At 67.1% G+C, this 115,343-nt stretch carries 92 protein-coding genes, 1 pseudogene and 2 riboswitches; of the genes and pseudogenes, 36 read left to right on the top strand and 57 right to left on the bottom strand.

Going from position 1 to position 115,343, the window contains the following annotated elements:
- Positions 1-63 precede the first annotated feature (63 nt).
- Positions 64-960, bottom strand: a complete 897-nt coding sequence (locus AC5P65_RS05595) for a siderophore-interacting protein (RefSeq protein WP_180832167.1) — start codon at positions 958-960, stop codon at positions 64-66.
- 141 nt (positions 961-1,101) lie between these two features.
- The gene (locus tag AC5P65_RS05590; protein ID WP_134732050.1) at positions 1,102-2,328 is read right to left on the bottom strand and encodes a multidrug effflux MFS transporter; all 1,227 of its coding nucleotides are present in this window, start codon (positions 2,326-2,328) and stop codon (positions 1,102-1,104) included.
- A gap of 299 nt (positions 2,329-2,627) precedes the next feature.
- Positions 2,628-2,730, top strand: a riboswitch (glycine riboswitch).
- Between the two features lie 62 nt (positions 2,731-2,792).
- On the opposite strand from AC5P65_RS05590, the gene gcvP reads away from it, so the two are divergent.
- A complete protein-coding gene (gcvP, locus tag AC5P65_RS05585; protein WP_021204410.1) occupies positions 2,793-5,660 on the top strand; it encodes an aminomethyl-transferring glycine dehydrogenase in 2,868 nt (955 codons plus the stop codon).
- Positions 5,661-5,751: 91 nt separating this feature from the next.
- Here the strand turns inward: gcvP and AC5P65_RS05580 are convergent, their stop codons facing one another.
- From AC5P65_RS05580 to AC5P65_RS05570, 3 genes are all read right to left on the bottom strand, one after another.
- A complete protein-coding gene (locus AC5P65_RS05580; protein ID WP_005410627.1) occupies positions 5,752-6,162 on the bottom strand; it encodes a VOC family protein in 411 nt (136 codons plus the stop codon).
- Positions 6,163-6,304: 142 nt separating this feature from the next.
- On the bottom strand, positions 6,305-7,672 hold the full coding sequence (locus AC5P65_RS05575) for an amino acid permease (RefSeq protein ID WP_021204411.1): 1,368 nt from the start codon (positions 7,670-7,672) through the stop codon (positions 6,305-6,307).
- A gap of 82 nt (positions 7,673-7,754) precedes the next feature.
- Positions 7,755-8,477, bottom strand: a complete 723-nt coding sequence (locus AC5P65_RS05570) for a helix-turn-helix transcriptional regulator (RefSeq protein ID WP_021204412.1) — start codon at positions 8,475-8,477, stop codon at positions 7,755-7,757.
- Between the two features lie 114 nt (positions 8,478-8,591).
- Here AC5P65_RS05570 and AC5P65_RS05565 point away from each other — a divergent pair, with 114 nt between their 5' ends.
- Positions 8,592-10,682: a catalase gene (locus AC5P65_RS05565; protein WP_180832166.1), complete on the top strand. Its 2,091-nt coding sequence runs from the start codon at positions 8,592-8,594 to the stop codon at positions 10,680-10,682.
- A 22-nt stretch (positions 10,683-10,704) separates the two neighbouring features.
- Positions 10,705-11,178 (top strand): hypothetical protein, encoded by a 474-nt coding sequence (locus AC5P65_RS05560; protein WP_180832165.1) that lies wholly within the window; start codon positions 10,705-10,707, stop codon positions 11,176-11,178.
- 8 nt (positions 11,179-11,186) lie between these two features.
- Here AC5P65_RS05560 and AC5P65_RS05555 read toward each other — a convergent pair.
- Positions 11,187-11,279: pseudogene (locus AC5P65_RS05555) on the bottom strand (alpha/beta fold hydrolase); the annotation flags it as partial.
- 48 nt (positions 11,280-11,327) lie between these two features.
- The gene (locus AC5P65_RS05550) at positions 11,328-13,451 is read right to left on the bottom strand and encodes a methyl-accepting chemotaxis protein (protein WP_021204415.1); all 2,124 of its coding nucleotides are present in this window, start codon (positions 13,449-13,451) and stop codon (positions 11,328-11,330) included.
- 234 nt (positions 13,452-13,685) lie between these two features.
- On the opposite strand from AC5P65_RS05550, the gene AC5P65_RS05545 reads away from it, so the two are divergent.
- Together AC5P65_RS05545 and AC5P65_RS05540 are read left to right on the top strand one after the other, a co-directional pair.
- Entirely contained in the window at positions 13,686-14,648 is a 963-nt protein-coding gene (locus AC5P65_RS05545; RefSeq protein WP_180832164.1) for a L,D-transpeptidase family protein, read from the top strand.
- Between the two features lie 4 nt (positions 14,649-14,652).
- Positions 14,653-15,300: a M23 family metallopeptidase gene (locus tag AC5P65_RS05540; RefSeq protein ID WP_155029950.1), complete on the top strand. Its 648-nt coding sequence runs from the start codon at positions 14,653-14,655 to the stop codon at positions 15,298-15,300.
- 4 nt (positions 15,301-15,304) lie between these two features.
- Here the strand turns inward: AC5P65_RS05540 and AC5P65_RS05535 are convergent, their stop codons facing one another.
- From AC5P65_RS05535 to hflK, 6 genes are all read right to left on the bottom strand, one after another.
- Positions 15,305-15,730, bottom strand: a complete 426-nt coding sequence (locus tag AC5P65_RS05535; RefSeq protein ID WP_180832163.1) for a DUF4259 domain-containing protein — start codon at positions 15,728-15,730, stop codon at positions 15,305-15,307.
- A gap of 445 nt (positions 15,731-16,175) precedes the next feature.
- Positions 16,176-16,814 carry a hypothetical protein gene (locus tag AC5P65_RS05530; RefSeq protein ID WP_180832162.1) on the bottom strand — a complete coding sequence of 213 codons (639 nt, stop codon included), beginning with the start codon at positions 16,812-16,814 and terminating at the stop codon, positions 16,176-16,178.
- Between the two features lie 132 nt (positions 16,815-16,946).
- Complete coding sequence (locus AC5P65_RS05525; RefSeq protein ID WP_019660036.1) at positions 16,947-18,239, bottom strand: adenylosuccinate synthase; 1,293 nt, start codon at positions 18,237-18,239, stop codon at positions 16,947-16,949.
- 293 nt (positions 18,240-18,532) lie between these two features.
- Entirely contained in the window at positions 18,533-18,718 is a 186-nt protein-coding gene (locus tag AC5P65_RS05520; RefSeq protein ID WP_005410640.1) for a DUF2065 domain-containing protein, read from the bottom strand.
- Positions 18,719-18,785: 67 nt separating this feature from the next.
- Positions 18,786-19,649 carry a protease modulator HflC gene (gene hflC / locus AC5P65_RS05515; protein WP_019660037.1) on the bottom strand — a complete coding sequence of 288 codons (864 nt, stop codon included), beginning with the start codon at positions 19,647-19,649 and terminating at the stop codon, positions 18,786-18,788.
- Positions 19,646-20,779, bottom strand: a complete 1,134-nt coding sequence (gene hflK, locus AC5P65_RS05510) for an FtsH protease activity modulator HflK (RefSeq protein ID WP_005410642.1) — start codon at positions 20,777-20,779, stop codon at positions 19,646-19,648. The genes hflC and hflK overlap by 4 nt, the downstream gene beginning before the upstream one ends.
- 153 nt (positions 20,780-20,932) lie before the next feature.
- Here hflK and AC5P65_RS05505 point away from each other — a divergent pair, with 153 nt between their 5' ends.
- A complete protein-coding gene (locus AC5P65_RS05505) occupies positions 20,933-21,928 on the top strand; it encodes a YhdH/YhfP family quinone oxidoreductase (protein ID WP_180832161.1) in 996 nt (331 codons plus the stop codon).
- An 88-nt stretch (positions 21,929-22,016) separates the two neighbouring features.
- Positions 22,017-22,388, top strand: coding sequence for a twitching motility response regulator PilH (pilH, locus tag AC5P65_RS05500; RefSeq protein WP_005410644.1), 372 nt, complete (start codon positions 22,017-22,019; stop codon positions 22,386-22,388).
- An 88-nt stretch (positions 22,389-22,476) separates the two neighbouring features.
- Here pilH and AC5P65_RS05495 read toward each other — a convergent pair whose 3' ends face one another.
- Entirely contained in the window at positions 22,477-23,370 is an 894-nt protein-coding gene (locus tag AC5P65_RS05495; protein ID WP_021204418.1) for a DnaJ C-terminal domain-containing protein, read from the bottom strand.
- 260 nt (positions 23,371-23,630) lie between these two features.
- On the opposite strand from AC5P65_RS05495, the gene AC5P65_RS05490 reads away from it, so the two are divergent.
- Together AC5P65_RS05490 and AC5P65_RS05485 are read left to right on the top strand one after the other, a co-directional pair.
- On the top strand, positions 23,631-24,113 hold the full coding sequence (locus tag AC5P65_RS05490; protein ID WP_005410646.1) for a peroxiredoxin: 483 nt from the start codon (positions 23,631-23,633) through the stop codon (positions 24,111-24,113).
- Between the two features lie 29 nt (positions 24,114-24,142).
- Positions 24,143-24,718, top strand: coding sequence for a ferritin-like domain-containing protein (locus AC5P65_RS05485; RefSeq protein WP_019660039.1), 576 nt, complete (start codon positions 24,143-24,145; stop codon positions 24,716-24,718).
- Between the two features lie 153 nt (positions 24,719-24,871).
- On the opposite strand, the gene pbpC is transcribed toward AC5P65_RS05485, so the two are convergent.
- The 7 genes from pbpC to prpB form a co-directional block, all read right to left on the bottom strand.
- A complete protein-coding gene (gene pbpC, locus AC5P65_RS05480) occupies positions 24,872-27,253 on the bottom strand; it encodes a penicillin-binding protein 1C (protein WP_180832160.1) in 2,382 nt (793 codons plus the stop codon).
- 49 nt (positions 27,254-27,302) lie between these two features.
- Positions 27,303-32,210 carry an alpha-2-macroglobulin family protein gene (locus AC5P65_RS05475; RefSeq protein ID WP_180832159.1) on the bottom strand — a complete coding sequence of 1,636 codons (4,908 nt, stop codon included), beginning with the start codon at positions 32,208-32,210 and terminating at the stop codon, positions 27,303-27,305.
- Between the two features lie 163 nt (positions 32,211-32,373).
- Complete coding sequence (locus AC5P65_RS05470) at positions 32,374-33,834, bottom strand: bifunctional 2-methylcitrate dehydratase/aconitate hydratase (protein ID WP_180832158.1); 1,461 nt, start codon at positions 33,832-33,834, stop codon at positions 32,374-32,376.
- 124 nt (positions 33,835-33,958) lie between these two features.
- The gene (prpF, locus tag AC5P65_RS05465; protein ID WP_495215519.1) at positions 33,959-35,137 is read right to left on the bottom strand and encodes a 2-methylaconitate cis-trans isomerase PrpF; all 1,179 of its coding nucleotides are present in this window, start codon (positions 35,135-35,137) and stop codon (positions 33,959-33,961) included.
- A 51-nt stretch (positions 35,138-35,188) separates the two neighbouring features.
- A complete protein-coding gene (gene acnD, locus AC5P65_RS05460; RefSeq protein ID WP_111098801.1) occupies positions 35,189-37,807 on the bottom strand; it encodes a Fe/S-dependent 2-methylisocitrate dehydratase AcnD in 2,619 nt (872 codons plus the stop codon).
- Between the two features lie 96 nt (positions 37,808-37,903).
- Positions 37,904-39,061, bottom strand: a complete 1,158-nt coding sequence (gene prpC, locus AC5P65_RS05455) for a bifunctional 2-methylcitrate synthase/citrate synthase (RefSeq protein WP_005418357.1) — start codon at positions 39,059-39,061, stop codon at positions 37,904-37,906.
- A 35-nt stretch (positions 39,062-39,096) separates the two neighbouring features.
- Positions 39,097-39,990 (bottom strand): methylisocitrate lyase, encoded by an 894-nt coding sequence (gene prpB / locus AC5P65_RS05450; protein ID WP_005418360.1) that lies wholly within the window; start codon positions 39,988-39,990, stop codon positions 39,097-39,099.
- A 154-nt stretch (positions 39,991-40,144) separates the two neighbouring features.
- Here prpB and prpR point away from each other — a divergent pair, with 154 nt between their 5' ends.
- On the top strand, positions 40,145-41,728 hold the full coding sequence (prpR, locus tag AC5P65_RS05445; protein WP_180832157.1) for a propionate catabolism operon regulatory protein PrpR: 1,584 nt from the start codon (positions 40,145-40,147) through the stop codon (positions 41,726-41,728).
- A gap of 74 nt (positions 41,729-41,802) precedes the next feature.
- Here prpR and AC5P65_RS05440 read toward each other — a convergent pair whose 3' ends face one another.
- From AC5P65_RS05440 to pdxH, 3 genes are all read right to left on the bottom strand, one after another.
- Entirely contained in the window at positions 41,803-42,255 is a 453-nt protein-coding gene (locus tag AC5P65_RS05440; RefSeq protein ID WP_180832156.1) for a DoxX family protein, read from the bottom strand.
- Positions 42,256-42,414: 159 nt separating this feature from the next.
- The gene (locus AC5P65_RS05435; RefSeq protein ID WP_111098798.1) at positions 42,415-42,774 is read right to left on the bottom strand and encodes a YqfO family protein; all 360 of its coding nucleotides are present in this window, start codon (positions 42,772-42,774) and stop codon (positions 42,415-42,417) included.
- 9 nt (positions 42,775-42,783) lie between these two features.
- The gene (pdxH, locus tag AC5P65_RS05430) at positions 42,784-43,383 is read right to left on the bottom strand and encodes a pyridoxamine 5'-phosphate oxidase (protein ID WP_019660049.1); all 600 of its coding nucleotides are present in this window, start codon (positions 43,381-43,383) and stop codon (positions 42,784-42,786) included.
- A gap of 40 nt (positions 43,384-43,423) precedes the next feature.
- Between pdxH and AC5P65_RS05425 the strand changes: the two genes are divergently transcribed.
- Positions 43,424-44,251, top strand: coding sequence for a D-glycerate 3-kinase (locus AC5P65_RS05425; protein ID WP_021204427.1), 828 nt, complete (start codon positions 43,424-43,426; stop codon positions 44,249-44,251).
- Between the two features lie 6 nt (positions 44,252-44,257).
- On the opposite strand, the gene AC5P65_RS05420 is transcribed toward AC5P65_RS05425, so the two are convergent.
- Positions 44,258-44,461 carry a dodecin family protein gene (locus tag AC5P65_RS05420; RefSeq protein ID WP_005410663.1) on the bottom strand — a complete coding sequence of 68 codons (204 nt, stop codon included), beginning with the start codon at positions 44,459-44,461 and terminating at the stop codon, positions 44,258-44,260.
- A 98-nt stretch (positions 44,462-44,559) separates the two neighbouring features.
- Between AC5P65_RS05420 and AC5P65_RS05415 the strand changes: the two genes are divergently transcribed.
- The 5 genes from AC5P65_RS05415 to mdtD all read left to right on the top strand — a co-directional run bounded on the left by AC5P65_RS05415 (position 44,560) and on the right by mdtD (position 49,182).
- Entirely contained in the window at positions 44,560-45,102 is a 543-nt protein-coding gene (locus AC5P65_RS05415; protein ID WP_111098796.1) for a shikimate kinase, read from the top strand.
- Positions 45,099-46,211: a 3-dehydroquinate synthase gene (gene aroB / locus AC5P65_RS05410; protein WP_111098795.1), complete on the top strand. Its 1,113-nt coding sequence runs from the start codon at positions 45,099-45,101 to the stop codon at positions 46,209-46,211. Before AC5P65_RS05415 ends, aroB begins: the two co-directional genes overlap by 4 nt.
- A 120-nt stretch (positions 46,212-46,331) precedes the next feature.
- A complete protein-coding gene (locus AC5P65_RS05405) occupies positions 46,332-46,571 on the top strand; it encodes a WGR domain-containing protein (RefSeq protein WP_111098794.1) in 240 nt (79 codons plus the stop codon).
- Between the two features lie 26 nt (positions 46,572-46,597).
- Complete coding sequence (gene hemE / locus AC5P65_RS05400) at positions 46,598-47,680, top strand: uroporphyrinogen decarboxylase (protein ID WP_111098793.1); 1,083 nt, start codon at positions 46,598-46,600, stop codon at positions 47,678-47,680.
- Positions 47,681-47,772: 92 nt separating this feature from the next.
- Positions 47,773-49,182 carry a multidrug transporter subunit MdtD gene (mdtD, locus tag AC5P65_RS05395; protein WP_103282599.1) on the top strand — a complete coding sequence of 470 codons (1,410 nt, stop codon included), beginning with the start codon at positions 47,773-47,775 and terminating at the stop codon, positions 49,180-49,182.
- Between the two features lie 686 nt (positions 49,183-49,868).
- Here the strand turns inward: mdtD and AC5P65_RS05390 are convergent.
- Positions 49,869-53,396, bottom strand: a complete 3,528-nt coding sequence (locus AC5P65_RS05390) for a hybrid sensor histidine kinase/response regulator (RefSeq protein ID WP_019660056.1) — start codon at positions 53,394-53,396, stop codon at positions 49,869-49,871.
- 96 nt (positions 53,397-53,492) lie between these two features.
- Positions 53,493-57,038: a sensor histidine kinase gene (locus tag AC5P65_RS05385; RefSeq protein WP_111098792.1), complete on the bottom strand. Its 3,546-nt coding sequence runs from the start codon at positions 57,036-57,038 to the stop codon at positions 53,493-53,495.
- 164 nt (positions 57,039-57,202) lie between these two features.
- Here AC5P65_RS05385 and AC5P65_RS05380 point away from each other — a divergent pair, with 164 nt between their 5' ends.
- From AC5P65_RS05380 to AC5P65_RS05370, 3 genes are read left to right on the top strand one after another with little or no spacing between them, the layout of a single operon-like run.
- The gene (locus tag AC5P65_RS05380) at positions 57,203-57,835 is read left to right on the top strand and encodes a YceI family protein (protein ID WP_021202033.1); all 633 of its coding nucleotides are present in this window, start codon (positions 57,203-57,205) and stop codon (positions 57,833-57,835) included.
- Between the two features lie 10 nt (positions 57,836-57,845).
- Positions 57,846-58,418 (top strand): cytochrome b, encoded by a 573-nt coding sequence (locus AC5P65_RS05375; RefSeq protein ID WP_019660059.1) that lies wholly within the window; start codon positions 57,846-57,848, stop codon positions 58,416-58,418.
- Positions 58,419-58,421: 3 nt separating this feature from the next.
- Positions 58,422-58,994 (top strand): YceI family protein, encoded by a 573-nt coding sequence (locus tag AC5P65_RS05370; RefSeq protein ID WP_111098791.1) that lies wholly within the window; start codon positions 58,422-58,424, stop codon positions 58,992-58,994.
- Positions 58,995-59,065: 71 nt separating this feature from the next.
- Here the strand turns inward: AC5P65_RS05370 and AC5P65_RS05365 are convergent, their stop codons facing one another.
- Positions 59,066-59,296 (bottom strand): glutaredoxin family protein, encoded by a 231-nt coding sequence (locus tag AC5P65_RS05365; protein ID WP_058981142.1) that lies wholly within the window; start codon positions 59,294-59,296, stop codon positions 59,066-59,068.
- Positions 59,297-59,396: 100 nt separating this feature from the next.
- Between AC5P65_RS05365 and AC5P65_RS05360 the strand changes: the two genes are divergently transcribed.
- Positions 59,397-60,779, top strand: coding sequence for an L-serine ammonia-lyase (locus tag AC5P65_RS05360; protein ID WP_021202030.1), 1,383 nt, complete (start codon positions 59,397-59,399; stop codon positions 60,777-60,779).
- 204 nt (positions 60,780-60,983) lie between these two features.
- Positions 60,984-61,979, top strand: coding sequence for an alpha/beta fold hydrolase (locus AC5P65_RS05355; RefSeq protein WP_164145440.1), 996 nt, complete (start codon positions 60,984-60,986; stop codon positions 61,977-61,979).
- Positions 61,980-62,086: 107 nt separating this feature from the next.
- Here AC5P65_RS05355 and AC5P65_RS05350 read toward each other — a convergent pair whose 3' ends face one another.
- From AC5P65_RS05350 to metX, 3 genes are read right to left on the bottom strand one after another with little or no spacing between them, the layout of a single operon-like run.
- Positions 62,087-63,154: a homoserine dehydrogenase family protein gene (locus AC5P65_RS05350; protein WP_019660063.1), complete on the bottom strand. Its 1,068-nt coding sequence runs from the start codon at positions 63,152-63,154 to the stop codon at positions 62,087-62,089.
- Positions 63,151-64,386: an O-succinylhomoserine (thiol)-lyase gene (locus tag AC5P65_RS05345; protein WP_019660064.1), complete on the bottom strand. Its 1,236-nt coding sequence runs from the start codon at positions 64,384-64,386 to the stop codon at positions 63,151-63,153. The genes AC5P65_RS05350 and AC5P65_RS05345 overlap by 4 nt, the downstream gene beginning before the upstream one ends.
- Positions 64,383-65,414, bottom strand: a complete 1,032-nt coding sequence (gene metX, locus AC5P65_RS05340; protein WP_180832155.1) for a homoserine O-succinyltransferase MetX — start codon at positions 65,412-65,414, stop codon at positions 64,383-64,385. The genes AC5P65_RS05345 and metX overlap by 4 nt, the downstream gene beginning before the upstream one ends.
- A 77-nt stretch (positions 65,415-65,491) precedes the next feature.
- Positions 65,492-65,610: riboswitch (SAM riboswitch) on the bottom strand.
- Positions 65,611-65,757: 147 nt separating this feature from the next.
- Between metX and AC5P65_RS05335 the strand changes: the two genes are divergently transcribed.
- The 4 genes from AC5P65_RS05335 (at position 65,758) to AC5P65_RS05320 (ending at position 71,218) form a co-directional block, all read left to right on the top strand.
- Complete coding sequence (locus AC5P65_RS05335; RefSeq protein WP_180832154.1) at positions 65,758-66,642, top strand: M23 family metallopeptidase; 885 nt, start codon at positions 65,758-65,760, stop codon at positions 66,640-66,642.
- 66 nt (positions 66,643-66,708) lie between these two features.
- Positions 66,709-68,313 carry a peptide chain release factor 3 gene (locus AC5P65_RS05330; RefSeq protein ID WP_019660067.1) on the top strand — a complete coding sequence of 535 codons (1,605 nt, stop codon included), beginning with the start codon at positions 66,709-66,711 and terminating at the stop codon, positions 68,311-68,313.
- A 209-nt stretch (positions 68,314-68,522) separates the two neighbouring features.
- On the top strand, positions 68,523-69,161 hold the full coding sequence (trhA, locus tag AC5P65_RS05325) for a PAQR family membrane homeostasis protein TrhA (RefSeq protein WP_021202025.1): 639 nt from the start codon (positions 68,523-68,525) through the stop codon (positions 69,159-69,161).
- 83 nt (positions 69,162-69,244) lie between these two features.
- Positions 69,245-71,218: an AsmA family protein gene (locus tag AC5P65_RS05320; protein WP_180832152.1), complete on the top strand. Its 1,974-nt coding sequence runs from the start codon at positions 69,245-69,247 to the stop codon at positions 71,216-71,218.
- 487 nt (positions 71,219-71,705) lie between these two features.
- Here AC5P65_RS05320 and AC5P65_RS05315 read toward each other — a convergent pair whose 3' ends face one another.
- The 3 genes from AC5P65_RS05315 to mtgA are packed head-to-tail and all read right to left on the bottom strand — an operon-like array spanning position 71,706 to position 73,912.
- Positions 71,706-72,137: a CBS domain-containing protein gene (locus tag AC5P65_RS05315; RefSeq protein ID WP_019660070.1), complete on the bottom strand. Its 432-nt coding sequence runs from the start codon at positions 72,135-72,137 to the stop codon at positions 71,706-71,708.
- Positions 72,097-73,116 (bottom strand): glycosyltransferase family 2 protein, encoded by a 1,020-nt coding sequence (locus AC5P65_RS05310; protein WP_021204700.1) that lies wholly within the window; start codon positions 73,114-73,116, stop codon positions 72,097-72,099. Before AC5P65_RS05310 ends, AC5P65_RS05315 begins: the two co-directional genes overlap by 41 nt.
- Positions 73,117-73,162: 46 nt before the next feature.
- Positions 73,163-73,912, bottom strand: a complete 750-nt coding sequence (gene mtgA / locus AC5P65_RS05305) for a monofunctional biosynthetic peptidoglycan transglycosylase (protein ID WP_111098786.1) — start codon at positions 73,910-73,912, stop codon at positions 73,163-73,165.
- A gap of 77 nt (positions 73,913-73,989) precedes the next feature.
- Here mtgA and hslO point away from each other — a divergent pair, with 77 nt between their 5' ends.
- The 3 genes from hslO to AC5P65_RS05290 all read left to right on the top strand — a co-directional run bounded on the left by hslO (position 73,990) and on the right by AC5P65_RS05290 (position 78,996).
- Positions 73,990-74,883, top strand: a complete 894-nt coding sequence (gene hslO / locus AC5P65_RS05300; RefSeq protein WP_021204702.1) for an Hsp33 family molecular chaperone HslO — start codon at positions 73,990-73,992, stop codon at positions 74,881-74,883.
- 116 nt (positions 74,884-74,999) lie between these two features.
- The gene (locus tag AC5P65_RS05295; protein WP_180832151.1) at positions 75,000-75,848 is read left to right on the top strand and encodes an XOO1806 family protein; all 849 of its coding nucleotides are present in this window, start codon (positions 75,000-75,002) and stop codon (positions 75,846-75,848) included.
- A 385-nt stretch (positions 75,849-76,233) separates the two neighbouring features.
- Positions 76,234-78,996, top strand: coding sequence for a TonB-dependent receptor plug domain-containing protein (locus AC5P65_RS05290; protein ID WP_058981124.1), 2,763 nt, complete (start codon positions 76,234-76,236; stop codon positions 78,994-78,996).
- Positions 78,997-79,134: 138 nt separating this feature from the next.
- Here AC5P65_RS05290 and AC5P65_RS05285 read toward each other — a convergent pair whose 3' ends face one another.
- A complete protein-coding gene (locus tag AC5P65_RS05285; RefSeq protein ID WP_005418411.1) occupies positions 79,135-79,737 on the bottom strand; it encodes a TetR/AcrR family transcriptional regulator in 603 nt (200 codons plus the stop codon).
- A 140-nt stretch (positions 79,738-79,877) separates the two neighbouring features.
- Between AC5P65_RS05285 and AC5P65_RS05280 the strand changes: the two genes are divergently transcribed.
- The 3 genes from AC5P65_RS05280 (at position 79,878) to AC5P65_RS05270 (ending at position 83,813) form a co-directional block, all read left to right on the top strand.
- Positions 79,878-80,795: an alpha/beta fold hydrolase gene (locus AC5P65_RS05280; RefSeq protein ID WP_019660076.1), complete on the top strand. Its 918-nt coding sequence runs from the start codon at positions 79,878-79,880 to the stop codon at positions 80,793-80,795.
- Positions 80,792-83,269: an acyl-CoA dehydrogenase gene (locus AC5P65_RS05275; protein ID WP_180832150.1), complete on the top strand. Its 2,478-nt coding sequence runs from the start codon at positions 80,792-80,794 to the stop codon at positions 83,267-83,269. The genes AC5P65_RS05280 and AC5P65_RS05275 overlap by 4 nt, the downstream gene beginning before the upstream one ends.
- Before the next feature lie 76 nt (positions 83,270-83,345).
- A complete protein-coding gene (locus AC5P65_RS05270) occupies positions 83,346-83,813 on the top strand; it encodes a hotdog fold domain-containing protein (protein WP_180832149.1) in 468 nt (155 codons plus the stop codon).
- A 497-nt stretch (positions 83,814-84,310) separates the two neighbouring features.
- On the opposite strand, the gene AC5P65_RS05265 is transcribed toward AC5P65_RS05270, so the two are convergent.
- Together AC5P65_RS05265 and AC5P65_RS05260 are read right to left on the bottom strand one after the other, a co-directional pair.
- Positions 84,311-84,661, bottom strand: coding sequence for a DUF1304 domain-containing protein (locus AC5P65_RS05265; RefSeq protein WP_111098948.1), 351 nt, complete (start codon positions 84,659-84,661; stop codon positions 84,311-84,313).
- Positions 84,662-84,691: 30 nt separating this feature from the next.
- Complete coding sequence (locus AC5P65_RS05260; protein WP_111098949.1) at positions 84,692-86,020, bottom strand: NTP/NDP exchange transporter; 1,329 nt, start codon at positions 86,018-86,020, stop codon at positions 84,692-84,694.
- Between the two features lie 284 nt (positions 86,021-86,304).
- On the opposite strand from AC5P65_RS05260, the gene AC5P65_RS05255 reads away from it, so the two are divergent.
- Positions 86,305-87,708, top strand: a complete 1,404-nt coding sequence (locus AC5P65_RS05255) for a serine hydrolase domain-containing protein (protein WP_019660081.1) — start codon at positions 86,305-86,307, stop codon at positions 87,706-87,708.
- Between the two features lie 239 nt (positions 87,709-87,947).
- Here the strand turns inward: AC5P65_RS05255 and AC5P65_RS05250 are convergent, their stop codons facing one another.
- The 10 genes from AC5P65_RS05250 to nudE form a co-directional block, all read right to left on the bottom strand.
- Positions 87,948-88,442: a hypothetical protein gene (locus tag AC5P65_RS05250; protein WP_019660082.1), complete on the bottom strand. Its 495-nt coding sequence runs from the start codon at positions 88,440-88,442 to the stop codon at positions 87,948-87,950.
- Positions 88,443-89,216: 774 nt separating this feature from the next.
- On the bottom strand, positions 89,217-89,612 hold the full coding sequence (gene gcvH / locus AC5P65_RS05245) for a glycine cleavage system protein GcvH (RefSeq protein WP_019660083.1): 396 nt from the start codon (positions 89,610-89,612) through the stop codon (positions 89,217-89,219).
- Between the two features lie 94 nt (positions 89,613-89,706).
- On the bottom strand, positions 89,707-90,819 hold the full coding sequence (gene gcvT / locus AC5P65_RS05240) for a glycine cleavage system aminomethyltransferase GcvT (RefSeq protein WP_227852384.1): 1,113 nt from the start codon (positions 90,817-90,819) through the stop codon (positions 89,707-89,709).
- Between the two features lie 122 nt (positions 90,820-90,941).
- Positions 90,942-91,385: an NfeD family protein gene (locus AC5P65_RS05235; RefSeq protein WP_019660085.1), complete on the bottom strand. Its 444-nt coding sequence runs from the start codon at positions 91,383-91,385 to the stop codon at positions 90,942-90,944.
- A 1-nt stretch (position 91,386) separates the two neighbouring features.
- The gene (locus AC5P65_RS05230) at positions 91,387-92,346 is read right to left on the bottom strand and encodes an SPFH domain-containing protein (RefSeq protein ID WP_019660086.1); all 960 of its coding nucleotides are present in this window, start codon (positions 92,344-92,346) and stop codon (positions 91,387-91,389) included.
- Positions 92,347-92,412: 66 nt separating this feature from the next.
- A complete protein-coding gene (locus AC5P65_RS05225) occupies positions 92,413-92,715 on the bottom strand; it encodes an Mpo1-like protein (protein WP_019660087.1) in 303 nt (100 codons plus the stop codon).
- 125 nt (positions 92,716-92,840) lie between these two features.
- Complete coding sequence (locus AC5P65_RS05220; protein ID WP_010482716.1) at positions 92,841-93,170, bottom strand: YnfA family protein; 330 nt, start codon at positions 93,168-93,170, stop codon at positions 92,841-92,843.
- A complete protein-coding gene (gene mazG, locus AC5P65_RS05215; protein WP_111102081.1) occupies positions 93,167-94,006 on the bottom strand; it encodes a nucleoside triphosphate pyrophosphohydrolase in 840 nt (279 codons plus the stop codon). The genes AC5P65_RS05220 and mazG overlap by 4 nt, the downstream gene beginning before the upstream one ends.
- A 13-nt stretch (positions 94,007-94,019) precedes the next feature.
- Complete coding sequence (gene cysQ, locus AC5P65_RS05210) at positions 94,020-94,823, bottom strand: 3'(2'),5'-bisphosphate nucleotidase CysQ (protein ID WP_021203306.1); 804 nt, start codon at positions 94,821-94,823, stop codon at positions 94,020-94,022.
- Entirely contained in the window at positions 94,820-95,383 is a 564-nt protein-coding gene (gene nudE / locus AC5P65_RS05205; protein ID WP_019660090.1) for an ADP compounds hydrolase NudE, read from the bottom strand. Before nudE ends, cysQ begins: the two co-directional genes overlap by 4 nt.
- Before the next feature lie 77 nt (positions 95,384-95,460).
- Between nudE and bioA the strand changes: the two genes are divergently transcribed.
- Both bioA and AC5P65_RS05195 read left to right on the top strand, forming a co-directional pair.
- Positions 95,461-96,852, top strand: a complete 1,392-nt coding sequence (bioA, locus tag AC5P65_RS05200) for an adenosylmethionine--8-amino-7-oxononanoate transaminase (protein ID WP_220078224.1) — start codon at positions 95,461-95,463, stop codon at positions 96,850-96,852.
- Positions 96,843-97,580, top strand: a complete 738-nt coding sequence (locus tag AC5P65_RS05195; protein ID WP_207049964.1) for a 16S rRNA (uracil(1498)-N(3))-methyltransferase — start codon at positions 96,843-96,845, stop codon at positions 97,578-97,580. The genes bioA and AC5P65_RS05195 overlap by 10 nt, the downstream gene beginning before the upstream one ends.
- Before the next feature lie 153 nt (positions 97,581-97,733).
- Here AC5P65_RS05195 and AC5P65_RS05190 read toward each other — a convergent pair whose 3' ends face one another.
- The 7 genes from AC5P65_RS05190 to pilG all read right to left on the bottom strand — a co-directional run bounded on the left by AC5P65_RS05190 (position 97,734) and on the right by pilG (position 109,657).
- A complete protein-coding gene (locus AC5P65_RS05190; protein WP_227852386.1) occupies positions 97,734-98,198 on the bottom strand; it encodes a chemotaxis protein CheW in 465 nt (154 codons plus the stop codon).
- Complete coding sequence (locus AC5P65_RS05185; protein ID WP_495215812.1) at positions 98,195-99,535, bottom strand: chemotaxis protein CheB; 1,341 nt, start codon at positions 99,533-99,535, stop codon at positions 98,195-98,197. Before AC5P65_RS05185 ends, AC5P65_RS05190 begins: the two co-directional genes overlap by 4 nt.
- Complete coding sequence (locus AC5P65_RS05180; RefSeq protein ID WP_495215811.1) at positions 99,522-106,166, bottom strand: Hpt domain-containing protein; 6,645 nt, start codon at positions 106,164-106,166, stop codon at positions 99,522-99,524. Before AC5P65_RS05180 ends, AC5P65_RS05185 begins: the two co-directional genes overlap by 14 nt.
- A gap of 100 nt (positions 106,167-106,266) precedes the next feature.
- Complete coding sequence (locus AC5P65_RS05175; RefSeq protein ID WP_019660096.1) at positions 106,267-108,303, bottom strand: methyl-accepting chemotaxis protein; 2,037 nt, start codon at positions 108,301-108,303, stop codon at positions 106,267-106,269.
- Between the two features lie 41 nt (positions 108,304-108,344).
- Positions 108,345-108,875, bottom strand: coding sequence for a chemotaxis protein CheW (locus tag AC5P65_RS05170; protein WP_019660097.1), 531 nt, complete (start codon positions 108,873-108,875; stop codon positions 108,345-108,347).
- The gene (locus tag AC5P65_RS05165; RefSeq protein ID WP_005410717.1) at positions 108,875-109,237 is read right to left on the bottom strand and encodes a response regulator; all 363 of its coding nucleotides are present in this window, start codon (positions 109,235-109,237) and stop codon (positions 108,875-108,877) included. The genes AC5P65_RS05170 and AC5P65_RS05165 overlap by 1 nt, the downstream gene beginning before the upstream one ends.
- Before the next feature lie 18 nt (positions 109,238-109,255).
- A complete protein-coding gene (gene pilG / locus AC5P65_RS05160; protein ID WP_005418455.1) occupies positions 109,256-109,657 on the bottom strand; it encodes a twitching motility response regulator PilG in 402 nt (133 codons plus the stop codon).
- Between the two features lie 240 nt (positions 109,658-109,897).
- On the opposite strand from pilG, the gene gshB reads away from it, so the two are divergent.
- Positions 109,898-110,845 carry a glutathione synthase gene (gshB, locus tag AC5P65_RS05155; RefSeq protein WP_019660098.1) on the top strand — a complete coding sequence of 316 codons (948 nt, stop codon included), beginning with the start codon at positions 109,898-109,900 and terminating at the stop codon, positions 110,843-110,845.
- Positions 110,845-111,729, top strand: a complete 885-nt coding sequence (locus AC5P65_RS05150; RefSeq protein ID WP_021203311.1) for an energy transducer TonB family protein — start codon at positions 110,845-110,847, stop codon at positions 111,727-111,729. The genes gshB and AC5P65_RS05150 overlap by 1 nt, the downstream gene beginning before the upstream one ends.
- A gap of 491 nt (positions 111,730-112,220) precedes the next feature.
- On the opposite strand, the gene tsaB is transcribed toward AC5P65_RS05150, so the two are convergent.
- From tsaB to AC5P65_RS05135, 3 genes are all read right to left on the bottom strand, one after another.
- Positions 112,221-112,934 (bottom strand): tRNA (adenosine(37)-N6)-threonylcarbamoyltransferase complex dimerization subunit type 1 TsaB, encoded by a 714-nt coding sequence (tsaB, locus tag AC5P65_RS05145; RefSeq protein ID WP_180832144.1) that lies wholly within the window; start codon positions 112,932-112,934, stop codon positions 112,221-112,223.
- A 9-nt stretch (positions 112,935-112,943) separates the two neighbouring features.
- A complete protein-coding gene (gene yoaA, locus AC5P65_RS05140) occupies positions 112,944-114,992 on the bottom strand; it encodes a DNA repair helicase YoaA (RefSeq protein WP_019660101.1) in 2,049 nt (682 codons plus the stop codon).
- Positions 114,993-115,242: 250 nt separating this feature from the next.
- A partial coding sequence (locus AC5P65_RS05135) for an IS3 family transposase (protein WP_134731750.1) occupies positions 115,243-115,343 on the bottom strand: 101 nt, incomplete at its 5' end.

Here is a 115,343-nt window from a genome sequence, read left to right as displayed (position 1 = left end):
GGGGGCGCAAGGATAACGCACCCCGCCCGCAGCGCTGCTTCACGCGTGCTCGATCCAGCACGGTCAGTCCAGCACCTTGCCGTGCCGCCAGTAGCCCATGAAGGTGATCGCGCGGCGGTCCAGCCCGCAGTCGCGGACCAGGTGGCGACGGATCGCCATTACCGCCGCCGCCTCGCCTGCCACCCAGGCATACAGCGGCCCGGCCACGCGGGTATCGGCCTGCTCCCAGAGGATCTGCGTATCGACGTCGATCTCCTCCAGCGCATCGCCGGCAGCCGCGCCCGGGGCCGCTGCCAGCCGCGCCTGGACCGCCTGCAGCAACGGCTGTCCGTAGGCGGCCCGCCCGCGCGGCAGCCAGACCAGCTCGGCGCTGGAGGGCGCCTTCAGGTGCACGGCATCACCGGCCTGCGCCACCTCCAGCAGCGCCAGCGTGCGCGGCGGATCGACCATGGCCGCCAGTTCCTCGAGGATGCCGGCCACCGCCGGCAGCGCGGTTTCATCCGCCACCAGCAGCACCTGGCCGACTCCCATCGGCGGTTTCCATTCCCGGCCTTCGCTGCTGTCGGCACAGTCGGCATCGGGGGCCAGCAGCACTACGCGGTCGCCCGGGCGAGCGTGGACGGCCCAGCGCGAGGCCGGCCCGGTTTCGCCATGCAGCACGAAATCAACGTCGACCTCGCCCTGCTCGGCACGCAACTGCCGGATCGTGTAGGTGCGCATGGGCGGGCGCTGGTCGTCCGGCAGTGCCCGGTAGCGGGGATACCAGTCCTCGCCGCTGGGCACCGGCGGCACGTCCTGGCCGGGCAAGGGGAAGAACACCTTGATGCGCTGGTCCGGGCCTTCGGTCTTCATCCGCGCCACGTCGGCACCGGTGAATACCATGCGGTCCAGGGAAGGAGAAAGAACGCGGCGCTCCTTCAGCGCCACCTCGAACAGGCGGTAGGTCTGCTGCGCAGCCATGGGGGAACCTCATGCAACGACATCGGATCGGCTGGCTGTCGTGCATCCACGCACCGGCTGGCTGGAGTCCCCAGCCTAGTCCGGTCGTTCCTCGCCGCAAGCGTTACGGGCATCGCGGCGTGCCCTACCCCTGCGCGCTGCTCAATCGCCCGTGCAGGCTGCCTGCGCCGCGCGCTCAAGCCGGTGCTCCCAGTACCAGAACACGAAGCCGGCGCCAAAGAACGCGGCCTGGCCCAGCGCCAGGTGCAGCGGGCTGGCACTGAGCAACGGCGACACCACGCCGGCCACCACGGTGCTGATCATCAGCTGCACGAAGGCCTGCAGCGACGAGGCCAGGCCGCGCTGGTGCGGATACATGTCCAGCACCGCCAGCGCCAGGATCGGGAAGATCAGCGCCATGCCCATGCCGCCCAGGAAGATCGGCAGCACTGCCCACGGCAACACGAACTGCGGCGACAGCGCCACGTAGCCGACATTCAGCAGCGCCGACAGCGCGCACAGGCTGAAACCGATGGCGACCTGGCGGGTGGGCGTGGTGTGCCCGGCCATGCGCCCGGACAGGAACGAGCCGGTGGTCATGCCGCCGATGGTGGGGATGAACAACCAGGCGAAACCGCCCTCGCCCAGGTGCAGGTGCTGCATCACGAACACCGGCGCCGACGAGATGTACAGGAAGATGCCACCGAAGCCGATGCTGCCGGCCAGCGCCAGGCGCAGGAAGCGCGGGTTGAAACCGATGCGCACGTAATCGCGCATCAACGCGTGCGGCGACAACGGCACGCGCGCTTCGACCGGATGGGTCTCCGGCAGGTAGCGTGCAGTGGCTGCCAGCAGGACCAGCGCGAACACCACCAGGAACCAGAAAATCAGCGGCCAGCCGGCGCCACTGAGCAGGATCCAGCCACCGATGATCGGCGCGATGGCCGGGGCGATGCCGAACAGCATCGACACCTGGCTCATCAGGCGCTGCGCGTCGTGGCCATGGTAGAGATCGCGGATCACCGCGCGGCCGACGATCATGCCGACACCCGCCGACAGGCCCTGCAGCGCGCGGAACGCCAGCAGCGTGGCCAGATCGGTGGACAGCGCACAGCCGACCGAGGCGCCGACGAACACCACCAGGCCACCGAGGATCACCCGCTTGCGCCCCCACGCATCGGACAGCGGGCCATGCGCCAGGCTCATCAGGCCATAGAACAGCAGGTACACGCTGATGGTCTGCTGCACCGCCACCTCGTCCACCGACAGGCGCTGCGCCAGCTGCGGGAACGCGGGGAAGATGGTATCGATCGAGAACGGGCCGAACATGGCCAGGCCGGCAAGCAGCAGGGCCATGCGGCGGGTGGAGGGAGCAACGGCGGCGGTCATGAAGGAAGCGTCCGGCAGGGCCATGCGCGGCACGCACGGCGGGCGCCGGTCCCGCTGCAACGGGGACGGCGCCAGATGAATTCGGGTATCCGCCCATCATAGGTGGGGATTGCGCCCGATGCCATGCAGCGGTGCACAAAACGCACGGCCGGGCCATCGGCCATTCAGCCGCGGGCCCGCGCCGGGGCGCGGCCAGCGGGCCCGCAACGGGCTATAATCGGCGGGCAACACGGTGGGAGAAGCGGAACACCGCTGCCGAAGGCGCAACGCCCGTAATCGCTCAGGCCCGATACCACCCGTAACAGAACTCTGGAGAGACCGGTTCGATCCGGCGCCGAAGGGGCACGAAGCCGCGGTTTTCCGCGCTTCCAAACTCTCAGGCAAAAGGACAGAGGGGCGCCCCGCAGACCGCCGACCGGCGGCTTGTGCCCGTGCGTGTGCCCTTTCCTGACGGATCCTTCGCCATGTCCCAGAACACCCCTTCCCTGCGTGAGCTCGAGCACCACAATGCGTTCGTCGAGCGCCACATCGGCCCCAACGATGCCGAGATCGCGCAGATGCTCGACGTCGTCGGCCACGCGTCGCTGGATGCGATGACCGATGCCATCGTGCCGGCCAAGATCAAGTCGCCGGCGCCGCTGGCGCTGCCGGAGTCGATGACCGAAGTGCAGGCACTGGCGAAGATCCGTGCGATCGCCGACAAGAACACCGTGCTGCGCAGCTTCATCGGCCAGGGTTACTACGGTACCCACACGCCGAACGTGATCCTGCGCAACATCCTGGAAAACCCGGCGTGGTACACCGCCTACACCCCGTACCAGGCGGAAATCTCGCAGGGCCGCATGGAAGCGCTGATCAACTTCCAGACCCTGTGCGCCGACCTGACCGGCATGGAGATCGCCAACGCCTCGCTGCTGGACGAAGCCACCGCCGCCGCCGAAGCGATGACCCTGGCCAAGCGTTCGGCCAAGTCGAAGTCGGACACCTTCTTCGTGCACGATGCCGTGCACCCGCAGACCCTGGAACTGCTGCGCACCCGCGCCGAGCCCATGGGCATCGTGCTGCGCGTCGGCACCCCGGCCGAGGCACTGGAAGCAGAAGCCTTCGGCCTGCTGCTGCAGTACCCGGACACCTTCGGCCAGGTCGGCGACTACAAAGCGCTGGTCGATGCCGTGCACGCACGCGGCGGCCTGGTGGCCGTGGCCACCGACCTGCTGGCCCTGACCCTGCTGGCTGCCCCGGGCGAATGGGGCGCGGACATCGTGGTCGGCAACAGCCAGCGTTTCGGCGTGCCGTTCGGCTTCGGTGGCCCGCACGCCGCCTTCATGGCCTGCCGTGACGCCTACAAGCGCTCGATGCCGGGCCGCCTGATCGGCGTTTCGGTCGATGCCCAGGGCAATCCGGCATACCGACTGACCCTGCAGACCCGCGAGCAGCACATCCGCCGCGAGAAGGCCACCTCCAACATCTGTACCGCACAGGTGCTGCTGGCAGTGATGGCCTCGATGTATGCGGTCTACCATGGCCCGGAAGGCCTGACCCGCATCGCCCGCCGCACCCACCGCCTGGCCGCCATCCTGGCAGCGGCACTGCGCAACGCCGGCGTACAGGTCGGTGGCGACTTCTTCGACACCCTGCACGTCACCGGCGTGCACGCCGATGAGATCCACGCCAAGGCACGCGCCGCAGGTTACAACCTGCGCGCGATCGACAGCGACTCGGTCGGCATCAGCCTGGACGAGACCGCCACCCGCGCCGACGTGGTCGCGCTGGCCGCCGTGTTCGGCGCGCAGGCCGACATCGATGCGCTGGACGCAAGCACCGCCGACGCGCTGCCGGCCGGCCTGCTGCGCCAGTCTGCGTTCCTGACCCATCCGGTGTTCAACACCCACCACAGCGAGCACGAACTGCTGCGCTACCTGCGTTCGCTGGCCGACAAGGACCTGGCGATGGACCGCACGATGATCCCGCTGGGTTCGTGCACCATGAAGCTCAACGCCACCGCCGAGATGATCCCGGTGACCTGGCCGGAGTTCTCGCAGATCCATCCGCTGGTGCCGGCCGACCAGGCGCTGGGCTACAAGGAACTGATCGACACGCTGGAAGCGATGCTGGTCGAATGCACCGGCTACGACGCGGTCAGCCTGCAGCCGAACTCCGGCGCGCAGGGTGAGTACGCCGGCCTGCTGGCGATCCGTGCCTACCACCGCTCGCGCGGCGAGGGCCATCGCGACATCTGCCTGATCCCGGATTCGGCGCACGGCACCAACCCGGCCTCGGCGCAGATGTGCGGCATGAAGGTGGTGGTCACCAAGACCGATGCCAACGGCAATGTCGATGTGGAAGACATCCGCCTCAACGCCGAGAAGTACAGCGACCGCCTGGCCGCGATCATGATGACCTACCCGTCCACGCACGGCGTGTTCGAGGAAGAGGTGGTCGAGATCTGCGAGATCATCCACAAGCACGGCGGCCAGGTGTACACCGACGGCGCCAACATGAACGCCCTGGTCGGCGTGGCCAAGCCCGGCAAGTGGGGTTCGGACGTTTCGCACCTGAACCTGCACAAGACCTTCTGCATTCCGCACGGCGGTGGCGGCCCGGGCGTTGGCCCGTGCGCGGTCAAGGAACACCTGGCCCCGTTCCTGCCGGGCAAGCTGGGTGACAACGGCCCGGTCGGCATGGTCAGCGCCGCCAGCTTCGGCAGCGCCTCGATCCTGCCGATCAGCTGGATGTACATCGCGATGATGGGCCGCGAAGGCCTGCGCAAGGCCACCCAGGTCGCGCAGCTCAACGCCAACTACATCGCCAAGCGCCTGGCGCCGCACTTCAAGACGCTGTACACCGGCCGCAACGGCCTGGTGGCGCACGAGTGCATCCTCGACGTGCGCCCGCTGGAGAAGACCAGCGGCATCGGTGCCGAGGATGTGGCCAAGCGCCTGATCGACTTCGGCTTCCACGCCCCGACCCTGAGCTTCCCGGTGGCCGGCACGCTGATGGTCGAGCCGACCGAGAGTGAGTCGCTGCACGAGCTGGACCGCTTCATCAACGCGATGATCCAGATCCGCGAGGAAATCAGCGCGATCGAAGACGGCCGCCTGGACCGCGAGGACAACCCGCTGAAGAACGCGCCGCACACTGCCACCGCAGTGACCGCCAGCGAGTGGACCCACGCCTACCCGCGCGAACTGGCTGCCTTCCCGCTGGCCAGCCTGAAGCAGAGCAAGTACTGGCCGCCGGTGGCACGCGTCGACAACGTGTACGGCGACAAGAACGTGATGTGCGCCTGCATCCCGGTCGACGCCTACAAGGATGATGAAGTCGAGGCTTGATTCCTCGCGGCATCGGTAAGTGAACGGCCCGCGCAAGCGGGCCGTTTTCATGAGGGTGTGTGGACCAGGGCCCACACGCACAAACATCTGATCACGGGTCCGGCATCTGCCCCAGGCTCAACTGCCAGGACACACCGAACCGGTCCTGCACCCAGCCGTAGCGGTTGCTGAAGTCATAGTCGCCCACCGGCATCAGCCAGTGGCCGCCCTCGCCCAGCACGCGCGCGGCGCGCTCGAACTGCTCGGCGCCGGAGCACTCGACGAACAGCGAGATCGACGGGCTGAAGGTGAAATCGTGCACGTCCAGGCTGTCAAAGCACAGGTAGTGGGTGCCACCGAGCAGGAAGATGGCCTGTCGGACCTGCCCGGGCACGCCGGCACCGGCGCCGTCCGGATGGCGCTGCATTGCCAGCAGGCGGAAATCGGCGAAGGCCTCGGCGTACAGGGCCAGGGCGGCCTCGGCCTGGCCGGTGAACATCAGGAAGGGGCGACTGCGCAGCATGCGGTACTCCCGGTCGACGGGCCGCAGGCGGCCCACCTGCGCACAGTGCCACGCGGAGTGTGTGCCTGTTGTAGAGCCGAGCCCATGCTCGGCTGGCGATCGCGCAAACAGCAGCCTCGACCGTAGGGTCGGCTCTACAGAATCACGCCTCGCGCATGCGCCGCGCGATGGCGCTGCCGGCGGCGATCGTGGCGGTCAGCGCCACCATCGACAGGAACTGCAGGCGGGTGTGCGACTCGCTCAGCAGCAGGCCGAAGATCAGCGCCAGGATCGCCAGCGCGCAGCAGGTCAGCCACGGGAAGCCCGCCATGCGGAACGGCAGCCGGGTACCCAGGCGATCCGCGCGGCGGCGCAACACCAGTTGTGAGACCAGCGACAGCGTCCACACCAGCAGGCAGGTCGAACCGACGATGTTCAGCAGCACCGGCAGCACCCGGTCCGGGAACAGCAGTTCCATCACCGTGGCGGCGAAACCGAACAGCACGCTGGCCAGCACGGCAATCACCGGCACCTGGCGCGGATCGGTCCAGCCCAGCACGGCCGGGGCTTCGCGGCGCTGCGCCAGCGAATACATCATGCGCGAGGCGCCGTAGAGGTTGGCATTGAGCGCCGACAGCAGCGCGATCACAGCGATCAGGGTGATGGCGGTGCCTGCACCCGGAATACGGGCAATGTCCAGCACCGCGGCGAAGGGCGACTTCAGCGCCTCGCTGGTCCACGGCACCACGGCGATGATCACGCTCAGCGAGCCGATGTAGAACACCAGGATGCGCCACGCCACGGTGCGGATGGCACGGGCGATGCTGCGCTCCGGGTCTTCGGTCTCCGCCGCCGCAACGGCCACGATCTCGGTGCCACCGAAGGCAAACACCACCACCAGCAACGCCGCGCCGATCCCGGCCAGGCCCTTCGGCGCAAAACCACCATGCTCGGTGAAGTTGCTCAGCCCAGGCGAGGTCACCTGCGGGAGCCAACCCATCAGCAGCGCCACACCGATGGCAATGAACGCCAGGATCGCCGCCACTTTCAGGATGGCGAACCAGAATTCGAACTCGCCGAAGTTCCTCACCCCGAGCAGGTTGATCGCGGTGAAGAACAGCATGAAGGCCAGCGCCGCCATCGGTACAGGTACTGCTGGCCAGACCGTGGCCAGCAGACCGGCCGCTCCCACCGCCTCGGCGGCGATCACGATCACCAGCTGCACCCACCACAACCAGCCGACGGTGGCACCGGCGGTGGCGCCCATGGCATCGGCGGCATAGACCGAGAACGCGCCGCTGGTCGGTTTGGCCGCCGCCATTTCGCCCAGAGCGTTCATCACGATGATCACCAGCGCGCCGGCGACCAGATACGACACCAGGACCGCCGGACCGGCCGCCTGCACACCTACGCCCGAGCCGAGGAACAGGCCGGCGCCGATGGCGCTGCCCAGGCCCATCATGATCAGCTGGCGGGGCTTGAGCGAATGTCCGAGGCGGGACGGCGAAGCGGTCGGAATCGAGTTGGGCATCGGCAGGGCTGGCGGCGGGCTACAGGGGCGACACCTTACCCTGTCCCATGCCTGCGGGGATAGGCACAGCGCAGCAGGCGGCTCAGGCCAGTGCCGGCTCTCCGACACTGCCACCAATACGGGCGCGGTAGGCACGCGGCGAGAAACCGGTTTCAGCCTTGAACTTGCGGGTAAAGGCGCTCTGGTCGCTGAAACCGCAGGCCTGGCCGATGCTGGCGATGCTCTCGTCACCGTGCAGCAGGTGCATGGCCATCTGGATCCGCAGCCGGGTCAGCACCTGCTGCGGGGTCATCTGGAACACCTTGCGGAAGCTGCGCTCCAGCTTGGACAGCGAGAAGCCGGTGATGTCCAGCAGGGTCTGCATGCGCACGTTCTCGGCGTAGTGCGCGTTGAGGTGGGCCAGCGCCAGCCGCAGCTGCTCGTACTGGGTGCCGAGGCTGTCCTTCTGGCCCAGGTCGCGGGAAATGCCGATCAGGCCCTCGATGGCGCCATCGACCAGCAGCGGGCGCTTGCAGGTCAGGCACCAGCCCGGTTCGCGGTTGGCGAACAGGTGCAGCTCCATCAGGTTCTCGATCACCTCGCCGGACAGCACGCGGGCATCCTGGTCGACATAGTCCGCGCTGAGGCCGGTCGGGTAGATCTCGGCCGCGGTCCGCCCGATCACGTCCTTGCGCGCGCGCAGGCCCAGCCGTCGCAGCATGGTCTGGTTGACGTGGGTGTACCGCCCCTGGCGGTCCTTGATGAAGAACAGCACGTCCGGGATGGCGTCGAACAAGGCTTCGATGTCGGCGGGCTCGACTCGCATGCGGCAAGCATACCCGAGCCCGCTTTTGCCCGTACGTTCACCTTTGCCGGACCGGGGTTTAACGGGCTCGGTTCCAGTGTCGTGGTTCCCTTTGACGATCCGGAGCCACCCTCCATGGCCGCCAGCAAGCAGACCGGCAAGCGCGCAACCACCCCGCCCGAAAGCCACCCACGGGGCAATGGCGATGAGCTCCACCAGCAGGCCGGGGGCAGCCATCCGGTGATGACCACCGATCAGGGCATCCCGGTGGCAGACAACCAGAACTCCCTGCGACAGGGGCCTCGGGGGCCCACGCTGCTGGAAGACTTCATCCTCCGCGAGAAGATCACCCACTTCGATCACGAACGCATTCCCGAGCGCATCGTGCATGCACGTGGCAGCGCAGCACATGGCTACTTCGAGTTGACCCGGTCACTGGCCGCCCATACCCGCGCGCGCATCCTGACCGAGGTAGGGGTGAAGACACCCGTATTCACCCGTTTCTCGACCGTGGCCGGTGGCGCAGGCTCGGTGGATACCCCGCGCGACGTGCGCGGCTTCGCGGTCAAGTTCTATACCAGGGAGGGCAACTGGGACCTGGTCGGCAACAACATTCCGGTGTTCTTCATCCAGGACGCCATGAAATTCCCGGACCTGGTGCACGCAGTGAAGATGGAACCGGACCGTGCCTTCCCGCAGGCCGCCTCGGCCCACGACACCTTCTGGGACTTCATTTCGCTGATGCCCGAGTCGATGCACATGATCATGTGGGCAATGAGCGACCGTGCCATTCCGCGCTCGCTGCGCATGATCGAAGGCTTCGGCGTGCACAGTTTCCGCCTGCTGAACGAGGCAGGCGAGTCGACCTTCGTCAAATTCCATTGGCGGCCAAAGCTGGGCATCCAGTCAACGGTCTGGGACGAAGCGCTGAAGCTGCAGTCAGCCGACAATGACTTCCATCGCCGCGACCTGTTCGAGGCCATCCAGCGCGGCGACTTTCCCGAATGGGAGCTGGCGGTGCAGTTGTTCACCGAAGAAGAAGCCGACGCATTCCCGTTCGATCACCTGGACCCGACCAAGATCATTCCCGAATCGCTGGTGCCGTTGCAGGTGATCGGGCGCATGGTGCTGGACCGTTGGCCCGACAACTTCTTCGCCGAGACCGAACAGGTGGCGTTCTGCCCGGCCAACGTGCCGCCGGGCATCGACTTCAGCAACGACCCACTGCTGCAGGGCCGCCTGTTCTCCTACCTGGACACCCAACTGCTGCGCCTTGGCGGCCCGAATTTCCACCAGATCCCGGTGAATGCCCCGAAGTGCCCATTCGCCAATCATCAGCGCGACGGCCACATGCAGATGCAGGTGCCCAAGGGCCGCGTCGCCTATGATCCCAGCTCGCTGCAGGAGGACTCACCGCGTGAGACGCCTGCGGGTTTCCGCAGCCACGCCAGCGCCGACGATGGCCGCAAGGGCCGTACCCGCGCGGAGAGTTTCGCCGACCACTACAGCCAGGCCCGCATGTTCTTCCGCAGCCTTGAAACGCCGGAGCAGGCGCACCTGGCATCGGCGCTGGTGTTCGAGTTGTCCAAGGTGGAAACGCTGAAGGTGCGGGTACGTACCGTCAGCCACCTGCGCAACATCGATGACTCACTGGCGCGGCGCGTGGCCGATGGTCTGGCCTTGCCCGCCCTGCCCGACCCGGCACCCACCGCCACCCCGGCGCGGGACATGCCTCCCGCTCCCGAGGTGCGTGTGATCGGACGCAACAAGCCTACCCTGCAGGGTCGCTGTATCGGCATTCTGTTCGACGAAGGCTCCGACGCCCGCATCATTGCCAGCCTGAGCAAGGCAGCCAGGAAAGCAGGTGCAGACGTGAAGCTGGTCGCGCCCAAAGTCGGTGGCGCCACGCTGAGCGATGGCGCGATGCAGGCGGCGGATGGGCAACTGGCAGGCACGCCATCGGCTGTGTTCGATGCGGTGGCCGTGGTGCTGAGCGTAGAGGCATCAAAGGCGTTGTCGAAAGAGAGCGCCGCGCTGGAGTTCGTCAGCCAGGCGTGGGCACACCTGAAGGCCATCGCCAGCGACGCGGGAGGCCAAGCGCTGCTGAAGGCGGCGCGGGTCGGCAACGATGCCGGCATCGTCGAAGCGGAAGACGCCAAGGCATTCCTGGCGGCGGCCGCCACCCGCCAGTGGGCGCGTGAGCCCAAGCTGCGCCTGCTGGCCTGACCACAACGACAGGAGAATCGTCATGCCCCGTGGTGACAAATCCGCATATACCGAAAAGCAGAAGCGCCAGGCCGAGCACATCGAGGAAAGCGAACGTGATCGCGGCGCGAGTGAAGGCACCGCCGAGCGCATTGCCTGGGCCACCGTGAACAAGCAGGACGGCGGCGGCAAGCGTAGCGGCGGTGCACGCAAAACTACAAAGAAGGCGACCCGCAAGAAGACCGCCAAGACGTCGACAACCAGGAAGACGGCAGCGAAGAAGGCGCCGGCGAAGAAAGCGGTGGCAAAGAAGGCGGTGGCAAAGAAGGCACCGGCTCGCACGACCGCGACAAAGAAGGCCGCAAAGAAGACAGCGAAGAAGGCTGCGGCAAAGAAGGGGAGTACGGCCGCCTCGCGGAGCGCCGCCGCGAAGAAGGCAGCCAAGACGCGGGCCGCGAAGAAGTCCGTGCGCAAAGTGGCGGCGAAGAAAGCTGCGCGTACGCGTGCGCGCGGCTGATGCTTCGGTCAGAAGGGGAGCGTCCTCATCCATGCCGCAACTTCGGCTGCGTCAGCATCAGCACGGGCCTGCAGCAGTAGATGGGGCCCTTCCAGCGAAATACGGCCGCTCAAGGCGGCCGTATTCCTGTCGCTGCAGTGGCAGCCCGCTCAGGCTGCGCGACGGGGCGCAGCGGAGACCGCCGCGCCTTCCATCTTGAATACCGACACCGACGTGGTCAGTGCATGCGCCTGTTCCTCCAGCGCGCGGCTGGCGGCAGTGGCTTCTTCCACCAGCGCAGCGTTCTGCTGGGTCACCTGGTCCATCTGCACCACCACCTGGTTGACCTGCTCGATGCCGGCGGCCTGTTCCTTGCTGGCCGCTGCGATGTCGCTCATCAGCTGGGTGGTGCGCGAGCTGGCCTGGGCCACGCGGGCGATCGCGGCTTCCGATTCAACAGTGACGGCCAGGCCACTCTTCACCTTTGCAGCGGCGTCTTCGATCAGCTCCTTGATTTCCTTGGCGGCGACACCGGCACGCTGCGCGAGCGTACGCACCTCGCTGGCGACCACCGCAAAGCCACGCCCCTGCTCGCCCGCGCGCGCGGCTTCCACTGCAGCATTCAGCGCCAGGATGTTGGTCTGGAACGCGATGCCGTCGATCACCGTGGAGATTTCCGAGATGCGCGCCGAGGACTGATCGATTTCGCCCATCACCGATGCCATCTGTGCCATCGCCTGCTCGGTCTCGCGCACGGCGGCGCCGGCAGCGTGCGCTTCGCTGTCGGCCTGACGCGCCAGTTCGGCGTTCTGGCGTACGGTGGAGGTCAGCTCCTCCATCGACGCGGCCGCTTCTTCCAGATTGGCCGCCTGCTGCTCGGTTCGGCGCGACAGGTCGTTGTTGCCAGCGGCCAGTTCCTGCGCCGCGTTGTTGATGCTGTCGGCAGCCACCTGGATGCCGCGGACGATGCCGGTCAGCTGCGCGGTGGTGGTGTTGGCATCGTCGCGCATGCGCGCGAACACGCCTTCGTACTCGCCCTCCATGCGTGCGGTCAGGTCGCCATGCGAGATCGCGCGCAGCACGTCGGAAACATCGGCGATGCTGGCCTGCGAACTGGCCATCATGCCGTTGAGGTGCTCGACCATCGTCTTGAACTGGTACTGGAAGGCCCCGGCATCGCCACGCATGCTGAAATCGCCGGCGCGTGCGGCACGGGCCAGTTCATCGATCTGCGCGTTGATCGCCATCAGGCTCTGCTTCACCGCGGCCAGGGTGCGGGTCAACGTGCCCTTTTCGCCCGGATAGTCCGGCAGGTCGCGGCTGAGGTCACCGATGGCGTAACGCTGCATTACTTCAGCCATCAGCAGTTCCACCTGCACGTGCGATTCGACCAGGCTGTTGGTGGCCTGCACCATGCGGCCGAAATCGCCGGGGAACGCACTGGCGTCCATGCGATAGCGGATTGCGCCGGCCTCGTGCTGTTCCGCCATCTGCAACTGCGCGCCGATCGCCGCCTGCACACTCTGGCGCACGCTGGCCATCGCCTCACCCAGCTGGGTCAGCTCGTCGCGGCCACCGAGGCGGAACTCCTGGTCCAGCTGCCCCTTGGACAGGCGCTCGGCCAGGTTCACCGCGCGCGCCAGCGGACCGGTCAGGCTGCGGCCGATCATCACCGAGGCGCCGATGCCAGCAAGCAGCGCAACGCCGCCCAGCACCAGCAACTGCAGCAGGCTGCGCTCGCCCAGGCGGATCGCCTCGGCGGCAGCCTCACGGCTTTCCTTCTCCTCGAAGTCCACGCCATCGGACAGCGCCTTGTTCCAGCCGTTGGCGGCGTCCTGCACCGGGCCCAGGGTCAGCGCCACGGCACCGGGATAATCGCCCTGCTCCATCAGTTCGCTGGTCTGCTTGTTGAGCGGGCGAGCAACGGCTCGCTTGGCGGCGATGGTTTCAGCGATGGCCTTGCCTTCGGCGTCACTGGGCAGCGCCTGGTAGGCGCTCCAGCTGGCCTCGTAGCGCTTGACGAGATCAGCAATGCGCTTCTCGTCGCTGGTGCGGTGATCACCCTGGCGGATCAGCATCTCGCGGCGCACCACCATCATCTGGTTGTTGGCATCAAGCATCTGCGACAACAGGCGCACCTTGGCCACGCTGACCTCGACCACCTGCTGCATCGCGCGCTTCTGCACGACACTGGCAGTGGCGCCGGTGGCCACCACGGCGGCAACCAGCAGCAGCAACAGGCCAAAGCCCAGCCCAAGACGCCAGGCAACCCTGACGTTCCTCAAGTAGTTCATGGGGGTATCCAAAACGGGGGGATGCGCCCTTATCGGCGGCACGGCAGGCAATCTTGATCGCCATCCACCAATGGCGTCGGCCACTGTTCACCTTGGTGAGTCCCCGTCCCAGTGGCACCTGCCGGTGCAAACCGGCCGCAATGACATGCCTGCTCATGCGGGCATCAGATCCCTTTCACGGTGGCTCGGCGCCGTCTGCGGGCAAGGTGGTGGCGTTCCCTGCTGGAGTCCCCGATGCCGTTACCCATGCCCCGATCCGCCCTGCTCGCTCTCTCGCTGCTGGCATCACCTGCCTTCGCGCAGGCGCCGCCGCCTGGCCTGCCTGCCCCCATTGCCGAGAAGGCAGGACCGGACACCGCACCCCGCTCTGTCCTGCACGCCCAGGTGCTGCTGGATCGCGCGAATTTTTCCCCCGGCCCGATCGATGGCGAAGTGGGCAGCAACCAGCGGCGCGCGGTGTCGGGCTTCCAGGCGGCGCATGGGCTGAGCGTAACGGGTGAACTGGATGACGCTACCTGGAAGGCCCTGCAGGCCGATACGATCACGCCGCTGGCAAGCTACACGCTCACGGCTGAAGATGTTGCCGGCCCGTTCCAGCCCATACCGAAAGGGCCCGCCGCACAGGCCAAGCTGAAGTCGCTGGGCTTCAGCAGCGTGGAAGAAGGCCTGGGCGAGCGCTTCCACGCCTCCCCTGAGCTGCTGAAGGCACTCAATCCCGGCGTCGATCTGGCCAAGGCCGGCAGCCGCATCCAGGTGCCCAACATCGGAACGGGGGCCTTGCCGAAGGCGGCGAAGATCGTGGTCGACAAGTCCGACTCCACACTTCAATTGCTGGATGCGCAGGGCAAAGTGATCGCACAGGTGCCTGTCTCATCCGGCAGCCAGCACGATCCGCTGCCGATCGGCGAATGGAAGATTCTCGGCGTGTATCGCGACCCGCCGTTCCACTACAACCCGAAGCTGTTCTGGGATGCGCGCAAGGGCGAAAAGAAGGCGACGCTGCCGCCTGGCCCGAACAATCCGGTCGGACGGGTCTGGATCGACCTGTCCAAGCCACACTACGGCCTGCATGGCACGCCCGAGCCCGGCCATGTCGGCAAGACCGAGTCGCATGGCTGCGTGCGCATGACCAACTGGGATGCGCTGCGCGTGGCCGATGCGGTGGATACTTCGGTGCCCGTGGTGATGCAGGAGTGAGCCGATGCGTCTTTCGCAGCTGATCGTGCTGGGTGTTCTGCTGGGATTGGGTGCAGGTTGGTGGCTGCACCGCGATATGGATGAGCCGGTGACCGACGCGCTGCCGGAAGCGCCATCGACGGTGGCCGCCGCGCCGGTGACGGAACCGGTAGCGCCAGGCGCGACAGCCCCACCCGCCTCCACCGCGCCGCCGGCCGCGCAGGCTGCCGGTGCACCGTCCGGCCTGCTGCTGCCCGTGCAGGGCATCCTGGCCTCGCAGCTGCGCGATACCTTCACCGATGCACGCAGCGAGGGCCGCGTACACGATGCCATCGACATCATGGCCGATGCAGGTACGCCGGTACTGGCGGTGGCCGATGGCACGGTGGAAAAACTGTTCGACAGCGAGCGCGGTGGACTGACGATCTACCAGTTCGAGCCCAGCGGGCATTGGTGCTACTACTACGCGCACCTGCAGCGCTACGCCGATGGCCTGGCCGAGAAGCAGGTGATCAAGCGCGGCGAGGTGATCGGTTATGTAGGCAGCACCGGCAACGCCAGTGCCGACGCGCCGCATCTGCATTTTGAGGTACACGTGCTGGGGCCGGAGAGGCAGTGGTGGAAGGGGGAATCGATCAACCCCTACCCATTGCTGCGAGCAGCCGGACGCTGACGCGTCAGCCGATCACGCTGCATGCGGCGCGCAGGCCTTCCTGCAGCCTGTTCACTTCGGCCATCCATTCGTCCAACGAGTCGGATTCCTCTTTCAATTCCCGCAGTTCACAGTCCTCGGCCTGTACACGCTGGACAGCGAGTTGTGCAAGCAACAACATCGCTGACGATGGCACCTGATTGCATGCCTTGACCCAAGCGAGTAACGCTTCTTCCTCGGCAATGGCAGCCGTCGGCTGGCCCAACAGTGCCAGCACCACCTCTGCAGCCGCGACCGCCCTGCCCGCTTCAGGTGCCTCTAGGTAATCATTGGGGTTGATAGCCGCGCGCAGCGCTTCCTCCACTATCGAGAGATCCGTGCATTCCGTCAGATCGCAGGCCAGATCGCAGGCATCGTCATTATCAAATGAACCGTGTCCCCATGCGCCCATGTGATTGCTCCTAATTGGCAGGCAGATACCGTGCAGGACCCGCACGGTAGTCATCCATCATGTTGCTGGCGACGAGTCTCCGCCAGCGCAAGCTGCATGCAAGACGCCATGCGTGGCGGCAGCCATTGGCACGCGGCGATCCCCGGCAGACTCCCGCCTGTCGTCCCGTGTTGATTTAAGGTGAAAAGCGACAAGATCCTGTTCAGACCGATGAAGCGCCGTGGTCGCGTAGAGACTGGATTCTCCGCAACCAACCGTGCCGCGCGCACTGCAGCGACGCTCCACCCGCGCATGAAGACGAACGGCAGGTCGATGCGGCTGAATTGAACCGCCCTTTGACGTCAGCGCAGAAGGACCGGCGGGCTGTTACCCGGTATGGGCATGATCCTACCCCTCTCGGGCAAGTTTCCGGTGATCCATGAGTGCCACCACACTGGGTCTGGCACTACCTCGCGGGAGTGCGGCGCTGCCAGCGCCGCAAGGTGAACGTGAACACTGCCAAGGCAGCCCCCGGAATCAGCAGGAACATCGCCGCCACCTTCCAGAAGAAGAACGGCCACAGCCAGACGTAGTCCAGGTCGGTCAGCTTCAGTAGATCCAAGGGTGGCTGCAGCTCGATGTCTGCCGCGCGCCCCTCGAGCGCAGGGTCCACCTCCAGCACGGTTACCCGCAGCCATGAACGGCCACGTGGCAATGCATCGCCGCGGCCATAACCAAAGTAGGACGCCATGAGGCCGCTGGATTCAACCGATGCCAGTCTGCGGTTGATGCCCTGCCCGGCCACTCCCGAACGCTCTTCTGCGCGGAAGTCTCCATGATCGGTGGGAGTATCGATGCGCAGCAGCACTTCAGGGTCAGCCTCAGTACCGTCCGCGGCATACCGCAGTCGCAGCCGCAGTGGGTCATCGATGAGGCGGTAGACCGTCACCTCAGCCGTCGCGCCCGGGCTCAGCAGCAGCGGCAGGGTCTGGGTGCGCGAGGCCAGATGATTGGCGATGGCGCCCAGCGCCAGCACCACGCAGGCGACGCCCCACAGGCTCCACAACACCCACAGGGTGATCCGCACCACGGTCTCGCCTTTCACGCTGGCATCCTGGTCATCGCTTCGCTTCCTTGCCGGCACTGGACTGGCGACACAGTAACGAAAAAGCCCCGCGTTCGCGGGGCTTCTTCCTTCTGCGACGCCAGGCAGGGCCCAGCGCTACCGGTCTCTCACTCAGGCAAACGGATCCTGCAGGACCATGGTGTGGTCGCGGTCCGGGCCGGTGGAGACGATGCTGATCGGGCAGCCGGCCAGCTCTTCCAGCGAACGCAGGTAGGCGCGTGCGGCCGGCGGCAGGTCGTCCCACTGGGTGATGCCATGGGTGTTCTCGCTCCAGCCCGGGAACTCCAGGTACACCGGGGTGCATTCTTCCCAGCCCTGCGCGTCCAGCGGCGCGTACTCGGTGCGCTTGCCGTTGTATTCGTAGGCGATGCAGACCTTCAGCTTTTCCATGCCGTCCAGCACGTCCAGCTTGGTGATGCACAGGCCGCTGATGCCGTTGATGGCCACGGCGCGCTTCAGCGCGACGATGTCCATCCAGCCGCAGCGACGCGGGCGGCCGGTCGAAGCGCCGTACTCGGCGCCGCGGTCACGGATGCCCTGGCCGACTTCGTCGTCCAGTTCGGTCGGGAACGGGCCGCCGCCGACGCGGGTGGCGTACGCCTTGGCAATGCCCAGCACGTAGTCGATCGAATCGGCGCCGACGCCGGAACCGGCCAGCGCACCACCGACGGTGGTGTTGGAGCTGGTGACGTACGGGTAGGTGCCGTGATCGATGTCCAGCAGCGCACCCTGCGCGCCTTCGAACAGCACGCGCTTACCCTGCTTGCGCAGGTCGTGCAGGATGCCGGCCACGTCGGACTTCATCGGCTGCACGTATTCGCCGAAGGCCAGCGCCTCGTCGAAGGTCTTCTGGAAGTCGACCGCATCGGTGTTCAGATACTTGGTCAGCACGAAGTTGTGGTAGTCCAGCGCAGTGCGCAGCAGTTCTTCCAGCTGCTTCGGGTAGTGCAGGTCGGCGATGCGGATGCCGCGGCGCGCCACCTTGTCTTCGTAGGCCGGGCCGATGCCACGGCCGGTGGTGCCGATTGCCTTGCCACCGGCAGCGCGCTCGCGCGCCTGGTCCAGGGCGATGTGGTACGGCATGATCAGCGGCGCGGCCGGGGAGATCTTCAGGCGCGAACGCACTTCCACGCCGGAGCCTTCCAGCTCGGCGATTTCCTTCTGCAGCGCGGCCGGCGAGATCACCACGCCATTGCCGATCAGGCACAGCGCGTCGTCACGCAGGATGCCCGACGGGATCAGGTGCAGGACGGTCTTCTTGCCGTTGATGACCAGGGTGTGGCCTGCATTGTGGCCGCCCTGGAAGCGCACGACGGCGCCGATTTCCTCAGTGAGCAGATCGACGATCTTGCCCTTGCCTTCATCGCCCCACTGGGCACCCAACACTACGACAGACTGACCCATGACGGGCTCCTCGATTTGTAGCGGCCATCGGGGCCGCGGACGGGTAAACCGTGGCGGGGCTGGCCAGCACCTGGAGGGCGGCTCCAAACGGGGAGCGGCCGGCGATGGAAGGCCCAGACACGGAAAAAGCCGGACGGGGAGGCCCGTCCGGCTTTTGTGCATTATCCGGGTTTCCGGGGTCGGGTGCCACCTTTCCGACGGACGGCTTCACCGGCCGGTCAGCCGCCCCGCCCGGTCGTGCCGGCCGTTGGCCGGCAATCCCGGGTTGCCGGCCAGCGGCCGGCACTACCCTCTCAATGCCGCGCCCACCACAGCAGGCTCAGGCCGGCCAGCAGCACCAGCCCACCGAAGCTGCGCAGGGCCGGGCTGGGCAGGTCCAGCAGGCGTTCGGCCATGCGCTTCCAGGCGAACGGGGCGACGAACAGGAACAGGCCTTCCAGCACCGCGACCAGGCAGACGGCGGCAAACAGATCTTTCATCGGGAACTCCGGAAAAAGCACGGGGCCCGGCGTCTGGCCGGGCCCCGTGGGGTACTGCCCTGCGACCTCAGCGGTCGTTCTTCAGGTACTGCAGGAACGGGTCGTTCTTGTCGAGCACGATCACGCCATTGCCGTCGGTCATGGAGCCACGGTAGGCCTCCAGGCTGCGGTAGAACGCATAGAACGACGGATCGGCCGAGCCGGCCTTGCCATAGATGCGGGCCGCCTCGGCATCGCCTTCACCGCGCAGGCGCTGCGCATCACGCTCGGCCTCGGCGATCAGCACGGTGCTGTCGCGGTCGGCCTGGGCACGGATGGTCAGCGACTGCTCCTCGCCCTCCGCACGCAGCTTGGCCGCTTCCTGCTTGCGCTGGGCGCGCATGCGCTCGTACACGTCGTTGATCACCTGGCTGTCGGTCGGCAGGTCCACCTGCTTGATGCGCAGGTCGATCATCTGCATGCCCAGGCCAGCCACCGCTTCGTTGATGCCCTTCAGCTGCTCGGCGATCAGCTCGCTGCGGTCGCCGGACACCAGCTGCTGCAGGGTGCGCGAGTTGATCTGGTTGCGCAGCGAGTCGGTGATGATCGGCGCCAGGCGGGCGTTGGCCACACGCGGGTCGCCGCCGGTGGCACGGAAGTAGTCACCCACGTTGGAGATGTAGCCGATGGCGAAGAAGTCGACGCTGACGTCCTTCTGCTCGGCGGTGAAGTAGCGCGCCGGCGCAGTGTCGAGCACCTGGAAGCGGCGGTCGAAGACCTTCACCGTTTCCACCACCGGCACCTTGAAGTGCAGGCCCGGCTTGATGTCCGAACGCACCACCTTGCCCAGGTTCAGCACCATGGCGGTCTGGTCCTCACGGACCACGTACACCGAGCCGAGCAGGCCCAGCACCACCGCCACGATCACGGCGATCCAGATAGGACTCTTCATCGGCTGCCCTCCTCACGGCCGCTCGGTCGCCCGGTCGGGCGGCCCACCGGCCGGCCCGGATCACGGGAAGCTTCCGCCGCTGCACCCGGCAGCGACGGCATCACCACGTCCGGGTTGGCCACTGCGGCCGGAGCCGACGTGCTGGGACGGGTATCGCCGGTCATCGGCACGTAGATCAGCTGGCGGCCATCGCCACCGATCACCTTGCGGTTCTCGCTCAGCACCTGCTGCACGGTCTCCAGCCACAGGCGCTTGCGGGTCACTTCCGGAGCGTCCTTGTACTGGGCCTGCAACAGGCTGAAGCGCTGCGCGTCACCCTCGGCCTTGGACACCACGGCCTGCTTGTAGCCTTCGGCAGTGGTACGGGCGCGCGAGGCTTGGCCCCGGGCTTCCGGCACGACCTTGGCGGCATAGGCCTGGGCCTCGTTGATCAGGCGTTCCTTGACCTGCTGGGCACCGTTGACCTCGTCGAAGGCCGGCTTCACTTCCTCCGGCGGACGGGCGTCCTGCAGGGTCAGGCCGGTCACGGTCAGGCCGGTCTTGAACGCCTTCAGCAGCGCCTGCAGGCGCTCCTCGGCGGCGACGGCCAGCGGACCACGGTTGTTCAGCACGGCGTTGAGGTCGGCGCGGCCAACTTCCTCGCGCACGGCGCTCTGCGCCGACTGCTCCAGCACCTGGTTGGCATCCACGGTGCCGAACAGGTATTGCTGCGGGTCGTCGATGCGGTACTGGACGTTCAGCGAGACGTTGACGATGTTCTCGTCGCGGGTCAGCACCGGCACCTGGATCGAGAACGTCTTGATCTCGGTGGCATTGACCTTGGTGACCGATTCGATCGGCCAGGGCAGCTTGAAGTTCGGGCCGGGCTGCAGAATGCGCGAGAACTGGCCGAAGCGCAGCACCACACCGCGCTGCTGTTCGCCGATCAGCTGGAAGCTGGAGAACAGCACCAGCAGCACCACGGCTGCCACCACCCAACGCACGATGCCGCCGTCGAACAGGTCCTTCAGCGGCCCGGGCAAACCGCCCCAGCCACCACCATTGCCACCGCCGCGTGACCCGAACGGCCCGCGTCGATTGTCCTCGGGGCCTTGTCCGCCCTTGTTGCCGCCGGGTGTATTCCAGGCCATGCACGCTCCATCAAGATTTGGGCTGCGGCGCGGGCCCTTCCCGCACCGCCAGCCGTGAAACCATCACCGATCATACAAGATGGGGCGGATCGGCAGGATCGAAAGGGGGGCAACGGGGTAAGGTGGCGTTTTCCTCGAAGTCAGGCAACGCCGATGGCCCCCACCACCCCGTTCACCGCCTTCCGCATCGAAAACGACGACGCCGGCTATCGCAGCGGCCTGGTCCGGCTCGGGGTCGACGACCTCAACCCCGGCCAGGTGCTGATCCGCGCCCACTGGTCCTCGGTCAACTACAAGGACGCGCTGGCCGGTACTGGAAAAGGGAAGATCCTGCGCCGCTTCCCGCTGGTGGGCGGCATCGATGTGGCCGGCACCGTGGTCGCCAGCACGGACCCGGACTGGCGTGAAGGCGACGCGGTGCTGGCCACCGGCTGCGGCCTCAGCGAGACCCGCGACGGCGGCTACAGCCAGTACGTGCGGCTGGAATCGCGCGCGGTGATCGCCCAGCCGGCCGGGCTGACCCCACGCGAGGCGATGGTGCTGGGCACCGCCGGCTTCACTGCGGCGCTGGCCCTGCTGCGCATGCAGGACAACCGGCAGACCCCGGAACTCGGCCCGCTGGCGGTCACTGGTGCCAGCGGCGGTGTCGGTGCGCTGGCGCTGTCCATCTTCAGCCGTGCCGGCTACAGCGTGCACGCGGTCAGCGGCAAGCCGGACCAGGCAGGATTCCTGCGCAGCATCGGCGCCACCGAGGTACTGCCGCGCGACGCGCTGGCCGACACCGGCGCGCTGCAGTCGGCCCGCTTCGGGGGTGGCCTCGATAATGCCGGAGGCGACATGCTGGCCAGCCTGCTGGCGCAGACCGTGCCCTACGGCAGCGTCGTCAGTGCCGGCCTGGCAGCCAGTCCGACGCTGGGCATGACGGTGATGCCGTTCATCCTGCGCGGTGTCTCGCTGCTGGGCGTGTCCTCGGCCAATGCGCCACGCGGACTGCGTGAGGAAGTGTGGTCGCGGCTGGGTAGTGACTGGAAGCCGCAGCACCTGGACCGCATCTGCACCGCCGAAGTCGGCCTCGATGGCCTTCCTGCCGTATTCGAACGGATGCTGGCGGGCGGTTCGCTGGGTCGCACCGTGGTACGGATCGACTGAACGTCGCAGGCAGGCGACGGACGGCAGACGTGGCCCTCCCGCCGGTAATGGGCCCGCACTACACTGCGGGCATTACATGGGGAACAACATGGCACGCATTCTGATCGTCGACGACTCACCGTCGCAGCTGTTGGGGATACAGCGCATCGTCGAGAAGCTCGGGCACCAGATCCTGACCGCCACCGATGGCGCCGCCGGGGTCGAAACCGCCAAGGCCGAGCTGCCCGACCTGGTCCTGATGGACGTGGTGATGCCCAACCTCAACGGCTTCCAGGCCACCCGTACCCTCGCCCGCGACGAGGCGACCCGGCATATCCCGGTGATCCTGGTGACCACCAAGGACCAGGACACCGACCGCATGTGGGGCATGCGCCAGGGCGCCAAGGCCTACATCACCAAGCCGTTCTCGGAGGACGAGCTGTCCGAGGTGCTGGAGCGCGTGTTCGCGGGCCAGGGCTGAGACGCGCGCGGTGTTGCCGGCCGCTGGCCGGCAACCACGCATCACCGTCCAGGGCAATGAAGTTGCCGGCCAGCGGCCGGCACCACCTTCAAATGGTCTCGCCGAACGCCTTGGCCAGATTGCGGTACGCCTTCTTCTGAGCCTCATCGGTCGCAGCCGGGGCCACGATCTCGATTTCGACGATCTGGTCGCCGTCCGGGCTGCCCGGCAGGCCACGGCCACGCAGGCGCAGCTTGCGGCCGGCATCGGAATCGGCCGGAATCTTGAGTTCCACCGCACCACCCAGGGTCGGCACGCTGATGCTGGTGCCCAGCGCGGCCTGCCACGGCGTGAGCGGCAGCGTATAGAGGATGTTGCGACCATCGACCTCGAACTGCGGGTGGGCGGCGTATTCCACCTCCAGCAGCAGATTGCCGCCATGGTTGCCCTGCCCTGCCAAGCGGATCACCTGGCCCGGGCGGATGCCCTTGGGCACGCGCACGTCCAGCTGCTTGCCGTTGACGGTGATGCGCAGGCTGTCGCCGCTGTAGGCCGCTTCCAGTGGCACCGACAGCTTGGCGCGGGTATCGCGGTTGGGCGCATGGCCCTGGCTGCTGAAGCCCGGACCGCCCCCCGCGCCCGCTCCACCGCGCTGGCGCGCGAACAGGCTTTCGAAGAAGTCGCTGAAGCCGCCGTTGGGGCCGCCGCCACCGAACACTTCCTCGAAATTGAAACCACCGGCGCCGCCGTAGTTCGGCGGCACGTTGAACTCCTCGCCCGGGCGATAGCCCTGCGCGCGCAGCTGGTCATAGGCCGCACGCTTTTCCGGATCGCGCAGCGCCTCGTAGGCCTCGTTGACCGCCTTGAACTTGTCTTCGGCCCCGGCCTCCTTGCTGACGTCCGGGTGGTACTTGCGTGCCAGCCGGCGGTAGGCGGTCTTGATCTCCGCCTCGCCCGCGCTCGGTTCCACCCCCAGGGTGGCGTAGTAATCCTTGAATTCCATCCAGCTACCTCGATTCGCTTCGGCCGCGCCGGTGGCGCCGCCCCGGGTTCATTCTACGCGCCTGCGAGGCTACGCCGCCCCTCGTGCGGCCCCGGTGAGGCCGACTGATCCTGCGCAATGCGGCTGCCATCCCCGTGCGCCACGCTGTGGCTGGAAGCCCCTGCCACAAAGCCGGAAGATGGAGCCTGCACACCGGGTTTCCAATGTCTTGACGCCCCTCTCCCATCCGGCCCACTAGCCTGCCCCAGCAAGGAGTTCCCATGACCATCCATGTCGGCGACCGCATTCCGGAAGTGACCCTCAAGCGCATCCGCGAGGGCATTGAAACGCTTGATACGCATTCGTTGTTCGATGCGCGCAAGGTGGTGCTGTTCGCCGTGCCCGGCGCGTTCACCCCGACGTGCTCGGCACGTCACCTTCCCGGCTACGTCGAAAAGTTCGAGGCCTTCCGCCAGCGCGGCATCGACGTCTACTGCATGGCCGTCAACGACCCGTTCGTGATGAAGGCCTGGGCCGCCGACCAGAGCGTGCCCGACGGCCTTCTGATGCTGTCCGACGGCAATGCCGAGCTGACCCGCGCCTTGGGTCTGGAGCTTGATGCGAGCGCGTCGGGCATGGGCATCCGCTCGCGTCGTTTTGCCCTGTACGTCGACGACGGCGTAGTTCGAGAGGCCTGGGTTGAACAGCCCGGCCAGTTCGAAGTGTCTTCGGCCGAGTACGTGCTGGAGCATCTCCCCACCTGATTCCCCACCGCAGAAGGAAACGGCCAGCCATGTCCACGCAGCCAGCCAAAGCCAGCAAGCCCGCCGCGGAAATTGCCGGCATCAGCGACCGCAAGACCCTGCGCGAACGCGCCCGGCGCAACATCGAAGATGGTGCGATCACCGACAGCTACAGCGCTGACCGCGAGGTGGTGATCAAGCTGCTCAACGACGCACTGGCCACCGAGTACGTCTGCGTTCTGCGCTACTACCGGCACTACTTCATGGCCAAGGGCATGCTGGCCGACGCGGTGAAAGCCGAGTTCCTCGAGCATGCACAGCAGGAGCAGGCGCATGCCGGCAAGCTGGCCGAGCGCATCGTCCAGCTGGGCGGCGAGCCGGATCTCAACCCGGATACGCTGACCGCGCGTTCGCACGCCGAATACAAGGAAGGCAGCGACCTGCGCGACATGGTGCGCGAGAACCTGGTGGCCGAGCGCATCGCCATCGACAGCTATCGCGAGATGATCAACTTCATCGGTGACCGCGATACCACCACCAAGCGCATCCTTGAAGAGATCCTGGCGCAGGAAGAAGAGCACGCCGACGAGTTCGCCGACCTGCTGGATGGGTGGATCGGGGAGTAGTCGCTACGCCACGCGATCGCTGCGATCTACGGCGTTGTAGAACCGAGCCCATGCTCGGCTGACCGCTGCACGCACGTCGCAGGAGCAGCCGAGCATGGGCTCGGCTCTACAGCAGCGTGACAACATGCGGGAAGTGCCATCCAAGGTCGGCATCTAGCGCAGGACGTTGAACCGCACCTGCGTCCAGGCGCCGTCGGCTGCCAACGCGGTCAGGGTGTGCGTGCCGGGTTCGGCGAACTCTCGCTGCATCAGCTGCGCGCCGTGGGTCTGTGCAATCCAGCGTCCATCCAGCAGCCACTCCACCGCCTGCTCGCTGCCCAGCGCGCGCAGCTGCAGGCGTACGCCATGTTCCGAATTCGGCGCGCGCGCCAGCGTGGCGCCATCGTTGAGCCCATCGATGTGCAGCGCAACGCTGGCCTCGCGGCCATCATCACGGCAGTCCGGCGACAGCGCCGGGAGCTGCGAGGCTTCGCGCGTGGCCTTGGACAGCCATGGCGACAGCAACGCTGGCCAGCGCGCGATCTCGCGCGCGACTTCTTCGCGCGGCAAGCGGCAATCGGCTGACACGCGCAGACCGGTACGCGCATCGGCAAGGTAGCGCTGCCGACCTGGTTGCCAGCGCCGTGCTTCGCGCTCGGGGAAGGTCGGTGGTGCCGCGCCTTCCAGCAGATAGGCTGGCATCAGCCGCTGGCAGAGCGCAGCAGGCAGGCCTTCGGCACGCTCACCAGTCGGCCAGCAGATGTCTTCCTGGCTGACGCTGGCCGGCATCGGCGCGGCCGCCGAATCACCGCGCTGGCGCGGCAGGCTGTCCACCACCTCGAACATCAGCGGCAGCGCGGTCACCGCGCCGTACTGGCCCGGTAGCGGTGTGCCGTCCGGCCGGCCCACCCACACGCCCACGGTGTAGTGGCGGGTGCTGCCAATCGCCCACGCATCGCGGTACCCGTAGCTGGTGCCGGTCTTCCACGCCACGCGCGGGCGGCCACCGACATCGAACGTCCCGACGCTGTACCCCGGCCGCGGATTCGATTCCAGCATCTCGCGCACGATCCAGCTGGCGCCGGGCGAAGCGAGGCGCCGCTCGATCATCGGTTCGTCATCGGTGTAGCGCACGCGCCCGGCGATGCCGTTGCGGTTGAGCGCGGCGAACGCGCCGACCAGGTCTTCCAACCGCGCGCCGGTGCCGCCCAGGATCAGCGACAGATTGGGCGTACTGCCTGGCGGGAAGCGCAGCTGGATGCCCGCGTGCGACAGACGTGCAGCGAAGCGCGCGGCGCCGACCCGCTGCAGCAGGTCCACCGAGGGCACGTTCAGTGACAACCGCAAAGCGCTGGACGCGCCGATCGGCCCGTTGAAGGCCATGTCGAAGTTGCCGGGGCGGTAGCTGCCGAAACTCTGCGGCGCATCCACCAGCAGGCTTTCCGAATGGATCAGGCCATCATCCAGCGCCATCGCATACAGGAACGGCTTGAGCGTGGAGCCCGGCGAGCGCCAGGCCTGCACCATGTCCACGTGGCCGAGCCGCTGGCGGTCGCCGAAGGACAGGGTGCCCACATAGGCACGTGCCTGCAGGGTCTGGTTGTCGACCACCAGCAGGGCGGCCGAGGTGCGTTCTGGCAGCGTCGAGAAATAGCTGGCCACGCGTTCCTCCAGCGTGCGCTGCAGGCCGATGTCGATGCTGCTCTGGATGCGTGCCCGGCCCGGATGCGCCGAATGCAGGCGCTGCGCCAGCAACGCGGCGTGCAGCGGCGGCCGCAGCGAGCGCGCCACCACGTTCTCGATGCGCGCATCATCCACCTCTTCGGCTGTCCACGCGCCCAGCTCGGCCATGCGTGACAACACCTTGTCGCGTGCCTTCTGTGCCGCTTCCGGGTGGCGGTCCGGGCGCAGCCGGCTCGGCGCCTGCGGCAGCACCGCCAGCAACGCGGCCTCGGCATGTGACAGCTGCGCCGCCGGCTTGCCCAGGTAGGCCCAGCTGGCCGCTTCCACGCCTTCGATGGTGCCGCCGTAGGGCGCGCGCTCCAGGTACAGGGCCAGGATCTGCTGCTTGCTCAGGTGCACTTCCAGCTGCACCGCGCGCAGCATCTGCTTGAGCTTGCCCCAGGGCGTGCGCGTATGCGGATCGAGGATGCGTGCGACCTGCATGGTCAGGGTCGAACCGCCGGACACGATGCGGCCGCCGCGCAGCAGCTGGCCGCTGGCACGCAGCATCGCCACCGGGTTGATCCCCGGATGGCGCCAGAACCAGCGGTCTTCGTAGGTCAGCAACGCCTGCAGGTACAGCGGCGAGACGCTGTCGATCGAGGCAGGATAACGCCACACGCCCTCGGCATCGGCGAACGCACGCAGTGGCGTGCCGTCGGCGGCCACCACCAGAGTGCTGGTTTCGCGCTGCTTCGGCAGCGGGGGCGGGAAGGCGAAATCCAGCACCAGCAGCAGTGCCAGCGTGGCGGCCATGCCCCAGCGCAGCCACGGCCACAGCGGCCGCCACCGGCGGCGCAGGGCCGCCAGCCGGGTCGTCATCGTGTTCTTCATTGCAGGTTGCCAGCAGGACGGGCCGCGCCGTCGCGGCCCGTCCGCGCGGTCACGGCTGTACCACCGTGATCGTGGTCGGGTTGCTGCGGCCAACGCCACGCAGCTGCGGCCGGTACATGTCCTCCACCAGCGGTGGCGGCACCGAGTAGGTACCCGGGGTCACCGCGCGCACCAGGTAGAACACGTTGGCCTTGCTGCCACGCGAGAGCTTCAGCGCGGCCACATAGCGGTCGTCGCGGAACTCTTCGTGCTTGGTATCGGCCGCTTCACCGCGGTCGCTGATGGTGATGCCATCGACCACCACATCGGCCCACTGCTTGGCGTCGCCCAGGTTGAAGTTCTCGATCTCCAGGCCCGCCGGCAGCAGGTCGGTCAGCAGCGCATCGGGCATCGTGGTGTCGGCGGTGACGGTGACGCGCACGATCAGTGCTTCGCCTTCCTTCAGAGGTCGCGGCGACCACGGTTTGCCATCGGTACCGAAGTAGCTCCGTTCAATACCCAGCACGCTGTTGTCCGGCGCCGGTGCGCTGCGCGGGATGCCGGCCACGTCGATGCTGGCGAACATCGGCGGCTGCCCCTGCGGAGTGAAGCGCACACCGCTGGCCAGCTCACTGGCGCTGAAGTTGCGGCCGAACAACTTGCGCTCGCCGATGGCTTCGGTGTTGCCACCGATCACCAGCTCTCCGGCCACCAGCGCCTTCTGGTTGGCGGCGAGCGCCTTGCCAAGACGTGCAATCGCCACCTGTTCCTGCGTGCTCAGCCACATCCAGCCGGCATTGCGACGGGCATCCAGGCCACGGCCGAGATCGACCGCACGTGCGTCCCAGGCGGGCTTGGCCAGCTTGTTCTCGTGGGTCAGCGCGATCATCAGCGCGTCATCGCGGATCGCACTGCCGTAGTCGCCGAAGTACGACGGGCGCTCGCTGCTGGACTTGGCGAAGGCCGCCGCCAGCGCGGCCTGGCCACGCTTGGCATCGCCCTGCAGCGACAACGCCACGCCCAGATGGACCAGCGACAGGCCGCCCACCGCCTTGCTGCGCTCGTTGTCGTACAGCGTGCGCAGGGTACCGAGCGGTGCACGGTTGACCCGGGCCAGCACGTAGCCCGAATAGGCCTGGTTGGCGAACTTCAGCTTCTCGCGGTCGTCCTGGCCGTAGAACTGGTTGCCGCCGGACAGCAGATCCTCGCTAAGCCGGTTGAGCGCCTTCTGCAGCACGTTGTCGGGCACCGCGAAACCGGCATCCTTGGCGTCGAGCAGGAACTCGGCGATGTACGGGGTCAGCCACGGGTTCACGTAGCCGTCGTCACCCCACATCGAGAAGTTGCCGTTGGCCACCTGCATCGACGCCAGGCGACCGAACGCACCTTCCATGCGCTCGCGACGGGTCTTGGCATCCAGGCCGTCGGCACCGAGCATCGACGACGTCGCCTGGTCCAGGATCAGCGCCGCGTAGCCCTTGCTGGTGGTCTGCTCGGCACAGCCATATGGATAATTCAGCGCGCCCTGCAGTGCACTGGCGAACGGAATCGGCGGCAGCGGGCTGACCAGCAGGCGGGCATTGACCGACTCCGACATCAGGCCATCGGTCAGGCTGTTGTCGAGGCTGACCGCCGCCAGCGGATCGAGCGTACGCACCTGCGAACGCAGCACCTGCGGCCACGCCGCACGCACCGGCAGGTCGTAACGGCGATCGGCCTTGAAGCCGTTGCCGTCCACCCGCACCCGCACCTTGGCCACGCTGTGGCCCTCACGCGCGGACAGCGGGAAACTCAGCGTGGTCTTGGCATCGGCATTCAACTGCACGCTGCGGCTGCCCTCACCCAGGTTCAACGGGCCCTCGCTTTCCACCTTCACGTTGAACTGCCCCGGCTTGCCTGTGAAGTTCTGCACGTCCAGGGTCACGGTGCTGCGGTCGCCCGGGGCCAGGACGCGCGGCATGCTGGCTTCGGCCAGGATCGGCGCGCGTACTATGGTTTCCACGTCGCGCTTGCCGTACTGGTCATCGCTGTAGACCAGCGCCGACACCCGCAGGGTGCCGTTGAAATCCGGCACCTTCAGGCGGATGCGGGCATTGCCCTTGGCATCGAGCTGCACCGGGCCGGAGAACAGGTCCACGGTCTGCACGCGCGCGGTCGGGCGCTTGGCCTGCGGCAATGCCTGCAGTGCCATGTCGCCACCGAACTTCAGCTTGCCGCTGCCACCATCGAAGCTCTCGATCACCCGGCTGTAGATGTCATAGGCATCGATGCCGAGGCGACGCTGGGCGAAGAAGTGCGCGCCGGCGTCGGGCACCGGGAAACGGGTGATGTTGAGGATGCCCACGTCCACCGCCGAGACGGTGACGTGCGCCATCTTGCCGGCCAACTGTGGTGCGCTGACCGTCACCGGCAGGTCCTGCTCCGGGCGCATCTGCTTGGGCGCGGCCAGGCCGACGGCCACGGTGCGGCCCTTGCGGTCCATCGGCACATGCACCACACCCACGGCACGGGCCGGAGTGATCTTGCTCGGCGCACTGCCGCCACGGAACACCAGCGCGGTGATGTAGACGTCGTGGCGTTCCCAGTCAGCGGTGACCGGAATCTTGAAGGTCGAACCCGGCTTGGCCTCGATGTCCTGCACGTACAGCATGCGGTCGGTCTCGACCATCAGGATGCCCTTGCCGGCATGCGGCGGGGTCACCGTCACTTCCAGGGTGTCGCCGGCCTTGTAGCCGGTCTTGTCCAGGCCCAGCTTGACCTTGTCCGGGCGCGCGTCCAGGCCGCGGTTGTCATCGCCCCAGCTCCAGCCGGCGCGGAACGGGTAGCGGCTGGTCAGGCCGGTGGACGGATCGAACACGTCCACGCGGTACTCGCCCCACTCCACCGGGAAATCGAAGGCGACCGCGCTGCCGCCGGCATCGACGGTGCGCGTTTCCTTGTTCTCGAAACGGCGGGTGAAGTCGTAGTCCCAGCGGTTGTCGTTGAAGGTCCAGTGGTAGTCGCGCAGCTCGCGCACCAGGGTGATCTTCAGGCCCTTGGCTGGCTGCGGTGTGCCGGCGGCATCCACGCGCATCAGTTCGAAGCGTGCGTTGCCGTTGGAATCAGCACCATCGTCGGGGTTGAACAGCGGGCGCACGCCGACCAGCGCATTGGCCGGCCACATCACCCGCTTCAGGGTACGGGTGACCGTGCGGCCACCGGTTTCATACAGGCTGCCGGACAGCACCACGGCAATCGGTGCCTTGGCCTTGGCCGCCTCTTCCGGCAATGCCACGTCCTCGCGCAGCTGGCCGTTGGCCGGCAGCGTGGTGTCGATCACGTCCTTGGCTTCGCGCGGCAGCTGCAGGGTCGGGTCACCGAAGAAGTAGCCCGGCAGGCCTTCCACCGGCTGCTGCTCGGCGGCCACCGCCATGCGCGCGGTGAAGCGGTTGCCATCGGCCGGTGCCCCGTACAGATAGGCACCATTGGCCTGCAGGCGCAGGTCCTCACCCGGCTTCAGCGTCTTCTGCGCGCTGTCCAGGTCCAGTTTCATGCGCTCGGGCAGGAACTCCTCGATGCGCAGGGTCATGCCCTGGATCGCTTCCTTGCTGGCCGGGTCGGTGCGGAACTCGACCTGCCAGCGCCCGGTCGGCGCCTCGGCGGGGATCACCTGCTCGAAATTGATGTAGCCCTGGTCACCCGGCTGCAGGCGGGTCTCGCGGAACGTCTTGCCGTCGGGCTGCTTCAGGCGCAGGAACACCGGTTGCGCCTTGACCGGCTTGCCATCGTTGTCACGCAGCAGCGCGGACAGGCGCACGGTCTCGCCCGGGCGGTACAGGTCGCGGCCGGACCAGGCATAGACATCGAACCATGCGTTGTCGCGGCCGGCCACGGCGAATTCGCTCAGGTCCAGCGCTGGCTGGTTGAACGGCAGGAAGCTGGTGTCCTTGCCGCTGCTGGCGACCAGCACGTGGGTGGCATCCAGGGTGTAGTTCAGCAGCGCATTGCCGTTGCCGTCGGTGCTGCCCTTCAGCACCACCTCGCCCTTGGCGTCGAGCACGCGCAGGTCGATGCCCTTCAGCGGCGCGCCGTCCTTGAGACCGGCGGTATGCACGAACAGCTTGTCCTTGTAGGCGCGGGTGTGCAGGCCGATGTCACTGACCGAGAAGAACGCGGTATCGAATTCGCCCTCATAGTCGCCGGTGCGCTTGAGCAGTGCGAAGTACAGGCCCGGCTCCTGCAGTTCCTTGATGTCCTGGGTCGGCAGGTAGGTCAGCACCCGCTCGTTCTGCTTGCCGCCAAGGATGAAGCGGTTGACGTAGACCGGCTCGGCCAGCTTGTTGATCGGGCTGCGCTCGTAGTCGCTGCTGAGCTCCCAGCTGCCACGGCGGCCACCGCGCTGGTACTGGCTGAAGAAGGTCGGCAGGTCCTTCTCGCGCACGCGCAGGAACTCGACGTCCACTTCCGGCACGTTCACCGAGACCACCGGCAGGCCACGGCTGTCCTTGGCCGGCAGCACGCTGCCCTGCGAGGCGAACCCAACCACCGGCTTCAACTCGCCGCTGAACACCTTCTGCTTCAGTTCCTTGCCCAGCCGGCTGCCATCGGCGGCCAGCAGGTCCGGCGAGACCACCAGGCTGAATTCCTTGCCGGCCTCGACGAACGGGTAGCGCAGGGTCAGGCCGTCATCGGACAGCGTCCAGCCGCTGTCGTCGGTGCCGACCTTCTCCTCGAAGCGCACCAGCGTGTCGAAATCCTGGGTGCCGACCAGCGGGCGCGAGAACTCCAGCGCCAGCGACAGGCCGTCATTCTTCTGGTCCGGGTAGGCGCGCAGAAGGGTGAATTCCTTCACCTGCTCGGACTTGGTGGTGATCGCCTCGCCACTGGCCTTGGGCAACTGCCCGCTGTCGTTGCGGCAGCCGGCCAGGCCCAGCAACAGGCCTCCTGCCAGTACCGCCGCCGCCCATCCCCACCGCTTCCGCCGTGCCGGACCGCTCATGTCGTCACTCCTTGATCGAGGTGGCCATTATAGGCAGGCCGCGTCAAGGTGTTGACGCGAATTCGGCAATTGCCGCGGGTGCGGGTGGTGCCGGCCGCTGGCCGGCAACCGGCATGGCAGGTTGGATGGGATTGCCGGCCAGCGGCCGGCACTACCGATCAAACTACCCCGGCAGGTACAGGTCCACGTAGTCGGTCACCGGCATCGCGGCCAGCGCCACCGGGTCCAGTGAAGCGGCCCAGATGCGCTGCTGCTGGGCGGTCGGGAAGCGGTGGGCCAGGTGCCGGCGGAACTTGTCCATCAGCAACGGAATGCCCTCCTCACGTCGGCGCGCGTGGCCCAGCGGGTATTCCACCAGTACCTCGGGCAGCTCAGTACCGTCGCTGAAGCGCACGCTCAGGCCGTTGGCGATGCTGCGCTTCTCAGGGTCCAGGTAATCGGCGCTGAGCTGCGGATCCTCATGACAGGCCATCTTCGCGCGCAGTGCGTCGATGCGCGGGTCGGCGGCAACGTCGTCCTCGTAATCCTCGGCCGTCAACCGCCCGTGCAGCAGCGCGATGGCGACCATGTACTGCACGCAGTGGTCGCGGTCGGCCGGGTTATGCAGTGGGCCCTGCTTGTCGATGATGCGGATGCAGGCTTCCTGGGTCCTGATCGCAATATGCGCGATGTCCTCGACCCGACGCCCCATCGCACGCAACTGCTGGTGCAGCGTGATCGCCGCCTCCACCGCGGTCTGGCCATGGAACTCGGCCGGGTAGCTGATCTTGAACAGCACGTTCTCCATCACGTAGCTGCCCAGCGGTCGCGCCAGCGTCAGCGCCTCGCCATGCATCGATACCGCTTCAAAACCCCAGGTCGGCGCGCTCAACACACTGGGATAGCCCATCTCGCCATTGGCCGCCATGAGCGCCAGGCGCACGCCACGGCTGGTCGCATCGCCGGCCGCCCAGCTCTTGCGCGAGCCGGTGTTGGGAGCGTGCCGGTAGGTGCGCAGCGCTTGGCCATCGACCCAGGCCAGCGACAGCGCATTGAGCATGCGCTCGCGGTCCAGCCCGAGCAACTGCGCGACCACGGCCGTGGTGGCCACCTTGACCAGCACCACGTGGTCCAGCCCGACCCGGTTGAAGGAGTTCTGCAGCGCCAGCACGCCCTGGATCTCGTGCGCCTTGATCATCGCCAGCAGCACGTCGTGCACGGTCGGCGGCGGGCGGCGCAGGGCCTGCGCGTTGCGCCCCAGCCAGTCGCAAACAGCCAGGATGCCGCCGAGATTGTCGGAAGGATGGCCCCACTCGGCAGCCAGCCAGGTGTCGTTGAAATCCAGCCAGCGCACCATTGCGCCGAGGTTGAAGGCGGCCTGCACCGGGTCCAGCACGTAGTGCGTACCCGGCACGCGCGCGCCGTTGACCACGCTGATGCCCGGCACCAGTGGACCGAGCAGCTTGCTGCAGGCCGGGAAGGACAGCGCTTCCAGGCCGCAGCCCAGCGTATCAAGCAGGCAGTGATGCGCGGTCTGGAACGCCAGCGGCGAGTCGATGCGGGCGTCGCGTACGTAATCGACGATGTCCACCAGCAGCGCATCCCACGCTGCACGCTCGTTGGATGGGGTGTGGCTGTCGGACATCGTCGATCTCCTCGTTGCGGTGCACGGTTGCCCGTGCACCATGCCAACCAAGGTTGGCATCTACCAAAGCAATCGATCTCTGCGGCCCGGTAGTCGCCAACCTTGGTTGGCGTTTACCAACGCATCACTCGGCCGGCACCCGCACCTTGCCTTCCATCAGCACGCGGGCGCTGCGGCTCATGATGGCCTTGGTCACTGTCCACTGGCCGTCAACGAGACCTGCCTGCGCACCCACGCGCAACGTGCCCGAGGGATGACCGAACGTAACCGCTTCGCGTTCGCCGCCACCGGCGGCGCGATTGACCAGCGTGCCCGGAATCGCCGCGGCGGTACCGATCGCTACGGCGGCGGTACCCATCATCGCGTGATGCAGCTTGCCCATCGACAACGCGCGCGCATGCAGGTCGATGGCCGACGCCGGAATCGCCTTGCCACTGGACGACACGTAGTCCTGAGCCGGTGCAACGAACGCCACCTTCGGCGTGTGCTGGCGGGTCGCGGCGTCTTCCAGTTTCGGGATCAGGCCCATGCGCAGCGCGCCGTAAGCACGAATGGCCTCGAATTTCTGCAGCACCGCCTTGTCTTCGTTGATTGCAGGCTGCAGCTCGGTGCCGGTGTAGCCCAGGTCGGCCGCATTGAGGAAGATGGTCGGAATCCCGGCCGTGATCATGGTCACCTCGAAGCTGCCCACGCCGGGCACATCCAAGGTGTCCACCAGATTGCCGGTCGGGAACATCGCGCCCGCATCGCCATCATCGGACGGATCGATGAATTCCAGCTGGATCTCGGCCGCCGGGAAGGTCACGCCATCCAGCTCGAAATCACCGGTCTCCTGCACTTCGCCATCGCGCATCGGCACGTGCGCGATGATGGTCTTGCCGATGTTGGCCTGCCAGATGCGCACGGTGCACAGGCCATCGCGCGGCACGCGGGCGGGATCGATCAGGCCATTGGCAATCGCGAACGGGCCGACCGCAGTGCTGAGGTTGCCGCAGTTGCCGCTCCAGTCGACGAAGGCGGTATCGATCGAGACCTGGCCGTACAGGTAGTCCACATCGTGGTCCGGCACAGAAGCGGTGGAGATGATCACGCATTTGCTGGTGCTGGACGTTGCACCGCCCATGCCATCGGTCTGCTTGCCATACGGATCGGGCGAGCCGATCACGCGCATCAGCAGCGCATCGCGTGCGGCACCTGGCACCTGCGCGGCTTCGGGCAGGTCGTGCAGGCGGAAGAACACGCCCTTGCTGGTGCCGCCACGCATGTAGGTGGCGGGAATACGGAGTTGCGGGAGGAAGGTCATGGATGTGTTCCTTGCAAAGAAAGACGGCCCGTTGCCGGGCCGTCGGATGTCTTACGCCACCTTGGCGCCTTCCAGGAAATCCTGGGCAAAGCGCTGCAGCACGCCACCCGCCTCGTAGATCGCCACTTCCTCGTCGCTGTCCAGGCGGCAGGTCACTGGCACGATCACGTCCTGGCCGTCGCGGCGGTGGATGACCAGGGTCAGGTCGGCGCGCGGAGTGCGCTCGCCGATCACGTCGAAGGTCTCGGTGCCGTCGATGCCCAGGGTCAGGCGGGTGGTGCCCGGCTTGAACTCCAGCGGCAGCACACCCATGCCGATCAGGTTGGTGCGGTGGATGCGTTCAAAGCCTTCGGCCACGATCGCTTCCACACCTGCCAGGCGCACGCCCTTGGCGGCCCAGTCACGCGAGCTGCCTTGGCCGTAGTCGGCACCGGCGATGATGATCAGCGGCTGCTTGCGCTCCATGTAGGTCTCGATCGCTTCCCACATGCGCATCACCTTGCCTTCCGGCTCCACGCGCGCCAGCGAACCCTGCTTCACGCTGCCATCGTCGTTGCGCACCATTTCGTTGAACAGCTTCGGGTTGGCGAAGGTGGCGCGCTGTGCGGTCAGGTGGTCACCGCGGTGGGTAGCGTAGGAATTGAAGTCCTCTTCCGGCAGGCCCATCTTCGCCAGGTATTCGCCGGCGGCACTGGACGCCAGGATCGCGTTGGACGGCGACAGGTGATCGGTGGTGATGTTGTCCGGCAGCACCGCCAGCGCCCGCATGCCCGACAGCGTGCGCTCACCGGCCAGTGCGCCCTCCCAGTAGGGCGGGCGGCGGATGTAGGTGCTCTGCGGGCGCCAGTCGTACAGCGGGCTGACTGCGGCACCGTTCTCCACGCGCACGTTGAACATCGGGTTGTAGACCCTGCGGAACTGCTCGGGCTTCACCGAGGCCTTCACCACCGCGTCGATCTCGGCATCGCTCGGCCAGATATCCTTCAGGCGCACCTCGTTGCCATCGGCGTCCACGCCCAGCACGTCCTTCTCGATATCAAAGCGAACGGTGCCGGCGATGGCATAGGCGATCACCAGCGGCGGCGAGGCCAAGAAGGCCTGCTTGGCGTACGGGTGAATGCGGCCATCGAAATTGCGGTTGCCCGACAGCACGGCCGTGGCGTACAGGTCACGGTCGATGATTTCCTGCTGGATCTTCGGTTCCAGCGCACCGCTCATGCCGTTGCAGGTCGTGCAGGCGAAGGCGACGATGCCGAAGCCGAGCTGCTCCAGGTCAGGCAGCAGGCCGGACTCTTCCAGGTACAGCTGCACCGCCTTCGAGCCGGGCGCCAACGAGGACTTCACCCACGGCTTGCGCAGCAGGCCACGTTCGTTGGCCTTGCGCGCCAACAGTGCTGCGGCGATCACGTTGCGCGGGTTGGAGGTGTTGGTGCAGCTGGTGATGGCGGCGATGATCACCGCGCCATCGGGCATCAGGCCCTGCGCCTGCTCGGCCTTGCCCGCTGCCAGCTTGGCCTCGTCGGCGATGCCGCGCTCGGCCAGCTCGGCGGTCGCCACGCGCTTGTGCGGGTTGGACGGGCCGGCCATGTTGCGCACCACGCTGGACAGGTCGAAGCGCAGCACGCGCTCGTACTGCGCGGTGGCCAGGTCGTCAGCCCACAGGCCAGTGGTGCGGGCGTAGTTCTCCACCAGCGCCACCTGCGATTCCTCGCGGCCGGTCAGGCGCAGGTAATCGATGGTCTGCCCGTCGATGTAGAACATCGCGGCGGTCGCGCCGTATTCGGGGCACATGTTGGAGATGGTGGCGCGGTCACCGATGGTCAGTGCCGCCGCCCCCTCGCCGAAGAATTCAAGGTACGCGCCGACCACGCGCTCCCTGCGCAGGAATTCGGTCAGCGCCAGCACAACGTCGGTGGCGGTGATGCCCGGCTGCGGCCTGCCGGTCAGCTCGACGCCGATGATGTCCGGCAGCCGCATCCACGAGGCACGACCGAGCATCACGTTCTCCGCTTCCAGGCCGCCCACACCAATGGCGATCACACCCAGCGCATCCACGTGCGGGGTGTGGCTGTCGGTGCCCACGCAGGTGTCGGGGAAGGCCACGCCGTCCTGCACGTAGATCACCGGCGACATCTTCTCCAGGTTGATCTGGTGCATGATGCCGTTGCCCGGCGGAATCACGTCCACGTTCTGGAACGCCTGCTTGGTCCAGTCGATGAAGTGGAAACGGTCTTCGTTGCGGCGATCCTCGATGGCGCGGTTCTTCTCGAAGGCCTGCGGATCGTAGCCACCGCATTCCACCGCCAGCGAGTGATCGACGATCAACTGCACCGGCACCACCGGATTGACCTTGGCCGGGTCACCGCCCTTGTCGGCAATCGCATCGCGCAGGCCGGCCAGGTCAACCAGTGCGGTCTGGCCGAGGATGTCGTGGCACACCACGCGTGCCGGGAACCACGGGAAGTCGAGGTCGCGACGGCGCTCGATCAGCTGCTTCAGCGAATCGCCGAGCGTGGCCGGATCGCAGCGGCGCACCAGGTTCTCGGCCAGCACGCGCGAGGTGTACGGCAGAGTGGCATAGGCGCCGGGCTGGATCGCATCGACGGCGGCGCGCGCGTCGAAATAGTCCAGCGCGCTGCCGGGGAGGTTCTTGCGGTAATCGGTATTCATGGGCTGGCGGAATGCTTGGGGCGGGCCGGGTGCCGGCGGTGCGGCGGCGAAAGCACCCGGCCGGCACGCGGCCGGCCGGATGAGTACAGCAGGTGATCAGACGCGCTTGTCGATGGCGACGAAGTCGCGGTCTTCCGGACCGATGTAATTGGCGCTCGGGCGGATGATCTTGCCGTCGATGCGCTGCTCGATGATGTGCGCGCTCCAGCCGGCGGTGCGGGCGATCACGAACAACGGAGTGAACATCGCGGTCGGCACGCCCATCATGTGGTAGCTGACCGCACTGAACCAGTCCAGGTTCGGGAACATCTTCTTGATGTCCCACATCACCGATTCCAGGCGCTCGGCGATGTCGTACATCTTCATGCTCGACTGCTCTTCGGACAGCTCGCGGGCCACGTCCTTGATCACCTTGTTGCGCGGATCGGACACGGTATAGACCGGGTGGCCGAAGCCGATCACCACTTCCTTGCGCTCGACGCGGGCCTTGATGTCTTCCTCGGCTTCATCCGGGTTGTCGTAGCGCTTCTGCACTTCGAACGCCACTTCGTTGGCACCGCCATGCTTGGGACCGCGCAGCGCGCCGATGCCACCGCAGATCGCGCTGTACATGTCGCTGCCGGTGCCGGCGATGACGCGGCAGGTGAACGTCGAGGCGTTGAACTCGTGCTCGGCGTACAGGATCAGCGAGGTGTGCATCGCCTTCACCCACGAGTCCTGCGGCTTCTCGCCGTGCAGCAGGTGCAGGAAGTGGCCACCGATCGAGTCATCGTCGGTTTCCACGTCGATGGCACGGCCGTTGTGGCTCCAGTGGTACCAGTACAGCAGCATCGAGCCGAGGCAGGCCATCAGCTTGTCGGCAATGTCGCGCGCGCCCGGGTGGTTGTGGTCGTCCTTCTCCGGCGCCACGCAGCCGAGCACGGAGACACCAGTGCGCATCACGTCCATCGGGTGTGCCGACGGCGGCAGTTCTTCCAGCGCGGCCTTCACCGCCGCCGGGATGCCACGCAGCGACTTCAGCTTGGCCTTGTACGAAACCAGCTCGGCGCGGGTCGGCAGCTTGCCGTGCACCAGCAGGTAGGCGATCTCCTCGAATTCGCTGGTGTTGGCCAGGTCCAGGATGTCATAGCCACGGTAGTGCAGGTCGTTGCCGCTGCGGCCCACGCTGCACAGCGCGGTGTTGCCGGCAGCGGTGCCGGACAGGGCGACGGACTTCTTCGGCTTGAAGGTGGGGGTTGCGGTCGTATCGTTCATGTTTCCCTCCGAAACTTGATGGTGCAGGGTACTGCTTATTTCTTGGCGGCGAACAGCGCATCGAGCTGCTGCTCGAAGGCGTGATAGCCGATGCGGTCGTACAGCTCTTCGCGGGTCTGCATGGTCTCCACCACGTTGCGCTGATGGCCATCGCGGCGCACCGCCTGGTACACGTTCTCGGCCGCCTTGTTGGCCGCGCGGAACGCCGACAGCGGGAACAGCTGGATGGCGACGCCGGCCGAGGCCAGTTCATCGCGGCTGAACAGCGGGGTGGCACCGAATTCGGTGATGTTGGCCAGCACCGGCACCTTCACCGCGTCCACGAAGCGGCGATAGGTGTCCAGATCGTAGGCGGCCTCGGCGAAGATGCCGTCGGCACCGGCCTCGACGCAGGCGATGGCGCGTTCGATCGCCTTGTCCACGCCGTCCACCTGGATGGCATCGGTACGCGCGATCAGGAAGAAGTCCGGGTCGGTCTTGGCATCGGCAGCGGCCTTCACACGGTCCACCATTTCGCCCTGCGAGACGATTTCCTTGCCCGGACGGTGACCGCAGCGCTTGGCGCCAACCTGGTCTTCGATGTGGCAGGCGGCCGCGCCTGCCTTGATCAGCGACTTCACGGTGCGCGCGATGTTGAACGCGCTCGGGCCGAAGCCGGTGTCGATGTCGACCATCAACGGCAGGTCGCAGACATCGGTGATGCGGCGCACGTCCACCAGCACGTCTTCCAGGGTGTTGATGCCCAGGTCCGGCAGGCCCAGCGAGCCGGCGGCAACACCGCCACCAGACAGGTAGATGGCGCGGAAGCCGGCGCGCTTGGCCAGCAGGGCGTGGTTGGCGTTGATCGCGCCGATCACCTGCAACGGCGATTCGGCAGCCAGCGCCTCACGGAAGCGGGCACCGGCGGAGAAAGGGGCGGAAGCGGTCATGCGGCGATCCAGGTTGAAGTACGGGACAGAGGGCGCAAGCCCCGTGCCAAGCTGCAAGCCTTTGATTTCACAGACATGACCACCCAGCAACAGTGAAACATATGAAACATTGAAACGGATGTATCATGAAACATTCCGACCGATGGCTGCCGTCATGTACCTGCCCCGCACCCCGCTGCGCCACGCCGATGCCGACCCGGGCCGTCCGGTGATCTGGACCGTCAGCGTTTCGCGCCTGACCGGCCTGCTCGGCGACGTCATCCCCGAGTTCGACCGCCGTGCGCGCATCGAGCAGATCAACCTCGGCTTCGAGGAAGCCGTGGACGTGATCGGCAAACGGCTGCGCCGTGAGCATTGCGACGTAGTGATCGCCGGCGGCTCCAATGCCGCCTGGCTACGCGGGCGGCTGGAGCTGCCACTGGTGCCGATCCAGGCCAACGGCTTCGACCTGATGGAAGCGTTGGCCCGTGCCCGCCGCATAGCCAGCCGCATCGGCCTGGTCACCCACGCCAGCGACGTGCCGGTGTTCAGCAACTTCCAGCAGAGTTTCGGCCTGGATATCGAGCATCGCCGCTTCGTCACCCGCGAGGACGCGCGCGACTGCATCGCCGACCTGCGCGCCAATGGCATCGAGGTGATCGTCGGCACCGGCATGGCCATCGACCATGCCGAGCAGGCCGGCCTGCCCGGCGTGCTGCTGTACTCCGCCGATTCGGTACGGCAGGCGTTCGAACACGCACTGGAGCTGACCCAGGCCTTGGCCCGCTCCGGTGGCAACCGCGCTGCCCCGCGCCCGCGCCCTGCAGCGCGTGCAGACGCGCCTGAACTGCTCGGCGACAGCGAGGCCATGGCACAGGTGCGCGCGCAGATCGCGCTGTACGCCCCACATGACAGCACCGTACTGGTCACCGGCGAAACCGGCACCGGCAAGGAACTGGTCGCGCGCCAGCTGCACGCCGCCAGCGGTCGTCGGGGACGCTTCGTGGCGTTGAACTGCGGCGCGATCAGCGAATCGCTGCTGGAAGCCGAACTGTTCGGCTACAGCGATGGCGCCTTCACCGGCGCGCGTCGCGGTGGTCGCGTCGGCCTGGTCGAGGCCGCAGACGGCGGCACGCTGTTCCTGGATGAAATTGGTGAACTACCCCTGCCGCTGCAGACCCGCCTGCTGCGCGTGCTGGAAGAACGCGAGGTGCTGCGTGTCGGTGCCACCGAACCGACGCCGGTCGATCTGCGCGTGGTGGCCGCCACCCTGCAGTCGCTGGAGCAGCGTGCGGCGACCGGTAGTTTCCGTCGCGACCTCTACTACCGCCTGGCCGCGCTGCGGATTGCCCTGCCCTCGCTGCGGGCGAGGCGTTCGGACATCCCGCTGCTGGCACAGTACTTCTTCCGCCAGCTGCGTGGCATCGACGCGCCATTGGATGAGGATGCACTGGCGGTGCTGAGCGCAGCCCAGTGGCCCGGAAACGTGCGCGAACTGCGCAATCTGGTGGATCGACTACGCATCCACTGGCAACCCGGTGAAGGGCTGATTGATGCCGCGCGACTGCTGCAGCTGGCGCCTGAGCTGGTTAAGGAAGGCGTCGCGGCACTGCCAGTGGAAAGCAACGGCAAGCGACCGCCGCGTGCGCAGCTGGAGGCTCTGCTGCAGGAACACCGCAATGACCGCGAAGGCATGGCACAGGCGCTGGGCGTCTCACGCACTACGCTGTGGCGCTGGCTGCGCGCGGAGGACCTGTGAAGCCGCGCCCATGCCCGGCTGATGTTCCCGCGTAAGCAGCCGAGCATGGGCTCGGCTCTACAGGGTGCCTGTCGTCAGTGCGCTTCGATGGCGAATCGTCCACTGCCCACTGCGGCAATCCATAGCAGCAGTACGCCCAGCGGCACTTCGCTCAGGTAGAAGAACCAGCTCAACCAATCCGGCACGCCAAGCCCTGCCGGAATGCGCGCGATGCCATCGGTCAGTGCCGCCACCGCACAGATCGCCGCCAGCAGCAGGGCCGAGGGGCGGCTCAAAAGGCCCTGCACCAGCAGGCCACCCGCAATCCACTCGATCGCACCGAGTACCGGCGCACTGAACACCGGGAACGGAATACCCGCATCGACCAGCGTATGCACCATGCGCTCACGTCCCGCCTCGGTGAACACCTTGTTCCAGCCGGACACGCAGAACATCACCCCGGCCACGATGCGCGCGAGCAGCAGCAGGAGCGCTTCTACGCCGCGACGCGGGGGAGGTACGGCGAACAGGCAACGCCAGGAGGGCATGGCAACTCCGGAAGTCGAGATCATCCGTCGGAGTGTGCCGGTTATGAGCCTGCTCGCAGATGAAGCAAGCCGGTCCATTTGCGACAGCCTGCTCTTGTGGAGTCGAGCCCTGCTCGACTGCCTCATGCGTCGGAGCAGCAGCCGAGCATGGGCTCGGCTCTACAACGGCAGCCCGCCGGCCAGCAGCAGCTCGATCTCCTCCACCTGCACCACCGGCACCTGCCACGGATGATGCGGCACGATGCCCTGTTCGAAGATGCGCTGCAGCCGCTGCGGATCGCGCGGCAGACAGAATTCCAGGCGTACGCTGTCGACCACTTCGGTGCGCCCCGCCTCACCCTGTACGGGCGACGCACCCACGCGCGGGCGGAACTGTTCGAAGCCCGGCGCCGACCACCACATCCCGTGCTCGTAGTCGCCGGCCACGAGCGCATCCACCGCGAGGATGCCCTGCTTCACCGCGTCCAGGGCTGCCGGCGGCACGAACACCACCACGCGGTACTGCGGCAGGCGATGCATCGGGTTGCCTTATGGGTACAGCAGGCGCTTGCTCCAGCGCCCTTCGGCGCCGGCTTCATAGCACCAGCGTTCGTGCAGGCGGAACTGCGCGCCGTACCAGAACTCGATGCGGTCAGGCACCACGCGCAGGCCGCTCCAGCCGTCGGGGCGCGGCACGTCCTTGCCTTCGAAGCGCGCTTCGACCTCGGCCACGCGCGCATCGAATTCCTCGCGCGTTGCCAGCGTCTTCGACTGCTGCGAGGCCCACGCGCCGATCTGGCTCATGCGCGGGCGGCTGGCGAAATAGGCGTCGGCCTCAGCATCGGCGACCTGCTCGACACGGCCCTCGATGCGTACCTGGATGCCGGCCTCGCGCAGGCTGCGCCACAGGAACAACAGCGCGGCCTGCGGATTGGCCTGCAGCTCACGGCCCTTGTGGCTGTCCAGGTGGGTATAGAAGACGAAGCCGCGCTCGTCGAAGGCCTTCAGCAGCACGGTGCGCGCCGAGGGACGGCCCTGCGTATCGGCGGTCGCCACCGTCATCGCGTTCGGCTCGACCTCGCGGCTCTGCCTGGCCTCTTCGAACAGGGCGGCAAACGTGGACAGGGCTTCTGCGTACAGGTCGCTCATGATTGCGTTCTTCTCACACGGATTGGGCTATTGTGGCTGCATGGCCGCTGCTGCGTATATGCCCCAGGTGAAAGGATTCCCCGAAACATTGGCCGAACAGGTGCTGGACGATGCACTGGGCAGCGGCGCAGCAGTTCCAGTATTGGCGATCAGCGGCCTGCAGGGGAGCGGCAAATCGACGCTGGCCGCGCAGGTGGTGGCCCGCGCCCAGTCGCGCGGCCTGAACGCAGCCACGCTGTCCATCGATGATGTCTACCTCACCCGCGCACAGCGCCAACGGCTGGCCCGCCAGGTGCATCCGCTGCTGATCACGCGCGGCCCGCCGGGCACCCACGACCTGACGCTGGCCCACGCGGTGCTCGACGCCGTAACCGCACGCCAGCCTTTGGCGATGCCCCGCTTCGACAAGCTGGCCGACGAACGCGTGCACGAAGCGCAATGGCCGCGTATCGAGCAGCCCCTCGACCTGCTGGTGTTCGAAGGCTGGTTCCTGGGCACGCCGGCGCAGGATGACGCCGCGCTGGACAGCCCGTTGAACGCACTGGAGCGCGAAGCCGACGCCGATGGTCGCTGGCGGCGCTGGTGCAACCAGGTGCTGGCCCGCGACTACCCGGCGCTGTGGCAGCGCTGCGACCGCCTGTGGTTCTTGCAGCCGCCGGATTTCTCGGTGGTACCGCGCTGGCGCTGGCAGCAGGAGCAGAACCTGCAGGCCGCGCAGCCGGGCCGGCACGGCATGAGCCGGCCACAGCTGGAGCGCTTCGTGCAGTACTACGAGCGGGTCAGCCGCCAGGCGCTGCATGCCCTGCCCGCCCTGGCCGACCACGTGGTGGTGCTGGACGGCCAGCGACAGGTGCAGGACGTGCGCTGAGCGCGCCTATTCCACCAGGAAGGTCACCCGCAGGTTGACCCGCCATTCGGTGATTTCGCCGCTGCCATTGGTCACCACCTTGGTCTCGTTCACCCAGGCGCCCTGGATGCCCTTGACCGTCTCGGAGACCTTCTTCAGACCGCTGCGCACGGCGTCCTCCACGCTCTTCGGCGAGGAGGCGGTGATTTCGATGACCTTGGCGACCGTCATGGCCTGTACTCCGGTTGGCGCGGGAAACCCCGCAGGAACGCCTACCCTGACGTGAAGGACGTAAAGGCCGGGGCACGGAGGTGTTAGCATCAGAGGGCATGAATCCTGCTCCGAACCTGATCCTGATCGGCCCGATGGGCGCCGGCAAAACCTGCATCGGCCGCCGCCTGGCCGAGCGCTTCACGCTGGACTTCGTCGATGTCGACCAGGCCATCGTCGACGCCGCCGGCGCCAGCATCCCGACCATTTTCGAGCACGCCGGCGAAGCCGGCTTCCGCAGCCATGAGCGGCAGGCCTTGGCCCGCGTGCTCGAAGGCCGAGGCCAACTGGTCTCCACCGGCGGCGGAGCGGTGCTGGATCCGGACAACCGCGCATTGATTGCCCGGCGCGGCTTCGTGGTCTACCTGCGGGTCGGCGTGGCCGCGCAGCTGGAACGCCTGGCCCGCGACAAGGGCCGGCCGCTGCTGCAGCGCCCGGACCGCGAGCAGGTGCTGCATGATCTGGCCGCACAGCGCGACCCGCTGTACCGAGAAGTGGCCGACCTCACGCTCGATACCGACCCGTATACCGCTGCCGACGCGACTGCCCAACTGGTAGTCAAGCTGGCCACGCAATGGCAGCGCCAGGACATGACCACATGACTTCCCCCGCCCTGCTGCAGGTCGCCGTTGGCGGCGATCGCCCCTACTCCATCACCATCGGCGCCGGTGCCCTGGCCGATGGCGCTGCACTGGTTTCACACGTGCGCGGCCGCCATGTGCTGCTGCTCAGCGACAGCGAAGTGGCTCCGCGCTATCTGGCGTCGGCCAAGCAGACGCTGTTGGCCGCACGCCCCGACCTGATCGTCGGCGAGCACGTGCTGGCCGCCGGCGAAGCCTCCAAGACGCTGGCCGAATTCGGCCGTGCGATCGAAGCGCTGGCTGCGCTCGGCGCCACCCGCGATGCCTGCGTGTTCGCGCTGGGCGGCGGCGTGGTCGGTGATCTCGCCGGCTTCGCCGCGGCCTGCTGGATGCGGGGCGTGGACTGCGTGCAGCTGCCCACCACCCTGCTGGCGATGGTCGATTCGTCGGTCGGTGGCAAGACTGCGGTCGACATTCCGGCCGGCAAGAACCTGGTCGGCGCCTTCCATCCGCCACGCGCGGTCATCGCCGATACCCGCGTACTGGCCACCCTGCCGCCGCGCGAGCTGCGTGCGGGCCTGGCCGAAGTGGTGAAGTACGGCGCGCTGGGTGATGCCGTGTTCTTCGAATGGCTGCAGCAGCATGCCGATGCGCTGCTGGCCGGCGAGGATGCTTCTCTGGCCGAAGCCATCGCGCGCAGCTGCCGGCACAAGGCCGCCATCGTCGAGCGCGATCCTTTCGAGAAGGGCGAACGTGCCCTGCTCAACCTCGGCCACACCTTCGGCCATGCCATCGAAACCGAGCAGGGCTACTCCGCGCCCGGCCGCGATGCGCTGAACCATGGCGAGGCGGTGGCGGTGGGCATGGTGCTGGCGGCGAAGCTGTCCACCGACCTGGGCCTGGCCGACGATGCCGACCGCGCGCGCCTGCAGGCACTGCTGGAACGCCTGGGCCTGCCGGTGGCAATCCCGGCCGGGCTCGACCCGCAGGCCCTGCTCGGCCGCATGCGCCTGGACAAGAAGAACGTGGCCGGCCGCCTGCGCCTGGTGCTGTGGCGCGGCATGGGGCGTGCCGAAGTGGTGCCGGACGTGGATGAGGCGGCGGTGCTGAAGGTGCTGGGCGCGGGCTGACCTTTCCGCGTTCGCCGGGCATGGCCCGGCGCTGACGGATTGTGCTGCGGCATGAAGCGCAGCCGAGCGTGGGCTCGGCTCTACAGGTCCGTGCCGCCCCGGGGCGATACAATCGGCGCCATGCACGTCTACCTGCAACATCCCGACGCCGGCGCGCAGGCACCGCGCTTCCTGCGCCTGAGCCTGCAGCCGGACCTGTTCGGCGGCTGGGAACTGTTGCGCGAGAGCGGTCGCGTCGGTGGCCGCTCGCAGCTGCGGCGCGAGCTGTTCCTGCAGGCCGACGAAGCCCGCCATGCCTTCAAGAAGGCCCGCGATGCCGAACTGCATCGCGGTTTCCAGATCCTCTCGCACGGCGACTGACGCCGCTGCCAACTTTCGTCCAAGGAATGCCAATCGTGACCAGCCCTCTCCGCAACGATCGCCTGCTGCGCGCCCTGCGCCGCGAACCGGTGGACTGCACCCCTGTCTGGCTGATGCGCCAGGCCGGCCGCTACCTGCCGGAGTACCGCGCGACCCGGGCCAAGGCCGGCAGCTTCCTGGCCATGGCCAAGACCCCGGAGATTGCCTGCGAAGTCACCCTGCAGCCGCTGCGCCGCTTCCCGCTGGATGCGGCCATCCTGTTCTCGGACATCCTCACCATTCCCGATGCGATGGGCCTGGAGCTGTACTTCGTCGAAGGCGAAGGCCCGAAGTTCCGGCACCCGGTGCGTGACGAAGCCGCCATCGCCCGGCTGGCGGTGCCGGACATGGAACAGGACCTGGGCTACGTGATGGATGCGGTACGGCTGATCCGCCGCGAACTGGACGGCCAGGTGCCGCTGATCGGCTTCTCCGGCAGCCCGTGGACACTGGCCTGCTACATGGTGGAAGGCGGTGGCAGCAAGGACTTTGCGCGCATCAAGGCCATGGCACTGAACCACCCGCAGGCCCTGCACCGCCTGCTGGAGGTCACCACCGACGCCGTGATCGCCTATCTCGGCGCGCAGCGCGCGGCCGGTGCACAGGCGCTGCAGGTGTTCGACACCTGGGGTGGCGTACTGTCGCCGTCGATGTACCGCGAGTTCTCGCTGCGCTACCTGCAGCGCATTGCCGAGGAGCTGGAGCGCGGCGAAGGCAGCGAGCGCACGCCGCTGATCCTGTTCGGCAAAGGCACCGGCCTGCACCTGGAAGCGCTGTCGCACACCGGTGCCGATGCGCTGGGCCTGGACTGGACGCTGGACCTGGACGAGGCAATGCGCCGCACTGGTGGCCGCGTCGCCCTGCAGGGCAACCTCGACCCGACCACGCTGTACGCCTCGCCGGATGCGATCGCCGCGGCCGCCGCACGCGTGCTCGACACCTATGCCGCCGGCAACGGCGGCTCGCGCGAGGGCCATGTGTTCAACCTTGGCCACGGCATGTCGCCGGACATGGACCCGGCACACGTCCAGGTGCTGGTCGACGCGGTGCACGCGCACAGCCAGCGCTGAGCATTCCGCAGGCCATCACGGCGCGACCTTGATCGCGCCGTGACCCGCAGTGCGCGATCATGGCGGCCCCCACGCTGCACCGGCCGCACGCCATGCCTACATCGTCATCGACCTACAACCGCCACCGTCCCCTGCTGTGGCTGGTGTCCCTGGCGATCTTCATGCAGATGCTGGACTCGACCATCGTCAACACGGCGTTGCCGGCGATGGCGGCCAGCCTGGGCGAGAGCCCGCTGCAGATGCAGTCGGTGGTGTTCAGCTATGCGCTGGCGGTGGCCACCTTCATTCCCGCCTCGGGCTGGATTGCCGACCGCTATGGCACCCGGCGCACTTTCCTGGTGGCGATCATCCTGTTCACCCTCGGCTCGCTGGCCTGCGCGTTGGCCCAGCACCTGCACCAGCTGGTCGGTGCGCGCGTGCTGCAGGGCATCGGCGGTGCGATGCTGCTGCCGGTCGGCCGGCTGGCGGTGATGCGCTCGGTGCCACGCGAGGATTTCCTGCGCGCGATGAGCTTCATCGCCATCCCCGCGCTGGTTGGCCCGCTGATCGGCCCCACGCTGGGCGGCTGGCTGGTCGAGATCGCCTCATGGCACTGGGTGTTCCTGATCAACCTGCCGATCGGCGTGATCGGTTTCATCGCCGCGATGAAGATCATGCCCGACCACTACGCCAGCCATCGCACCCGCTTCGACCTGCGTGGCTACATCATGCTGGCCTTCGCGATGGTGGTGCTGTCGCTGGCGCTGGACGGCATCTCCGGCCTGGGTACGCCACATGCGCTGGTGATGCTGATGACCGTGGCCGGCCTGGCTGCGCTGGTGGGTTACTGGCTGCACGCCGCCAACTCCACCGCGCCGTTGTTCTCGCTGGCCCTGTTCCGCGTGCCCAGCTACCGCATCGGCATCCTCGGCAACCTGTTCTCGCGCATCGGCAGCAGCGCCATGCCGATGCTGATCCCGTTGCTGTTGCAGGTCGGCCTGGGCCTGGGCCCGATGAACGCCGGCCTGATGATGGTGCCGGTGGCGGCGGCCGGCATGGTGTCGAAGAAGCTGGCGGTAAAGCTGGTCGAGCGCTACGGCTACCGCCGCGTACTGATGGTCAACACCGTGCTGGTGGGCCTGGCGATGGCCAGCTTCATCCTGATGACACCGGGCCAGCACCTGGCCTGGCGCCTGCTGCAGCTGGCGTTCTTCGGTGCGGTCAATTCGCTGCAGTTCACCGTGATGAACACCGTAACCCTGCGCGACCTGGACCGCGAGTTCGCCAGTTCCGGCAACAGCCTGCTGTCGATGGTGATGATGCTCGCCGCCGGTTTCGGTGCTGCGGCGGCCGGCAGCCTGCTGGCCGCGTTCGGCAACCACCTGGACAGCAACAGCGCGACCGCCGCGCTGCATGCCACGTTCCTTTGTGTGGGCGCGATCACCCTGACCTCGACGATGATCTTCTGGCAGCTGCCGGATACCAAGCCGGAGCCACGGCAGGTCGAGCACGTCGCGGAGTGAGGGTGGTTCGGCAGGGCCTGCGGCCCTGCACCCGCGGTAGTGCCGGCCGCTGGCCGGCAACAGCAACAGCCAAAGCGGCATTCCGTGGGTTGGCGGGGCGGTGTCGCAGCGCGGGGACGCCGCAAGTACGTCCCTGTAGGCTTGGCAGCCGCATCCATGCGGCTGACGCCCCGCACTGCGACACCGCCCCACCTCTGACAGATTTTCGCGATCGGGTAGATCCACGCCGTGCGTGGATGAGCGTCCATTGAAATCGAACATTTCGATATCTGTGAGATTTGAGCCGAGCATGGCTCGGCTCTACACAGGGCGCCGGCAGCTCGCGAGAATCTGTCGAAGGCGGGGTGGGTCCGGTTGCGGGGGCGTGAGCCGCATGGGCCCGAGGCATGCCTCGGGCGGGTTGGGCAGGACGCCCAACCCCGGTCTTGCCGTGTGCGCAGGATTGCGCACACGAGCAAGCGGCGACCGAGCTTACATGGGTGAGGGCGCTTTGCTTGCGAAGCACTGCTTCGCAAGCGCCCGAACGCACAGCCGCCAGCGGCTGGGCCGGGCCCCGGAGGGGGACTTGCAGCGTCCCCCGTAACCGGACCCACCCCGCCATCCCACAGGAAGCCAGCTTTTGCTTCGGCGGTTGCTGTTGCTCCGGCTTGCAGCAGGTGCAGGGCCGCAGGCCCTGCCGCCGCACCCTACCGCCCCATGACCCTGGCGATCGCTTCCAGCAGCAGTTCACCGGTCACCGGCTTGCGCAGGAAACCGCCGATGCCGGCCGCTTCCACCTGCTGCTGCAGGTCCGGATCGGTCCGCGCGGTCACGGCAAGCAGCGGCAGCATGTAGCCCTGGTTGCGCAGGTGCTGGGCCAGTTCGAAACCGCTCAGGCCCGGCAGGTCCAGGTCCAGCAGGCCGACGTCGAAATCGCCGGCACTGATCTCGCGCAGCGCCGCCAGCGCATGGCCTGCATGCACCACCTCATGCCCACGCGCACTCAGCAGCCCGCGTATCACATCGGCCACGGTCGCGTCGTCTTCCACCAGCAGTACCCGCAATGGCGGCATGTTGGCCGCTTCCTGGCGGTGCGTATCACCCTCTGCCTCGGCATGGGCATCGACCACCATCGGCAACGGCAACGTCACGCCGAAGCAGGTGCCACGACCGAGCTGGCTCTCCACCTGGATCCGCCCTTGCATGGCATGCGCCAGTTCGCGGCAGATTGCCAGGCCCAGGCCACTGCCACCGTACTGTGCAGCGGTGCGTGCGCCATCGGCCTGCTCGAAGCGGCGGAAAAGGCGCTGCTGTTGTTCCTGGCTGATGCCCGGGCCGGTGTCGCGCACTTCGAAATGCAGCGATCGCAGTTCGGCGTCGCTACGCGCGTGCAGGGTGATGGTGCCGCGGCTGGTGAACTTGACCGCATTCGAGAGCAGGTTCAACAGGATCTGCCGTACCCGCATTGCATCGCCGTTGGCCTGCAGGCCGGCGGGCAGCTGGTTGTCGAGCGTGAAACGCAGGCCCTTCTGCGCCGCCAACGGCCCCATCAGCGCGGCCAGGTCCTGCAGCAGGCTGCCCAGTGCGAACGGCTTGTGCTGCAGCTCCAGGCGGCCCGATTCGATCCGCGCCAGGTCCAGCGCATCGTTGACCAGATGCAGCAGGTGCTCGCCGGCATGGCGGATCGATTGTGTATAGCCACGCTGCTGCGGATCCAGCGGCGAGGCCAGCAGCAGCTCGCTCATACCCAGCACACCGGTCATCGGTGTACGTATCTCGTGGCCAAGATTGGCCAGGAAGCGGGTCTTGGCCGCCGACGCCTGTTCGGCCAGTTCCTGCTTGTGCAGCGCAAGCTGGTAGGCGTGGCGACGTTGCAGGCGCCGACGGTAAAGCCAGGCGAACCAGCTGGTCAGCAGCAGCGCGAACGAGGCAAGCATCAACAGGCCGGACAAGCTGCGCCACCACGGTGGCTGCACGCGGAATTCCAGGCTCTGCACACGTGACCAGACATGGTCAGCCGACCGCGCCTGCACTTCCAGCCGATAGCTGCCCGGTGCCAGCCGCGAGAACAAGCGCTCACCGGCCGGCCCCACTTCCACCCAGTCCGGGTCATAGCCGGCCAAGCGGTAACGATAGGTGTTGGACGCCGAATCGGCGAACGACAACAGGCGCGCGACGATGCGCAGATCGCGGTCGCCGTCGGCGATCTGCAACGGCGCGTCGTGGGTGAGGTCCAGCACCTGCTCGTTGCGGCGCACCTCCACCCGCTCGATCACCAGCGGCGCACGCCGCATCGACGGACGCACCTGCTTCGGGTCGAACACCACCACACCGGCCGGTGTACCTGCCACCAGATGACCGTCTGCCGACATCACCAGCGTGTGTTCGCGGAATTCCTGGCTCGGCAGGCCATCGTGCACGCCATACAGGCGCACACTCTGGCCGTCGGCCCCGATGCGCACCAGGCCACGCGCACTGGTTGCCCACGCAACCCCCTGCGCATCGACCACCAGCCCCGAGGCGGAGATCGCCGGGTAGCCCTGCTCTGCACCGATCACGGCCTGCCGCTCCAGCCGGCCCTGGCTCCAGCGGTAACGCGACAGGCGGCCATCTTCGGACAGCCAGACCTGGCCATCGGTGCCCACGTGCAGTGCATGGATCGCGGTCGCCGGCGCACCCGGCACCGGCTGGAAACGCTCGCTTTCCGGCAGCCACTGCAGCAGGCCACGGCTGCTTGCCAGCCAGATATGGTCCTGTGGCCCGCATTCCACGTCCAGATTGAGCTGGCCCTGCTGCAATCCACGCTGGCCATTATCCAGTTGGCGCCGCAGGCGCCCATCCAGATCGCGTTGCTGAAGCCCCGACGGCAGCATCAGCCAGAGACTGTCACCATCACAGGTCATCATGGATTCGATGACTCCTTCCATGGTCGCGTCGGCGCCGGCATCCCGGCCCCAGCGGCGCAGATCACGCCGCTTCGGGTCATAGCGCAGCAGTGCGTCGTTGGAACCGATCCAGACCTGGCCGCGGCGATCCTCGCGCACCGAGGTCAGCCAGTGCATGCCGTTGACCCAGGTACGGTGCTGTTCGATGCTGCCGGTCTTCGGATCGAAGCGGTCCAGCGCGCCGTGGCTGCCGACCGTCCAGATGCCGCCATTGCTGGAGGGGCTGGTGCCCAGCACGAAGGCATTGCGCAGCGAGCGCGGGTCGTCCTCCAGCCGCGACAGCACCGAGAACTGCCACCAGCGCGGCAACAGGTGCCACAGGCCGGCATTCGTGCTGGCCAACCAGATGCCGCCCTCGCGATCCTCGTAGGCACCTGTCCAGTTCGGGCGCACCGGGCCACGTGCCACCGCGCTGTACAGGGGCACGGCCTGGTACTGGCCATCGACCGCCCGGCCGAGGCCGGTGCGGGTGTCCAGCCAGTGCCCGCCCTGCTCGTCGCGCAGCATCATGCCCAGCACCTGCTCGCCTTCGGGCAGCTTCCAGGACGGTGCCTCGAAACGACCATCGGGACGGCGCACCATGGCGCCGGCCATCGTGCTGATCCAAAGGCTGCCATCGGATTCGGCCGTCAAGCCATTGATCAGCAGGCTGGGAATGATGCCGGCCCCGACCCGCTCAAAGTCCGTGCCGGTCCAGCGCGCGACGCCATGCTTGGTGCCGATCCACAGGCTGCCGTCAGCCAGGGTGGCCAGGTACGGCACCGATGCCGCCGGCAGGCTGCGCGGGTTGTTCGCTTCAGGCAGGAAGCGCTGCAACCGGTCCTGGTTGTCCAGGCGGTACAGACCACCTTCGTGGGTGCCGAACCAGACCGAACCATCCGGCGTGGTGGCCAGGCTCCAGACCGTGTTGGTGCCCATCAACGGCTGGCTGCTGCGGTCGTAGAAATGCAGCTGGCGGCGATCGGCCGACATCCGTACAAGGCCGGCGTTCTCGGTGCCGATCCAGAGCTGGTTGCGGGCATCGACCAGCACCGTCCAGATGCGGTTGTCGCGCAGGCCGTCTTCCGAGCGCCAGATCCGGTAGTTGCGCCCGTCGTAGCGGGCCAGGCCGTCGTTGGTCGCGATCCAGAGGTAACCGTAACGATCCTCGGCCATGCGGTTCACGGTGTTGGACGGCAAGCCGTCGAACACCGTCACCTGGCGCGGGTTCGGTGGCACCGGCTGCGCCGCAGCGGGTGACAGGCCGCACAGGAGGACCAGCAGCAGCATCGCCGCCCGCAGATACACCACCGATTGCCTCCTCACGCTGCTTCTGATGATTCCCGCACTACGGGCGTCGGCATGGTAAACCGAAAGTCGCGACGTTCACGCCCGGCGCTGGCGCATTCAAAGGGCGGTTTGTCGTTTTGCGCGCGCCTGGGCAATGGCAGTCACCAGCATGTCACCGGTCACCGGCTTGCGCAGGAAGCCATCGAACCCAGCCGCCAGGACCTGGGTCTCGGCGTAGGCGTCGGACCGTGCAGTGACCGCCACCAAGGGAAGTTCATAGCCCATGGTGCGCAGCTGCCGGGCGATGGCGGTGCCGTCCAGCGCCGGCAGATCCAGATCAAGCAGGCCCACGTCAAAGCCATCGGTGGCGATCTCCGATAGCGCGCCCAAACCATGCAGCACGTGCACCACGTCGTGGCCACGGCCACGCAGCAGGCCGGCGATGACCTCGGCCACGGTCGCGTCATCCTCCACCAGCAGGATGCGTAGTGGCGGCAGCATCGGCAGTACCGGCAATTCGCCCGGCGCATTGGCGGCCTGCCGGTTCCAGGGCAGCGGCAGCCATACCCGGAAGCGGGCGCCCTTGCCCGGCTGGCTGTCCACTTCAATCCGCCCGTTCATGGCCACGGCCAGCTCCTGGCAGATCGCCAGGCCCAACCCGCTGCCTCCATAGCGCGACGCGGTGCGCGGGCCATCGGCCTGTTCGAAGCGATGGAACAGGCGGTCCTGCTGCTCGGCGTTGATGCCCGGGCCGGTGTCATGCACTTCGAAGCAGAGTCCACCACCGTTGTCTTCCAGCCGCACAGCCAGGCCGACGTGCCCGCGCTCGGTGAACTTGATTGCATTGCCCAGCAGATTGAGCAGGATCTGCCGCACGCGCATCTCGTCGCCACTGACGCTGATCGGCCCAGGTGGATCGTCCCCACGGCGGAACTCCAGATTGCGCTGCGTTGCCATCGGCTGCATCAACGCCTGCACCTGGTCGAGCAGGCTGGCCAGATCGAACGGGCGCAGGTCCAGCTCCAGCCGGCCGGCCTCGATGCGGGCCAGATCCAGCGCGTCATTGACCAGCCGCAGCAGGTGGCTGCCCGCCTGCTGGATCGAGCCTGCATAGCTGCGCTGCACTGGATCCAGCGGGGTGGCCAGCAGCAGTTCGCTCATGCCGAGCACGCCGGTCATCGGCGTGCGCACCTCATGGCCCAGCGTGGCCAGGAACCGGCTCTTGGCCTGTGATGCCTGCTCCGCCAGCTGCTGCTTGTGCACGGTCAACTGCCATTGCTGGCGGCGGCGCAGCCGCGCACGGATCGACCACACCACGATGAGCAGCAGCAACGAGCCGATCAGCAGGTAGCCGAAGATCGCCATGCCGCTGCGCCACCAGGGTGGCAAAACCTTTACCTGCAGCCGCTGCGAAGGTGTCCAGGCGCCACTGGCCGTCGCCGCCTGGACTTCAATGACGTAGCTGCCGGTCGGCAGCCGCGACAGCGTGCGTTGGCCGTCACCGCCCTGCTCCACCCAGTTCTGGTCGTAGCCCTGAACCCGGAAGCGGTAGCGGTTGCCCTGCGGGTTGGCATAGGAAAGCAGCCGCGCATCAATCTGCAGGTCACGGTCATCCGGCCCCAGCAACAACGTGCCGCTGGTCGGCAGCGGTTGCCAGCCACGGGCATCATCGCGCCGCACGCGGACCTCGGCGATCACCAGTGACGAAGGCGGCAGCGTGGTATCGGCGGCATTCACATCGAACTCGACCAGGCCGGTCTGGGCCACCGCCAGCACGCGACCGTCGGCATTCACCGCCGGCGGCCGGCTGGTGAACTCGGCGTCGGGCAGGCCATCGCGTTCGTTGAACTGCTGCAGGCGGCGCGCTTTCGGATCCCATCGCAGCAGGCCACGTGGCGTGGTCGCCCACAGGCGGCCGTCTTCGGCCAACGCCAGCCCCCCCATGCTCACCGGCGGCACGCCCGCACTGCCATCAATGCGCTGGATCAGGCGCAGGCTCATGCCATCCCACTGATAGCGCTCGAGCGCACCTTGCCGGGCCAGCCACAGCTGCTGCGGATCGACCCACACCAGGTCATAGATCAGCCCGCGCGAAACGCCCGGCACCGCTTCGAAGCGCCCGGCCTGTTCACGCCAGATCCCCATGTCGCCCATCACCCAGGCCTTGCCCTGGGCATCGAAGCGGATCTGCTCAATCGGTGAATCGGCCGTCTTGCGGAAATCCTCCAGCGGGTAGCTGCGCAGTATGCGGCCGTCGGCACTGCGTTGCTGCAGGCCGAGGTTCATCACCGACAGCCAGACCGTGCCATCGGGGGCCTGCCGCATCAGATCGACGCGCTGGCGCAGGTCCGCGCCCCCGTCGATACGCCAATCGTGCAACGCGCCGGTGGCCGGGTCGTACACGCTGATGCGGCCGGCACGCCCCAGCCACAGGCGCCCGTCCGGCCGCGGCAGCACCGACCACACCGCCCCGCTGCCAATCTCGCGATCGCTGGCCAGCAACCGCAGGGTCCCCTGCGCATCCAGCTGGTACACGCCATGTGCCGAGCCAACATAGTAGTTCTGGCCATCGCTGGCTGCACTCAACAGGTACTGGCTGTCCAGCGGCTTGCCGTCAAGCTGGTTCCAGATCGAAAACCGGCGCCAGTCCGGGGGCAGGTAGGCCAGGCCTTGGGTCAGCAGCGCCACCCACAATCCGCCCTCGTGGTCCTGCAGCAGATCGAGCACACCACTCTGGGCAGTGAGGAAACCACTGCCGCGGTCGCCATCGAGCCGCCACAGCATGCTGGCATCTCCACGCAACAGGCCATCGGAGGTGCCTGCCCAGTAACCGCCCTGGCGATCAGCCAGCACCAGCGCCGAACGCAGGCGCGCACTGTCGGCCCAGCGTGGACGACTGACCCGGTCCTGCGGGTCGATACGGTAGAGGCCGTCATTCTGGCTGCCGGCCCAGATCGAGCCGTCGGGGTCGCGGCTCAGGCGCAACACGCTCAGCGCCCCCAGTTCGCGCGGTGCGACAGCCTCGAACCCAGTCCCGTTCCAGCGCGCAATGCCCGCCTCGGTGCCGATCCAAAGGCGTCCCTGCGCATCGACCAGGCTGCTGTAGATGGTATTGCTGGGCAATCCCTCGGGACGGGCCGGATCATGCTCGAAGAAGCGCAGGCTGCCATCTTCACCGAAACGGCAGACGCCATGGCCGCTGGTGCCGATCCACAGTGCATCCTCGGCGTAGGCCAGCGTCCAGAACTGGCTCATGCAGGGGCCGTTGACGGTATCAAAGGTCTTGAAGCGGTCGCGGTCGGCATCCAGCCGGGCCACGCCCTTGCCATTGATGCCGACCCAGACGCGGTCCAGGGGATCGACCAGCAGGGTCTCGATTTCGTTGCCGGGCAGCGAGCCCGGCTGCTCCGGATCATGTTCCCACACCCGCAGGTTGCCACCGTCATAGCGCACCAGGCCACCATCGGTGGCGGCCCAGACATGGCCCTGGCGATCCTCGGCCAGCGCCAGCACCATGCGCGAGGGCATGCCTTCGGCGGCACCGAAACGGCGCAGCCGCGGTGTCTCGGCCATGTCCGGGGCCGCAGCCGCCGCGGCAAATGCCATCAGCAGCAGCCCCATTCCCGCGATGCCCCGGCGCCACAGGCGCCAACCGCTCGTCATCCTGAACCCCCTGTCCTGCCCCGATTGTCACACAGCGCCGGGTTCATGGCTGCAACAGGCTGTTTCCACCGGTGGACCCACCACGAACTGTTGCAGCCATGCACGCAACGTTGGCGGGGGGCTGTGCGTATGATCGCAACGTCCCCTTCCGGAGCCCGCCATCGATGCGTCCCTGCCTGGCCCTGCTGCCGATGCTGCTCGCCACCGCTCCCGCCTGGGCCGATGCGGATACCTATCGCCTCGATCCGGTGCATACCCGTGTGCTGTTCACCATCGACCACGCCGGTTACTCGCAGGCGATGGGCACGGTCTCCGGCAGTGAAGGACGCCTGCAGTTCGATCCCGACAACTGGCGCGAAGCCACACTGGACGTCGAGGTTCCCGTGTCGCGATTGGACCTTGGTGATGCTAAATGGAACCAGGCCACGCTGGCGCGCAGCCTGCTGGATGGTGAGCGCTTCCCGAAGGCACACTTCGTCTCCAGTCGGGTCGAACCGATCGATGCAAGGCGCGCCCACGTGATCGGCACCCTGACCCTGCGCGGGGTCAGCCAGGAAATCACGCTGGACGTGACCCTCAACGCCATCAAGCGCTACCCCCTGCCCCCATTCCGACGCACCGCCGGTTTCTCGGCCAGCACCACGCTGAGCCGGCGCGCGTTCGGCATCACCGCCTGGCCAGGCGTCATCGGTGATGCAGTGCAGTTGAGGATCGAGGCTGAAGCCACCCTCGACCGCAGCGACGCCCCGGGAACTCCCGCTCCCGTTCCGCACTCCGACCCCAAGATGGCCCGCTAGAGGACCTTTCATGACCGCCAAGAACACCCCCGCCGCCTGGGGGAGTGTCAGCCAGATCCTGCATTGGTTGATCGCACTGCTGATCCTCGCCCTGGGCGTGGTCGGCCTGACCATGGGCGAGCTGCCCAAGACCCCCAAGTATTTCTGGGTCTATACCGCGCACAAGTCGATCGGCATCACGGTGCTGGCGCTGGTGCTGTTGCGCCTGGGCTGGCGCCTGTATGCCGGTGCGCCGAAGCCGGTGCCGGGCGTGCCCAGCTGGCAGGAACGCATCGCCAGCGCCACCCACGTGCTGCTGTACGTGCTGATGTTCGCCATCCCCCTGTCGGGCTGGCTGTACGACTCGGCCAGCGGCCTGCGCCCGTTCCGCTGGTTCGGCCTGGTGGATGTGCCCAAGCTGAGCGGACCCGACCCGCAGGTTGTCGCGGTGTCACATGCCATCCACGAATACGGCTTCTGGCTCTTGATCGCGGTGGTACTGGCCCATGCCGGTGCCGCCTTCTACCACCACCTGTTCCAGCGCGATGCGACCCTGTCCCGCATGTTGCCGCGCGGCTGGCTTGCCTCCCCTCAGAAGGACTGACCGATGAACCTGAAACTGACCACTCCGGCCGCCGTGGCCGCCGCCCTGGCCGGCATGCTGGCTACCGCCCCGGCGCTCGCTGCCGACTATGCGCAGGCCCCCGGCGCCGGCTCGATCCTGGTGTTCGCGACCAAGTACGACGGCGAGGTGTTCACCGGCAGCTTCCCGGGCTTCGCCACCAAGCTCAGCTTCGACCCGGCCAATCCGGCCGCCGGCTCGCTGGACGTGGTGATCCCGCTGGCCGGTGCCAAGAGTGGCAACAGCGACCGCGACTCGACCCTGCAGGGTGCCGACTTCTTCAACGTCGGCAAGTTCGCCACTGCGCGCTACACCGCCAAAGGCTTCCGCGCGGTCGGCAACGGCCAGTTCGCCGCCGATGGCACCCTCGAGCTGCGTGGCGTCAGCAAGCCGGTCACCCTCACCTTCACCTGGAAGCCGGGCGCCCAGCCGGTGCTGACGGGCAAGGCCACGGTCAAGCGCCTGGACTTCGGCGTCGGCGGTGGTGACTGGGCCGATACCAAGACCATCCCGGATGAGACCGCGATCAGCACGATCGTGAAGTTCGACGCGAAATAACACGCCTCCGGTAGTGCCGGCCGCTGGCCGGCATCACCGGGAACAGAGGGGTTGCCGGCCAGCGGCCGGCACTACCGATCGACGGCCAGCCAGGCCTGCACCGTGGCCGCGTCGAACGGCCAGTCCAGCTCGCGGTCATCGCGCTCGTCGCGGAGCACCGGCACCCGCGCGCCGTAGCGCGATTCCAGCGCCGGCTGGTCATCCAGGAACACCGATTCGAACTCCGGCGCCCGCGCCTTGGCCAGTTCGGCCAGGGCCATGTCGCACAGGTGGCAATCGTCACGCTGGAACAGAGTCAACACCGGTTTTGCTCCCTCTGCCGAAATGCTGCGCCGCAGCCATGGAAGTGCGGCGTGAGCCGCTAGAATAGCGGTCTCTTCCGGTACCCGCAGTACGGCATCCATGGCTGTCAGCACGTTCGACGTTTTCAAGATCGGCATTGGCCCGAGTTCCTCGCACACCGTCGGGCCGATGAAGGCCGCCGAGCGATTCATCCATCGCTGGCTGCTCGATCCGGGCCGTCTGCCCGAGGTCGCGCGCATCCGCGCCGATGTCTATGGCTCGCTGGCGCTGACCGGCCGCGGCCACGGCACCGACAAGGCGATCCTGCTCGGCCTGGAAGGCCAGCGCCCGAACCTGATCGACCCGGACATCATTCCGGCTACGCTCGAGCGCATCCGCAGCAGCAAGCGCATCCAGCTGATGGGCCAGCACGAGATCGCTTTCGACGAGAAGCGCGACCTGGGCATGAACAAGCGCCAGAAGCTGCCGTACCACACCAACGGCATGCGCTTCACCGCCTACAACGCCGAGGACGAAGTAATCGCTACCCGCGATTACTACTCCGTCGGCGGCGGCTTCGTGGTCAACCAGGACGACGCGGCCGACGACCGGATCGTGCCCGATGAGACCCCGTTGCCCTACCCGTTCAAGAGCGGCGACGAGCTGCTGGCGCAGACCGCACGCAGCGGCCTGAGCATTGCCCAGCTGATGTTCGAGAACGAGAAGTGCTGGCGCAGCGAAGACGAGATTCGTGCCCAACTGCGCGAGATCTGGAGCGCAATGCAGTCTTGCGTGGCGCGCGGTATCCGCGAGGAAGGCGTGCTGCCGGGTGGCCTGAAGGTGGGCCGTCGTGCGCCGGCGCTGTACCGCGAGCTGTCGTCGAAGCCGGAAGCGGCAATGCGCGACCCGCTGACCACGCTGGACTGGGTCAATCTGTACGCACTGGCGGTGAACGAAGAAAATGCCGCCGGTGGCCGTGTGGTAACTGCGCCGACCAACGGTGCCGCCGGCGTGCTGCCGGCGGTGCTGCATTACTTCGACCGTTTCTGCCCCGGCGCCAATGAGCAGCGCGTATTCGACTTCCTGCTGACCTCGGCAGCGATCGGCATCCTGTACAAGGAAAACGCCTCGATCTCGGGCGCCGAAGTGGGTTGCCAGGGCGAAGTGGGCGTGGCCTGCTCGATGGCCGCCGGTGGCCTGGTCGCGGCACTGGGTGGCAATCCCAGCCAGATCGAGAATGCCGCGGAAATCGGCATGGAGCACAACCTCGGCCTGACCTGCGACCCGATTGGCGGCCTGGTGCAGATCCCCTGCATCGAACGCAACGCGATGGGTGCGGTGAAGGCGATCAATGCCTCGCGCATGGCGATGCGCGGCGACGGCAAGCACAAGGTGTCGCTGGACAAGGTGATCAAGACCATGCGCGATACCGGCCGCGACATGCAGGACAAGTACAAGGAAACCAGCCGCGGTGGCCTGGCGGTGAACGTCATCGAGTGTTGAGGTCGACCGGGCCCGGCGCGATGGCGCCGGGCCGCAGGTAGAGTCGACTGTCAGTCGACTATCGCGCGCAGCGCGGGATGTTCGCGGTCTGATCGAAGAGCAGTCGACTGACAGTCGACTCTACCCCGTTGTCCCTGGCCGGTCGGACGACACCATCACTGCGTTGCGGTTAGGCTCGGGGCTCCCCTGCCCAGGACTGCCCCCATGCGCGTGATCGCTACCGCCCTGCTTGCCTGCCTTCCGCTGTCCGCCCTCGCCGCGCCCAGCTATGGGCCGCGCCTGGAGGGCTTCGACTACGGCTATCCAGTGAAGACCTTCGCGCTGGAATCGCAGCGACAGCCGCTGGAGATGGCCTACCTGGACATCGCGCCGAAGAAGTCGCCCATCGGCGTGGTGGTGCTGCTGCATGGCAAGAATTTCTGCGCGGCCACCTGGAAGGAATCGATCAAGCCCCTGGTTGCCGCCGGCTACCGGGTGATCGCCCCGGACCAGGTGGGTTTCTGCAAATCCAGCAAGCCCGAGCGCTACCAGTACAGCTTCGCGCAGCTGGCCGCCAACACCCATGCGTTGCTGCAGCAACTGCAGCTGGGTGATGTGCCGGTGCACCTGGTCGGTCATTCGATGGGTGGCATGCTGGCAGTGCGCTACGCGCTGATGTTCCCACAGGACCTGCGCAGCCTGGCACTGGTCAACCCGATCGGGCTGGAGGACTGGAAGGCGCTGGGCGTGCCGTGGCGCAGCGTGGACGCGTGGTACGCCGGCGAAATGAACATCAGCTATGACAGCATCCGCCGCTACCAGCTGGACGTGTACTACGACGGCAAATGGAAGCCGGCCTACGAGCCGTGGGCGCGGATGCAGTCAGGCATGTATGAAGGGCCGGGCAAGCAGGCCGTTGCATGGAGCCAGGCCCTGGCCTCGGACATGGTGTTCAACCAGCCGGTGGTGTACGAGCTGAAGAACCTGCAGGTACCCACCACGTTGTTCATCGGCCAGAAGGACCGTACCGCGATCGGCCGTGACCTGGCGCCGCCGACGGTGAAGGCGACGCTGGGCAACTATCCGGCACTCGGCAGAGCGGCAGCCGCGGCGATTCCGGGCGCGACGCTGATCGAGTTCGCCGAACTGGGCCATTCGCCACAGGTGCAGGACCCGAAGCAGTTCAACAGCGCGCTGTTGAAGGCGTTGAAGTCGCGCTGACCGGCAAGCGTGCCCCTGTAGAGCCGAGCCCACGCTCGGCTCATGCGGCAGGATGGGGATTCTGCCAGGAGCAGCGGGGCGTGGGCTCGGCTACAGGAGCGGTGCGATCAGCCGACGATCCGCAACACATCATCCAGCAGCGCGGCCGCAGTCACTTCCGCACCCGCGCCCGGCCCCTGGATCAACAGCGGCTGCAGGCGATAGCGATCACTATGGATGGCGACGCGGTTGTCGGTGCCCGCGCCCTGCGCCAAGGGATGGTCGGCCGGAAGCTCACGCAGGCCCACCTGTGCACCCTCGGCATCAACGCGGCCAACGAAACGCAGCACACGACCATTGTCGCGCGCCTGCTGCCAGCGCGCCTGCAACGGCGCATCCAGCTGATCGAGCGCCGCCACCGCATCCTCCAGCGGCAGCGCTGCCAGCGCTTCAGGCACCAGTGAATCCACCTCTACCTGCGACGCATCCAGCGCCAGCCCGCTGCTGCGGGCCAGGATCAGCAGCTTGCGCCGCACGTCCTCGCCGGACAGGTCAAGTCGCGGATCCGGCTCGGTGTAGCCGGCCGCCAGCGCCTCGCGCACCGCCGCCGAGAACGGCGACTTGCCGTCATAGCGATGGAACAGCCACGCCAGCGAACCGGACAGCACGCCCTCGATGGCATGGATGTGATCACCACCGGCCAGCAGCGCACGCAGGCTGCTCAACAGCGGCAGGCCGGCGCCGACGGTAGCGCTGTCGCCGTAGCGCGCACCCGTGTCTGCGCAACGCTCGGCAATGGCCTGCGCGCGTGCCAGCTGCGCACCACGCCCGAGCTTGTTGGCGGTGACCACGTGCACGCCGCGCGCCAGCCACTGTACGTGGCGCGCGGCTACGTCTTCGCTGGCGGTGGCGTCGACCACCACGTCGCCACGCTCCAGTCCTTCGGCACTCGCCCACGGTGGCGAACTCTGGCCATCGCGCGGTGCACGCCGTGCCAGTTCCAGCGGCACCGCCAGGTCACGATCGATCTCCAACGCAGTGCGTGAATTGGCCAGCCACTGCACGCTGGGCAGTTCCAGCCCACGTGCCTGCAACGCCTGGTAGCGCTGTACGAAGGCCGAGCCGACCGTGCCGGTGCCAAGCAGCGCCAGTCGTCCCACGCCCAGAGCAGGAATCTCTGCGGCGAGCGCGCTCATGCATCCACCGCCTGTTTGCGGCGCGCAGCCGCATCAATCACCGCTTCGGCACGCTGCAGAGCGGCGCCGAGATCGGCCAACAGGTCACGCTCGGCCTCGATGCCGACCGACAGGCGCAGCAGGCCTTCGCTGATGCCGGCAGCGGCTCGCGCTTCGGCGCTCATCGCGGCGTGGGTCATGGTGGCCGGATGCGCGATCAGGCTTTCGACGCCGCCCAGTGATTCGGCCAGCGTGAAACAGCGCAGGCCATCGACGAATGCACGCACTGCGGCATGCGGATCGTCGCCTTCGCAGTCGGCCAGTTCGAACGAGAGCATCGCACCGAAACCACTCTGCTGGCGCGTGGCGATGCTGTGGCCTGGGTGATCGGCCAGCCCCGGGTAATAGACGCGGCCGACCGCCGGATGCTGGTCCAGCAGGGCAACGATCGACGCGGTGTTTTCCTGGTGCACGCGCAGGCGCGCATCCAGCGTGCGCAGGCCGCGCAGGGTCAGGAAGGCATCGAACGGTGAACCCGTCAGGCCCAGCGCGTTGCCCCACCACACCAGCTGCTCGTGCAGTGCCGGATCACGCGCGACCACTGCCCCGCCCACCACATCGCTGTGGCCGTTGATGTACTTGGTGGTGGAGTGCAGCACCAGGTCCGCACCGAACGACAGCGGTTGCTGCAGCGCTGGCGACAGGAACGTGTTGTCGACCACCACGAGTGCGCCGGCCTTGTGCGCGGCATCGATGACGAAGCGCAGGTCGGTGATGCGCAGCAGCGGGTTGGACGGCGTTTCCACCAGCACCAGCTTCGGCTGGGTGGCCAACGCCTGCGCCAGTGCACGCGGATCGGTCAGGTCGGCGGTGACCAGTTCAAAGAGGCCCTTCCTGGCCAGCGCATTGAACAGGCGCCAGCTGCCGCCGTACGCATCGTGCGGCACCACCAGGGTATCGCCCGGCTGCAGCAGTGCGTTCAGCACCAGGTTGATCGCGCCCATGCCGGTCGCCGTGATGACGCCACCGGCGCCGCCCTCCAGTTCCGCCAGCGCCTCGCCCAACAGGTCGCGGGTCGGGTTGCCACTGCGCGTGTAGTCGTACTGGCGCTTGTTGCCGAAACCTTCAAAGCTGAAGTTCGACGACAGCACGATCGGCGGCGTGACCGCGCCATGCGCAGTGTCCCGATCGATGCCGGCACGGACAGCGGCAGTGGTGCGGCTACAGGACGGCTCGTTGGCGTGCAGGCTCATGCGGACTCTCCAGAAGTACGGAAGGCGGTGGCGAGGATCGCGTCAACGCGATCGGTTTCTTTGAGGAAGGCGTCGTGGCCATAGGGCGAGCGCAGAACGCGCAGGCTGCCGCGCGGGCCCAGCCCTTCGACCAGGCCGACCAGGTCGGCCAGCGGCACCAGGCGGTCGCCCTCCACGGCCACCACCACGGTCGGCGGCAGGATCGCGGCCGGGTCGACGCGGTGCAGATCGATCGATTCGGACAGGCGCAGGTAAGCGGTCACCGGCGTGCGCGCGACGTACTGCGCGCCGGCCGCGTCGAGATAGTCTTCGGCAGCCACGCGCACGCGGCCATTGATCACTTCCGGTGCGGCATCGAAGCGCTCGCCGAATTCTTCCGGGGTACGGTAGCTGAGCATGGCAAACTGCCGCGCCAGGGCCAGGCCGTGGTCTTCGCCGCACTGCAGCTGGCCCAGCGCGACCGCGCGACGCTGCAATGCGCGCCAGGCGGCGGCATAAGGGTGCGGACGATGCGCACCGCTGGCCAGCACCAACTGGCGCACGCGGGCACGATGCCGGATCGCGAACTGCTGGCCGACCAGCGCGCCATACGAATAGCCGACGAAGGCTTTGAGCGCGCGAATGCCGAGATGATCCAGCACCAGCGCCAATGCGTCGGCCTGATCGGCGGTATCGATCGGCACGTCCAGCGCACCGTCGGCACCGACGAAATCGACGGCCAGCACGCGCAGCAGCTGCGGATCCAGCGCGCGCCCGCTGCCGACCAGGCCTTCGGCCCAGCCCTTCTCGCTGAACTGTGCATTGGACGCCACGTGGCGATGGGCGGAAATGCCACCGGCCAGTACCACCACCGGCGCATTGGCCGGGCCGACCCATTCATAGCGCAGGCGCACCGGACTGGGACCTGCGTGACGCATCGACAGCACTGCGGCGAACTCGCCGCGCTCGGCATGCACGCGGTCTGCGACCGGCACGCTGACGGGGACAAAGGGTTCGGGGCGAATGGCGGTGCTGGCGGCGAAGCTCATGGCGGGATCCGGTTGGGGAATCGGCCATCGAGCCTTCGCGGGGCCCGCGTTCGAGATGCACGTGCGGTGCATGGTTCGAACCATCTTTCGGTGGACGCCACGGTCCCCGCAGGATTTGGCACCTACGCAGACGCTTGCGCGCCTGCGGGCTGCCCCGGCTTCAAAGGGCCTGTCCCTCTGCCGGTCTCGATGGTGGAGTCACGATGCCAGCCCTTTCCGGCACTGTCAATCCCTTCATGCGGATAAAGCGATAGATATTTTCAGGGTCACTCTGCGAGGGCCGTCCCGGTCGCCCCGTTCAGGATCGGGTACAGTCCCGGCGGTCCTCTCGCTGGAAACGCCGATGCCGCGCCTGCCCCTGTCCTGCCTGCTGTTGCCTCTGCTGGCGAGCGCGACCGCACACGCCGGCGACTGGCGCCAGGGCTGGGGACTGGCTCCCCCTTCCGCCCGTGCCACCCGCGCAGGCAGTGCCGAGGGCGCCGCCCCCATGGCCCAGTTGCGCCTGCAGCCGGTCGGTACGCAATGGCAGGCGCGGATCGACAACGGGCTGGCAGGGCCGCTGCAGATCCAGCTGCGCGCCGCCCCCGGACACCCGGTCGAAGGCCTCCCGATCGAGTCGCTGATCCAGGGCGACAGCAGCCTGGTGGTCGGCCACCTGCCCGCCCCGATCGATGGCCGCATGCTGGATCTGCGACTGCAGTCGGTGCCGGGCAACCCGGCCGCGCAGGCCGAAGATGTCGCCTATCGCCTGCCGTTCGATGCGGCCCGCCTGCGTGTGGACCAGGCGCCGCAGGGGCGATTCAGCCATGACGACGAGGAGAACCGCGACGCGGTCGACTTCGCACTGCCGGAGGGCACCCTGGTGCTGGCCGCGCGCGAGGGCACGGTGATGCAGATCCAGGATGGCTTCCGTGGCAATGGCCAGGACCGCGAGCGCGATGGTGCCCGTGCCAATTTCATCCGCGTGCTGCACAGCGACGGCAGCATGGCCCTGTACGGCCACCTCCAGGACGGCGGCATGCGCGTGCGCCGCGGCCAGGCGGTGGGAGCCGGGCAACCGATCGGCCTGTCCGGCAACAGCGGCTACAGCACTGCGCCGCACCTGCACTTCGTGGTGCAGGTCAACCGCGGCATGGGCCTGCGCTCGGTGCCGGTGCGCATCTTCGCCGAGCAGGGACAGCTGCAGTTCGCCCGCCAGGGCGAAGCAGACGGCGGTACCGGGCGCTGACCGGCCCCGGCCGGTATAATCGGGCGCTTATCTCTTTGAATAGCGCCCCGGGCGGGCGCCACTGCCATGTCCGAAGTCGCCAACGAAGCGTCGCGTCGCCGCACCTTCGCCATCATTTCCCACCCTGACGCCGGCAAGACCACGCTGACCGAAAAGCTGCTGCTGTTCGGAGGCGCGATCCAGATGGCCGGTTCGGTCAAGGGCCGCAAGGCCGCCCGCCACGCCACCTCCGACTGGATGGCACTGGAAAAGGAGCGCGGCATCTCGGTCACCTCCTCGGTGATGCAGTTCCCGTACGAAGGCAAGATCGTCAACCTGCTCGACACCCCCGGCCACGCCGACTTCGGCGAGGACACCTACCGCGTGCTGACTGCGGTGGACTCGGCGCTGATGGTGATCGACGTGGCCAAGGGCGTGGAAGAGCGCACCATCAAGCTGATGGAAGTCTGCCGACTGCGCGACACCCCGATCATGACCTTCATCAACAAGCTCGACCGCGAGGGCAAGGACCCGATCGAGCTGCTGGATGAAGTGGAAACCGTGCTGGGCATCCAGTGCGCCCCGGTCACCTGGCCCATCGGCATGGGCCAGCGCCTGAAGGGCGTGGTGCACCTGCTGACCGGCGAAGTGCACCTGTATGAGCCAGGCCGCAACTTCACCCGCCAGGACTCCACCATCTTCCCGTCCATCGACGCCCCCGGCCTGGCCGAGAAGATCGGTGCACAGATGCTGGCCGACCTGCGCGACGAGCTGGAACTGGTGCAGGGCGCCAGCCACCCGTTCGACCTGGACGCCTACCGCGCCGGCAAGCAGACCCCGGTGTTCTTCGGCTCGGGCGTGAACAACTTCGGCGTGCAGCCACTGCTGGACTTCTTCGTCGAGCACGCGCCATCGCCGCAGGCGCGCTCCACCACCGGCCGCCAGATCGCACCGGAAGAGAACAAGCTGACCGGCTTTGTGTTCAAGATCCAGGCCAACATGGACCCGCAGCACCGTGACCGCGTGGCCTTCATGCGGGTCTGCTCGGGCCGTTTCAGCGCCGGCATGAAGACCTTCCACGTGCGTACCGGCAAGGAAATGAAGCTGGCCAACGCGTTGACCTTCATGGCCAGCGATCGCGAGATCGCGGCCGAGGCGTGGCCGGGCGATGTGATCGGCATCCACAACCACGGCACCATCTCCATCGGCGACACCTTCACCGAAGGCGAAGCGGTCACCTTCACCGGCATTCCCAACTTCGCCCCGGAACTGTTCCGTCGCGCACGCCTGCGCGATCCGCTCAAGCTCAAGCAGCTGCAGAAGGGCCTGGCCCAGCTGTCCGAGGAAGGCGCAACCCAGTTCTTCCGCCCCCTCACCAGCAACGACCTGATCCTGGGTGCGGTGGGTGTGCTGCAGTTCGACGTGGCCGCCTACCGCCTGAAGGACGAGTACGGCGTGGAAGCCACCTTCGAGCCGGTCAGTGTGACCACCGCGCGCTGGGTCCACTGCAGCAACGAGAAGAAGCTGGAAGAATTCCGCGAGAAGAACGCGCTGAACCTGGCCCTGGATGCGGCCGGGCACCTGGTCTACCTGGCGCCGACCCGGGTCAACCTGCAGCTGGCGCAGGAACGCTCGCCGGACGTGCGCTTCTCGGCCACCCGCGAAGCGGCGCATACCGTTTCGGTGGGCTGATGCCAGCGGGTTGGATCCCTTTCCGAAAGGAAAGGGCTCCAACCCAGCCATCGCGGGCGGTTCACGCGTGGCGTGGATCTACCGATCATGGGTTCGTCGGCGCGACGCTGGGATTCACCCGCCATACGGTGACGGGCGTGCACATGGCGGCCATCGCGGCGATGATAGGGGGACGCGGGTCCCCCTCCCCGCGAACAACGCCCATGCCCATGTCCACGACGTCCATTGCTTCGATCCGTGAAGAAGTCGCCAGCGCCCTGACCCATGGCCTGGGCGCGGTATTCGCCCTGGCCGCCAGTGCGGTGTTGATCACCCTGGCTGCGATCTACGGCGACGGCTGGCAGCTGGCCAGCGCGATCGTATTCGGTATCGCGCTGCTGCTTCTGTACACCGCCTCCACCCTGTATCACGCCATCCAGCATCCGGTCGCCAAGGGCCGGCTGAAGGTGTTCGACCACTGCGCGATCTACGTGCTGATCGCGGGCACCTATACCCCGTTCACCCTGATCGGCCTGCGCGGTCCGTGGGGCTGGGGCCTGTTCACTGCGATCTGGGCGCTGGCGCTGGCGGGTGTGGTGTTCAAGCTGTTCTACACCGGCCGCTTCAAGGTGCTCTCCACGGTGATCTACATCGCCATGGGCTGGCTGGTGATCGTGGCGATCAAGCCGATGTGGGCCTCGATCGACGGTGGCACCCTCGCCTGGCTGTTTGCCGGCGGCCTGTCGTACACGCTGGGCACCTATTTCTACCACCGTGAATCGATCCCGTACTCGCATGCGATCTGGCACCTGTTCGTGATCGGCGGCAGTGTCTGCCACTTTGTCGCGGTCACCATGCAGGTGTTGTAAACGACCGCTCGAACGCAGCGCGTGCACGCCATGCACATGGACGCTTCGCGCCCTGTCCACGAAGAGGGGGCAACCATGGCAGCGTGAATGCTGCCGCCTCCCCTGCTGCAAAGCGCACGCACCGCTGGCGCCTCCGCCGTCCCGGCCCACGTGGCCGGCGCTGGCTGACGATCCTGGTCTTCATGCTGGCGGCAATACTGGTGCTGTTCGCGTTGTGGGACTGGAACTGGTTCAAAGGGCCCGTGGAGCGTGCGGTGCAGGCACGCACCGGCCGCGCACTGCACATCGGGAACCTGGATGTCGACCTCGGCCGCACCAGCACGATCCGCGCCGATGCGATCACCTTCGCCAATGCCAGCTGGGCAAAACAGCCCGCCATGGCCACGGCGGACCGCGTCGAGATCGATGTGCGGGTGTGGCCCCTGCTGCGCGGCAGCGTGCAGCTGCCCGAAGTACGCCTGACCCGGCCGGATGTGCTGCTGGAAACCGCACCGCGCAAGGGAGACCCGGGCAACTGGGATTTCCTCGGCGGCAGCACCGGCGGGGCAAGCCCCCAACTCAAGCGGCTGCGCATCGACGACGGTCGCCTGCAGTTCCTCGACACGCTGGGCCGCACCGACATCCTCGTGGACGTGCGCAGCGGCCAACCGAAGCAGGCCGACACTGCGCCACCGCTGCTGGTGCAGGGTAAAGGCCGCTGGCAGGGCAATCGGTTCACGCTGCGCGGCGGCACTGAATCCCCCCTGGAACTGACCGACAGCGACCACCCGTTCCGCATCCATCTCGATGGCCGGGCCGGCGCCACTCACGCAGTCGCCAGTGGCACGCTGACCAACCCCTTCCAGCTGCGCGTGTTCGACCTGCAGTTCGCGCTCAGCGGCCAGGACCTGGCCGATCTCTATCCTCTGCTCGGCATCGCCATCCCGCCCTCACCGCCCTATGCGTTGAACGGACGCCTCAAACGCGACCACGACGTCTGGCGTTACGACAGCTTCACTGGCAAGGTCGGCGACAGCGACCTGGGGGGCAACCTGCAGTTCGAGGTGGGACGCGATCGTCCACGGCTGACCGCCACGCTGCAATCCAGGCGCCTGGACTTTGATGACCTTGCCGGCTTCGTCGGCGCCCCGCCAAAAACCGGCGGCGGCGAAACGGCCAACGCAGAGCAGAAGGCCGAGGCCGCACGGATTGCCGCCCGTGCACGGGTGCTGCCCGACACGCCCTACAACCTGGGCAAGCTGCGCGCCATGGATGCCGACGTGCGCTGGAAGGCCCACCGCATCAACGCCCCTTCGTTGCCGCTGGACGACATGGATGCGCACCTGTTGCTGGATGACGGCGTGCTGCGGTTGGACCCGCTGAACTTCGGCGTCGCCGGCGGCGACATCCGCAGCACGATCCGCATGGACGCGCGCCGTCCGCAGATCAGCACCGCGCTGAAGGCCAGCGTGCGCGGCGTGCAGCTGGGCCAGTTGTTCCCTGACGCCAAGCTGGCTGAACAGGCCAAGGGTGGCATCGGCGGCGAGGTGGACCTGAGCGGCCACGGCAACTCGATCGCCGCAATGCTCGGCAGCAGCAGTGGCAAGGTCGGCCTGGCGATGGGCCGCGGCCATGTCGGCAACCTGGTAATGGAACTGGCGGGGCTGGACATCACCGAATCGCTGAAATTCCTGGTGACCGGCGACAAGCAGATCCCCCTGCGCTGCGCCTTCGCCGACTTCGGCGTGCGCGACGGCCTGATGACCAGCCAGGCGATGGCGGTGGACACCACCGACACGATCCTCATCGGCGAAGGCACGGTGAGCCTGCGCGACGAGACCCTGGACCTGCTGCTGAAGCCACGCCCGAAGGACAGGAGCATTCTGGTACTGCGTTCTCCGCTGCACATCAGTGGCACCTTCAAGGACCCGTCATTCCGGCCCGACTTCAAGGCGTTGGGTATTCGTGGCGCCGTGGCCCTGGCGCTGGGCAGCATCGCGCCGCCGGCGGCGTTGCTGGCGACGATCGAACTGGGGCCGGGGAAGGATGCCGACTGCGGCGGGCAGTATGCGAAGTAGGTTTACAGCGTTGTTCGCGGCGCCTGCATTGATCGCGGCTTGAGGGGGACGGGTGACGCAGGCAGGACACGCCGCAAGTACGTCCCTGTAGGCTCGATGGCGCCATCCATGGCGCCAACGGTCCTGCCTGCGTCACCCGTCCCCCTCCCGACAGTTTCCTGCGCGCGCGGAACGAGAGCGGAAATTCAAAGTCAAAAGAAAAAAGCAAAGTCAAAAGCTGTTGCCAACCAAGGTTGGCACCTACAAAAGGCGAGGCACCGCGCATGTACGCACCGCGCTCGCAGAAATGTGTCCAGAGGCGGAGGGCATGGGCGTGCAGGACCGTTGGCGCCATGGATGGCGCCATCGAGCCCCCATGGATGGGTTCACGGCGTGTCCTGCACGCCCATGCCCTCCGCCTCCCCGCAGGACAGGAAGGCGCTGCTCTCAGCTCTGGCTCTGGCTTCGAAAAGCGGGCCGGCGGGCCGCAGGCCCGCCAGCGACACCCTCACCCGGCGACGATGTACTGCTGCAGCTGGTCCAGCTCGCGCCGCTGCGCATCGATCACCGACTTCACCAGATCGCCGATCGAGATCACCCCCAGCACCTGCGCGCCTTCCACCACCGGCAGGTGGCGGATGCGGTAGTCGGTCACCAGCTGCAGGCAATGCTCCACCTGCTCGCCCGGCGAGACCGTCACCACCTGTGCGGTCATGATCTCGGCCACCGCCGTATCTCGTGAGGAACGATCACGCAGCACGATCTTGCGCGCGTAATCGCGCTCGGAAAGAATGCCGACCAGCCGCGGCCCCTCCATCACCAGCACCGCACCAATACCCTTTTCCGCCATCAGCCGGATCGCATCGATCACCGCCGCCTCCGGCGCGACCGCATGCACTTCAGGAGACTTGCCGTCCAACAGTTGCCGTACCGTGGTCATCTGCCTGCCCTCCAAGGGTGGGTTGCAGGGCAGAGTCTGCCACGGCGGATGCTAGCCACGTGTCAACCAGGTACAACGGCCGCTGCTTGGACTCTTCGTACAGCCGCCCCAGGTACTCACCGATCAGGCCCAGCGCGATCAGCTGCACCCCGCCCAGGAAAAGGATCACCGCCATCATCGTCGGCCAGCCCGCCACCCGGTCGCCATACAGCGCCGCCTTGATGATCACCCACACACCGAATACGAAGGCCACCGCCGCCGTTGCCAGCCCCAGGTAGGTCGCCGCCCGCAACGGCACGGTGGAGAAGCCGGTAATGCCCTCCAGCGCGAAGTTCCACAGCCGCCACAGGCTGAACTTGCTGGTGCCGGCCACGCGCGCATGGCGGTGATAGGGGACCGCGATCCGCTTGAAACCCACCCAACTGAAGAGCCCCTTCATGAAGCGGTGGCGCTCACGCATCTCGCGCAGCGCACTCAGCGCACGCGGCGACAGCAGGCGGAAATCACCGGTATCGGCCGGGATCGGCGTGCGTGACAGACGACCGATCACCCGGTAGAACATCGCCGCCGTGGCGCGCTTGATCCAGGCCTCGCCGTCGCGGGCCATGCGCGTGCCATACACGTTGTCATGGCCCTCACGCCAGCGCGCGACGAACTGCGGCACCAGTTCCGGCGGATCCTGGCCGTCGGCGTCGAGGATCATCGCCGCGCCTTCGCGCACCAGGTCCAGCCCGGCGGTCAGCGCCGCTTCCTTGCCGAAATTGCGCGACAGCTTCAGTGCGGAAACCCGCGCATCGGACTGGGCCAGGCGGGCGATCACCTCCCACGTGCCGTCATGGCTGCCGTCGTCCACGTACAGGATGTGGCCGTCGATGTCGGGCAGCGCGTCGAGCACCGCGCACAACCGCGGATGCAGCAACGGCAATGCCAGGGCCTCGTTGTAGGCGGCGATGACGAAAGTAAGCCGTTCGCGGGTCATGCCCGGATTGTACGTTGCCGCCGCCCGCAGATCAGGCAGCGCGCGCTCACTCTTCCGAAAGGTACGCGGCCCCACCCAGCTGCCGTGCCTGGCGCTGGATCCAGGCCGCACGCCGCTGCACGTACGGCCCTGGCTTTGCCGCGTTGTAGCGCCGCGGCGCCGGCAACACCGCCGCCAGCCGCGCGCTATCGGCCGGGCTCAACCGCGCCGCATCCTTGCCCCAGAATGTCTGTGCCGCTGCCTGCGCGCCATATACACCATCGCCGAACTCAGCAATGTTGGCGTACATCTCCAGGATGCGCTCCTTTGGCCACAGCGCTTCGATCAGCACGGTGTACCAGACCTCCAGCCCCTTGCGGATCCAGCTGCGGCCCTGCCAGAGGAACAGGTTCTTGGCCACCTGCTGGCTGATCGTGCTGGCGCCACGCAGTCGCCCGCCCTTGGCATTGTGGTCGCGGGCCTTCTCGATGGCCTGCAGGTCGAAGCCATTGTGGACGGGGAAGCGCTGGTCTTCGGCCGCCACCAGCGAGATCGGCAGGCTCGGCGCCATCTGGTCCAGGTCGCGCCACTGGTAATGCAGGCGATAGGACCAATCGGCCTCGCCCAGCGCCTCGCCATAGCGCCACAGCATGACCGTGGATACCGGCGGGTCGATGAACCGCAGCACCAGCACCTGCAGGCAGCTGAAGGCCGCCAGCAACACCGGCAGCCACAGCAGCCGTTTCCAGCGCCAGCGCCTGCGGCGTGGGCCTTCTGCTACGGCTTCCACCTTGTGCTGCTCTCCCCCTGCCCCCATTACTGGTGCATCCTTCTTCTATCTGGTTGTCGGCGCATTATCCGGCAACCGCCCCCGTTTACGCGCGATGTGAGCCGATGACCGCCAACCCCGATTCCCTGATCCGCTTCCTGCTGCCCGACGCTGGCGTCCGTGGCGTCCACGTGCGCCTGCAGGCCACCTGGCAGGAAATCCTGTCCCACGCCGCGTACCCGGACACCGCTGCCGAACTGCTCGGCGAGGCCTGTGTTGCCTCGGCGCTGTTCACTGGCCATACCAAGATCGATGGGCGCCTGTCGATCCAGCTGCGTAGCAGCACCGCCCTGCGCACCCTGTTCGCCGAATGCACCGCCGCCGGTACCCTGCGCGGCATCGCCCAGCTCAGCGAGGGGGCCGATGCGCCGCGCGACCTGTCCAGCCTGGGTGATGACGCCCTTCTCGCGATCACCATCGAAAACCCGGGCCTGGACCCGCGCGAGCCGCAGCGCTACCAGAGCCTGGTCGCACTGACCGCACCGGAGCTGGACGAGGCCTTCGAGGACTACTTCCGCCAGTCCGAGCAGCTGCCGACGCGCCTGCTGCTGGCCGCCGACCGCAATGGCGCCGCCGGCCTGCTGCTGCAGAAGCTGCCAGGCGATGAGGGTGACGAGGACGGCTGGGCGCGTGCCAGCGCCCTGTTCGAGACCCTGGGCAAGGCCGAACTGCTGGCCACCCCGGCCGAGCAGCTGCTGCACCGCCTGTTCCACGAGGAGAAGCCGGAACTGATGGGCGACAAGCCGCTGTCCTTCGCCTGCTCCTGTTCCCGCGAGCGGGTCGCATCGATGCTGCAGTCGCTGGGCGAGGACGAGGCACGTGCCGCGGCCGCGGACACCGGCGCCGTCGAGGTCCGTTGCGAATTCTGCGGGCGGGAGTATCACTTTCCTTTGACGGAGTTCGGCATACTGTTCCACGGTGCCGAGGGGACTGTACCGGCGCCCGAACGGCTTCAGTGAACAGCTTGTCTTGCATCTGGGGGGATCAAGGCTTGTTAAGAATTCATAAACACCCTACGATCAAGTTCCCGTCTCTACGGGAACTTCCGTTGTCCGTCCTTGTCTGAACTGGTCCGATGCGTACCTTCCTGCGTCTACCGCTGGCCCTGCTGATCGCCCTTGGCGCGATCACGGGCGCGCACGCGCAGAGCAAGGACACCCGGACCGTGCTGCCGGTATGGAACAAGGGCAGCGGCAAGGTCGAGGCATTGCTGTACCTGGAGCCCACCGGTGAACAGGCTGCCGGCGCCCGCTGGCACTTCGGCCGCAACTCGCTGGATGCGGCCTTCGGCCTGTCCTCCGGCGATTCGCTGGGCCTGCTCTGCAACAGCAGCAGCGGGACCAGCATGAGCGGCCTGGCCAGTCACTGCATGCTGGCCAGCCTGGGTGACGATGACGACCTCAACAGCCGCCGCTTCACCGGGACTGCCGCGCTGAACCGCGGCAGCGGCCGCCTCGGCATCACCGCGGGCACGGGCCGTGAAACCCTGCCGGCGTGGCTGTCCGGCCCGAACAAGTCACCCTCGCTGCGCGCCGAGCAGAACGATCTGACCGTGTTCGCGCAGAAGAACATCGGCCGCGAGGGTTTTGTCTCGATTGCCGGTACCTACGCCAAGGCGCGGCTGGTACCGTTGGCCGACGCAGCGCCGTCCATCGCCGACCGCTGGGACAGCAAAAGCCTGAGCATTGGCGCCGGGTACGGCAATTTCACCGGCAGCATCATCGGCCGCGTGATCGACGTGCCGGGCAAGCCTGGCAAGTGGGAAGGCCTGGGCATCGGCCTGACCTGGCGCACCCCGTGGTCCGGCCAGCTGACCGTTGGCGCCGAGAACGTGATCAGCCGGGGCAAGAATCCGTTCTCCCCGCGCAATGAAAGCAATGACGATGGCACCGTGCCGTACGTGCGTTACGAACAGGATCTCTGACCCGGCCCACGTGGGTCTTCACTGCAATGACTTCTTCCGGGCGCCGAAAGGCGCCCGTTGCATGTGCGCGCTCGTGATACACGCAGCGCGCTTTTCGGCGTACTGGATACCGCGCAACGCATGCCGACACACTGTGATACACATCAACGAGAACTTTTTTCGTCACTTTGCGCTAACAAACGAGACATCGTCAGCGCACGTGCACTTCAACCCTTTGATTTCCAGTGTGAAATTTCATTTTTACCAAAATCACAGGCTTGATTAACGCAGCTTTAATTCTTGGCCAACGCCCGCTACTATCGGTTCAGCCCTCGCGATTTGGGAGCGCTTTTCGCTCCCCCGCCGGGCATTAACCCAGCCAAGATTTCTTGGAGAGAGAGAGCCAATGAATTTCCAGTCCAACAAGCTGCGCGACGCCGTTCTGGTCGCGCTCGTTGCCGGTGTGGCGTCCACAGCCACCGCCCAGGCTCAGGAAGCGACCAACCTTGACCGCATCTCGGTCACCGGTTCGCGCATCAAGAGCACCGACATCGAAACCTCGCAGCCGGTCCTGAGCCTGACCCGCGCCGACATCGAAAAGCAGGGCGTGACCTCGGTCGCCGACATCCTGCAGCGCGTCGCCGCCAACGGCGCCGCGCTGAACCGTACGTTCAACAACGGCGGTGATGGCTCGGCCGGCATCAGCCTGCGCAACCTGGGTTCTGCGCGTACCCTGGTGCTGGTCAATGGCCGTCGCTGGACCACCGGTCTGGATGGCAGCGTCGACCTGAACACCATCCCGACCGCGATGATCGAGCGTATCGACGTCCTCAAGGACGGCGCGTCGACCATCTACGGTTCGGACGCGATCGCCGGCGTGGTGAACATCATCACCAAGCAGAACTTCGATGGCGCGGAAGCCAACTTCTACAAGGGCCAGTACAGCGCTGGTGACGGCGAACGCGAAGCAGCCGACTTCACCATCGGTACCACCACCGATCGCGCGTCGCTGATGCTGGGTGTCTCCTACGTGAAGGAAGACAAGGTCATGGCTGGTGATCGCAAGATCTCCGCCGGCGGCCCTCCGTTCTTCGACGGCCAGAGCAGCACCGGCATGCCGGGTTCCTACCTGCGCAATGACGAGCGCTATGTCCTGATCAACGGCGTGGAAACGCCGTTCAATGCCAACGTCCACGGCTACAACACCGCACCGGACAACTACCTGCTGACCCCGCAGGAGCGCACCTCGCTGTTCGCATCGGGCTCGTACAACATCACCGACAACGTCACCTTCCGCACCGAGGCGATGTACAACGAGCGCAAGTCCGAACAGCTGCTGGCCGCCATGCCCGTCACCGGCATGCGCCTGAGCAAGGACAGCATGTACAACCCGACCGGTGAGGACCTGACCGGCGTCAACCGTCGCTTCAACGAGAGTGGCGGCCGTTCGTTCAACCAGAACGTCAAGAACTGGCACTTCTACGGTGGCTTCGAAGGCTTCTTCGAGTTCGCCGATCGCAACTTTGACTGGGACGTCGGCTACCGCTACGACAAGACTGACCAGAACGACCTGACCTATGGCCTGTTCAACCTGGCCAACCTGCGCAACGCCTATGGTCCGTCCGAGCTTCGTGGTGGCGTGCCGGTGTGCGTTACCGCTCCGGGTGGCGACATCATTCAGGGTTGCGTGCCGGTCAATGCGCTGGGCCCGGAAGGCTCGATCAGCCAGGGTGCCATCGACTACACCTCGTTCACCGCCCACGACTCTTCCAACCTGGTGTCCAAGGGCTACTACGCCAACATCTCCGGTGAAATCGCCCAGCTGCCGGCAGGTGCCCTGGCGTTCGCCGCAGGCTACGAGTACCGCAAGGAATCCGGCCAGTTCGATCCGGACGCCTTCATTGCTGCGGGCCTGAGCACCGGCAACGGCGCCAAGCCGACCAAGGGCAGCTATGACCTGGACGAGTTCTTCCTGGAACTGTCGATCCCTGTCCTGGCCGATCTGCCGGGCGCCAAGCTGCTGGACTTCAGCGCTGCAACCCGCTACTCGAAGTACAGCAACTTCGGCAACACTACCAACAACAAGTTCGGCTTCCGCTGGAAGCCGATCGACGACCTGATGATCCGCGGCAACTACTCGGAAGGCTTCCGCGCGCCGAGCATCAGCAACCTGTTCGCAGGTGATGGCGATTCGTTCGAAACCTACGCCGATCCGTGCGCGGCCGCCAATGGCCCGACCGGTGCAGTGCTGGCGCAGTGTATTGCCCAGGGTGTTCCGGCTGGCTTCGTGCAGCCCAATACCCGCGACGATGACGGCGTGCCGCAGTCCGGTGCCGCCCAGACCGCCGAGCCGTTCACCTGGAAGTCGAACCCGAACCTGAAGCCGGAAACCTCGACCAGCAAGACGCTGGGCCTGGTGTGGAGCCCGAGCTTCGTGACCGGCCTGAACGTGACCCTGGACTGGTGGCAGATCAAGATCGATGATGCCATCACCCGTCCGGCAATCCAGGACATCATGAACTACTGCTACGGCGGCTCGCCGGCTGAGCAGGCAGCCTACTGCGGCCTGATTACCCGTGACCCGACCTACGGCACTGCCGCCGAGCGCTACACCATCACCAACGTCGACATGCCGCTGCAGAACCTGGCGTCGTACAAGGTGGAAGGCTGGGATCTGGGCATCCTGTATCGCCTGCCGGAAACCTCGATCGGCCAGTTCACCATTACCCTCGACAGCACCTACCTGAGCAAGTGGGAAACCAAGGCCACCGAAGACTCGCAGGTCGAAGGTCGCCAGGGACGTTACCTCGATCAGGATCCGTACTGGCGCATCCGTTCCAACCTGTACGTCGACTGGTCCTATGGTGATTTCGGCGTCAACTACGGCCTGCGTTACAAGTCGGGGATGACCGAGTCCTGCCTGCTGGGTGGTTCGCTGCGCAACTACTGCTCGGATCCCGAGAACCGCGAGAACCACATGGGCGCGACCACCTACCACGACATCCAGTTCCGTTACAACACGCCGTGGAAGGGCACCATCATGGTCGGCCTGAACAACGTGTGGGACAAGGATCCGCCGGTCTCGTACTCGACCTCGTACAACATGTTCGACCCGCAGTACGACCTGCCGGGCCGCTACATGTACATGCAGTACAAGCAGAAGTTCTGATCGATCCACTGATCGGCTGATGCAGCAACGGCCCCGCAAGGGGCCGTTGTTTTTTGTGCATTCCAGGCTGCGGCAGCACCCAACGAAAAAGGCCGCGGCAATTGCCGCGGCCTTCTGCACTCAACAAGGCAACAACGCTCAACCGTTCGGAATCAGCGTCTCGATCAGGTGCTCCACGTAGGCTTCGAAATCCTCGCGCGCCTGCTTCGGCTGCTGCAGCTGCAACGACAACTGCAGGAAGCCGACATAGGCGGCGTAGGCCAGGCGTGCGCGATGGCGTGCATCGGTCGAGCTGAGCCCTGCCTGGCGGAACGAGGCAACCAGATAGTCGAGGCGACGCTGCGAAACCCGGTCGATCACCGGCCGCACCATCGGATGGTCCAGCGCCTTCAGCAGCTCGCTGTAGATGATGTGCGGCTGCACTTCATGCGCCACCATCTGGAACAGCTGGCGCAGGCGCACGCGCGGATCCGGTACGTCTTCCAGGCTGCCGAACACCTGTTCCTGTTCGAACAGTTCCCAGCGCTCCAGCGCCGCCTGCAGCAGTGCATCGCGCGAAGGGAAATGCCAGTAGAAACTGCCCTTGGTCACGCCGAGTCGCCGCGCCAGCGGTTCCACCGCAACGGCGCCTACGCCTTGTTCAGCAATCAGGTCGAGGGCCGCCTGGGCCCAGTCTTCGGCACTCAGGCGGCTGTTGCGGCCGGCGCGCGGTTCGCCGGCGGAAGCGTCAGGTTGATTCATGGACTGATTTAACCATACGCCGGGGTTCGTTGCAGTACGCCGTTGCAGGCGAAACCGTCAAAGCCCCCCCCTGGACCCTACCGCAACGCACCATACGATGCAGTATTGACTTCCCCCGCAAGCGATCCATACTAGCAAGTATGGTTATGTCCCCTACTCCCGCTGCGTTCCATGACCTGCGCCTGGAGGCCGCCCATGGCGCCCGCCTCGCGGCCACGACCAGCGAGCACGGTCGTCGTGGTCGCGTGCTGTTCGCGCACGGCTTCGGCCAGACCCGCCACGCCTGGAACGCCACCGCACGCGCCCTGTCTGCGGCCGGCCTGCAGACACTCGCTTACGACGCGCGCGGCCATGGCGATTCAGACTGGAATGCCACCGACCTGCCCTATCACGGCGAACAGTTCGCTGATGACCTGATCGTGCTGGCCGGTGAACAGCCGCGTGCGCCGGTGCTCGTTGCAGCGTCGATGGGCGGGCTGTTCGGCCTGCTGGCTGAGTCGCGCTGGCCCGGCCTGTTCTCGGCGATGGTACTGGTCGACATCACGCCGCGCTGGGATATCGCCGGCGTCGAACGCATCCTCGCCTTCATGACCGCCCATCCCGACGGCTTTGCCTCGCTGGCCCAGGCCGCCGATGTGATCTCGGCCTACATGCCTCACCGCCCGCGCAAATCCGAGCAGTCGCTGCGTGCCTTGCTACGCGAAGACGGACACGGCCGCTGGCGCTGGCATTGGGACCCGCGCCTGGTGGCCGAACTGGCCCGCGACAGCGAGCAGCACCAGGACGCACTGGCCGAGGCCGCGCGCCAGGTGAAGTGCCCGCTGCTGCTGGTCAGCGGCGGCCGCAGCGATCTGGTCACGCCGCAGACCGTGGCCGAATTCCTGGCGTTGGCGCCGCACGCGCGCCATGTACAGCTGCCGCAGGCCACGCATATGGTCGCAGGCGATGACAACGACGCCTTTACCGCTACTGTGTTGGACTATCTGGACGTGTTGCCCGCAGCGGATGCTGCGGCTTCGTCCGCCACAAACGAGCACGTCACCGGAGCACGCTCATGAGCATCGTTCTTCCCTTCCTCGCCCTGCTGCTGGCAGGCGCGTTCGTCGCCTACCACCGCATGCGGCTGGTTACCTGGACGCTGATCAGCGTGGCCCTGCTGGTCGCCTGCTGGTTCATCCCCTACGTCAACCAGACCGCTACGATCGTGGCGGCCGCCGTGTTGGCCGTCATCGCCGTGCCGCTGCTGCTGCCGTTCATCCGCAAGCCGCTGCTGACCGGCCCGATGATGAAGGTGTTCCGCAAGGTGCTGCCGCCGCTGTCGCAAACCGAGCGCATCGCGCTGGAAACCGGTTCGGTCGGATTCGAGGGCGAACTGTTCACCGGTGATCCGGACTGGAACATCCTGCTCAACTACCCCAAGCCGCAGCTGACTGCCGAAGAACAGGCCTTCCTTGATGGCCCCGTCGAAGAGTTGTGCGCGATGGTCAACGACTGGGAAATCACCCACGTCCATGCCGACCTGCCGCCGGAGCTGTGGGCCTTCATCAAGAAGAACAAGTTCTTCGGCATGATCATCCCGAAGGAATATGGCGGCCTGGGCTTCTCCGCGCTGGCCCACCACAAGGTGATCCAGAAGCTGGCCTCGGTGTCCTCGGTGGTCAGCTCCACCGTCGGCGTACCCAACTCGCTGGGCCCGGGTGAACTGCTGGTGCATTACGGCACCCAGGAACAGAAGGACCAGTACCTGCCGCGCTTGGCCGATGGCCGTGAAGTGCCCTGCTTCGGCCTGACCGGTCCGTTCGCCGGTTCCGACGCCACCTCGATTCCCGATTACGGCATCGTCTGCAAGGGCGAGTGGAACGGCGAGCAGGTGCTCGGCGTCAAGCTGACCTTCGACAAGCGCTACATCACCCTGGCACCGGTCGCCTCGCTGATCGGCCTGGCCTTCCGCATGTACGATCCCGATGGCCTGATCGGCGATACCCGCGATATCGGCATCACCCTGGGCCTGCTGCCGCGCGACACAGCCGGCGTGGAGATCGGTCGTCGCCACTTCCCGCTGAACTCGACCTTCCAGAACGGTCCGATCCGGGGCAAGGATGTGTTCATCCCGCTGACCCAGCTGATCGGTGGCGCGGCCATGGCCGGCAAGGGCTGGAACATGCTCAACGAGTGCCTGGCCGTAGGCCGCTCGATCACCCTGCCGTCCACCGCCAGCGGTGGTGCCAAGGCCGGTGCGGCCGTCACCGGCGCCTATGCACGCATCCGCAAGCAGTTCGGCCTGTCGGTCGGCCGCTTCGAGGGCGTCGAGGAGGCGCTGGCCCGCATCGGTGGCAAGGCCTACAAGATCAGCGCACTGTCGCAGGCCACCGCCGCGGCGGTCGACCGCGGTGACGTGCCGTCGGTGCCGTCGGCCATCGCCAAGTATCACTGCACCACTATGAGCCGCGAAGTGATCTCGGACATGATGGACGTGATCGGCGGCAAGGGCATCATCCTGGGGCCGCGCAACTTCGCCGGCCGCAGCTGGCAGGCCGCGCCGATCGCGATCACCGTGGAAGGCGCCAACATCATGACCCGCAGCCTGCTGATCTTCGGCCAGGGTGCGATCCTCTGCCACCCATGGGTGCTGAAGGAGATGAAGGCGGCGCAGGATCCGGACACCCGTGCCGGCCTGCAGGAGTTCGACCGCAGCCTGTTCGGCCACATCCGCTACGGCATCTCCAACGCCGTGCGTTCGTTCTGGTTCGGCCTGACCGGCGCGCGCTTCGGCGCCGCTCCGGGTGACGCCTACACCCGCCGCTACTTCCGCAAGCTGGACCGTTACTCGGCCAACCTGGCCCTGATGGCCGACATCTCGATGATGACCCTCGGCGGCAAGCTGAAGTTCAAGGAATCGCTGTCCGGCCGCCTGGGCGACGTGCTGAGCCACGTCTACATGACCAGCGCAATGCTCAAGCGCTACCACGACGAAGGCGCACCGCAGGCCGACCAGCCGCTGCTGGCCTGGGCCTTCCATGACAGCGTGCACAAGATCGAAGAGTCGCTGTCGGCCGCACTGCGCAACTTCCCGATCCGTCCGATCGGCTGGCTGATGTGGGCACTGATCTTCCCGCTGGGCCGTCGTGCCGAGGCGCCGGGCGATCGCCTGAGCCGCCGTGTCGCCGCCCTGCTGATGGCGCCGAACGAAGCCCGCGACCGCCTGGCCAGTGGCGTGTTCCTGACCCCGTGCGAGAACAACCCGGGTGGCCGCATCAACAGCTACCTGAGCAAGGCGATCATGGCCGAGCCGGTGGAGCGCAAGTTCCTCAAGGCGCTGAAGAGCAAGGGCATCGAGGCGCTGGACTTCAAGGCGCAGCTGGACGAGGCCGTGGCCGAGGGCGTGATCACCCAGGACGAGCGCAGCCTGCTGGAAGAGCTGCGCACGCTCACCCTGGACACGATCACCGTGGACGACTTCGACACCCACGAACTGCGCGCGGCCAGCTACTACGACCGCCAGCACAAGGACCCGCATTCGCAGGCGGCCTGATCGCCCGCGACACACGTTGCCTTCGACGGCGGGCCTCGGCCCGCCGTCGCGTTATCCGCCGACCGGAATACCCCTCATGTCCACACCCCTGCTCTCGCTTTACCAAAGCCTGCAGCGCTGGCCTGCTGGCAACTGGCTGTTCTCGCGCGCGGTGTGTTTCAAGGCGCCCTACTTCGCCAGCATCGCGCCGTGCATCACCCGCCTGGAACACGGCCGCTGCGAAGGGACGCTGGCCGACCGCCGCAGGGTACGCAACCACATCGGCACGGTGCATGCGATCGCGATGTGCAACCTGGCCGAACTGACCGCCGGGTTGATGGTCGATGCATCGCTGCCGAAGGGCATGCGCTGGATCCCGAAGGGGATGCAGGTGCAGTACCTGGCCAAGGCACGAGGCACACTGCAGGCGGTGGCGCTGCCGGCACAGCCGATTGTCGTCGCGGCCGAAGGCTATGCGCTGCCGGTGACGGTCAGCGTGCGCGACCGGGCGGGGACGGAAGTGTTCAGCGCGGTCATCGACATGTGGATGTCGCCGGCGAAGTAGGTTCCCGCGAACGGCGCAGCCCCTCGTGGGTGGACGCGGGATGCGGTTTATCGGTTGGGCCGGAGGGGTGGGGCCAGGCGGGGACGCCGCAAGTACGTCCGTGTAGGCTTAGCCGCGCCATCCATGGCGCGGATACCCCGCCCGGCCCCCCCCCTCCGGCCTCGGACGGATCTCTGCGGCGTCCCCCACGGAAGAGAGAAAGAAGAGCAAAAGCAAAAGCGACCCATCGGCCGCTTTTTTCCATGCACGCAGAATCCACGAGCGCAGCGACCCGCTGTTGCTCTTGATCTTCTTTTTTCTTCTCCGTGGGCTGGCCGCGCACGGAACCTGTCTGAGGCCGGGCGGGTTGGGTTCGCGGGGGTGTCCGCGGCATGGATGCCGCGGCCAAGCCTACAGGGACGTACTTGCGGCGTCCCCCGCGAACCCAACCCGCCCGGCCAACCCCATGAGAAGCTCTACGCGACCAACCCACGAGGGGCTGCGCCGTTGGCTGGAAACTACGCCACCGCGCGAAGAACCAACGCCAGGATCGCAGGCACCGCCTGGATCATGAAAATGCGGCGGCTCACGCTGTAGGCGCCATAGCACCCGGCCACCACCACGCAGGCCAGCGAGAACGTCACCAGCACTGGCTGATCGATCACCAGCCCCCCTACGATGCCCGCCGCCAGGAAGCCGTTGTACAGGCCCTGGTTGGCCGCCAGCACGCGCGTGATCTCTGCCTTCTCCGGCGTGTTGCGGAAGGTCTTCAGGCCCAGCGGGCGGGTCCACAGGAACATCTCCAGCACCAGGAAGTACAGGTGCAGCACCGCGACCAGCACGGTCAGCAGCAGCGCGATCAGCGACATCGTTTCTCTCCTCGGGAAGATTGGGCCGCGTCAGCGGTCGCGCGGCAGTTTCTTTTCTTCGCGCAGCACGCCGAACGCGGCCAGGGTCATGAAGCCGGCCACCGCCACGCCACCCATGAACACCACGTGCGAGCCGAACAGGGACAGCCCCTTGTGCAGCCACGCAAAGCTCAGGTCCGCGCCCCGGTAGACCACCGTGTCGATCGCTGCGCCGGCCTTATAGCGCCACTGGCGGTCCACGCGGGTGTAGATGGTTTCGCGCGCCGGCTTGGCCAGCGCGAATTCACTGGCGCGGGTCATCACCTGCACCACCGCGACCATCAGCGGCATCGGCGAGGCCGCCAGCACCGAGAAGCCGATCAGGATCGCGAAACCAGGAATCAGCAGCGCCGGCGCAATGCCATGCCGGGACAGCAGCCAGCGGGTCAGGGCGAGCTGCATCAGCAGCGCCAGTGCGTTCACCGCCAGGTCGATACGCGAGAAGAAGGCCGTAGCAGCGCCTGCATCGTTGAATGCCTCACGCACGATGCTGGCCTGCTGGTTGTACAGCAGGGTGCCCACGCCCACACCGAACACCACCATGATCGCCAGCCAGCGCAGCAGAGGTTCACGCACGATCAGTTTCAAGCCATCCAGCACGCTGCCGCCCATTGGCTTCTCGCCGGACACCAGTTGCTGCTCGCGTTCGCGCAGCACCGCCCAGTGCCGCAGCCGCCAGATGCACAACAGGCAGACGACCAGGAATCCCGCAGAGACCAGCATCAGGTTGGCGATACCCACGCGCTGCACCAGCGCACTGGTGATGATCGGACCGAGGAAGGCACCGACGGTGCCAGCCGCGCCGATGTAACCGTAGAAAGCACGTGCCTGCGCGTTGGAAAACACATCGGCCATGAAGCTCCAGAACACCGCCACCGCGAACAGGTTGAAGACAGTGATCCAGAAAAAGAACGCCATGCCGCGGCCCGGCACACCGCTATCGAACAGTACGTAGAAGCCCAGCAGGGTGACGATGAAGAACCCATACACCGCCGGCAGGAACACCCGCCGCGGGAAGCGGCTGACCAGCCAGCCGTACACCGGCTGCAGCACCAGCATGATCACGAACACGCAGGAAAACAGGAACTGCAGGACAAAGTCCTTCAACGCAATGCCGTGGCCGGCGAACCAGGCGATCAGCACTGGCGGGAACACCGTTTCCAGGTCCGCCGAGGCAGCCATCGCCTCACGCACCGGGCGCAGCACGTAGTAGCCGCTGAGCAGGCAGAAGAAGTACAGGAACGACCACCACAGCGCCGGCGACTCACGCAGTGCCGCCGTCAGCCCACGCAGCGGCCCCTTGCCCTTCACCGCGCTCACGCGGCGTCCCTCGCCAGAAGACGGCGGTTGGACAGCGGCATGGCAGGCTCCGGGGCGGTGAAGCGCGTACGTTAGCCAATGCACTGCAACATCGCCAGCGTGACGCGCGCACCGATGGCCGCAACGTAGTGGCATGAGAGGCAGGAACGACACGTTCGGACACACTTCCAGAGCGTCGAAATGCCAACTTTTTCAACGAGATGCGCATTCATCTTCGCTTTGTTTGTGCACAGGGGAAAAGCGGCGCTAGAATCGCCATCAGCAGTCGCGCACGGGTCCAACCGATGAAAAAGAACAGCCTGCGTCGTCCGATCCGATCGGCGGCCACCGGTTTGCTGGGCATGTTGATGCCCGTTGCCTTGTCCACCACCGCGCAGACCCCGCCGGCGTTGCCGCCGATGCCGACCAACATCGAAACTGCTGCGGGTCCCACCGTCGCCCACACCCAGCCGGCGGCCTACCGCACCGGCCTGGTGCCCCGCGTGCAGGCCCCGGCGCCCGGCTTCAACGTCGCCAACATCGAATCGATGGCGCAGCAGCTCACCTATGGCGAACGCGTGCCGGGCATGGCGGTGGCGATCGTTCAGGGCGGCCGTATCCTCAGCGCGCGCGGCTATGGCGTCACCGACGTCAACAATCCGCTGCCAGTTGATGCGCACACCGTGTTCCGCCTGGCCTCGCTGTCCAAGGCCTTCGCCGGCACCATGGCCGGCCTGCTGGTCAACGACGGCACGCTGCGCTGGGACAGCAAGGTCACCGACTACGTGCCGGGTTTCCGCCTGAACTCGCCGGAAGCCACTGATCGCCTGACCGTGGCCGACGTGCTCAGCCATCGCGTCGGCCTGCCGTACAACGCCTACGACCGCGACATCGAAGGCAACGCCGAGTACTACGCGTTGACCCAGAAACTGGCCAACACCAGCCTGAAGTGCCTGCCGGGCGAGTGCTATGCCTACCAGAACGTGGCCTTCAGCCTGATCGGCGATGTCGTCTACGCGGCCTCCGGCAGCTTCTACGAGCAGTCGGTCGAGCGCCGTATCTTCAAGCCGCTGGGCATGAACGATGCCAGCCTCGGCCTGGCCGGCATCCAGGCCAGCTCGCGCTGGGCGCGTCCGCACGTGCGCAGCCGCAACGGCTGGGTCTCGCTGACGCCGAAGCCGACCTACTACCGGGTCGCCCCGGCGGCCGGCGTCAATGCCAGTGCCAGCGACATGGCGCAGTGGCTGCTCGCCCACACCGGCCACCGCCCCGACGTGCTGCCCGCACCGCTGCTGGCCACGCTGCATTCGAGCCTGATCAGCACCCCCGGCGAGATGCGTTCAGGCTGGCGCCGTGAGCGCCTGCATTCGGCGGGCTATGCCCTGGGCTGGCGCACCTTCGACTACGCCGGCCACGACGTGGTGTTCCATGCCGGTGCCGTACAGGGTTACCGCGGCCTGGTCGCGCTGGTGCCGGAACGCGATCTGGGCATCGCCATCATGTGGAACGGCGAAAGCAGCCTGCCCAGCGGCCTGCTGCCGACCGTGCTCGACTCCGCGCTCGGCCTGCCGGCGCAGCGCTGGCTGGACGTGGACACCGACTTCGGAAGCGACAACCTGATGGCCGAGGGCAGCAGCCCTGCGCAGCAGCAGGACAAGCGCAAGGGCAAGGGCGCCTCGAGCAACCGCGCGGTGGCTTCCCCGCGCTGATCCGGCGGGCTCGACCGTGAGCATCAAGGGCGGCCTGGGGGCCGCCCTTTTTGTTGTTTTGTAGGACCTGGCCATGCCCGGCCAGCTCGGAAGACAGGCCCCTGCTCCACAGATGCAGCGCGTCAAACGTCAGAAAGGCAGTCGGCCATGGCTCGGTGCTGGCAATGGCCCCATAAAAAAACCCCCTCCCCGCTGGGCAGCCAGGGAAGGGGTTTCAGGATGCGGCTATCGGGAAGTACTTAGATCAGCGGTGCCGGGGTTGCCGGCAGAGCGACCGGAGCGGCCTTCTTCTTGCGGGCGGCCGGCTTGCGCTTGGCAACCTTCTTCGCTGCCTTCTTCGGGGCAGCCTTCTTGGTGGCCTTCTTCGCGGTCTTCTTCACTGCCTTCTTGGCGGTCTTCTTGACGGCCTTCTTGGCAGTTGCCTTCTTCGCGACCTTCTTGGCCGGCTTGCGGGCCGTTGCCTTCTTGGCAGTCTTCTTGGTGGCCTTCTTGGCTACCTTCTTGGTGGCCTTCTTGGCAGTGGACTTCTTGGCGACCTTCTTCGCCGCCTTCTTCACTGCCTTCTTCGCAGTGGCCTTCTTGGCGACCTTCTTCGCAGCCTTCTTCACCGCCTTCTTGGCAGTCGCCTTCTTCGCGACCTTCTTCACTGCCTTCTTGGCAGCGGCCTTCTTCGCGACCTTCTTCACCGCTTTCTTGGCGGCGGGCTTTTTCTTCGCAGCTTTCTTGGTTGCCATGGGATGGCTCCTCGTCAGTGATAGGGAGTTGAAACGCCCAGGTGGATCAAACCCGCGGATGCTGCGTGCGGGGACCGCCGGCGCGTCAGGCGCGCCGTTACGGATGCGGCAATGCCAGCCTCGATCGGCGGAGCGGGCATCGGAACGGGAGTTGCCTTGCATTTCTCCGGGGGAAGCGGGGCCATGTCCACCGTCATCAGGGTCGCGGTGGTCTTGAAGGGGCTGCTTCGCATCGGACGATTGATTCTGCGCACTCGGTTGGGCAGGCAAGGTCTGCTGAGGCGAAACCTAATCACGGTTTTTTTTACTGTCAACAACCCCCGCGAAAAATTTTCACATCCGCGCCATCCATGGTGGTGCCTGCACGGTCGCCACGCTCCGCGCTCGACGACCGCCGAAGCGCCACGCACGCATGCTGCCTGCAGCAACAACCATGCAAGCGTTGAACAAAAAGTACTTGAAATAAGCACTCTGCGCAGATGCATGCACGTCGGTGGCCACTGCGTGCACACATCGCCAGCACCGGCTGCCGCTGGCACCAACGCCAGCACAACGGCGCCGCAACGGGGGGCAAAAAGTTTTCACATCCGAGTACGTCGGCGCGGGGCGGAAACGCGGATTTGCGCAAAACTGCGCACGCCGATCGGCACCGATTGTCAGTCCGCTGATGCCACGCCGAGGGTGCCAAGCGAACCGGCCGTCATGAGTCCGACGCACTCGCCAAAACGAAAACGGCCACCCGAAGGTGGCCGTTTCAGAATCCGCAAGCGCGACTCAGTGGTCGTCGCTCTCCAGGACTTCGGCGTACGCGTCCGGATCCAGCAGATCGTTGACCTCTTCGGCGTTGGCCAGTTCGACCACGAACATCCAGCCTTCGCCGTAGGCATCTTCGTTGATGGTTTCCGGCTTGTCGGACAGGGCTGAGTTGACCTCGACGACCTTGCCGCTGATCGGGCTGTAGACGTCCGAGGCGGCCTTCACCGACTCGACAACGGCGATCTGTTCGCCGGCCTTGGCCTCGGCGCCGACTTCGGGCAGTTCGACGTAGACCAGGTCACCCAGCAGGCCCTGGGCGTGGTCGGAAATACCGACGGTGACGCGGCCATTGCCTTCGACACGGGCCCACTCATGGGACTTGAGGAACTTGAGGTCGCCGGGGATCTCGCTCATGGGACTGCTCCAGAGATATGCAGGGGGTGGAAAAAACGGGGCTAGTGTAACCAACCGGCCGTCACTGCTGTCAGTGACGACCGGCACGTTCGGATCAGGCGTCGGCGAGCACGCCGGGCTGGGCCTGGCCTTCGCGCACGAACGGGAACTTGACCACGCGTACCGGCACCTGCCGGCCGCGGATGTCGACGGTGACCTGGCCGAGTTCACCGGCCGGCACGCGGGCGAAGGCGATGCCCTTGGCCAGCGTCGGCGAGAAGGTGCCGGACAGGATCTCGCCCTCGCCGCCGGCCGTCGTCACTGCCTGGCCGTGGCGCAGCACGCCCTTTTCGTCCATCACCAGGCCGATCATCTGGCGCGCGGTGCCGGCAGCCTTCTGCGCTTCCAGCGCGCCGCGGCCGATGAAGTCGCGGCCTTCGTCCAGCGACACGGTCCAGGCCAATGCTGCCTCATATGGGCTGATCTCTTCGTCCATGTCCTGGCCGTACAGGTTCATGCCGGCTTCCAGGCGCAGCGTGTCGCGCGCGCCGAGGCCTGCCGGCTTCACGCCTGCCGCCAGCAGGCGGTTCCAGAACGCGACCACGGCATCCTGCGGCAGCAGGATTTCGAAGCCGTCTTCGCCGGTGTAGCCGGTGCGGGCGACAAACAGCTCGACGCCATCGTCGGACTGCACCTGCAGGGCGGCGAAGCGGCCCAGCTTGGTCAGCGCGGCGCGGTCGGCTTCGCGGGCCAGGCTGATGACGATGTCGCGCGCCTGCGGCCCCTGCACGGCCAGGATGGCCAGGTCCGGACGCTGCTCGACGGACACGCCGAACGGTGCGGCCTGCTCACGCAGCCAGGCCAGATCCTTTTCGCGGGTCGAGGCATTGACCACCATGCGGAAGAAGTCGTCGCCCAGGTAGTAGACGATCAGGTCGTCGATGACGCCGCCACGGGGATTCAGCATGCACGAGTACAGTGCCTTGCCGGTGACCTTCAGCTTGTCGATCGAGTTGGCCAGCAGGCGGCGCAGGAACGGCTTGACCTGCTCACCGCGCAGATCGACCACGGTCATGTGGCTGACGTCGAACACACCGGACTCACGGCGCACCAGGTGGTGCTCGTCGAGCTGCGAGCCGTAGTGGATGGGCATGTCCCAACCCCCGAAATCGACCATCTTGGCGCCAAGGGCGCGGTGGGTATCGTTGAGCAGCGTCTTCTGGGTCATGACCGGGTCCGGCAGCAGAGGAAACAAGAACCCCCATTATCCCAGATCGGTCACCCACAGGTCGCGCCGCAGCGCAGCGCCGGAGCCGAGCCCACGCGACGCCCGCACGAAGAGGCCCGGCTCTACAAGGAGCGGCCCGCAGCCTCAACCTGCAGCGTGCTGCCCTGTACCGCCAGCACCCGTACCCACGTACCCGCCGGCAGCTCCGGGCCGCTCACCGGCCAGGACGCGTCATCGATGCTGACCCGGCCCTGCCCGCTGACGATGCCCTGCTGCAAGGGCACCACCCGACCGACCAGCTGCTCGGCACGGCGGTTGAGCAACGGCGCATCGCTGGGCCGCGCCCTTTTCCTGCCCCAGCGCCGGTAGCACTGGATCGAGACCACGCTCAGCACGACGAAGGCAACGACCTGCCACAGCAACGGAATGCCGCTGAACACCGCAACCAGGACGAACACGGCCGCTGCGCCAATGCCGATCCACAGCATGAACGCCCCGGGTGCCAACGCCTCTGCCGCGAACAGCAGCAGCGCCAACGCGCCCCAACCGACGACTTCCCAGCGCATGTCAGCCTCCGATCGGCGGTGGCCGCTTGCCTGCGGCCTTGGTGGTCTGGTCGCCCAGTGCCTGCTTGGCCAGTTCGGCCACGCCAGCGATCGAACCGATCACGCCGCTGGCCTCCATCGGCATCAGCACCAGCTTCTGGTTCGGCGAGCTGGCCAGTTCCTTGAACGCCTCGACGTACTTCTGGGCGACGAAGTAGTTGATCGCCTGCACGTCACCTTCGGCAATCGCCGCCGACACCATCTGGGTCGCCTTGGCTTCGGCCTCGGCCAGGCGCTCGCGGGCCTCCGCATCGCGGAACGCGGCTTCGCGACGGCCCTCAGCCTCCAGCACGGTAGCCTGCTTTTCGCCATCGGCGCGCAGGATCTCCGACTGGCGCGAACCCTCTGCCTCGAGGATCTGCGCGCGCTTCTCGCGCTCAGCCTTCATCTGCCGCGCCATCGCATCCAGCAGGTCGCGCGGCGGCTGGATGTCGCGGATCTCGATGCGGTTGACCTTCACGCCCCAGGGATTGGTGGCATGGTCGACCACGCTCAGCAGCTGGGCATTGATCACCTCGCGCTGGCTGAGCGATTCATCCAGGTCCATCGAGCCGATCACGGTACGGATGTTGGTCTGCACCAGGGCGATCATTGCCACTTCCAGATTCGCGACCTCATAAGCGGCCTTGGCAGCGTCCAGGACCTGGAAGAACACCACGCCGTCCACGCGCACGGCGGCGTTGTCCTTGGTGATCACCTCCTGGCTGGGCACATCCAGCACCTGCTCCATCATGTTCACCTTGCGCCCCACCCCGTACACGATCGGGATCAGGAAATGCAGGCCCGGCGTCATGGTGTGCGTGTAGCGCCCGAAGCGCTCGACGGTCCATTCGAAGCCCTGGGGCACCATCCGTACCGCCTTGAACAGGATGACCACGGCCACGAAGGCCAGTACCACGGTAAAGAACATGGTCGGGAACATCTCGCTTTCCTTATCTGTGACGTCCAGGCCCCAGCATAGCGCGTGAAGGCCACATTCACAGCGGAACTACCAGGGCACGCGCCCGCGCAGGATGTCGGCGAACATCACCCAGTCGCCCATGAACGAGTACAGCGGATGCTGGAAGGTGGCCGGCCGGTTCTTCTCGAAGAAGAAATGGCCGACCCAGGCGAATCCATAGCCGCAGGCCAGCGCAGCGAGCAACAGCATCGGCTGCCCGCGCAGGCCCGCTGCCATGACCAGCACCAGCACGCCGCAGCTGCCGATGAAGTGCAGCCGCCGCGAAACCGGGTGGCGGTGCTCGCTGAGATAGAACGGATAGAACTCGCGGAAGCTGGCGAAGCGGGACATGCGCGTGCTCCGGGAACCAGGGCCGCCACCATCATGCACCATCGCTGCCCTTGCAGCATCGAGCCATGCTCGGCTTGCGCGCGCCGGCGCAGTGGGAAGGAAGAGCGGCCGAGCATGGCTCGGCCCTACACCGATGAGGTGCGCGGACCGAACATGATCACTGCCATGCCGGCCAGGCACAGGGCGGCACCGAACAGGTCCCACCGGCTGGGACGGATGCCGTCGACCAGCCACAACCAGAACAGCGCCGTGCCGATGTAGACCCCACCGTAGGCGGCATAGACCCGCCCACTGGCGGTCGGGTGCAGGGTCAGCAGCCAGGCGAACAGCGCCAGGCTGGCGGCCGCCGGCAGCAGCAGCCAGATGCTGCCGCCCTTGCGCAGCCACAGCCACGGCAGATAGCAGCCGACGATCTCGGCCAGCGCGGTCAGCAGGAACAGGCCGAGTGTCTTCACGCTTTCTCCGCTGCCTTGGCTTGCTGCCACAGCGCTTCCTGCGCCTCCAGGTCCATCGCGGCCAGCGCTTCCCCCTGCGCGTCGGCCTGCGCTTCCATCGCACGGAAGCGACGTTCGAACTTGTGGTTGGCCCCGCGCAGCGCCGCACCCAGGTCGATGTCGGCATGGCGGGCCAGGTTGGCGCAGACGAACAGCAGGTCACCCAGCTCTTCCTGCAGGCGCGCCTTGTTGCCGGCGATATCGCCGCGCTCGAACTCCTCGCGCAGCTCCTGCAGTTCCTCGGCCGCCTTGTCCAGCACCGGCAGCGGACCTGGCCAGTCGAAACCGACCTTGGCCGCGCGCGACTGCAGCTTCACCGCACGTTGCCACTCCGGCAAGCCGCGCGAGATGCCGGCCAGTGCGGAGGTGTCCTGCTCGCCCTTGGCCGCACGCTCGGCACGCTTGATCGCCTCCCAGTTGCGCGTCACGCCGTGGGCATCGTCGACGCTCACCTCGGCGAACACGTGCGGGTGGCGGCGCTGCATCTTGTCGCTGATCGCGCGGGCCACGTCTGCGAAGGCGAAGCTGCCCTGCTCTTCGGCCATGCGCGCATGGAACACCACCTGCAGCAGCAGATCGCCCAGTTCATCGCAAAGATCATCGAGATCGCCGCGATCGATCGCATCGGCCACTTCGTAGGCTTCCTCGATGGTATATGGCGCGATGGTTGCGAAGTTCTGCTCCAGGTCCCAAGGGCAGCCGCCCTGCGGGTCGCGCAGGCGCGCCATGATCGCCAGCAGGCGCTCCAGCTCATGGGTGGCGGCGCTGCCGGTGGTGGGAGTGTCGTGCGCGCTCATGCGGCCTCCAGGGTCAGTCGGACAACCAGTCGCGCCATGGCAGGCTGGTGTCACCAAGGGCAATGAAATCGCCGTTCAACAGGGTTTCGCGGCGGTTGTAACGGAACGGCTTGCCGGTCGCGGCCGACAGCACCGCGCCGCCGGCGGCGTGCAGCACGCACTGGCCAGCGGCGGTATCCCATTCGGAGGTCGGGCCCAGCCGCGGATAGACATCCAGGCCACCTTCGGCGATCCGGCAGAACTTCAGCGACGAGCCCTGCGCGATGGTCTCGATGCGGCCCATCCTTGCCAGCAGGGCCTCGGTTTCCGGTGAGCGGTGCGAGCGGCTGGCAGCAACCCGCAGCGGTGCGGTGGCCGGCGTGCGGGTGCGCAGCACGGTGTCGTGCAGGCCCTGCCGGCGATAGGCCAGCTCGCCGCGCATGGCATGCCAGACGATGCCGGTCACTGGGGCCAGCACCACGCCGAAGGCCGGTGCGCCCTGGTAGATCAGCGCGATGTTGACACTGAACTCGCCGTTGCGCTTGACGAATTCACGGGTGCCGTCGAGCGGATCGACCAGCCAGTACGCGCCCCAGTGGCGGCGCTGCTCCCAGGCCACCTGTGCCGATTCTTCGGACAGGATTGGCAGGTCCGGGGTCAGCTGCTGCAGGCCCTGTTCAATGACCTGGTTGGCCGCCAGGTCGGCACTGGTGACAGGGCTGCTGTCGTCCTTGATCTGTACATCGAAGCCATCGGCATAGACCTGCATGATGGCCCGTCCGGCGTCCTGGGCGATGGCGATGGCGGTCTCGCGCAGGTCCGTGGTCAGCTTGATCATCGCAGTCCCTGCAGCCACTGGCGGGCGATGAACAGTGCCGCCAGCGAGCGCCCCTCGGAAAAGTCCTCGCGCAGCATCAGCTGGTCCAGCTCGGCCAGCTTCCACGGGATGACTTCCAGTTCTTCCGGCTCGTCGCCGGCCAGCTTTTCCGGGTACAGGTCGCGTGCCACCACCAGCCACGACTGGTGGCTCATGTAGGTCGGGGCCAGGGTCATCGCGCGCAGCACATCGACCCGGCGCGCGCCGAAACCGGCCTCTTCCTTCAGCTCGCGGTCGGCGGCCTGCTCGGGGGTCTCGCCGGCATCGATCCGCCCCTTGACCAACCCCAGTTCATAGCGGTGCATGCCGGCAGCGTATTCACGTACCAGCAGTACGGTCTCGTCGTCGAGCATCGGCACCACCACCACTGCGCCATGACCTCGGCTGACCAGACGTTCGAACCGGCGGCGTTCGCCGTTGGAGAACTCCAGGTCCAGATGCTGCCGCTGGAAAGGGCCGTTCTCCTCATCGGTGATCCGATGGATGATCGGCAAGCGACGCCCGGCACGGTCATCGTTCATGTGGAATCTCCGCGGCGGCCGGCGCCTGCGCCGGTGCCGATAGAATGTGCAGGCAGCAACATGTTCATGAGCCCGAAATGCTAGCAGACCCAACCCCCTCCCCGCTGGCCCAGCACTGGCGGCAACGCGATCTGCAGGTGCTCTGGCACCCGTGCACGCAGATGCGCGAGCACCCGCATACCCTGCCGCTGGTGCCGATCGCCCGTGGTGAAGGCGCATGGTTGATCGACCACGACGGCAATCGCTACCTGGACGCCGTCAGCAGTTGGTGGACCAACCTGTTCGGCCATGCCGAACCGCGCATCGGTGGTGCCATTGCCGCCCAGGCCAGGCAACTGGAACAGGTGATGCTTGCCGGCTTCGGCCATGAGCCAGCCATCAGCCTGGCCGAACGCCTGCTCGCACTGGCCCCACGCCAGCCTGGCCGCGAACCACTGGCCAAGGTGTTCTACGCCGACAACGGGTCCGCCGGCGTGGAAGTGGCGCTGAAGATGGCCTTCCAGTATTTCCAGAACCGAGGGGAACCGCAGCGCACGCGTTTCATCGCATTGGAGAACGGCTACCACGGCGAGACCCTCGGCGCGCTGGCGCTGGGAGACATTCCGCTGTATCGCCGCGTCTATGCGCCGCTGCTGGCCGAAGCGCTGTTCGCGCCCTCGCCCGATGCTTTCCTGGCTGAGCCCGGTCAGAGCCCGGCTGAGCGTGCACTGCAGGCCGCCGATGGCCTTGCCACGCTGTTCGACCAGCACCCGGGCGAGATCTGTGCGGTGATCCTGGAACCGCGCCTGCAGTGCGCCGGCGGCATGCGCATGCATGACCCGGTCTACCTGCAGCGCGTGCGCGAACTATGCGACGCCCATGGCGCGTTCATGATCGCCGACGAGATCGCCACCGGCTTCGGCCGCACCGGCACCCTGTTCGCCTGCGAGCAGGCCGGGGTGATGCCGGACCTGATGTGCCTGTCCAAGGGCCTGACCGGCGGCTTCCTGCCGCTGGCCACCGTGCTGGCCACGCAGGCGCTGTACGACGCGTTCCTCGACGACTCACGCGAGCGCGCCTTCCTGCATTCGCACAGCTATACCGGCAACCCGCTGGCCTGCGCGGCGGCATTGGCCACGCTGGACATCTTCCGCGACGACGATGTGATCGCCCGCAACCGTGGCATCGCCTCGGTGATGGGCACGCTGGCCGCACCGTTCAGCGACCATCCGCACGTGGCCGACGTGCGCCAAGCCGGCATGGTAGTTGCCTTCGAGCTGTCGCGCGACGGCAACAAGCGCACGCCCTTCGACCCGGCCATGCGGCTGGGCCTGCATGCCTACAAGGCCGCGCTGAAACGTGGCGTGGTGCTGCGTCCGCTGGGCGACGTGCTGTACTGGATGCCACCCTACTGCGTGGACGACGAACAACTGGAGCTGCTGGCACATACCACGCTGGCGGCGATTGACGAGGCGATTGCATGCGCGTGACCCGCTGCCCCATCGACCTGGCGCTGCACAGCGGCCAGACCGTGACCCTGCCGGAAGAGACGGCCAACCATCTGGTGCGGGTGATGCGCCTGCGCGAGGGTGATACCTGCGTGCTGTTCAACGGCGATGGCCACGACTACAGCGCCACGCTGACTGCCGCCGGCAAGCGCGAGGTGCAGGTGCGCATCGATGCGGTGCAGGCGGTGGACAACGAATCGCCGCTGGCGATCACCCTGCTGCAGGGCCTTGCCCGAGGCGAAAAGATGGACCTGATCCTGCAGAAGGCCACCGAACTGGGCGTGGCGGCGATCATTCCGGTGAATGCCGAGCGTACCGAGGTGAAGCTGGATGCGGCTCGGGCGGAGAAGCGCGTGTCGCACTGGAACAATGTGGTGACCTCGGCCTGCGGCCAGTCCGGGCGCGCGCGCATTCCGCAGGTGGGCCCGCCGCTGTCGCTGGCACAGGCGGCGGCGGCACTGCCGCCCGATACGCTGCGGCTGACCCTGGACCCGCTGGGTGCCCATCGCCTGTCGACGCTGGACGCGGCGCCGGCGGGCGGCATCGTGATCGCGATCGGTCCGGAAGGCGGCTGGTCGCCGCGCGACCGGGATCAGTTGGCAGCTGCAGGCTTCCAGGGCCTGCAGCTGGGGCCACGCATCCTGCGTACCGAGACCGCCGGGCTGGCCGCGATTGCCGCATTGCAGGCGCGGCTGGGCGATCTGGGGTGAGGCTGATTCGTTGTAGTGCCGGCCAGCGCGTCCAGGGCGGCAGCCGAGCGTAGGCTCGGCTCTACAGGCCCGCGCCAGATTGCAGTTTCCTTGTAGAGCCGAGCCATGCTCGGCTCGGTGCCGGTCGGCAGCCGGCACTACCAGCCTGGTGGATCAAGCCGCCAGCGAATCCAGGGCGGCTTCCAGTGCGTCCAGGTTCGGCAGCAGCGCGCTCTGCTCACCCAGCAGCACGCGCATGTGCACGATCTGCGGCAGGGTTTCCTCGGAAGCATCGGCCAGCAGGCCATCGCGCGGCACCGAGATCAGCTGCGGGAAATTCTGCGTCAGCAGCGCGTAGTACGGGCGCTGCGCGTTGCCGCTGAGGGCCTTCAGCACCACCACCTTGTTGTGGCCGCCCACGGCTTCCTCGCCCAGGCCGGAAAGGCGCGCGAACGACACCAGCGGCACCTGCCAGCCGTGCCAGCCGATTTCGCCGACCAGCCAGCGCGGGGTATCGGAAACCGGCTGCACCGGCACCCGCGACATCATTTCGGCCACGGTGGCATTGGGCAGCAGCACGCGTTCGTTGCCGGCCTGGATCAGGACGCCTCGGATTTCGTCATTGCTGGCATAGCTCATGGTGCGTCTCCGTTATCGTCTTCCACGCCCCAGCGCGAGGCGATGGCCTGCGCCAGTTCCTGTGGTTCACCGGCCACCATGCCAGCGGCGACCACCGCCGTGGCCGCGGCAGGGTCATAGCAGCCCTCGCCGACCTGCCCGGCCACCCACGCACCGGCGGCGGCCAGATCCAGTGCCGGCCCCACAAGCGCAAGGTCGGCGCCGCTGAGCAGGACCAGCGCGGTGTGCTCAGCCGGCAGCGCGGCAATCGAGATCCCTTGCGCGTCGCTGACGAAATGCAGGCCGTCGCTGGCTGCCTGCACGCCGATGTCATCGGCCAGCACGTGCACTTCACCGGGTGTTGCACGCTGGCCGACTTCGGCCAGCTGCACCGGCAGCGGCGACACGCGCGCCATCTGCTTGACCAGGTTTCCGTAGCGGCCACCGTCCAAGCGCATATGCACCAGTACCGGGACGCTCAGCGATGCAGGCAGCGCGCCCAGCAGGCGACGCAGTGCATCCGGGCCGCCGATGCCGGCCAGCACCAGCAACGATCCGGCGCGTGCGCCCACGGGCGCACCAGCATCCAGATCGACCAGGCTCAGATGGCCGGTATCGAAGGAAGGCAGCGGTGCCTCCGGCGCGGCGTGTTGCGAAGCGGCTGCCTGAACGTCGGCCACGTCATCGACCAGCGACCATGCGGTGTGGTCGAAGGAGATCGGCGGAATGGGCGGCGCTGCGGGCGCGATCTCCGCCAGCGATGGCGGTTCGGGGGCCTCCAGCGGCTCAGGCACGACCGGCTGCAGCGCCGCCAGCGCCTGTTCCAGCGCAATCGGTTCGTGCAGCTGCGCAGGCGGCGAGTACAGGCTGTCAGCTGGGACCTCGTCGGCCCAGCTCGATGCCTGGTCCAAGTGCGCCTGCAGCGCTTCTTCCTGCGGTGCCGGTGGCGGTGCCGGATGGCCCGGCGCCAGTTGCAGGCTGGGTTCTTCTTCGGCCCCCGGCGGCAACACCTGCTGATGGCCATGCAGCTTCGCGGCCAGATGACGGCCCCAGCGCTGGGCCTCCCAGCCATCACGACGTGCGGCCAGTTCGGCCTCGTCGAAGACCAGGGTCAGGCCCGGTGCGGACAACACCGTTTCCAGGCGCTCCAATGCGTCCTCAATGGCGGTCTCCAGCGCAATCACCACGACCTGAGGTCGGGCGTCGTGCAGCAGCTGCGGCTCAAGGCTGTTCGGGTCGTCTTCCAGCACCAGCTGCACATCCGCATGCGACAGTGCCTCGCGCAGGCGCTCGCGCGCCGCGCCGGGACGGGCCAGCAGGGCAACGGCCGGAGCCGCCTGGGTTTCACTCACGGACACGGGCGATCCCCAACAGGTCGTACACGTTACGCATCAGGTCCAGTTCCTGGTACGGCTTGCCCAGATAACGCTGGACACCGATCTCGAAGGCGCGCTGGCGGTGCTTGTCACCGCTGCGCGAAGTGATCATCACGATCGGCACGTCCCTGTAGCGCGGGTCGGCACGCATCGCGGTGGCCAGCTCGTAGCCATCCATGCGCGGCATCTCGATGTCCAGCAGCATCAGGTCCGGTACCCGCTCTTCCAGTCGCTCCAGTGCTTCCACGCCGTCGCGCGCAACGCTGACCTCGAAGTTGTGGCGTTCGAGGATGCGGCCGGTGACCTTGCGCATGGTCAGCGAGTCGTCGACCACCATCACCAGCGGCACCTGGCGCTCCCGGCGCGGCGCATTGGCCAGTACCGGCAGCGTCGGGTTGGCCAGGAAACGGCGCACCAGCGGCGCCACGTCCAGGATCACCACCACGCGGCCGTCGCCGGTGATGGTGGCGCCGTAGATCCCCGGCACCGACGCGATCTGCAGGCCGACCGGCTTGACCACGATTTCGCGGTTGCCCAGCACCTGGTCGATCGCGACGGCGGCGCGCAGATCACCGGCACGGACCAACAGCAGTGGCACCTGCTCCTGGCCGTCGGCACGCGCCGGGGCCTGGCCGACCAAGCTGCCAAGGTCGTACAGCGGATAGTCTTCGCCGCTGTAGCGGTAGCTGCTGTCGGCAGCCTCGAAGCGCTCGCGCGACAGGCGGCCGATACCACTGACCGAGGCCACCGGCACTGCGAAGGTGGTTTCGCCGATCTGCACGAACACCGCCTGGGTGACCGCCAGCGTCTGCGGCAGGCGCAGGGTGAAGCGCACGCCCTGCCCACGCACTGACTGGATATCGACCGAGCCACCCAGCTGGCGCACTTCGTTGCGCACCACGTCCATGCCCACGCCACGGCCGGCCAGCTGGCTGACCTGGTCGGCGGTGGTGAAGCCTGACGCGAAGATGAGGTTGTCCAGTTCCTGCTCGTTCGGCTGCGCATCGGCGGCCAGCAGGCCGCGGTCGATTGCGCGGCGGCGGATCGCTTCGCGGTCCAGGCCAGCGCCGTCATCGGCCACTTCCAGGACGATTTCCGAGCCTTCGCGGTGCAGGCGGATGGCGATCTCGCCCTCCTCCGGCTTGCCGGCGGCGCGGCGCTGTTCCGGCGCTTCCAGGCCATGGGCCACCGAGTTGCGCAGCATGTGTTCCAGCGGCGCGACCATGCGGTCGAGAACGTTGCGGTCCAGTTCGCCGTGGGTGCCTTCCAGAGTCAGGTGGACCTGCTTGCCGGTATCCATGCCGGCCTGGCGGACCACGCGGCGCAGGCGCGGCACCAGGCCATCGAACGGCACCATGCGCGCGCGCATCAGGCCGTCCTGCAGCTCCGAACTGACACGCGACTGCTGCTGCAGCAGCGAATCGTACTGGCGCGACAGATCGTCCAGCACGCCCTGCAGGCCACCCAGGTCGGCCGCCGATTCGTTCAGCGCGCGGCTGAGCTGCTGCAGGGTGGAGAACCGATCCAGTTCCAGCGGGTCGAACTTCTGGTCGGCCTGGTCCTGCTCGCGCTGGTAGCGGGCGACGATCTGCGCCTCGGTTTCCAGGTCGAGGCGGCGCAGCTGGTCGCGCAGTCGCGCATTGGTGCGCTCCAGTTCGCCCATCGCGCCGCGGAAGGCGCCGAGCTGCTGTTCCAGGCGCGAGCGGTAGATCGCCACTTCACCGGCATGGTTGACTAGGCGGTCGAGCAGGTCGGCGCGCACGCGCACCTGTTCCTGCTGCGGACGTGCCAGGGGGTCTTCATCGACCGTACCCTCGGCCGGCAGCGGTGCCGACAGCGGCGCGTCGACAATCGGCGTCAGCGTGGCCGCAGCCTGCGCCGGCACGGTCTCGGCCTCGCTGGCTGCACGCGCGGCCGTGGCGGCTGCAGCAATATCGGTGGTGGTGCGAACCTCGAAGGCCTCCACCAGATCCAGCGCCGGCTCCACCACGCGGTGGGTGCCGGTACGGGTGAGCAGCTGGTGCAGGCGGTCAAAGCCGCGTTCCAGCAGCTGCACGTCGCGGCGCTCGATTTCGGTACGGCCAGCGGCCACCGCTTCCAGCAGCGATTCGATGCTGTGGCCGAGGTCGCCGATGGCATTGATACCGGCCATGCGAGCGCCCCCTTTGAGGGTGTGCAGGTCACGCTGCAGGCCGGCCAGCACCTCGCGATCCTGCGGTGCATCACGCAGCTCGCTGATCAGGCCATCACAGTGGTCGAGCAGGTCCCTGCCTTCCTCGACAAAGATGTCGACCAGCTCGCGGTCGTACACGCTGAAGTCAAGCGCATCGGCATCGGCACCGTCTTCGGCATCCGCCGCAACAGGCGCCTGCTCAACATCCGGCGCAGGGGGCTCGATGTCGGCCGCTGCGATCTCCGCGCCGGCACCGGTGTTGATCGTGCCCTGGCCCGGCGCCTCTTCCATTTCGAAGAACCGCACCGGAGCACCACTGCCAACGCGTGCCTCTGCGCTGAACGCCTCAATCACCGTCGCCGGGGACGGCTGATCGGCGCTCTCTCCTTCACCGACCGCCGCCTCCCCGCCGACGTCCGCATCCTCGGCAAAGGCATCTGCCTCGCCCGGCGCGAGTTCGCTGGCCTGGAGGCCGATCACGGGCCATTGCCCGTCGTCGTCCAGGGTCCGCTCTTGCTCGATCACGTGCAGGCCGGCCTCGAGCGCGGCTGCCAGCGTGACCGGTTCTGCGAAACCCGGCACAGCCATTTCATCCTGCAGGCTCGACAGCTCGCTGTCGAGTGGCAATGCAGCAGCGTCGTCAATGACGCTGTCATCGCCGCTGCCCGAATCAAAGGACAAGGACGTATTCAGGTCGATCGCGTCAACTTCCGCAGACACCGGCAGCTCTTCCGCGTCGCGGTCGTCGACCGGCAGCGCACTGGCGTCGAGGTACGGCGACAGATCGTCGGCCATGGTCAGATCAGCGTCGTCGACGGTCTCGATCGTGGGCGCGGCAGCTGCGTCGGCCCCTTCGACAACAGGCGCACTCTCCACCGGCTGGATCGATTCAATCGCGCCGGTGTACGCCACTGCGGGTTCATCTTCTCCCTGCACCGACGGCCAGCCGGCATCGAAGTAACGCGAAAGATCGTCGCTGGCGGTCAACTCGCCGACTTCCAGGCCGCTGTCGGCGGCGACGTCCGGCGTCCTGAGGTCGGGCGCAGATGGAACCGGTTCCAGCGCATCTTCGGCAAGCGGCTCGGCAATGAGATCGGGAGCCGCATCGGAAGCAACGCGCATGCTGGTTTCGCCCAGCGCGTCCAGGCCGGCCAGCGGCGCTTCGGCTTCGGATGCCTGCTCGACATCTGGCGCCGGTTCGGTGCCCTCTTCATCCTCGTCTTCCGACGCGAACAGCGGCCAGCGCGCTTCCGGCAGCTCGCCAGCCAATGCCTGCAGCCGCTGCACCAGCGCATCCTGCGGCGCAATGCGCGGGTGTTCGGCCTGCAGCGCCTCCATGGTCGCGGTGATCGCCTGCGCAGCTGCGTCCAGCGCGGCGACACCCTCGTCGCCAGGTACCACATCGGCGGCCAGAGCCCGCTTGATGTAGGACTCGGCGCCGCCGGTAACGGCGGTGATTTCCGGCACTTCGGTCATCGCGAAGGCGCCGTTCATGGTGTGAACCGCACGCAGCAGTGCGTCGCTGACCGGCTGCGGTGCCTGCTGTGCCGAGCGCAGCCACTCCTGCAGGGTCGCCTGGTGGACTTCGACCTCGGCCTCGAGGATCTCGCGCAGCACGCTGTCGATGTTGGCCGGGGTCCCGGCGTCTTCGGCCACCGCCGAGGCATCGGCCTGCGCCGACGCAGCGGCCTCGGCGTCCAGCAGGCGGCTGATTTCGTCTTCGCCTTCGGACTCGGCCAGTGTCGCTGTCGGTGCGGCCGCAGCCGGCAACGGCACGTAGAAGGTCTCCTCGCCGGCGCCGACCCGATCGGCGATGGCCTGCATTGCCTGCAGGTCCACGCTGATGCGCTGGCCATGGCGCAGCGCGGCATTCAACTGCGGCAGTGCGGCGTGCGCATTGTCGACCATTGCCAGCACGGCCGGCGTGGCCGGCCGGCTGCCATCGAGCACGCGGTTGAGCATGCCCTCGATCTTCCAGGCGAACTCCCCCAGGGTGCGCGCGCCGACCAGTCGGCCACTGCCCTTGAGGGTGTGGAAGATGCGGCGGATCGGCCGCAGCCGGTCCATGTTGTCCAGCTGCGTGCGCCATGCCGGCAGCAGCGTGCCAAGGTTGGCCAGTTCGTCGTCGAACTCTTCCAGGAACACCTCGCGGATGTCCTCGTCGATGTTCTCGGCATCGTCGTCGAAGCCGGCCTCGAAGCCGGCCTCGGTCCCAGCCACGACCGGGATGTCCGCAGCGGGCGGAGCCGCCATGGCCTGCGGATTGAAGTCGGCCGCCGCGGCGCTCAGCTCGGCAAAGAACTGTGCGTCGGCTTCGCTGAAATCGATCGGTGCGATGGTGTCGATATCAATCACCGACACCGCCGGTGCCGGTGCATCGGAGGCCGGCGTCAGCACCTCGGCCATCGGCGCGGCCGCGTGCTCCGGGACATCCGCCGCAACGGCGTCGACTTCGGCACCCACGGGGCTTTCGTCCAACGGCTGGGCCGTGGCGTCATCGACGGTCTCCAGCGACAGCACGTCGTCGGCGTTATCCAGCGCATCGGCGTCGAAACGGAACACCACGTCGTCACGGGCAGCAACCACATCGTGCTCGGCAGCCACCGGGTCGAACACCGGCGCTGCAAAGCCAGTGGTGTCAAAGGGTACCGACGCGTCGACGTCGTGCTCGACATCCGCCACTGCCACATCAGCCGATACCGGTGGTGTCGCCTCCGACAGCGTCCATTGCGGCACCGATTCCATTCCGGTTTCGGCGCGTTCGAAGCTGACCGGATCGAAACTGGCGAAGGTCGGGCTGCGTTCGTCTTCGGCACTCGCGGCCGGATCGGCGTCCGGATGGAACGGCGCGAGATCCCACTGCGGCACCTCGGGCGCAGGTGCGCTGGAGGCGGCGAAGACCAGCGCCGCCTCGCGGTCGTCATGCAGCGACAGCGGTGTGGATGCAAGGTTCCCCAGCGCACCGAACATCAGGCGGTTGTCCAGCACCTCCGGTGCAGGCGTGGCCGGTGGTGGATCAAAGGTGAAGTCCGGCAAGGGCACCGGCACAGTGCCGGCGGCGGGCGCGGCTGGCTGAACCGGAATCTCGATGCGCTCCGGCTGCAAAGGCTCGGCCTGCAGCGCGACCGGCTCCCGGTCCACCAGCAGCGATGCGAACGCAACAGGCGCGGCGGCAACCGGTTCCACCGCGTTGCGGTCCGGCAACGGCCAATAGCGCAGCGCTTCAAGGCTGCTGCGGGTGATGTCGAGGATGTCCTCGCGGCCCGGACGGCGGTCGCGCAGGGCTTCCAGGTAGTACTCCAGGCTGGCCATGGCATCGGCCAGGGTGTCCAGCTGGCGGCCACTGGGCACGCGCTGGCGACCGATCAGCTCGGCCTCGATGTACTGCTGTACGCCACGCAGGTAGTCTGCGGCGGTGCCCAGATCGAGCATGCGCAGCGCACCGGATACATCACCCAGCAGGCGCGGCACATCCTGCAGCTCGGCATGGTTCCAGCTGGTTTCGATGAACGCGACGAAATGCTCGCGGGCGGCGGCGAAGTTGGCGATGGCTTCATGCGCCAGCACCTCCACCGTGCGGCGGTTCTCAACCGCGCTCGGATCGTCCTCGCCACTGCCGCCAGCGCCCAGATGGGCGACCTGGTCGTCCAGCGAGGCGTCCACGTAGAGCAGTGCCCCTGCGATATCCAGCAGCAGGTTCTCATCGATCTGCTGGCGCCCTTCCACCACCCCACGCAGTGCGTCACGCTGCTGCACGACCACGCTGCGGGCCACGCCCAGGCCCATCATGCCCAGCGTATCGGCCACCGCCCCGAGCTCGTTGGCCTGGGTCTGCAGCTGTTCCGGAGCACCGCCGGTGCGCAGGTGCAGGTCCAGCGCATCCTTGATGCGCAGCAGTTCTTCCTTCACCGCACTGCCGACCGTGTCCAGCAACTCGCGGTTGCGTCCGCTCAGGCTGCCGCGGGCATGGTCCAGCTCGGCCTCGGTGGCGGTGACGCTGTCCGGTGCGAATGCCAGCAGCACGCTGTCATGCACGCCTTCTTCGCCACGCGCGGCACGGATCTCGTTGAGCAGCGGCATCAGCACGATCGGAATATCGCGATGCCCGTTCTGCAGGCGCTCCAGATAATCGGGCAGCAGCACGCTGCCACGCATCAGGGTCGCGCAGGCTTCATCACGGTCGGCCACGCCGTCGGCCCCGATGGCATTGGCCAGCTGTTCCAGTTCCTCGGCCACCATCGCCGGTGCATACAGCTCGACCATGCGCAGGGTGCCCTGCACCTGGTGCAGGTAGCCGGCGCAGATGCGCATGCGGCTGGCATCGCTCGGGTCTTCGGCGTAGTACTCGACCTCGTTGCGCACCTGGCGCAGGGTCTCGTCCAGCTCGGGCTTGACCCAGCCCAGCGCTGCGTGGCTCATCGCATCGCGCAGACTGCTCATGGACGCGCTCCGTTCGCCGCCGCGCGGTGGCCGCGCGAGTTCTGGCGTGGGGAATGGAAATGCTTCATCGACTGGTTCCTTGCTCGCCGCCCTGCCCGCGTCACGCCGGCAGCTTGAAGTCGGCGACCGAACGACGCAGGTCCGCCGCCAGCTGCGCGAGGTGGCCGATCGATTCGGCGGTCTGCCCGGCGCCCTGCGAGGTCTGGCCGGTGATCTGCCGGATCACGCCCATGGTGCGGGTGATGTCCGAGGCCGCAGCCGACTGCTGCTGGGCGGCGATGGAGATGTTCTTGATGAGGGTGTTCAGTGCATTGGACACGCGCTCGATCTCGGTCAGCGCGGTGCCGGCATCCTCGGCCAGGCGTGCACCGGACACCACTTCGGCGGTGGTCTGTTCCATCGAGGTGACCGCTTCGTTGGTGTCGGCCTGAATCGCCTGCACCAGGTTCTCGATGCGTCGGGTCGCACCCGAGGTGCGTTCTGCCAGGCGCTGCACTTCGTCGGCCACGACCGCGAAACCGCGGCCCGCTTCACCGGCCGAGGCCGCCTGGACCGCTGCGTTCAACGCCAGGATGTTGGTCTGTTCGGAAATGTCGTTGATCAGTTCCACGATCGAGCCGATTTCCTGCGACGACTCACCCAGGCGCTTGATGCGCTTGGAGGTTTCCTGGATCTGGTCACGGATCTGGTCCATGCCCTGGATGGTCTCGCGCACCACGCCGGCACCTTCGGCGGCAATCACCACCGAGCGCTGTGCCACGTCGGCCGACTCGGCCGAGTTGCGCGACACCTGTTCGATGCTTGCCGCGATTTCACCGATGCGGTCCGACGCCGAGGTGATCTGGTTGGCCTGGTGGCCGGCCGCCTCTGCCAGCTGCATGGCGGTGGCCTGGGTCTCCTGGGTGGACAGCGCGACCTTGGCCGAGGTGTCATTGATGGTGGTCACCAGGTGGCGCAGCTCGTCGACGGCGTAGTTGATCGCGTCGGCGATGGCACCGGTCATGTCCTCGGTCACCGAGGCCTTCACCGTCAGGTCGCCCTCGCCGAGCGAGGAGATTTCGTCCAGCAGCCGCATGATCGCCTGCTGGTTGCGGCTGTTGAACTCCACCTGGGTCTGGTAGCGCAGTTCCTGCTCGCGCGAGCGGCTGCGCACGTTGGTGGAAACGAAGCCGATGATCGCGATCAGCGACAGCGCACCGGAGACCACACCGATCCAGAAGTTCGGGAACAGGCGGGTGTCAGACACCGAGCCGAACGAGGAGAACGCGTCGAACAGCTTGCGGCTGTCATCCAGCATGTGGGCCGAACCCTGGCCCAGCGCGGTGGCGGCGGACTGCGCCGCGAACAGCTGGCGCGAGCTGGCCAGGATCGCGTCAGCGTCCTGCTTCATCGCTTCCCACTTCTGCTGCGACTGTTCCAGCGCGGCCACGGCAGCGGCACCGCGCACGGCGGTGATGCCCAGTTCCTCGTTGCCATTGCGCAGGCCGTCGAGCACCTGCGAGAACACGGTGATGTCACGCGCCAGCGCATCGCCGGCCGTAGCAGCGCCGCTGCCACCGGCGCGCATTTCGGTTACGCGGCGGGCCATGGAGCCGGCCACCACGACCTGCTGCAGTGCGCTGTACACCTGCGACGAGGGCGCGCCGGCAGCGGACATCGCACGCACCAGCTCGTTCAGCTGGGCCTGCAGCCCCGGCACGGCGCCGGTGAAGTTGTTGGCGTTGCCGGCCAGGGCCAGCACCGCCGGTTCACTGGCCACCAGCTGCCCGGCCTGCTTGCCCAGCGGCGCCCAGGTCTCGCCCAGCGTGGCGATCGCACCGGACACGCCCGGCTCCTTGCCATAGCGGCCCTGCAGGGTCGACACATTCTGTTCGATCGCGTTGCGGGTGGCCTTGAAGGCAGTGAACGCCTGCGCGTTGCCGCCCACCGCGTCACGGCCCTGGTTGGCCAGCTGCTGCGACAGCACCTGCAGGTCGGCCGCCTTGGAACCGGCATCGGCCAGGCGACTGCCCTGCCAGGTAGCGACGCCGGTGTTGACGCCGAACAGGATCATCGATGCCAGCAGCAGGAACAGCCAGAGGTTGCTGCCGCCCAGCCGCAGCTTGCCGGTCTTGGTGGCGTCCGAAGCAGTACTCATCGTTCAACCTCGATCTTCAATGCAGGGGGCGATGCCCGGCCTCAGGCCGCGGCTTGCCGGAATTCAGGGGTGCGCGACAGCAGCGAAAGCGAGAATACGCCCCAGTCGTGGCCGTCGGCATGGAAGGCGCGATCGACGAAATGGCCGTAGCGCCCTTCGGCCAGCATGCCGGCCTCGATCTGCTGGTCCAGTTCGAAGCTGCGCTGGCCGAACAGTTCATCGATGGTCAGTGCGACGTCGCCACCGGCCTGGCGCATGATCAGCACGCGCTGGCCTTCCTGCTGCACGGTACGCACGCCTTCCAGGAAGTACTTCAGGTCGACCACCGGGAACAGGTTGCCGCGCAGATTGCCCACGCCGAGCAGCCAGGGCTGCGCGCATGGCACCGGGGTCACCGGCGGCATCGGCACGATCTCCACCACTTCGCGGAAATCGGACACCAGCCGGCGCTGGCCGACGCGGTAGCCCACGCCACGCCAGAGGTCCTGGGCGAACTGCCGTTCGGGCAGCTGCACCGCGTGGGCCAGGCTGCGGCGTTCATAGGCTTCGAGGATGTCGAAAGGCGAGCGCATCAGGCCACCAGTTCGTTGATCCGCGCGATCAGTTCATCCTCGCGCGGCGGCTTGACGATGTAATCGGCCGCGCCCTGGCGCAGGCCCCAGGCCTTGTCGGTTTCCATCGCCTTGGTGCTGACGATGATCACCGGGATGTGCTTGATCGCTGCGTCACGGGCCATCGCGCGGGTGGCCTGGAAGCCGCTCATGCCGGGCAGGACCACGTCCATCAGCACCAGTTGCGGCACCTGGTCGCGGACCAGCTGCAGTCCATCCTCGGCGTTGTCCGCTTCCAGCACCTCGTGGCCGGCACGGCGCAGCCACTGGGTGAACACCGCGCGGTCGGTCGGTGAATCCTCGATCAGAACGATACGAGCCATTGTGCCTTTCCCCCCTGGTCAGGCGTTGACGTATGTGCGGATGGCACCCAGCAGTTCTTCACGCGTGAATGGCTTGGTCAGGTATTGCTCCGAGCCGACGATGCGTCCCCGCGCCTTGTCGAACAGGCCATCCTTGGAAGAGAGCATGATGACCGGGGTCGCCTTGAACAGCTGGTTGCCCTTGATCAGCGCACAGGTCTGGTACCCGTCCAGGCGCGGCATCATGATGTCGACGAAGATGATCTGCGGTTGCTGGTCTGCGATCTTCGCAAGCGCTTCAAAGCCGTCGGTGGCGGTGACCACCTCGCAGCCTTCCCGCTTGAGCAGTGTTTCCGCAGTCCTGCGGATGGTCTTCGAATCATCGATGACCATCACCCGGAGTCCTGCGAGTTCCCCGCCCGCAGTCGTGTTTTCAGTCATTGCCTATCCCCAAGCGCACGGCCCGATCTCTGGCGGGGGCCGCTACGAAAGCGTATCTATATCGCACTTTCCGCGCCCGCTTCAAGGCCGCCCCATGGCGCGGGGCATGGCAGCCTCCTGAACGTGACGGGTTTCGCAATGAGTGCGCGAGCGCCGGGCGGACGCTGCGTTGCAGTATGGCAGGGAGGCGCGCGACCGGCGTTGCCGCTACCATCAACGCCTTGCCTGACAGGTGCGCCCATGCCGTTGAACGTCATCGTGGTGATGGACCCCATCGCCCACATCAAGATCGCCAAGGACACCACCTTCGCCATGCTGCTGGAAGCCCAGCGCCGCGGCCATGCCCTGCACTATGTGCGCCCGGGCGGCCTGGCCCTGGAGGGTGGCGTGGCAGTGGCCCAGACCGCGCCGCTGCAGGTGCGCGACGACCCGGCTGGCTGGTATGAGCTGGGCGCATTCAGCCGTACCGAATTCGGCCCCGGCCAGATCGTGCTGATGCGCAAGGATCCGCCGGTCGACGCCGAGTACATCTACGACACCCAGGTGCTGGACGTGGCTGCGGCCGCCGGTGCCTGCGTGGTCAACAATCCGCAGGGGCTGCGCGACTACAACGAGAAGCTGGCCGCGCTGCTGTTCCCGCAGTGCTGCCCGCCGACCCTGGTCAGCCGCGACGCCAAGGCCTTGAAGGCCTTCGCGCTGGAGCATGGCCAGGCCGTGCTGAAGCCGCTGGACGGCATGGGCGGCCGCTCGATCTTCCGCAGCGGCCAGGGCGATCCGAACCTGAACGTGATCCTGGAAACCCTGACCGACGGCGGCCGCAAACTGGCACTGGCCCAGAAGTTCATTCCCGACATCACGGCCGGCGACAAGCGCATCCTGCTGGTCGATGGCGAACCGGTCGACTACTGCCTGGCGCGCATCCCGCAGGGCGACGAGTTCCGGGGCAACCTGGCTGCCGGTGGCCGCGGCGAAGGCCGTCCGCTGAGCGAGCGCGACCGCTGGATCGCGGCCCAGGTCGGCCCGGAGATGAAGCGCCGCGGCATGCGCTTCGTCGGCCTGGACGTGATCGGCGATTACCTGACCGAGGTCAACGTGACCAGCCCGACCTGTGTACGCGAACTGGACGCACAGTTCGGCCTGAACATCGCCGGCACCCTGTTCGACGCGCTTGAGGCCGGCCTGCGCTGATGGCAACCGCACCTGCCGTCCTGCCCCCGCCACCACGCGAAGCGCAACGGCTGGGGGCGACCATCGCGCTGTCGGTGCTGGTTCACGCGCTGCTGATCCTGGGCGTGGGCTTCGCCGTGAAAGGCGATGCACCGCTGGTGCCCACGCTGGAAGTGATCTTCAGCCAGACCCGCACCGCGCTGACGCCGAAGCAGGCCGATTTTCTTGCCGCAGCCAACCAGGATGGCGGTGGCGAACACGACCGCGCACAGCGTCCGCGCGACAACCAGGCCGGCATCGTGCCGCAGGCGCAGCCCGGTTTGAGCCCGGTCCCACAGCAGCAGCAATCGGCCGCGCCGGTCCCGCCGCCACAGGCACGGGTGGTCAGCAGCCGCAATGGCGAAGAGGCGGTCGCGCAGGCCCAGTCCCGCCCCACGCCGGATCAGCCCGAACCGGACGCCCCGCTGAGTGCGCGCGAACAGCGCGATGTGGAAATGGCCCGACTGGCCGCAGAAGTGCATCTGCGCTCGGCGCAGTACGCCAAGCGCCCGAACCGCAAGTTCGTGTCGGCCAGCACGCGCGAGTATGCCTATGCCAATTACCTGCGGGCCTGGGTTGACCGCGCCGAGCGCGTGGGCAACCTGAATTACCCGGACGAGGCCCGGCAGCGCCGGCTGGGCGGCCAGGTGGTGATCAGCGTGGGCGTGCGCCGCGATGGCAGCGTGGAAAGCAGCCGGATCCTGCGGTCGAGCGGAACGCCACTGCTGGATGAGGCGGCACTGCGGGTGGTGAAGCTGGCGCAGCCGTTCCCGCCGTTGCCGAAGACCGAGGATGAGATCGACATCCTGCAGGTCACCCGCACGTGGGTGTTCCTGCCCGGCGGCGAACTGCGCGACGACCGGTAGGGTTTGTTGCCCGGGCCTGCGGCCCGGGACCCGCTGAAAGGCTAGAGCAACGGCAACAGCAACAGCGGCGGTTGGTGTACTGAAGCGTGGCGAGGCGGTGTCGGGCGGCGGGGACGCCACAAGTACGTCCGTGTAGGCTTAGCCGCGGCATCCATGCCGCAGATACCCCGCCGCCCGACACCGCCCCGCCTCTGATAGATCGCGGCGCACCATTGCTTTGGTAGGTGTCGACCTTGGTCGATACACATCCACGCCACGCGTGGATGCAAGCGAAGCGACCCGCTTTTGATTTTGACTTTTCTTTTTTTGATCTTCCGTGGCGGACGCGCACGGAAACTGTCAGAGGCCGGGCGGGTGGGCTGCGCAGGGGCGTGAGCCGCATGGATGCGGCGACCGAGCTTACATGGACGTACTTGCAGCGCCCCTGCGCAGCCCACCCGCCGGCCAAACCACGGCTTTTGATCTACGCGACCAACTCCGCCACGAGGGGCTCAGCCGTTGGCCTTCGCCTTCGCCTCGCGCGCGGCCTGCTGCTCGACCAGGGTCAGTGCCACGTTGTCGCGCAGGTAGGCCGGCTCGACCTTCTCCGGTGCAATGGCTTCGCCGCGGGCGAACGCCGGCACCGCCAGTGCGAGCACGTCCGACGCACGCGGCAATGCCGTGGCGTCGAATCCGCGCAAACCTGTGCCGAGCTGCGCGACCAGCGCACCCTCGGCTGCGGCGAACCCGGTACCGACACCGTAGGCCGACAGCCCTTCCGGCAGCGCTACCGCAGCGGGTGCGCACACGCGTTCGGCATCGCGCGCGACCGGCAGGCCGTCCACACGCTCGAAGCGCGCAACGTACAACTCTCCCATCCGTGCGTCGATCGCCGACAGGATCTGCGTTTCTTCCGCCGGTGCCCGCAGCGCCAGCACCTGCAGCGTCGAGACCGGCAGCAACGGACGATCCAGCGCCAGTGCGATGCCCTGCGCGATGGCGATCGCCAGGCGCACGCCGGTGAAAGCACCAGGACCGCGGCTGAGCGCGATACCGTCCAGCTGGCGGCGGCTGATGCCGGCTTCGGCCAGCAGCGCCTCGGCCCACAGTAGGCTCAGTTCGGCATGCCGGCGCGGGGCGATCTCGAAACGTTCCAGTACCTGTCCATCGACATGCAGGGCAACGGAACAGGCTTCGGTGGCGGTTTCAAAGGCGAGCAGTTTCATCGGATCAGGTCAGAACAGGGGGAACGTGACACCGGGCGCCGGCTCCGGGCCCGCCGCGGCGGCGGCGGTCGGAACGGCATCATCGGCCACGGGCGCCCATTGTGGCGTAAAGAAGGCCTGCACATCGGCCAGGCTACGGGTGCGCCGGAACGGCGGCAGCGACTCAAGAAAGACCCGGCCATAGCCACGGTTGAGCAGGCGCGGATCGCACAGGACCAGCACGCCCCGGTCGCTTTCGCTGCGGATCAGGCGGCCAACGCCCTGCTTCAGGGCGATCACCGCCTGCGGCAACTGTTCGTCGCGGAACGGATTGCCGCCCTGGCTGCGGATCGCCTCCAGGCGTGCCTCGTAGACCGGGTCGTCCGGGGCCGCGAACGGCAGCTTGTCGATCATCACCACGCTCAACGCTTCGCCGACCACGTCCACGCCCTCGCGGAAACTGGCCGAGCCCAGCAGCACCCCATTGCCCGATTCGCGGAAGCGCTGCAGCAGCGTCGCACGCGGCGCCTCACCCTGCACGAACAACGGCCATGGCCCATCGCGCAGTGCCTCGGCGGCCTCACGCAGGGCGCGATGCGAAGCGAACAGCAGGAACGCCCTGCCCTGCGAGGCCTGCAGCACCGGCCGCAGGGTCTGGATCAGCGCGGTTCCGAAACCACGTGCGGCCGGATCGGGCAGGCCTTCAGGCAGGTAACACAGCGCCTGCTCGGGCCAATTGAACGGACTCGGCTGGACCAGCGTCTGCGGGTCGTCCAGCCCGAGGCGGGTGGCGATGTGATCGAAACCACCGCCCACGGTCAGCGTCGCCGAGGTGAAGATCCATGCCGCGCGACTGCGCTCACGGTGCTCGCGCAATGGACCGGACACGTCCATCGGCGTGCGCTGGCAGCGGAAACCACGCGGGGTGAGCTCATACCAGAGCACATCGGTGGCATTGCCGGTGTCCGCAGGATCAGTATCGAAGTCGAGGGCGGGTTCGTCATCGCCCAGCCAGCGACCGAGCCGCGAAACCGCCTCACGCGCCCGCGCATGGCAGGCATCCAGGCCCGCCGCGGCTTCGCGCAGCGGCTGCAAGGCCTGCTCCAGCGTCACCAGCCCTGCCATCACCGTGTCGAAGCCATCGCGCACCTGCGGCATCGTCAGCGCACGCCACTGCGTGCCGCGCGGCGGCAGCCCCTCCATCGCCGAACGCAACGCCAGCAGCGCCTGCTGCAAGTGGTCGACCGGTTCCTGCAGCGCCGACTGCGCCCCCCCGACGCCGCGCGCTTCGGCCAGGCAGTCGCGCCCCAGCTCCTGCCACGGGCGCATGCCGAAGCCTTCGCCGAAGAACTGCGCGGCCAGTTCAGGCAACTGATGCGCCTCGTCGATGACGAAGGCCTGCGCCCCCGGCAGCAGCTCACCAAAGCCATCCTGCTTCAAGGCCAGGTCGGCCAGCAGCAGGTGATGGTTGACCACCACTACGTCTGCCGCCTGCGCACGTTGCCGCGCACGCACCACGAAGCAGTCTTCCCAGAACGGGCAGTCGGTGCCCAGACAGTTGTCGACGGTGGAGGTGACCATCGGCAGCAGCGGCGAATCATCGGCCAAACCGTCCAGTTCGGCGATGTCGCCGAACTCCGAGCGTCCGGACCAGGCCAGGATGCGCTGGAACTGCGCCGCCTGTTCTGGGCTTGAGAAGCGCGGCTCGCCCCGCGCCTGCTGCAGGCGGTAGCGGCACAGGTAATTCGAACGTCCCTTCAGCAGCGCACTGCGCAGGCCGACACCGAGTGCCTGGCGCACACGCGGCAGGTCGCGGTGGTAGAGCTGGTCCTGCAGCGCGCGGGTGCCGGTGGAGATGATGGTGCGCAACCCGGACAGCAGCACCGGCACCAGGTAGGCGAACGTCTTGCCGGTGCCGGTACCGGCCTCGGCCAGCAGCAGGTCACGCTGCTGCAGCGCATCGGCGATGGCTTCGGTCAGGCGCAGCTGGGCCGGGCGCGGGACGAAGGCGTCCAGATGCGAGGCGAGCGCTCCGCCGTCGCTGAGGGCTTCGCGGCTGGCATGGACAAGGTCGGACATCAGAGGGAAAGGATACCCGGCCGGGCGCTGCCCGGCACCCGTTTCAAGCCAGAGCCAGAGCAACGTCAACAGCGTTGTTCATGGCTTTGGGTTGTACTGAGGGTTGGCGGGGGACTGCGGGTTTGCGGGGACGCCGTGAACCCGTCACTGGGGGCTTGGCCGCGGCTTGCTCGTGTGCGCTGTCCTGCGCACACGAGCAAGGCGCCATCGAGCCCCCATGGTGAAGTGACCCCCGAGACTTGGACAGGGGTCAGGCGGCCGATTGGGCCTGTTGGGCCTGCTCCCGGTACTGTACCGGGCTCAGGCCCTTCAATTTCAATTTGATGCGCTCCTGGTTGTAGTACTGGATGT

This window comes from Stenotrophomonas sp. YJH_SMC_48-3 (genome assembly GCF_059369375.1).
This window is presented reverse-complemented; position numbering and strand designations above follow the sequence as displayed.

What these genes read in the sequence shown, in the direction of transcription:
- AC5P65_RS05595 (WP_180832167.1), bottom strand. Translation starts at nt 960, where the DNA reads ATGGCTGCGCAGCAGACCTACCGCCTGTTCGAGGTGGCGCTGAAGGAG.
- AC5P65_RS05590 (WP_134732050.1), bottom strand. Translation starts at nt 2,328, where the DNA reads ATGACCGCCGCCGTTGCTCCCTCCACCCGCCGCATGGCCCTGCTGCTT.
- gcvP (WP_021204410.1), top strand. Translation starts at nt 2,793, where the DNA reads ATGTCCCAGAACACCCCTTCCCTGCGTGAGCTCGAGCACCACAATGCG.
- AC5P65_RS05580 (WP_005410627.1), bottom strand. Translation starts at nt 6,162, where the DNA reads ATGCTGCGCAGTCGCCCCTTCCTGATGTTCACCGGCCAGGCCGAGGCC.
- AC5P65_RS05575 (WP_021204411.1), bottom strand. Translation starts at nt 7,672, where the DNA reads ATGCCCAACTCGATTCCGACCGCTTCGCCGTCCCGCCTCGGACATTCG.
- AC5P65_RS05570 (WP_021204412.1), bottom strand. Translation starts at nt 8,477, where the DNA reads ATGCGAGTCGAGCCCGCCGACATCGAAGCCTTGTTCGACGCCATCCCG.
- AC5P65_RS05565 (WP_180832166.1), top strand. Translation starts at nt 8,592, where the DNA reads ATGGCCGCCAGCAAGCAGACCGGCAAGCGCGCAACCACCCCGCCCGAA.
- AC5P65_RS05560 (WP_180832165.1), top strand. Translation starts at nt 10,705, where the DNA reads ATGCCCCGTGGTGACAAATCCGCATATACCGAAAAGCAGAAGCGCCAG.
- AC5P65_RS05550 (WP_021204415.1), bottom strand. Translation starts at nt 13,451, where the DNA reads ATGAACTACTTGAGGAACGTCAGGGTTGCCTGGCGTCTTGGGCTGGGC.
- AC5P65_RS05545 (WP_180832164.1), top strand. Translation starts at nt 13,686, where the DNA reads ATGCCGTTACCCATGCCCCGATCCGCCCTGCTCGCTCTCTCGCTGCTG.
- AC5P65_RS05540 (WP_155029950.1), top strand. Translation starts at nt 14,653, where the DNA reads ATGCGTCTTTCGCAGCTGATCGTGCTGGGTGTTCTGCTGGGATTGGGT.
- AC5P65_RS05535 (WP_180832163.1), bottom strand. Translation starts at nt 15,730, where the DNA reads ATGGGCGCATGGGGACACGGTTCATTTGATAATGACGATGCCTGCGAT.
- AC5P65_RS05525 (WP_019660036.1), bottom strand. Translation starts at nt 18,239, where the DNA reads ATGGGTCAGTCTGTCGTAGTGTTGGGTGCCCAGTGGGGCGATGAAGGC.
- AC5P65_RS05520 (WP_005410640.1), bottom strand. Translation starts at nt 18,718, where the DNA reads ATGAAAGATCTGTTTGCCGCCGTCTGCCTGGTCGCGGTGCTGGAAGGC.
- hflC (WP_019660037.1), bottom strand. Translation starts at nt 19,649, where the DNA reads ATGAAGAGTCCTATCTGGATCGCCGTGATCGTGGCGGTGGTGCTGGGC.
- hflK (WP_005410642.1), bottom strand. Translation starts at nt 20,779, where the DNA reads ATGGCCTGGAATACACCCGGCGGCAACAAGGGCGGACAAGGCCCCGAG.
- AC5P65_RS05505 (WP_180832161.1), top strand. Translation starts at nt 20,933, where the DNA reads ATGGCCCCCACCACCCCGTTCACCGCCTTCCGCATCGAAAACGACGAC.
- pilH (WP_005410644.1), top strand. Translation starts at nt 22,017, where the DNA reads ATGGCACGCATTCTGATCGTCGACGACTCACCGTCGCAGCTGTTGGGG.
- AC5P65_RS05495 (WP_021204418.1), bottom strand. Translation starts at nt 23,370, where the DNA reads ATGGAATTCAAGGATTACTACGCCACCCTGGGGGTGGAACCGAGCGCG.
- AC5P65_RS05490 (WP_005410646.1), top strand. Translation starts at nt 23,631, where the DNA reads ATGACCATCCATGTCGGCGACCGCATTCCGGAAGTGACCCTCAAGCGC.
- AC5P65_RS05485 (WP_019660039.1), top strand. Translation starts at nt 24,143, where the DNA reads ATGTCCACGCAGCCAGCCAAAGCCAGCAAGCCCGCCGCGGAAATTGCC.
- pbpC (WP_180832160.1), bottom strand. Translation starts at nt 27,253, where the DNA reads ATGAAGAACACGATGACGACCCGGCTGGCGGCCCTGCGCCGCCGGTGG.
- AC5P65_RS05475 (WP_180832159.1), bottom strand. Translation starts at nt 32,210, where the DNA reads ATGAGCGGTCCGGCACGGCGGAAGCGGTGGGGATGGGCGGCGGCGGTA.
- AC5P65_RS05470 (WP_180832158.1), bottom strand. Translation starts at nt 33,834, where the DNA reads ATGTCCGACAGCCACACCCCATCCAACGAGCGTGCAGCGTGGGATGCG.
- prpF (WP_495215519.1), bottom strand. Translation starts at nt 35,137, where the DNA reads ATGACCTTCCTCCCGCAACTCCGTATTCCCGCCACCTACATGCGTGGC.
- acnD (WP_111098801.1), bottom strand. Translation starts at nt 37,807, where the DNA reads ATGAATACCGATTACCGCAAGAACCTCCCCGGCAGCGCGCTGGACTAT.
- prpC (WP_005418357.1), bottom strand. Translation starts at nt 39,061, where the DNA reads ATGAACGATACGACCGCAACCCCCACCTTCAAGCCGAAGAAGTCCGTC.
- prpB (WP_005418360.1), bottom strand. Translation starts at nt 39,990, where the DNA reads ATGACCGCTTCCGCCCCTTTCTCCGCCGGTGCCCGCTTCCGTGAGGCG.
- prpR (WP_180832157.1), top strand. Translation starts at nt 40,145, where the DNA reads ATGTACCTGCCCCGCACCCCGCTGCGCCACGCCGATGCCGACCCGGGC.
- AC5P65_RS05440 (WP_180832156.1), bottom strand. Translation starts at nt 42,255, where the DNA reads ATGCCCTCCTGGCGTTGCCTGTTCGCCGTACCTCCCCCGCGTCGCGGC.
- AC5P65_RS05435 (WP_111098798.1), bottom strand. Translation starts at nt 42,774, where the DNA reads ATGCATCGCCTGCCGCAGTACCGCGTGGTGGTGTTCGTGCCGCCGGCA.
- pdxH (WP_019660049.1), bottom strand. Translation starts at nt 43,383, where the DNA reads ATGAGCGACCTGTACGCAGAAGCCCTGTCCACGTTTGCCGCCCTGTTC.
- AC5P65_RS05425 (WP_021204427.1), top strand. Translation starts at nt 43,424, where the DNA reads ATGGCCGCTGCTGCGTATATGCCCCAGGTGAAAGGATTCCCCGAAACA.
- AC5P65_RS05420 (WP_005410663.1), bottom strand. Translation starts at nt 44,461, where the DNA reads ATGACGGTCGCCAAGGTCATCGAAATCACCGCCTCCTCGCCGAAGAGC.
- AC5P65_RS05415 (WP_111098796.1), top strand. Translation starts at nt 44,560, where the DNA reads ATGAATCCTGCTCCGAACCTGATCCTGATCGGCCCGATGGGCGCCGGC.
- aroB (WP_111098795.1), top strand. Translation starts at nt 45,099, where the DNA reads ATGACTTCCCCCGCCCTGCTGCAGGTCGCCGTTGGCGGCGATCGCCCC.
- AC5P65_RS05405 (WP_111098794.1), top strand. Translation starts at nt 46,332, where the DNA reads ATGCACGTCTACCTGCAACATCCCGACGCCGGCGCGCAGGCACCGCGC.
- hemE (WP_111098793.1), top strand. Translation starts at nt 46,598, where the DNA reads ATGCCAATCGTGACCAGCCCTCTCCGCAACGATCGCCTGCTGCGCGCC.
- mdtD (WP_103282599.1), top strand. Translation starts at nt 47,773, where the DNA reads ATGCCTACATCGTCATCGACCTACAACCGCCACCGTCCCCTGCTGTGG.
- AC5P65_RS05385 (WP_111098792.1), bottom strand. Translation starts at nt 57,038, where the DNA reads ATGACGAGCGGTTGGCGCCTGTGGCGCCGGGGCATCGCGGGAATGGGG.
- AC5P65_RS05380 (WP_021202033.1), top strand. Translation starts at nt 57,203, where the DNA reads ATGCGTCCCTGCCTGGCCCTGCTGCCGATGCTGCTCGCCACCGCTCCC.
- AC5P65_RS05375 (WP_019660059.1), top strand. Translation starts at nt 57,846, where the DNA reads ATGACCGCCAAGAACACCCCCGCCGCCTGGGGGAGTGTCAGCCAGATC.
- AC5P65_RS05370 (WP_111098791.1), top strand. Translation starts at nt 58,422, where the DNA reads ATGAACCTGAAACTGACCACTCCGGCCGCCGTGGCCGCCGCCCTGGCC.
- AC5P65_RS05360 (WP_021202030.1), top strand. Translation starts at nt 59,397, where the DNA reads ATGGCTGTCAGCACGTTCGACGTTTTCAAGATCGGCATTGGCCCGAGT.
- AC5P65_RS05355 (WP_164145440.1), top strand. Translation starts at nt 60,984, where the DNA reads ATGCGCGTGATCGCTACCGCCCTGCTTGCCTGCCTTCCGCTGTCCGCC.
- AC5P65_RS05350 (WP_019660063.1), bottom strand. Translation starts at nt 63,154, where the DNA reads ATGAGCGCGCTCGCCGCAGAGATTCCTGCTCTGGGCGTGGGACGACTG.
- AC5P65_RS05345 (WP_019660064.1), bottom strand. Translation starts at nt 64,386, where the DNA reads ATGAGCCTGCACGCCAACGAGCCGTCCTGTAGCCGCACCACTGCCGCT.
- metX (WP_180832155.1), bottom strand. Translation starts at nt 65,414, where the DNA reads ATGAGCTTCGCCGCCAGCACCGCCATTCGCCCCGAACCCTTTGTCCCC.
- AC5P65_RS05335 (WP_180832154.1), top strand. Translation starts at nt 65,758, where the DNA reads ATGCCGCGCCTGCCCCTGTCCTGCCTGCTGTTGCCTCTGCTGGCGAGC.
- AC5P65_RS05330 (WP_019660067.1), top strand. Translation starts at nt 66,709, where the DNA reads ATGTCCGAAGTCGCCAACGAAGCGTCGCGTCGCCGCACCTTCGCCATC.
- trhA (WP_021202025.1), top strand. Translation starts at nt 68,523, where the DNA reads ATGTCCACGACGTCCATTGCTTCGATCCGTGAAGAAGTCGCCAGCGCC.
- AC5P65_RS05315 (WP_019660070.1), bottom strand. Translation starts at nt 72,137, where the DNA reads ATGACCACGGTACGGCAACTGTTGGACGGCAAGTCTCCTGAAGTGCAT.
- AC5P65_RS05310 (WP_021204700.1), bottom strand. Translation starts at nt 73,116, where the DNA reads ATGACCCGCGAACGGCTTACTTTCGTCATCGCCGCCTACAACGAGGCC.
- mtgA (WP_111098786.1), bottom strand. Translation starts at nt 73,912, where the DNA reads ATGGGGGCAGGGGGAGAGCAGCACAAGGTGGAAGCCGTAGCAGAAGGC.
- hslO (WP_021204702.1), top strand. Translation starts at nt 73,990, where the DNA reads ATGACCGCCAACCCCGATTCCCTGATCCGCTTCCTGCTGCCCGACGCT.
- AC5P65_RS05295 (WP_180832151.1), top strand. Translation starts at nt 75,000, where the DNA reads ATGCGTACCTTCCTGCGTCTACCGCTGGCCCTGCTGATCGCCCTTGGC.
- AC5P65_RS05290 (WP_058981124.1), top strand. Translation starts at nt 76,234, where the DNA reads ATGAATTTCCAGTCCAACAAGCTGCGCGACGCCGTTCTGGTCGCGCTC.
- AC5P65_RS05285 (WP_005418411.1), bottom strand. Translation starts at nt 79,737, where the DNA reads ATGAATCAACCTGACGCTTCCGCCGGCGAACCGCGCGCCGGCCGCAAC.
- AC5P65_RS05280 (WP_019660076.1), top strand. Translation starts at nt 79,878, where the DNA reads ATGGTTATGTCCCCTACTCCCGCTGCGTTCCATGACCTGCGCCTGGAG.
- AC5P65_RS05275 (WP_180832150.1), top strand. Translation starts at nt 80,792, where the DNA reads ATGAGCATCGTTCTTCCCTTCCTCGCCCTGCTGCTGGCAGGCGCGTTC.
- AC5P65_RS05270 (WP_180832149.1), top strand. Translation starts at nt 83,346, where the DNA reads ATGTCCACACCCCTGCTCTCGCTTTACCAAAGCCTGCAGCGCTGGCCT.
- AC5P65_RS05265 (WP_111098948.1), bottom strand. Translation starts at nt 84,661, where the DNA reads ATGTCGCTGATCGCGCTGCTGCTGACCGTGCTGGTCGCGGTGCTGCAC.
- AC5P65_RS05255 (WP_019660081.1), top strand. Translation starts at nt 86,305, where the DNA reads ATGAAAAAGAACAGCCTGCGTCGTCCGATCCGATCGGCGGCCACCGGT.
- AC5P65_RS05250 (WP_019660082.1), bottom strand. Translation starts at nt 88,442, where the DNA reads ATGGCAACCAAGAAAGCTGCGAAGAAAAAGCCCGCCGCCAAGAAAGCG.
- gcvH (WP_019660083.1), bottom strand. Translation starts at nt 89,612, where the DNA reads ATGAGCGAGATCCCCGGCGACCTCAAGTTCCTCAAGTCCCATGAGTGG.
- gcvT (WP_227852384.1), bottom strand. Translation starts at nt 90,819, where the DNA reads ATGACCCAGAAGACGCTGCTCAACGATACCCACCGCGCCCTTGGCGCC.
- AC5P65_RS05235 (WP_019660085.1), bottom strand. Translation starts at nt 91,385, where the DNA reads ATGCGCTGGGAAGTCGTCGGTTGGGGCGCGTTGGCGCTGCTGCTGTTC.
- AC5P65_RS05230 (WP_019660086.1), bottom strand. Translation starts at nt 92,346, where the DNA reads ATGTTCCCGACCATGTTCTTTACCGTGGTACTGGCCTTCGTGGCCGTG.
- AC5P65_RS05225 (WP_019660087.1), bottom strand. Translation starts at nt 92,715, where the DNA reads ATGTCCCGCTTCGCCAGCTTCCGCGAGTTCTATCCGTTCTATCTCAGC.
- mazG (WP_111102081.1), bottom strand. Translation starts at nt 94,006, where the DNA reads ATGAGCGCGCACGACACTCCCACCACCGGCAGCGCCGCCACCCATGAG.
- cysQ (WP_021203306.1), bottom strand. Translation starts at nt 94,823, where the DNA reads ATGATCAAGCTGACCACGGACCTGCGCGAGACCGCCATCGCCATCGCC.
- nudE (WP_019660090.1), bottom strand. Translation starts at nt 95,383, where the DNA reads ATGAACGATGACCGTGCCGGGCGTCGCTTGCCGATCATCCATCGGATC.
- bioA (WP_220078224.1), top strand. Translation starts at nt 95,461, where the DNA reads ATGCTAGCAGACCCAACCCCCTCCCCGCTGGCCCAGCACTGGCGGCAA.
- AC5P65_RS05195 (WP_207049964.1), top strand. Translation starts at nt 96,843, where the DNA reads ATGCGCGTGACCCGCTGCCCCATCGACCTGGCGCTGCACAGCGGCCAG.
- AC5P65_RS05190 (WP_227852386.1), bottom strand. Translation starts at nt 98,198, where the DNA reads ATGAGCTATGCCAGCAATGACGAAATCCGAGGCGTCCTGATCCAGGCC.
- AC5P65_RS05180 (WP_495215811.1), bottom strand. Translation starts at nt 106,166, where the DNA reads ATGAGCAGTCTGCGCGATGCGATGAGCCACGCAGCGCTGGGCTGGGTC.
- AC5P65_RS05175 (WP_019660096.1), bottom strand. Translation starts at nt 108,303, where the DNA reads ATGAGTACTGCTTCGGACGCCACCAAGACCGGCAAGCTGCGGCTGGGC.
- AC5P65_RS05170 (WP_019660097.1), bottom strand. Translation starts at nt 108,875, where the DNA reads ATGCGCTCGCCTTTCGACATCCTCGAAGCCTATGAACGCCGCAGCCTG.
- AC5P65_RS05165 (WP_005410717.1), bottom strand. Translation starts at nt 109,237, where the DNA reads ATGGCTCGTATCGTTCTGATCGAGGATTCACCGACCGACCGCGCGGTG.
- pilG (WP_005418455.1), bottom strand. Translation starts at nt 109,657, where the DNA reads ATGACTGAAAACACGACTGCGGGCGGGGAACTCGCAGGACTCCGGGTG.
- gshB (WP_019660098.1), top strand. Translation starts at nt 109,898, where the DNA reads ATGCCGTTGAACGTCATCGTGGTGATGGACCCCATCGCCCACATCAAG.
- AC5P65_RS05150 (WP_021203311.1), top strand. Translation starts at nt 110,845, where the DNA reads ATGGCAACCGCACCTGCCGTCCTGCCCCCGCCACCACGCGAAGCGCAA.
- tsaB (WP_180832144.1), bottom strand. Translation starts at nt 112,934, where the DNA reads ATGAAACTGCTCGCCTTTGAAACCGCCACCGAAGCCTGTTCCGTTGCC.
- yoaA (WP_019660101.1), bottom strand. Translation starts at nt 114,992, where the DNA reads ATGTCCGACCTTGTCCATGCCAGCCGCGAAGCCCTCAGCGACGGCGGA.